Below are 115,343 nucleotides of genomic sequence, written 5' to 3'. Positions count from 1 at the left end.
TCATTAATTGCAGAAATAAGTAAAATTTGCAAGGATTCTTTATCTTCAAGTAAAGAATCATCAATGCTAACATCGATAATTTCACCCTTTCCATTGGCACTTATTTTAACAAGTCCTGCTCCACTTTTGGCACTAAATTCACGATTTGCAAGTTCTAGTTCTATATTTTTTGCTTTTTCTTGAACTTGATTTAAAAGTTCTCCCATTTTAGAAAAATCCATATTTTCAAACATTGATTATCCTTGATTTTTTAAAATTTCATTAACAACTACTTTATCACTAAAAGGATATTTTATCCCTTTAATTTCTTGAGTAGTTTCATCACCTTTGCCTAAAATAACGACTAAATCGTCATTTTCTTTTAGTTCTAAAGCTCTTTTTATAGCTTCTTTTCTATCTTCTATCATTAAAACTTTTTCTTTTTTAGTAAAGCCTGATAAAATTTCTTCCATGATGGTTTTTGGTTCTTCGCTGCGTGGATTGTCACTTGTAATGATAGCAATTTTTGCAAAATGTTCGACGATTTTTCCCATTAAAGGGCGTTTGGTTTTATCTCTATCTCCACCTGCTCCAAAAACAACGATGAGTTTTTTATTTTTAAGAGTGTCAAGCACTTTTTCAATGCCATCGGGCGTATGAGCAAAATCTACAATCACACCTTTTGCTACTTGTTCTACCCTGCCACAAACCCCGCCAAATCCACTGATAGCTTTTTCCAAGTCTTTTAAATTAGGCTTTACGAGTTCATTCACACAAGCACTAGCAACTAGAAGATTGTAAAGATTAAAAAGTCCTAGCAAGGGCGAGTCTATGTGAAAAGTTTGATTTTTATTTGTTACAATAGCACTAATGCCTTCTTCTAAAGAATAAGCTTTGATTTGATATAAAGCAGGATTTTCTATGCCATAAGTAAAAGCATTACGCACATTAAATTTAATAGCCAAAGCATCTTTGTTGATAAATTTTAAACTCTCATCGGTAAAAAAAAGTTCTTTTGCTTCTTTATAATTTTCAAAAGTACCGTGAAAATCTAAATGATCTTGAGTGATATTGGTAAAAATTTTAGCAGCAAAATTTAAGCCTTCGATGCGGTTTTGAACGAGCGCGTGTGAGCTTACTTCCATGATGAAAAAATCACATTTTTTTTGAGTGGCTATTTGTAGGTATTCTAAGGTTTTAAGAATAGGGGAGGTGGTTAAGGATTTTTCATCGATTTGTTCATCGTTGATAAAAGCTCCTCTTGTCCCACAAAGCCCACACTTATAACCTAAATCCAATAAGATAGAATAAATCGCTGCTGCGGTTGTGGTTTTGCCATTGGTTCCTGTGATTCCTATGATTTGAATCTTTTCATCGATTTTTAAAAGTTTTTTACACTCATTTACATCAATGATTTTTGCACCTTTTTCTAAGGCTTGAGCGTGAAATTTAGCATTTTGTGTGGTTTGCAAAAAAAAGCATTCTTTTTCACACTCTAAGGTGTTATCTGTAATGAATGAATTTTCAAGTTTTAATTTCACTTTTAAATCCCATGAGTTTTTCTTGGAGTTTGATAAATCTATTATTTGCCCAAAAATGAGGCATAACATTTTCTATGTAATTTAAAGTCATATCTTTATAGCCATTATCAAGTAATTTTTCCAAAAAATCTAAAAAATCATCACGATTATCAATAACTAATTTAGTGCTGTTAATGATATTTTCAAAACTTTTTTGAAAGCCAAGTTCTTCTTCGCTTTTTAAAAAATCTTGATAATTTAACGCATGCCCATCTTCAAATTCGTTTTCCTGTTTGTTTTCCTGTTTGTTTTCCTGTTTTTTAAATTCAATTGTACTTAAAATTTCTTCTAAGTCTTTATCAATGCTAGAGATTTTGTAATGTTCTATATAAAAATCAAAAAGTAAAGAAGCTTCTTTAGGAGATTTTAAAGCAAGATCACAAAGGCAGATAAAATTTAGCAAGCGTTTATTTTTGCGTTTTTCATAAGCCATAGAAAAATACATTTTTGCAGTTTTAAAATCTTTCTTGTAAAAATGTTCAATTCCAAGTTTTTTATAATTTTGCAAATTCGTCTGCTCCGCCGTTTAAATTGATTATAGTGATTTCCGGATGAATATCAATCTTAAGTTGCCTTTCAAGACCGTATTTTAGCGTTGTTCCACTCGATGCACAGCCTTTACAAGCTCCTATTAAATGGACATAAACGATCCCATTTTTAATTCCTAAAAATTCAAGCCCTCCGCCATCACGTTCAAGCATAGGCAAGCTCTTTTCTAAACTTGCTTTAACAGGATTTATAAGCTCTTCATCACTAAAAGGCATCATAATTTATCCTTAAAAATTTTTATATACTTTAGCGTGATTGTGTTTAAAAAAAGGTAAATTAAGGCTTGAAATTTAAATAAATTAAAAAGGTTCGTCATTATTTTGTATGCTAAATCCTAAATCATAAGCTGTAAAGTTTTTGTTACCAAAAATTCCATTTAAGTTTCTAAATGATTGTTGCAGAATTTCTTCGTTTTTTTCATATTTTAAGAAGCTTAAATATTCTTTTAAAAAATTATTTAATTCTTCGGTATTTAAATTTTTAATTAAAAGATTTAAATTTTTATCAATAAGCGTAAAAAGTTGTTTTTTTAATGCGAGTGTAGAATTTTTAATTTTTACATTGTTTAAAAAAGCTAAATTAACCTTGCAAATACCTAACAAGAATTCGCTATAGTTTAAATTTTTTCGAATATTTTTACTTTCAAATTCTCTAATATCACTATCTTCATAACCTTTTTTTTCTAAAATTTTATCCAATAAAATCTTATGTTTAAAACAAACACTATCACTAATTTGCTTAAAATCGTTACATATATCTGGATGCTGTTTTAAAAAGGCTATAAGTTCTAATTCTGCAATGTGAATTTTTTCTTTAGGAAAATTGTATTTATTTTGAGAAATTAAAGGGGTTTGTATGGTTTTTTTTGAATTTTGTGATAAGACAATAAATTTTTCATCCACTTTTAATAAATTTGAAACTAGACTAGTGTAAGAATTTGCCACTAAAGGTTCAAGATTAAAGGTGAATTTTTGTATAGTTTCTAAAGCTTTTTGTTTATCAAGAGCAGAAATTATGGAATGAGTGGATATTAAGCGTCTGATATAAAATTCACCAAGCTCTATTCCTTCATCGAGTATATTATGGAGTTTTGTGCTTTCATTTTTTGCTACGAGCTCAGCAGGATCTTTTCCGCCTTGCAAAATTGCCACTTTACCGTCTATTTTGTTTGTGCTTAATAAAAATGCAGATCGTGTCGCAGCTTTTAATCCTGCTTCATCATTGTCAAAACATAAAATCACTTTTGCATCATAACGGCGGATTAAGGGTAGATGATGTTCGGTTAATGCTGTTCCAAGAACTGCTACAGCATTGTTAAACCCTGCTTTGTGAAAAGCTATTGCATCCATGTAGCCTTCACATACTATTATTTCTTTTTTTTTGGCTATATTTTCTTTAGCGATGTTAAAAGCATAAAAAATTCTACTTTTATCAAAAAGTATATTTTGGGGTGAATTTACATACTTTGCCGGTACATTGGGATTTAAAGTGCGCCCTCCAAACCCTACCAATAAGTCTTTATGATCGTAGATTGGAAAGGTGATACGCCATATAAAACTTGCGTAAAATTCATTATTTTCATCTTTTTTTAAAGCTCCAACACTCATAGCATCTTCTAAAGGAATTTTTTGATTTTGCAATAATCTTATACTATCTTCACTTGCTCCTGCAAAACCTAATTCGAATTTGGCTATATCTTTGTCATTTAAAGCTCTCTGGTAAAGATAGGTTAAAACTTCTTTGTGGTGTTTGAGATTATCTTTAAAATACGCATTTAAGCTTGGTAGTATAGACTTTAGCTCTTTTTTATTTTCTTGTTTTTCTTTTGTATAACTCAAAGTAAAATTACTAAGGCTTGCAACTTTTTCAACTGCATCAGCAAAACTTAATTTTTCATAATCCATTACAAATTTAAAAGCATCTCCACCAGCCTTGCAGGCAAAACAATGATAAAAACCTTTGATAGGATTGATATGCATAGACGGGTTTTTATCTGCATGAAAAGGACAGATACATACAAAACTAGAGCCTTGTTTTTTTACTTCAATATAATTTTCTATAATATCAACAATATTAAGTCTTTGGGATAAATTTTCTATACTTTCTTTAGTTATCATTTTACAAACCTTGTTAAAATTATACAAAGATTTGGCTATAATTTGGCATAAAATTTTTAGAGCGAGACTATGGATTTTTTCTTTGTAGAATACAGAGACCCTTTAGTAGGGCTTATAATTTTAACCATTTTAGTATTTGTTGTAGCTGTTGCAAATTATATTTGGAAAATATTTGCTAACAAAGATGAAGAACAAAAGCTTGAAAAATTTATAAAAAAATTTGAAATGGATAACGCTCATAAAGAGTTGTTAAGAAATAGTAGCTTGAGTTTTGGAAATTTAAGTTTTTTGGCCGAAATTTTTACCAAAAGTGGGGAATTTGAAAAAGCAACTCAAATTTATTTGATTGCTCTTGAAAAATGTAAAGATAAACAAGAAAGAGAATTTATTTTCCTTTCTTTAGCAAAAGTTTATTTTAAAGCAGGATTTTTAGAGCGTGCAAAAGAAGTTTTATTACAAGCTTTAAAACTGCGTCCAAGAAATATACAAGCCTTAAAACTTTTAAAAATTGTTTATTTAAAACTTCGTTCTTATAAAGAAAATTTAGAACTTTTAGAATGTCTTTTTGAGCTTAATGAAGATGTGCAAAAAGAGCATGATTTTATCAAAGCTTTAGAACTTTGTACTTTTAATATCACTGATGAAGAAAAAAAGAAAAAACTTTTAGAATTTAAAATAGAAGATAATCCTATGTTAGGGCGTTTAGTTTTTGAAAAATATCATATGTTTTTAGGGCAAAATTTTTTTGATATTTGTGATTTGCTTTATAGAGAAAATGAAGCGTTTAATTTAGAAAATCAAGATTTTTTAGAATTCTTTTATGCTTTGGGTAAAATTTCAAAGCATGATGATACGCATCAGTTTGTTTTTAAAAATTCTAATTTTAAAATGTTAAAAATTTTAAAAGATAATTCTTTTAATGCGGGGTTAGAATTTTCATACCGTTGTTCTGAGTGTAAAAATGTTATGCCTTTGTTTTTTTATCACTGTCCTGTTTGTTATGAGTTTAATACTTGTAAAATTATTTATGAAGTGAAAAACAATGAAACACATTGAAATTTATACAGATGGCTCATGTCTTAATAATCCAGGTTTTGGCGGATGGGCTTATATTTTGCGTTATAAGGAGTATCAAAAGGAAGGTTTTGGAGCTGAGGCTAATACCACTAACAATAGAATGGAGCTAATGGCAATTATTGAATCTTTGAAGGCTTTAAAAGAGCCTTGTGAAATTTCGCTTTTTACAGATTCTAACCTAATGGTTCAAAGTATTAATGAATGGCTAGAAGGATGGATAAAAAAGGATTTTAAAGGTAAAAAAAATATAGATTTATGGAAGGAATATATTAAAGTGGCAAAATCTCATAAGATTAAGGCTTTTTGGGTAAAAGCACATAATGGACATTTGGAAAATGAAAGGTGTGATACATTGGCGCGTGAAGCTGCTTTGAAAATTGCAAGGGAAAATGATGAAAAACATTGAAAAGCTAGAGCAGAGTTTAACTTATGAATTTAAAGATAAAAATCTTCTTATACATGCTTTAACCCATAAAAGTTTTAAAAAATCTTACAACAACGAACGCTTGGAATTTTTAGGTGATGCCGTGCTTGATTTAGTTGTAGGTGAATACCTTTTTCATAAATTCGCCAAAGATGCCGAAGGAGATTTATCTAAGCTTAGAGCAGCTTTAGTGAATGAAAAGTCTTTTGCAAAAATTGCAAATAGTTTAAATTTGGGCGATTTTATTCTTATGAGTGTTGCTGAGGAAAACAATGGAGGAAAAGAAAAGCCTTCTATACTTTCAGATGCGTTAGAAGCCATTATAGGTGCTATACATTTAGAAGCTGGGTTCGAGTTTGCAAAAACTATTGCTTTAAGGCTTATAGAAAAAAATTTCCCTCAAATTGATGCAAAAATTCTTATAAAAGATTATAAAACAAAATTACAAGAGATTACACAGGGAAAAATCGGACAAACTCCGCAGTATGAAACAGTGCGTGCTTTTGGCCCTGATCATTTAAAGCAATTTGAAATTGCTTTAATGCTTGATGGTAAAGAACTTGCAAGAGCTATTGCAGGAAGCAAAAAAGAAGCACAGCAAATGGCAGCAAAAATTGCACTTGAGAAATTAGGAGCTTTATAGTGAATACCTTTGGTACGAGATTGAAATTTACAAGTTTTGGTGAGTCTCATGGTGTGGCTGTTGGATGTATTATTGATGGAATACCTGCTGGAGTTAAATTTGATGAAGAATTTTTGCAAAATGAGCTTGATAAACGCAAAGGCGGAAGTAAATTTGCAACACCAAGAAAAGAAAGCGATAAAGCTCAGGTTTTAAGCGGGGTTTTTGAAGGATATACAACGGGTCATCCCATAGCTATAGTGGTTTTTAATGAAAATGCCCATTCTAAGGATTATGATAATTTAAAAGATCTATTTCGTCCTGCTCATGCGGATTTTACTTATTTTTATAAATATGGCATAAGAGATCATAGGGGTGGGGGTAGATCAAGTGCTAGGGAAAGTGTTGCTAGAGTGGCTGGTGGTGCAGTTGCAGCGATGCTTTTGCGTGAATTTGGCATTTGTGTTCAAAGTGGTGTTTTTGGGGTAGGAACTTTTGTATCAAATTTGAAAGAAAAAGAATTTGATTTTGAATTTGCTAAGAAAAGTGAAATTTTTTGCCTTGATCCAAAACTAGAAAGTGACTTTAAAAATGAAATTTTAAATGCTAGAAATTCAAAAGATAGCGTAGGCGCTGCTGTTTTTACAAAAGTTAGTGGTATGCTTATAGGACTTGGAGAAGTTCTTTATGATAAGTTAGACTCTAAATTAGCTCATGCTTTAATGGGAATTAATGCTGTTAAAGCAGTTGAAATAGGCGAAGGTATTAATGCAAGCAAAATGCGCGGATCGTGTAATAATGATGCTTTAAAAGATGGCAAGTTTTTAAGCAATCATAGCGGAGGAATTTTAGGAGGAATTTCAAATGGAGAAAATCTTATTTTAAAAACTTATTTTAAACCTACTCCTTCTATTTTTTCCAAGCAAGAAAGTATAGATAAATTTGGCAATAATTTGGAATTTGAACTCAAAGGTAGGCATGATCCTTGTGTAGGTGTTAGAGGAAGTGTTGTAGCTAGTGCTATGGTGCGTTTAGTTTTGGCTGATTGTTTGCTTTTGAATGCGAGTGCGAATTTAAACAATTTAAAAAATGCCTATGGATTAAAATAAAAAAAGCCCATTTTCATGGGCTTGATTGCAATATTTTGAAAAGATTCAAATACTATATCGCTTGTTTTGCTAAATACTTTATACTTTAACTAATAAAAAATTGATTAATATCAGCCTTATTTTCAAAAGCTATGCTTGTATAAGCTTGATTTTTAAATTTAAGTTCATAGCTTTTTCCTGCTTCGTGTTTAGTATAGGTAAGGGCTATTTTTAAGGCAAGTTCTAAGTCTTTTTCTGAAATTTTTTCATCTACCAAAGAGTAAGCTCCGATTAAATCTCCAAGTTCTATTACTTCATATTTAGGAGTTTTTAAACCTTTTAAAAGAGTATTTTCAAGTTCATTTCTACCTATGATCATTTTAGCTCCATTGGGTAATCTTAAATGACGACCATATTTTAAAAGTTGTGCGTCATTAACCTGCATATCTTTGTCAAATTCTATGAAATCTCGAATTTTTTTAGCAAAACTATCAAGAGTTAGCAAACAACCTCCACCTGGGCTTTCAAAGTCTTCTAATCCAAATTTAGCTGCAAGTTCAAGTTGTCTTTTACGACTTCTTCCGCTAATACCTTCGAGTTTTTCTCTATCTACCCAACCTTCTCTTTCAGGTTTGGTTAGAGGTAGGTTTTTTGCGCACATAGGACGCAAGATTAAATCTTCTTCATCAAGAGCAAGTTTTTTAACCTTTGCCATTGCATCACTTCTTTGACTCATAGGGCGTTGTCCTAAAACTTCTCCTGTGATGATAAAACTTGCATTTTCTTCTTTTAACATAGCAAGAGCAGTTTTAAACATAAAAGCATGACAATCTATACAAGGATTAAAATGTTTGCCATAGCCATATTGTGGATTAAAAAGCACTTCTTGAAGATAGGAATTTCTTACATCTATCATTTCAAAATCCGCACTTACCATCGCTGCACGCTTTTTCATGATTTCGCTTTTATCGCTTGTACTTCCAAAACCTATGTTGATATTTAGAGCTTTAACTTCTATGCCTTGTGCAGTGATGAGTTTCATTGCAAGCATACTATCAAGCCCACCGCTAAAAAGAGCTAATGCTTTCATTGATTCCTTTCTAAGAATATAAAATTTTTTAAGATTTTGTCGATTATAAAAGATATAATTTTAACTAAAAAATCTTTAAAATAAGGATTGGAAAGTGTTAAAAATAATTTTGGTTTTAAGCATTTTGAGTTCTTTTGCTTTTGCAAATTCTTGTGTTAACTACGAGCAAGAACTTAAAAAGTGTAATTCTTTAAAAAATTCACATGAGAGAAAAATGTGTCGTTTAGGCTTATTTGCAAAATGTAAAAAAGGATAAATAATGAAAATCGATACTTCTGCTAGTTTAACCCATTCTTTAACTAATAATGTTGATAAAAAAGAGCTTAGCGTATTAAAAAAAGAAGATCAAGATAAAATTCCCGTGCAAGATCTTTCGAGTTTAAATAGCGATGGTGTTAAGGTTGTTTTTGAAAATAAGCAAGGTGAACTTATAGCTTTAAATTTAAGCGATGAAAATTATAGTAGTTTACAAAAAAATTTCGGTTCTTATACGAATTATGTTGCTAGAAATGATGGTAGTATAAGGCTTAATGGCGAAGCAAACCAATTTGTTTCAAATTGGTTTGAAAGTGTAAAAGATAATTTTGGTTCTTTAAATTCAAATTTAAATAATAAACAACAAAGTGTAAAATTAAATTTTAATACAAATACCCTTCAACAAAGTATGCAAAATTTAGGCTTTAAAACAAGCGATGAAAAAATATCTGATGATGCAAATATAGAAGAAAAATTAAATTTTTTTATTGATAAAGATGTAAATAAAGATGGTAAAGTTGATGATAGTGATGTTAAAGAACCTAGCATGAGAGAAATTTTAAGCGACATTAAAGAAGCATCAGGTAGTGGAGCTAGTGCTATGAAAACCATAGATCCGCAAAAAATCAATAAAAAAGATGATAAGGAAAATAATATCAAAGAAAAAGAAGACGAAGATTTGCTTCAAAAAGCCCAAGAAAAAGGTTTAAATGCTTTAAGTGCTGATGAGCAGGCAAAGCTTGAGGCTAGCAATCCTGAAGAATTTGAAAAACTGAAGCAAAAATCTTTGCAAGAATTAAGTCAGAATTTAAGTAAAGATTTTCAAAATAAAATTGAAAATCAAGAAGCACAAATTATAGATAAGAGAGTGTAGCAAATTATAATTTTACCCTCTTAGGGTTTTAAAATCATATATAATAGGTAGTGTAATTCTTAAATCTCCGTTATAGTGTGGAAAATTTAAAGAAGCTTTTCTTATGCTTTCTAAAGCACTTTTATCTAATAAATCATATCCTGAGCTTTCTATGATTTTTAAATCTGCTAAAGTTTTGTTTTCTTTCCATAAAAATTCTACTTTTACAGTTCCTTGCATACGCATTTTTTTGCTTGCCTTGGATAAAATTGTGCTTGTTGTATAGCTTTTTGGATTTCTTTTAATACAGGGTGATTATCTTTTCCTTGTGTTAATTGAGTGATCTTAGGTTTGACATTTATATCAGTTGTTTTTGCAAAAGTTTTAACTTCTTGAGTTGGTGCTATTGGGGTTTTATTTGGTATTGGGTGTGGAGGTGTTTTTTTTATCTTTTTTTTGCATTTTTTCAGGAGTTTTTTTAATAACTTTTGGCTGAGGTTTTGGTTTGATAGGTTCTATAATGGATTCTGTTGGTTTGGTCTCATTTGTTGGATTAGTTTGGGTAAATTGTTTTATTGCTAAAGAAAAAGAATCTTCATTTTTAATTTCCATTTTAAAAAAGTCATTTGAGTAAAAAATGACAAAAAGCAAAGGTATAAAGACTATAAAAGTTATATAAGAAGCTTGGTATTTATGATTTAAAAATAAAGTTTTCATTTGTTTTTCTCAGTAAGAATCTGAAAATTTTCATGTTCTTTGGCTTTTAAAAAATCTATAATTTTTACAAAGCTTTCAAATTTAGCATTTTTATCGCTTTTTAGTTCTACTATGGTTTTTTTATCAAGTGAAAAAATAGCATTTTGAACTTCATTTAAATCAGCTAATTTATCATTTAAATAAAAAGTATTTTTTTCGTCTATGGTTATAAGAAGTTTTTTTTCATTATTGTTTATATTGGTAGTATTTTCACTTGAAGGAAGTGAGATTTGAATTTTTCCATGCGCAATAAAGGTTGAAATACTAAGCACTATAGCAAGCAAAACAAGCATAATGTCTATAAATGGGACTATATTTAAACCTTCATTTTTTGGTAGTTTAAGCATTTTTATTTGCCTTATAAGCATTGCTTAAGAGGGAAACTTTTCTAAGTAAGGCATTATAAGCCATTAAAGCAGGAATAGCAACCAAAAGTCCTAAGGCTGTAGCTTTAAGAGCTAAAGAAAGTCCCACGACTATAGATTTGACATCTATATTGCCCACTAAGCCCATTTCGTAAAATGTAACCATGATGCCTATTACAGTGCCTAAAAGTCCTATATAAGGGGCATTGGAATAGATGATATATATGGTGGTTAAATTTTCACTAATCGCATCATCAAATTGCTCTTGATTCTCATAATTTTTAAAGTTAATTTTTCTAAAAAATAGCATTCTTTCTACAACACACCAAAAAGCTATAAATGCCATAATTCCTAGAATTAAAAAGATAATTAAATCGATGTAATCTTTTAAAAATTCCATATTTTTCTCCAAAAATATACTTATAAATTTTAAAAGATTATACTGTATAAAAAATAAATTTATAATTAATATCAATTATCATAATTTTTAAGAAATTCTTGTTTATAGTTTTTATTTTTATTAGGTTATAATTTATAAAAATTTAATAGGGTTTAACATGACTATAGATTTAAATCACAATTTTACCTCTTTTGTTCTTCTTGATAAAGTTGATTTTAATTTTTCGGAGTTAAAAAGCATTTTAGAAGATAAATTTAATATAAAAATAGCTGATGAAAATTTTACCAAAGAGGGCGTGATTTTTTCATATGAAAATATGTTAGTTACTCTAAATTTGATTAAAAATCCTATACCTAATCACGAAGCAGAATACTATGCAAATTTTAATTTTATGTGGAAAGATGCCTTAGAGCAAACTAAAAAACATAAAGCTCATCTTCTTATAGCGGTGCTAAGTCAAGATCAAAGCAAATTAGAACAAGCTAAAATGTTTACGAAAATTGCAGCTTTATGTTTGGATAATAAATATGCTTTAGGTTTTTATACAGGTGCAGTTGTTTTAGAGCCCAGTTTTTATATAGAAAATGCAAAAATGTTAGATGATAATCGCTTGCCGGTATATAATTGGATATATGTTAGTGTTTATCCTAGTGAAAATGGAGTTAATGCTTATACTTATGGGCTTAGAAATTTTGATAAATTAGAACTTGAAGTTTGTGATTTAAACATAGAAGAAAAAGAACTTTTCTTTTGTATTTATGATATTGTTTTGCATATTTTAACTTATGATATTAATCTAAAAGATAAAGATATTTTAAAATTTGAAGATGGAAAAGAAATAAAATTTATAAAAAGTCAAGGTATAAGTGTTGAGAATGAAAGCTTGAAAATTATTTTTTAAGTTTCACATTCACTTCACAGTTTTGAGTTAAACTTTCGCCAACCAAGACAAAAAAAGGAGAAATTATGAAAGCAAAACTAACTTTACTTGCTTTGTTGGGTACTACGGTGCTTTTAGCTAAAGATATGGTTGTTCCTGCTAGCGAACTTCCAAATAATGCCAAAGAATTTATTTCTAAAAATTTTAAAACCGCTCAAATTGGTTTGGTGAAAAAAGATATAGATTCTTATGATGTGATTTTAAATGATGGAACTGAAATTGATTTTATGATCAATGGAGAGTGGAAAGAAGTTGATGGAAAATATAAGGCTTTGCCACATACTATCTTACCTAATGTTATGAAAAAAGTGAGTGCAACTCAACCAAATGCTCAAATTCTTGAAGTAGATAAAGAAATTAATGGTTATAAATTTAAGTTTAATAACAATATGGAAGTTTATACAGATATGCAAGGAAATATCCTAGGTCAAAAATTAGATTAATTTTTGAAAATTTAACTCCCTTAGAAAATTTGATGCAAAAATTTGGAAGCATAGTCTTCCAAATTTTTATTTTTTGATTGCAAAACCCAAAATATATTTAGTTTTAAAATAATACTTTATTGATACAATTGATTGTTTTTTTATAAAATTAAATTTACAAAATGTTACATAAGATTTAAAATATTTTTTTTAAAAAATAATTATTTATAAATATTTTGCTAAAATAAAAGAGATGTAATCTTAAATTTAAGGAAGAATAATGAATACTCCTAAATGGACTAGTCACGATACAAGGTGGGTTTTATCTCTTTTTGGAACAGCTATTGGAGCCGGCGTACTTTTGTTGCCTATTAGTGCTGGGCTTGGTGGATTGATACCTTTGTTAGTTATACTTGTTTTAGCTTTTCCTATGACTTACTTAGCTCATAGAAATTTATGTCGCTTTGTGCTTTCAAGTTCTAATCCAAAAGATGATATTACTTTTGTTGCAGAAAGTTATTTTGGCAAGGGCGGTGGATTTTTAATTACACTTTTGTATTTTTTTGCTATTTTGCCTATTTTATTGGTTTATAGTGCTAATCTTACAACAACTTTGCTTGAGTTCTTAATCAATCAGTTCAATTTCAATGCAGATCTTACTCATGCTGCTCGTTGGTGGGTGAGTTTTTTGATTGTTGGAGTTTTGGTTTTGATTTCTATTCTTGGTGAAAATGTTGTAACAAAAGCAATGAGTTTTCTTGTTTTTCCTTTTATTATATTTTTATTTATTTTTTCATTGCTTTTAATTCCACAATGGAATTTATCGTTATTTGCAAATGTTGATTTTTCCGTAATTTCAACAAGTAATTTTTGGGTTACTTTATGGCTTGTTATTCCTGTGATGGTATTTAGTTTTAATCACTCTCCTATCATTTCTTCACTTGCTTGTTATTGTAAAAAAGAATATGGTGGTTATGCTGAACCTCGCGCTAGAAAAATTATTTCTTTGGCAATTATTCTTATGGTTTTTGTTGTAATGTTTTTTGTTTTTTCTTGTGCTTTAACCTTTACACCAGAAGATTTTGCATCAGCAAAAGATCAAAATATCAATATTCTTACTTTTATAGCAAATAAATTTCCTGAAGTTTCTTTACTAGCTTATGTTGGACCTATTGTTGCACTTGTGGCTATTAGCAAAAGTTTCTTAGGGCATTATCTTGGTTCTCAAGAAGGCTTAAATGGTATTTTATATAAAGCAAGTAATGGTAGAATTCAAGGTAAATTCGCTCAAACTTTAACAGCGATCATTACCTTTGCTATCGCGTGGCTTGTTGCGTATAAAAATCCAAGTGTTATAGGAATTATCGAGGCTATTGGTGGTCCTGTTTTGGCTATTTTGCTTTTCTTAATGCCGCTTTATTGTATTTATCGTTTTGATATTTTGGCAAGATTTCGTAATAAATTTTTAGATCTTTTTGTTTTGGTAATGGGGATAGTTGCAATTTCTGCTGCAATTCATGATCTTTTATAAATTAAGGATAAAAAATGAGTAATTTAAGCATTTTTAAAATAGGTGTTGGCCCTTCTTCTTCTCATACTTTAGGGCCTATGCTTGCTGGAAATTTATTTTGTAAAAAAGTTGCTAAAAAGCTTGATGAAATTGATAGAGTTGAGATTACTCTTTATGGTTCTTTGTCGTTAACAGGCAAAGGACACTTGAGTGATAAGGCTGTAATTTGGGGGTTAAATGGCTTAGAAGCTAAAAATTTAAGTGCGGCAATACAAGATGAAGTAAATAAAAATGCTATTGAAAATGCTCAAATTGATTTTTGTGGCGAGAAAAAACTTAGTTTTAATTATGAAAAAGATTTGATATTTTCTAAAGATTTTTTACCTTTACATGAGAATGGTATGAAAATTAAAGCTTATGATTGTAAAGGTGGGTTAGTTGATGAGGAAACTTATTATTCTGTAGGTGGAGGCTTTGTTTTAACAGCTGCGGAATTAGAAAAAAAAGGTAAAAATTCTAACCAAAATAAAAAGAAAAAACTAGATATAGAGCTTAATAACGCTAAAGAAGCTTTAGAGCTTTGCGATAAAAGAGATTGGGATTTAGCAGAGCTTTCCTATCGTTATGAATTGCAATTTCACACTAAAGAGGAAATTCGTGCTTATTGTCTTGAAATTTGGGAAGTGATGCAAGAAGTGTATTATAATGGTACGCATCCAAATGAAGATTATTTGCCCGGAAAACTTCATTTAAAACGTAGAGCTAAAGGGCTTAAAGAAAGAGTGGCGATGACAGCTGATCCTATGGGCATTATAGATTTTATTTCTTTATATGCTATTGCGATTGCTGAAGAAAATGCTAGCGGAGCAAAAGTTGTAACCGCGCCAACAAATGGAGCATGTGCCGTTATCCCTGCTGTTATGCTTTATCTTAAAAACCATACTATAGGTTTTAGTGATGAAAAAGCTATAGAGTTTTTATTAACAGCAATGCTTATAGGTTCTTTTTATAAGAAAAATGCAAGTATTAGCGGAGCAGAAGCAGGCTGTCAAGCAGAAATTGGTAGTGCTAGTTCTATGGCAGCTGCGGCTATGGCAACAGTTTTAGGGGTTAATGCTTTTAAAGCATGTAATGCTGCTGAAATGGCAATGGAACATCATCTAGGTTTAACTTGCGATCCAGTTGCAGGACTTGTGCAAATTCCTTGCATAGAAAGAAATGCCTTTGGAGCTATTAAGGCTATAAGTGCTGCTAGAATGGCAATGACACGCAAATCCACTCCTATGGTAAGCCTTGATGAGGTTATAGAAACCATGTATGAAACAGGAAAAGATATGAATTATAAATACAAAGAAACTTCTTTAGGTGGTCTTGCTACAAATTTAAAAACAGTATGCTAAAGTGTTTTTACACTTTGGTGTATTTTTTCATTCTTAGACTTAAAAATTCTTTCATTTCTTCTTTGGAAAAACTTTTAAGAATGCGAATTTGCTTAAAAAGCAAGCCAAGATTGATTGCTCCCATCACTAAAAGCAATAAGCAAATCATTAAAAAAACAAGATCTATGGCTCCAAATTCATTAATCATAGCCAAACTTGCAAAAAATACGCTCGCTAATAACAAAAAAAATAAAAGCAATATTTGTTTTAATTTTGCCTCATTAAAATTATCGCAATTTTGAGTGAAATTTCTAAAAAGTATGATCTTTTTACCCAAATTTGAAACTAAAATTTCATCATTTTCTTTAAATAAGCCTTCTTTTAAACTTTGATAAAAAAAGATTTCATTATTTAAATTTAAAGCATCTTTGTAGCTTGATAAGGTGTAGTCTTTGTAAAAAAAGGATTTTAATTCATTTTTCTTTTCTATTTTAAATAATCTTAAATCATTTCTCGCATAAAAAAATCCACTAAAGTTCATAAATGCCATAAGTATCACTCCCTAAAAAATTCCTATAAAGTGGCTTGAAATTTAAAGGTATTGTAACATTTTTTTCATCATTTAAACTTGAACTTTGGAAAATCAAAAACATATCTATTTCATCTTTAAAGGTTTTGAGAAAATTTTCTCCACCCTCATACATTAAAAATTTAGCTTCACTTGGAATTTGGGTATAAATTTGGCGGTTTGGAACCTTAAATAAAGGGATATTTTTATCAAAATTATCTATATTTTGACGGCTTAAGATACAAAGATTAGGCGCTTTTGCTTTGCAAAGCCTAGCATCTAGTATAGGGTGATCTTTTCTTATGGTTTCTCCACCGACTACAAGCAAATCAATCACCGCTCTAATTTTATGTGCATAAGTGCGACTTAGCTCATTGCTTACGATTTTGCCAAAAGGCGAGCCATTCATAGAAAGGGCTAATTTAAAAAGTTTAAATTGCCCTTTTTGCCATTTTAAAAAAGGTTTTAAAAGTTTTTTTCCTTCTTCTTTAAGTATGTCAAATTCAACCTCTATGCCTTGTTTTTTTAAAAATTCAGCCCCACCACTTGCGATTTTATTTCCATCTTTAACGCTGATGAAAATTTTTTTAAAACCTAGCTCGCTAAAGAGTTTTGCACAAGGAGGCGTTTTTCCTTGATGAGAGCAAGGCTCAAGTGTGACAAAAGCTATGCTATCTTTAAATACACCTTGATGGTTTTTGCAAATAAACTCATGCAAGGCGTTTGCTTCTTTAGGCAATGAAATTTCAGGTCTTAAGCTTTTAAAAGCATGAGCTATGGCATTAAGTTCCGCATGAGCTAATCCAGCTTTTTCATGAGCTTTTATGGCTAAAATTTTTTCATTTTTATCTAAGATTACACAGCCTACAGCCGGATTTGGATAGGTTAAAAACTGATATTTCCAAGCCTCATTTAAAGCTAAATTCATATAAAATTCTTTCATTTGCCTACCTTGTATTTTAAAATTTGACATATTTTTAAAATTTTATATTTTTGTTTTAAGATAACAAATTCTAAATTTTCCATTTGTATTTCTTATTTTTAATTATATTAGCCATAGTTTTTCTAAGTTTTTTTAGGATATAACAAAAATAGTAAGATTGAAGTATTATTTTTCATTTGTAGTATCCTTTATAATTTCAGGAATGATATAAGCTTGATAAACTAGAAAGTCTTGGTGGCCGGGAGAAAGGGATTCGAACCCCTGGAGGTGTGACCCTCAACGGTTTTCAAGACCGCCGCTTTCGACCACTCAGCCATCTCCCGATAAAGTAAAGTTTTGCCTTTTGGAGGCGACATCCGGATTCGAACCGGAGATCAAGGCTTTGCAGGCCCATGCCTTACCGCTTGGCTATGTCGCCCTGATAATGTTGAAAAAGTGGTGCCCGAGGCCGGACTTGAACCGGCACGGAAGAAAAATTCCGAGGGATTTTAAGTCCCTTGTGTCTACCAATTCCACCACCCGGGCGGGTGATTATGGAGCGGGAAACGAGATTCGAACTCGCGACCCCAACCTTGGCAAGGTTGTGCTCTACCCCTGAGCTATTCCCGCATAAATTTCTGAAAGAATTGAAGATAAAAGTATAGCAAAATAAACTTAAAAGGAGTTTATTTTGCTTTAAGTTATTTGCAAATAAATAAAGCTTTCGCGTTTAAAATTTGTTCTTTTTCGCTGATAATTGGAGATGAAAGTTCTATATTGTCAGATTTTGCATTTAGCATTCTAGGTGCGATATTGGTATTGGCATTTACTTGTAAATTTTTCAATACACAAGTTTTATTAAGATCTAAAGAGTAAGTTTTTTCATATTCGTATGATGTTTTTAAAAGCTCTTTGTAGAGATTTTCTTTGTTGTTGTTTAGTGTATCTTTTGAAAATTTTGTTTGTATGGCTGGTGTTGAAACGCTGATAAAATTATTTTTAGCTATGATAGAATTGATGTCATTTAAAAGATTGTTAAAATCTGCAAGTTGGTTTTCTTTAAATTCACATTCTAAATTCGCATCAAATCTTTGACCTTTTGGAGTTTGTATACCATCTTTATAGGAAAAATTAGGTTCTAAAGAAAAACTTCCTCCGCTACAAAAATTTTCTTTTTTTGAGCGTTCTAAAATTTGATTGAAAGTATTTGTGATTTCAGCTTTTTCACTATTGTCTAATGTAATTTTTGAACTTAAATTTTCATTTGCCCAAAAATTAATATTTGCATATAAAATATCGGGTTTTAGTGTATTGCTTACTTCTATATTTCTTGAAAAATATAAATCGTGATTAGAGTCTTTTTTGCCTAAAAATTCTACATTAAAAACTACTCCTGCAACAAAAAGTAATAAACATAAAAAACCTACACTTAAACCTTTAAAAAAAGCTAACATGGATATCCTTAATAATTTAATTTGAGCTAATTTTAGCAAAAAATTTTAAAATTTTTTGTTATACTCTCATTTATGCAAAAAAAAGAGCTTGAAAAACTACAAGAAAATTTACTTCTTTGGTATGAAAAAAATGGACGCAAAACTTTGCCTTGGCGTAATTTACAAAGTCAAAATTGTGATGAAAGTTTAAAGCATATTGATAGAGCTTATGGAGTTTATATCAGCGAAATTATGCTTCAGCAAACTCAAGTTAAATCAGTTTTAGAAAGGTTTTATTTCCCCTTTTTGCAAAAATTTCCTACTTTAGAAAGTTTGGCTAATGCTAATGAAGACGAGCTTTTAAAGGCTTGGCAAGGACTTGGTTATTACACTCGTGCTAGAAATTTAAAAAAGGCAGCTTTAGAATGCGTGGATAAGTTTGGGGCTAAATTACCTAAAGAAGTTGAGGATCTAAAAAAATTAAGTGGTATAGGAGCTTATACAGCAGGCGCTATAGCTTGTTTTGGCTACGATCAAAAGGTTTCTTTTGTTGATGGCAATATACGCCGTGTGCTTTCTCGTCTTTTTGCTTTGGAAAATCCTAGCATGAAAGAACTTGAAAAAAGAGCTAAAGAGCTTTTAAATTTAAATCATGCCTTTGATCACAACCAAGCTTTGCTTGATATAGGGGCTTTGGTTTGTGTGGGTAAAAATGCAAAGTGTGGGATTTGTCCTTTGTATGATTTTTGTCAAGGCAAATTTAATACAGAGTTTTATCCAAGAGCTAAAAAAATACTTTATGAGAGTTTAAATTTAAATCTTTTTTTGTTTGAATTTAATAAAAAATTTGCGATACAGAAAAGCCAAGATAAGCTTTATAAGGGTATGTATAATTTTCCTTTTTTTAAAGAAGGAGAATATAAACTTTCTAAAGATATGAGTTTTGTAGGGGAGTTTAAGCACGGCTATACTAAGTATAAACTTAATATCAAGGTTTATCATCAAATTTTAAACAATGAAAATAAAAATTATGAATTTCAAACCTTAAAAGAGTTAGAAAGTACCGCACTTTCGGCACTTTCTTTAAAAGCGTTAAAATTAATTAAGCTCTGATTTTTTAGGCAAACATAAAGTAGCTATAAGCATGATGATTGTAAAAATAGCTATATAGATAAAAAAGCCATTTTCTATACCTGCATTTTTAAATTGTAAAGCAACCCAAGGAGCAGATCCTCCAAAAACAGCATTTGAAATAGCATAACCCAAACCTGTCCCTAAAGCTCTTACATGTTCAGGAAAAAGTTTTGCTTTAAAAATCCCAGCAACTGAAGTATAAAAACTTAAAATAACAAACAATAATACCACCAACATAAATGTTAAAGAAGGATTATTTTGTGCGTTATTGGCTATAAGTGAAAAAATAGGATAAATTCCTACCAATGCCAAAATACAAAATACAATTAAAGATCGTTTGTGACCTATTTTATCTCCTATATATCCAAAAAGAGGTTGAATGATCATTAGTATAAATAAAGCACCTAAGAAAAGATTATTAACAAGCATTTTATCCATACCCGTATTTTCCATAAAAGTTTTAGTATAAGTTGTAATGGTGTAAAAAGCTAAAGAACCTCCAGAGGTAACCCCAAGTACCATTAAAAAAGGTTTCCAAGATTTGCATAATGCTTTTAAAGTACCACGATCTTCATGCTGGTGAAGTTTTGTAGCACTTTCATTCATCATTTTTCTTACAAAAAGCGAGCCTAGTGCTAAAATTCCGCCTATTACAAAAAGTATTCTCCAAGCATAATCTTTCATATCATCAATGCTAAAAAATAAAAACATTATACTAATGCTTGCAACGGCCAAAAGTTGACCACCTATTAGGGTTACATACTGAAAAGATGAGTAAAAACCGCATTTTCCTTCCGTAGCAAGTTCTGAAAGATAAGTAGCTGCTATGCCATACTCCCCGCCTACACTAAGACCTTGAATAAGTCTTGCTATTAAAAGCAAGATAATAGCAAGATCGCCCACTGTATCTTTGCTTGGTAAGGCTGCTATCATAAAAGAGCCTAAAGCCATTAAAACCACTGATATAACCATAGATTTTTACGACCTACTTTATCAGCTAAAGAGCCAAAAAGCCAAGAGCCTATAGGACGCATAAAAAATCCTGCTGCAAAAACCCCAAAGGCATTGATTTGCTGGATAACAGGATTATCTGAAGTTGAAAAAGTATGAGCAAAATAAGTTGCTGTAAAAGCATAGATATAAAAATCAAACCACTCTACTAAATTTCCGCTACTTGCAGCAATAATAGAGCGAATTTTTTTCGTGCGAGTAAGCTCTTGCATAAACCCTTCCTTAATTTTAGATTTTTATTTAAGTATAGTGTGATTTTTGTTTAATATATTTAAAAATAAAGAAGAGAAATAAAAAAGATAAAAATATCGATAAAAATGTTACATATTTTAATAAATTTCATAAATTTTGGTAAAATGTTTACTCTAGGAAATATAATGAAATTTAAAAAAATATATATAGAATTAAGCGATATTTGTGGTTTAAAATGTGATTTTTGTCCTTCTCAAAAAGGAATTCGCGGGGTAATGAGTGAAGAAAAATTTCAAAACTTAGCTTATGAAATTTCTAATAAAGCTGAGCTTTTTACCTTTCATCTTTTGGGCGATCCTTTGCTTTTACCTAATTTGGAAAATTATCTAAAAATCGCAAAAGATGAAGCTATGAAACTTGAAATCACTACAAGTGGCTTTTATCTAAATTCTAAAAATCAAGCTTTATTGTTAGGGTATGAGAATATCCATCAAATCAATATTTCTTTAATGTCTTTTTTAAGTCAAAGCAATATTTCTTTAGAACAGTATTTTAAGCCTATTTTAGAACTTTGCAAAAAGCATTTAGAGCAAAAAAGCCTTTCTTTTATCAATCTAAGACTTTGGAATTTAGATGCTAATTTTAAAGCACCTAAGTCAAATTTAAAAATTTATGAGTTTTTAGCCAAAGAATTTGAAGCTAAGATCGATGCAAACTTAAGTAAAAATCGCTTGCAAAGACATATTTTGCTTTATCAAAATAAACTTTTTAAATGGCCAAATTTAAAAGATGAACCCCTTTATAAAAAAGGAAAATGTCATGCTTTAAAAGAGCAAATTGGGATTTTAAGTGATGGAAGTTTGGTGCCTTGCTGTTTGGATACTAAAGCAGATATTAACTTGGGAAATGTTTTTGAAAATAACTTTGATAAGCTTTTTAAATCACCGCGTATAAAGATGATGAAAAAAGCTTTTGAAGAAGATAAACGCATAGAAAAACTTTGTCAAACTTGCGAATTTTTTAAAGCAAGATTGGGTGATTAAAAATTGTTATTTTCTAGCTTTGTTTTAAATTCTTGAATTCTATCTATTATCTTAGGACTAAGACGTAATAATATAGGTGTATCTTTGTTAAAATAAATACTTCCTGTTTTAACTGCTTTGGTATTTTTCAATAAAGCATTTGTATCTAAAAGATTGTTTTTAGCATTAATTCCAAGAATGAGTATGTCTGGATTTTGTTTCAGTATGTATTCTGCTGATATAACAGGTCTTGAAATTTGACTTTGCGGGCTTAAATTTTTAATCCCTATAAGTCTTAAAATATCAGCTATTAAAGAATTATCATTAAAGGCCATTAAAGGGTTGCTAGAATAAAGATAAATCGCACTTTTATTTAGGGGTTTATCGCTTAATTTTTTAAATTTTTGGTTAAATTCTTGTTTTAAAAGCTCTGCTTCTTTTTCTTTTTTGGTGATTTGGCCTAAGGTTGTGATATTTTTTGTTATATCTTCTAAACGCTCGGCTTTTAAATTGATACTTTTGATACCAAAATTTTTAAGTCCTTCTTCTAAATTTAAAGAATAAGAGCTTAAAATCACCAAACTTGGTTTTAATGCTACTATTTTTTCAAGCGAAGGATTTGAAAAAGTGCCTACGCTTGTAAGTTTTGAGGTTTGATCTTTAGGATAAATATTTGAGTGTTGTAAAGTAGCAATGCCTACGATTTGATCTTCAGCCTTAAGCATAAAAAGGGTTTCTATGCTTGCAGGATCAAGCACTACAAGGCGTTCTTTTGCATTTAGTGTGATTAAAAACAAACTCATAATAATTAAAATTTTTTTCATTTTTTCTCCTTTAAAGCTAAAATATAAGGTTTAGAATTTTTATAAACAATCTCGCAGTTTAAATCATAAATTTCTTTTAAAATTTCTTGAGTAAAAAGTTCTTTGCTTGTTCCAAAATACTTTATCTCCCCTTCTTTTAAAAAAAGGATTTTATCGCAAAACATAGAAGCTAAATTTAAATCATGCAAGATAGCAACAACGGCAATATTTTTTTCTTTAACTCGTTTTTCACAAAGGCTTAAAAGTTCTATAGCATAGTTTAAATCAAGGGCTGAAGTGGGTTCGTCTAAAAAAAGAATTTTTGGCTTTTTAAGCAAAGCTCTTGCTAAAAGCATTCTTTGAAATTCACCCCCGCTTAAAGAAAGTATGCTTCTTTCTAGAAAATTTTCAAGTCTTAAATCTTTAGCAAATTTTTTAATTTCTAAAATATCTTCTTTAGAATAAGAACTAAAAGCGTGTTTTAAATTCGCATATTTACTCATTAAAAGCACATCTATGACTTTTAAAGGGGTGTTTAATTCTGATTTTTGAGGCACAAAGCCGCAAATTTTGGCAAATTCCTTAAGAGAAAAATCCTTGATATTTGTGTTAAAAAGACTTATTTCTCCTTTATTTGGGTTTAAATTTTTAAGTATAAGTTTTAAAAGAGTGCTTTTACCTGAGCCATTTGGCCCTAAAATTCCTATAAAAGCCTGATTTTTAAGTTCTAAATGAATGTTTTTTAGTAAATCTTTTTGGTGATAAGCAAAGCTTAAATCATGTATTTTTAGCATTATAAAAATCTCCTAGCACTTAAAGCCAAGTATAAAAAAATAGGAGCTCCAAAAAATGCAGTTAAAATTCCAATCGGAATTTGCACAGGAGCTAAAAGAGTTCTTGCTAAAGTATCACAAATAAGTAAAAATAATCCTCCAAATGCTGTACATAAAGGGATAACTAAGGCATTATTATAATTTTTAAGCAAAAGTCTTATAGTATGAGGAATGATGAGTCCAACAAAGCCTATAAGTCCGCTAAAAGCAACCGCAAAAGATACAGCCAAGGATGAGACAATGAGTAAATTTATCTTTAATTTTTGAGCATTTACCCCTAGATTTCTAGCTTCATCATCTCCGCTTAAAAGTATGTTTAATTCGTTTTTATGAGCGTAAAAATAAAACAAACAAAAAATTAAAGGCAAGATTAAAATTCCTACACGAAACCAAGAAGCATTGCCTATATTTCCCATAAGCCAAGCGACTATTTTAAAAGAATCCTCGCCTATAAGATAAGTGAAAAAAGAAGTGAAAGCCCCTAAAAAAGATGAAGCTGCTATGCCGATAATGAGTAAAGTTGCTATAGAAGCTTTAGAAGAAATTTTAAAAACTCCTAGGGCAAAAAAGGCAGAGCAAACAAAACCTAAAATTCCATAATAATAATCATTCAATTTTAACAAATACGCCAAAACCGCTCCAAAGGTTGCCGCAGAAGCTATACCTATGATATAAGGATCAGCTATAGGATTTGAAAATACATTTTGAGTGATAGCCCCACTACTAGCTAAAAGCATACCGATTAAAATCGCCATTATAATCCGTGGTAAGCGTCCATCTATGATTATTTGTCTTAAAATTTCATCTTGGCTAAAGATATATGAAAAAAGCTCTTTTGGGTTTAAATTCTCATCTCCTAAGCAAAGTGCTGTAAAAGAAGCGATTATATAAGCTACCAAAAGCCCTATAATCACTAAAATTTTAGAATGCGTATTTAAATTCAACATAGTAGTTTCTGCCATTTCCAACTAGGTATTGATCATTTATACTGTCTTGATAGGTGTAGTATCTTTTATCGAAAAGATTGCGAATTCCTGCTAAAATTTGTAATTTTTTATAATTATATTTCATGCCAATATCTGTTAAAAAATAATCCCTTATCCAAGAATTTTTAGACATTTTTCCTGTATTTTCATCTATAGTGCCACCATCTTTTGCTCTAGAAAAATAGGTTAAATCAATAAAATTTGAGAAATTTTTATTCCAAGCGTATTCAAGCCCAGCTGTGGCTTTGATTTTTGAAACATAAGGAATTCTCATGCCGTCATTAACACCTTTAGAAATTTTAGCATCAAGATAAGTTAGACTTTCTCTAAAGATTAAATCATCATCTAAAAAATTTTGACTCAGGCTTAATTCTACTCCTAAACGGCGAGTTTGATCTATATTATAATATTTCCACCAAGATCCACTAGTAGAATGAGGGTTTCCAAGATAAGAAATTTCATCTTTGCTTAGAGTGTAAAATAAAGTTAGATTAAAGCCGTAAAAATCCCACCAAAAATCATCAATTCCTAGTTCAAAGGTATCAAAGATCTCGGCTTTTAGGTTCGATGAATAATAGGGTGGTATTCCATTACTAGTGTTGTTATTGCGATTGACAAACTGAGCAGGTGTAGGAGAAACAAAACCTCTTTCGTATTTAAGATAAAGATTGCCTGTGTCAGAGTATTTAAAGTTAGGGGTGATTTCAAAAGCAAAATTATTGGTGTTTTTATCGGTATCAAAAAGGGTTGTTGAGTCTGTGATCATAGGATTTGATGATGGCGGTCTTCCGTTCATACTCATTTCATTTCTATAAGATCTATTGGTATTATAAGTGCTAAATTCATATCTAGCTCCACCGGATAAAGTGAAAAATTCATTAAAATTATGAGAATTAAGAGCGAAAATAGAATGGCTTTGTTTAGTCATATCCATTAAAGTTGTCATCCTATGATAGTTTATAATAGGTGCAGCGCTATAATACACCAAACTCTTTCTTTTTGCATCATGGTTTGCAAATTCATAACCAAAAATAAAATAAGAATTATTTGCATAATTTAGTTTTGTTTTTAAACTTATCCCTGTAAGCGTGTCTTCAAAACCACTTCCATTTTGATATACAGGAAGACTCATACCTCTATAACTCATTGTAGAAACATCTTTTAGATAATTGATCTTTTGATTTTGCCAAAAAGCTTCTAGGTTAAATTCCCATATATCATCAAAATAGTAATGATAATCCAAAGAAATTTCAGGGCGATTGATTTGTGTGATATTGTCACTATTACCTTTTTGAGTTGGATTGCTTTGAGCTTGTGTTTTTGTTAGATAGCCACTGCTGGTATTTTTGCTTTTAAAATAATTATAACCCAAAGTTAAGTCGCTATTATCATTGATATCAATATAGGTTTTTGTGTTAATAAAATAACCTTTTTCATTATAACCTTTTTGATATCCATCAAGGTTAAAACTTTGTATATCAAAGCTAAAAGCTAAATTTTCATTTATTTGTTTGGCGCCATTGATACCTAAATTTCCACCTAGTCCACCATGATTATAGGTACTGCTTTTTAAATTTATAGCAAAAGCATCTGATTTTTGTTTTTTTGTAATGATATTAATCACACCCCCTCTAGTACCATTTCCATAAAGCACAGACCCACCCCCAGGTATGATTTCTATGCGTTCTACATTATCTAAATTGATACTATTTAGCGGGGTTACACCATGGGAATTATCAAGAACATTAATAGCACGCCCATCGATCATAACTTTTACAGCTATATTGGACTTATTTCCTTGTCCACGCATGTCTATATTGCGTCCAAGTCCAAAATTTACAAAACTAATGCCCGAAATTCTTTCTAAGGCTTGTTCTAAGGAAACATAACCTTTATTTTGCAGATCTTTGCCTTCAATGCTGATTACATTGCGTAAATTTGAGTCTGCATCTTGTTCAAAACCTGTTGCACTAACAACAACTTTTTGTAGATTGATAGCTTCATTTGATTCTTGTGCATTTAAATTAGTTATTAGTAATAATGCAAATAAAGATAACTTAAATAACTTATAAAACTTTTTATTTGGGTGCAAATTTTACTCCTTAAATAAAATAAATAATGATAATTTATATCATAATAATTTGAACGAAATTTATCCTTTATTAACTTAATTTAGTATAAATTTTTGTTAAAATAGATAATTTTTATATTTTAAGTTATTTTTAATTTGATAATTGATACCATTTTTTTTAATATTTTATTTTAAAATCAAGAAAGGATAAAAATGAATTTTGAAAGCATTATTTCTCATATGAATGATCATCATAAATCAAATTTAGTTGATCTTTGTAAAAAATTTGGTGGTATTGAGCAAGTACAAGATGTTTTTCTAAAAAGTGTTGATTTTAATGGCTTGGATCTTGTTTACAATGATAAAGAAAATTTACGAGTGGAATTTCCTAAAAAAGCCGATGAAAACACGATTAAAGATACTATAATATCCCTTTGCATGAGTGCAAAGAGTGAGCAAAATTTTAGTGGAGTAGAAAAAGAATTAAATGAATTTATGCTAAGTTTTAATTCTGTAGCTTTGGCAACTTTAAATGTAAATGGAGAAGTTGTTTGCTCGTATGCACCTTTTGTAAGCACACAATGGGGAAATTATATTTATATAAGTGAAGTAAGCGAACATTTTAACAACATCAAAGCAAATCCAAACAATATAGAAATAATGTTTTTAGAGGATGAGAGTAAAGCCGCTTCTGTTATACTTCGCAAAAGATTGCGCTATAGAGTAGATGCAAGTTTTTTAGAGAGAGATGAAAGATTTGATCAAATTTATGATGAGTTTGAGAAACAAACCGGAGGAGAAGGAGGCATTAAAACTATACGCAAGATGCTTGATTTTCATCTAGTAAAGCTTGAATTTAAAAAAGGACGCTTTGTAAAAGGTTTTGGTCAAGCTTATGATATAGAAAATGGAAATGTCGCACATGTAGGTGCTAGTGGAAATCGACATAAGCATTAATTTATATAAAGTCTTATAAATTTTGTTCTTGTAAAGCTTGGGCTTGATGATGAGTGATTAAAGGTTCTATGATTTCATCAAAAAGCCCATCTTGCATAATGGCATCTAAGCGATATAAAGTAAGATTTATTCTATGATCGCTGATACGATTTTGTGGAAAATTGTAAGTGCGAATGCGTTCGCTTCTATCTCCGCTTCCTACTTGTGATTTTCTTGCTTCACTTTCTTTTGCTAGTCTTTCACTCTCTTGCATTTCATAAAGCCTTGCTTTTAGGACTTTCATCGCACTTTCTTTATTTTTGTGTTGGCTTTTTCCATCTTGATTGACTACAACTATACCTGTAGGGATATGAGTGATACGAACAGCTGAATCAGTAGTATTTACACTTTGTCCACCATGTCCTGAAGATCGCATAACATCAACTTTAAGATCGTTTGGATTGATTTCGATTTCTATATCATCAACTTCTGGCATTACTGCCACGGTGATAGCAGAAGTATGCACGCGTCCTTGGGATTCTGTTTGAGGAACTCTTTGAACACGGTGCGTTCCACCTTCATATTTAAGTCTTGAATAAGCTCCTGTTCCTTTAACAAGCATGATGATTTCTTTAAATCCACCTACACTTCCTTCACTAGAACTTACAATCTCAAGTTTATAGCCACGATTTTCAGCATATCTTGCATAAGCTTTTACAAGATCTCCTACAAATAAAGATGCCTCATCGCCACCTGCGCCTGCACGAATTTCAAGAAAAATATTTCTTTCATCATTGGGATCCTTAGGAAGAAGTAAAATTTTAATCTCTTCTTCAAGCTTTGGTTTTAATTCTTCTAAAGTTTTTAGTTCTTCTTTCGCAAGTTCCCCAAGTTCTGGATCGTTTAGCAAAGCTTTATTTTCTTCTATATTGTCTAAAGTTTTTAAATACTCTTTAGCTTTTAAAACGATAGGTTCTAAATTTTTTTGTTCTTTAGAGAGTGTAGTCATTTTACTGATATCGTTGATTATATCAGAACTGCTAAGAAGAGAATTTAACTCTTCAAAGCGTTTTAAAAAAGGATCTAGTTTGCTAGCTAACATTAAAAACTATATAGAAAATTATGCGATTTTATTTACTAAAAGGGCTAAGCGGCTTACACGGCGAGAAGCAGTTTGTTTTTTAATGAAACCGCGACTTACCATAGCATGAATGCTTTTATTAGCTACTTTTAAAGCTTCATTAGCAGCATTTTTATCTCCATTTGCTGCAGCTTCTCTTACGGCTTTAGTTATATTTTTAAGTCTTGTTCTATAGAATCTATTTCTTTCTGTTTTTTTAATAGTTTGTCTTGCTCTTTTTTCAGCAGATTTATGGTTTGCCATTTATATTTTCCTTTTTTGAAATTAAAGACTAAATTATATAAGAATAAAATTTAAAATTTAATTAATTTAAGCAAAATTTCAAAATAAGTCTTTTAAATTTATATCCCAAAAAACTAAATTAAATTTAAGTAAAAATCCATAAATTACCGCACTTAAAAGTCCAGCAAACAATCCTGCTAACATATCATCAAGCATTACACCTAGTCCGCCTTTGACTTTTTTATCTATCTTACCAATAATAGAAGGTTTTGTAATGTCAAAGAGTCTGAATAAAACAAAAGCCAAAATAAAATTGACTATCGAGTTTTCAACACTTGCTGCAATAGCACAAGCAAGAAAAACTCCAGCAACCTCATCGATAACTATGTGTTTGTCATCGTGAATTCCTGTTTTTTTTTCATAATCATCTATAACACGAATACTTGCAACAAAAATTAAAATGCTTAGTAAAAACAAAGTATTAATCCCGAGATATTTAAGTATAAAAAAAGCAGGTATTAAAGCAGCGATAGTACCAAAAGTCCCACTTGCCTTTTTTACAGAACCTGAATAAAAAAAAGTTAAAAATAATTTTTGCATTTTATTACACCATATAAGACATTTGATGAATTTCTAAAAGTTTTTGATAAAATTCTTCATCATTTTTGTATTCTAAAATTCCATCAGTTGGAAAAAGCTCATTATAAATTTTTTGCATATTTTTTAATCTATTTGGAAAAAGAGAAGTTAAAATAACACTAGATACTTCCTTGCGCATGAAAATTGCTGGAGGAATGATACCCGCTCTTAGTAAATCTTTTAAAGACTGAGAATTATAGTGCAAATGGTGATGACAACCATGAGGGCAAGATCTTGTGCTAACAATCATGCGACATTGATCGCAAAATACAAATTCAGGCAAAACGATCACTTCTATGCCATAGTCCTTGGAAAAATCATCAAGTATGGTTTTTGGTTGGTTATCGTCATAAAACATTCCAAGTCCTGTATGATTTTGTCCTACTACTAGTTTGGTACAACCTAGACTTTTTGCGATAATACTTTCTAAGCCAGGATTTAAATGAGCGTGAAAAATATTAATATTTTTTAATGGAAAAATGAAAATTCTATCCGGTGGAAGATAGTTTTGAATAAATTTTTTCAAATATGCTTCTTTAAGTTCGAATTCAAACCCATTTACATCAAAAGATTCTACAAGAAAAATTACAACTAAATCTGCTTTATCAATAGTCCAACGAAACATTCTTTCATGGGCACGATGCAAAGGATCAAAACTTGAAACTATAGCAGTAATTTTTTGTGCATTAAGATTGTTTTTGATTTGTTGAAAATTTTCTTTTATTTTTTCAATTTGAGAATTATAAATTTCTATTTTTCCACTTATGCAAGTTGTTCCCATGTCTTCTAAAGAGCAAGTGTTAGGACTGAAAATATCAGAAAAATTTTTATTATTTTTAAATTGGCTTTTAAAATCTATATGTCCTACTACTTTTTCATCTAGTATGAGATCGATTCTATCGCCAGATTTTATATCATTTAGTGCTTCTTCAGCATTTTTTGGTGCAAAGCTTAAGGGATAGGGAAAACTTTCTCCTTTAAATTTTCCTGATTTAATGATTTCATTGACTTCTTTTTCATTCATTAAATGAGTGCAAGTACCTAGCAAACCTTCTTTAATAAGTGACAAGATGCCAAATTCATTTTGATCTATGGTAATGTTTTTATTTTTTCTTGCTGATTTCATATTTCTTCCTTTTTTCCCATAAAGATTTACGTGAAATGCCTAATTTTTTTGAAAGATCAGTATCAGGAAATATATTTTGGTAATTTATAATAACATATTTTACATACTCATCTATAGTTAAAATTTCATTGCTATTGATATTTTTTTCATTATCATTTAAATTAATGCAGTTTATTTTTAAATCATCTGTATTTGAATTGGTATGCAAAATAACATTTTTGTTTTGTATAAAATCTAGGAGTTTTTCCTTTTCTGTTGCTTTTAATGCTTGAAAATTACTCAAAAATAAGAGATTGTTTTCTGTGGGAAGTTTCATAACTTTTTCAACTGAATTTGTAGATGTTAAATCAATAAAAGAAAGAGTAATGTCACATTCATTTGCATAATTAAAAACAAAAGCATCAGCACTGCTTTGCTTGTTGGATTTTAATATCAATGGAAGTTTTAATTTTTTATAATTATACTCTGGAATTTTGATTGTTTCTAATCTTGATTTGATATAGCTTTGATAAGCTTTATTAAGGATTGAAAGTTTTCTAAAATCCTGATAATGCTTTATTTTTCTAATCAGCTCTTCTATCATAAAGGGTTTTTGAATATAATCACTAGCACCTAATTTCAAAGGATTTGAAACTGTATCTGTACTTATATAAGAAATAAGCAAAATAATAATACTATGTTTAAACTGACCTACGGCTTTTAGAAAATTATTAGTATTTGTAGAAAGCAGTATAATGTCATAGTATTTTTCACCATTGTATTCATCAAACGAGTTAATAATTTCACAGCTATATCCAGCATCACTTAGTTTAATGCTAATGCTTTGCGCTAGATAAATTTCATTTTCAATAATTAAAACTTTCATAATCTTGTCCAATCAAAATATTTTAAATTTACATTACTAAGCACCGCCATACCTTCTTTTCTTCCAATAAAACCCAATTTTTCCGTTGTTGTGGCTTTAACATTGATTCTAAATTCATCTAAATCTAAAGTATGAGCTATATTGCTTTGCATAGCTTGTTTAAAGTCTTTAAGTTTAGGGCTTTGTGCCATGACGCAAATGTCTATATTAATGAGTTCAAAACCTATTTCTCTGACTTTATCATAAGCTTGTTTTAAAAGCTCCATGGAGTTGGCATTTTTAAATTTCATATCAGTATCAGGATAAAGCTCTCCTATATCTCCAAGTCCTGCAGCACCTAAAATCGCATCGGTTAAAGAGTGAGCTAAAACATCTCCATCGCTGTGTGCTTTAAGCCCCATAGTAGGATGAATTTGCACTCCTGCTAAAAGCAAAGGGCGATTCTCTCCAAATTCATGCACATCAAAACCATTGCCAGTAAAAATTTCAAAGCTAGGTGTAGGCAAATCAAGTTTTTTAAGATCTTCTTTAAAGGTTAGTTTTCTTGCATTTTCTTCACCTTCAACAAACCAAATTTTTCCACCCATTGCAGCTATAGCTGTGCTATCATCTGTAAATTCTAGGTTTTGATCCAAGGCTTTTTTAAGCAATTTGGTTTTAGAAATTTGCGGGGTTTGAATGAGTTTGATTTTTTCTCTTTGCAAGGCTTCATTGTCAAAAAGTGTTGTATCTGCAACTTTTAAAGCAGGGGTAATACAATCTGCTTTATCTAAATTTTCAATCAAACGATCAAACAAATTTTTACTCACCAATACCCTTGCTACATCACTTACCATAACAAATTCGCTATCTATGAGCTCTAAGGCTTTTTTTAAGGATTCTGCTCTGGTATCACCACCTTCTATGAATTCATAGTTTTTAGTAAATTTTTTCATATAAGTGATATTACTAGAGGTAACAACTATTTTTTTAAAAGGATAAAAAGAGCTTAAATTTTTTGTTGCATAAAGCCAAAGAGGGTCATTTCCAAGTCGTAAAAATTGTTTTTTTACCTTTGTATTAAAACGAGTAGAATTTCCAGCTGCTAACATAATGAGGCTCATTTCACTCATTTTTTCATTCCTCTTTTTAATATTGTTGGTTTTTATAATGTTACCATATTATACACTTATAAAAAGCTAAATTTTATCATTTTATTAGTAAAATTGATTTTTTTAAAAGACAAGGAAAAAATATGAAAGAACAAATTTTAGAGAAATTAAAAACTGTAAAATATCCTGGTTTTGAAAAGGATATAGTGAGTTTTAACTTTGTAAAAGATATTAAAATTCAAGATGATGGTGTATTCATTGATATAGAAATCGTTTCAGCAAATCCTGAAGTAGCTAATGAAATTCGTAAAAATATTATTGAAGCTTTATCGAGTTTGGCTTTAAAAAATATTGAACTTAATATCATTACTCCAAAAATTCCTGAAGAAAAAAGTAATTCAAGAAGTGGAAAAAATATCGCTCCACAAGTAAAAAATTTCATCATGGTTTCAAGTGGAAAAGGTGGTGTGGGTAAATCTACAACTACAGTAAATTTAGCAATTTCCATGGCTAAAATGGGAAAAAGAGTAGGTATTTTAGACGCGGATATTTATGGGCCAAATATTCCAAGAATGCTAGGTGAAACCAAAACTCAGCCTGAAGTAGTAGGGCAGAGATTAAAGCCTATTTTAACTCATGGTGTTTATATGATGAGTATGGGGGTTTTGATCGAAGAGGGTCAAGGCCTTATGTGGCGTGGAGCTATGATTATGAAAGCAATCGAGCAACTTTTAGCTGATGTGATTTGGCCTGAACTTGATGTATTGTTTTTAGATATGCCTCCAGGAACAGGCGATGCACAAATTACTTCTGCGCAAAGTATTCCTATTACTGCAGGAGTTTGTGTAAGCACGCCTCAAACCGTATCTTTAGACGATAGCAAAAGAGCTTTAGATATGTTTAATAAACTTCATATTCCTATAGCGGGTGTGATTGAAAATATGAGTGGATTTTTATGTCCTGATAATGGTAAAGAGTATGATATTTTTGGTAAAGGAACAGCTGAAGATATGGCAAAAGCCTATAAAAGTGAAGTTTTAGCACAAATTCCTATAGAAATGATAGTAAGAGAAGGTGGAGATGAAGGCAAGCCTGTGAGTTTTTATCACCCTGAAAGTGTGAGTTCAAGGCGTTATTTAATGGCGGCTGAAAAAATTTGGAGTTTTATAGAAAAGATTAACAATGAAGGTGGTGCGGATAATTCTGCTATACAACCTGTGATGAATGGAAAAAGTGCGTGTTCGCATTAAAAATTAAGTGGATAAGGAAAAGAAAATGATTAATACTAAAGAAGATTTTTTACTTTTAATCAAACAAATCGAGCAAAAAAGTGGCTATAAAAAACCTAAAGCTTTTGGTATAGCAAGGCTTGATAGAGGACAGTTAAATAAAAATAAAATCTTACAAGCAAGTTTTGCTTTGATTAACTATGAGCAAAATTTTGGCTCAGCGGCAATCATGCTTGAAGCTTTTATGCAAAGGGGCGTGGAGATTGATTTTAATGCAAGTGAGTTTGTGCAAACTTTGAAATTAGAAGATATTGATTTTGCACTTTCTTGTTTTAAACCTTTTTTAGAAGAAGATGGGCATCAAAATATTGATTTATTAAAGATTATCAAAGATAAATTTAAAGACGATGAATTTTCTTTTGTTTGTCTTTTTGAAGATAAAGAACCTTTAAGTGTAGAAAGTATTTATCTAAAACTTTATTTGCTTTCTACTAAAAAAGTACCTTTAAGAAGTATCAATTTAAATGGAGCTTTTGGACTTTTAAGCAATGTAGCTTGGAGTGATGATAAGCCTATCGAGCTTGAGTATTTAAGAGCAAATGAAATGCGTTTAAAAATGAGCAATCAATATCCAAAAATCGATTTTGTTGATAAATTCCCAAGATTTTTAGCACATATTATCCCTGAGGATAATACAAGAATTTTAGAAAGTTCTAAAGTAAGAATGGGTGCGTCTTTAGCAGCAGGAACAACCATCATGCCAGGGGCAAGTTATGTGAATTTTAATGCAGGTACAACAGGAGCTTGTATGGTTGAAGGGCGTATTAGTTCAAGTGCTATAGTAGGAGAAGGTTCTGATGTAGGTGGCGGAGCTTCGATTTTAGGTGTTTTAAGTGGAACAAGTGGCAATGCTATAAGCGTAGGCAAGGCTTGTCTTTTAGGGGCTAATTCAGTGACAGGAATTCCTTTAGGGGATAATTGTATAGTTGATGCAGGTATTGCAGTGCTAGAGGGAACGAAATTTTTACTCAAAGATGCCGAAGAACTTGCTAAACTTAATCCTTATTTTAATTTTGATAAAGAAATTTACAAAGGCTTAGAGCTTAAAGGTTTAAATGGACTACATTTCCGTCAAGATTCTATAAGTGGTGCTATGATAGTAGCTTTAAATAAAAAAGCAGTCAAACTTAATGAAGCCTTGCATTGATATAAATTTTATTTTACATAAAGCTTTAAGCTTTATGTCTTTCTTTCAACTTTGAAATCACATCTGAGAAACTAAGATTTGCATCTGCAAGTAAAACACTTAAATGATACATTAAATCCGCTGCTTCACAAATAAGCTCTTCTTTATCTTTTACTATCGCTGCTAAAGCTGTTTCTACGCCTTCTTCACCAACTTTTTGTGCGATGCGTTTTGTACCACTTTTGAAAAGTTTTGCTGTATAAGAAGTATTTTCATCGGCATTTTTGCGTGCATTAATAAGTTTTTCAAGTCTGTCTAGAAAAACAAAATCTGCATTTTTAGAAATTTTTTCAAAACAAGAAATATCGCCCGTATGACAAGTAGGCCCTACAGGATTTGCTAAAATTAAAAGCGTGTCATTATCACAATCTAAGCTTAAATCTATGATATTTAAGAAATTTCCACTTTCTTCACCCTTCATCCAAAGACGCTGTTTTGTGCGTGAAAAAAAGACTACTTTGCCACTTTCTAAGCTTTTTTCTAAGGCTTCATTATTCATAAAGCCTAGCATTAAAACTTCGCAAGTTTTTGCATCTTGGATGATGACAGGTAAAAGATTATCCACTTTTTGCCAAGCGATTTTTTCATTAAGTTCTTTGAAATTTTGCATATTATATCCTTATACTTAAGCCTTGATTTTTAAGATAAATTTTTAATTCTTTAATGTCTATAAGTTTTTGATGAAAAACAGAAGCAGCTAAAGCCCCATCTATACCTAGTTTAAAAGCTTCTAAAAAATGTTCCATTTTTCCCGCTCCCCCACTTGCGATCAAAGGTACTTTACAAATTTTATATACAGCTTCTAATTGTTCTAAATCATAGCCATTTTTAACACCATCTTGATTCATCATATTTAAAACAATTTCGCCTGCACCTAGATCTTGCACTTTTTTAACCCATTCTAAAGTGCTTTTTCCACTATGTTTACTTGTTTTTTCATCCCCTGTGTATTGAAATACTTTTAAATTTCCATTTTCATCTTTAAAACTATCAATCCCTACTACTACGCATTGCACGCCAAAGCTTTTAGCAAGGCGTGTGATTAGGCTTGGATCATTTAAAGCAGGAGAATTGATAGAAATTTTATCTGCCCCATTAGCCAAAAGTTCAGCTGCATCTTCTTCGCTTTTAATACCCCCTGCAACACAAAAAGGAATATTGATATTTTTTGCTACTTCACTTACCCATTCTCTTGATATGCGTTCTTTTCTAGCACTTGCAGCAATATCATAAAAAACAAGCTCATCAATACCATTTTGAGAATAATACCTAGCAAGCTCTATGATATCTCCCATATCTTTATGGTTTTTAAATTGTGTTCCTTTTACTACTCTGCCATCTTTGACATCTAAACATGCAATTATGCGTTTTGTAAGCATTTATTTCTCCAAAATACATTTTTCTTTAAGATATTTTTCCATTTCTTCATCGCTTTTAATTTCATCAAAATTAGCTTGAATTTTTGCTTCTTTGCCCACTTTAATTTGTTTGTTTATATCATCAATAAATTCTTTAAAATTTGGATTTTTATTGATCAGCATATTTAGTGTTTGAATATCAAGTTCTTTTTCTTTTGCACTAATTAAAATTTGAGAATTTGAAATATCTTTTTCAAGTTTTATCACTCCTATGCCAAAACTTTGATTTAAGCGTCTTAACTCGCTTAAAACTTCGCTATCAATTTCTTGTAAAACAACCAAGTAGCCTTCATTTGCCCAGCTAGAATTACTTACAGCTTGAAAATAGCATTCTTTTAAATTTGAAAAATTTAAAGCAATTTTAAGTTCAAAAGAAAAAAGTTTATAGCTGTTTTGTTTGATATTTTCTAAAAGTGTTATGGTTTCTTTTTCATAATCATCATAAGGAAAATAAACCCCTACAATATCAGGATAATTCCACTTATCTTCCCCACCTTTACCCTTTTTGCTTTGTTCATGGTAAATTGTTTTGCAATTTAAATTAAAATCTAAATTTTCATATAAAAATTTTACAAGCAAGGGGTGTAAATCTCTTTCATGAAATTTATTTTTTTCTTGTTTTTCGTTAGTAATTTCATTTTTATTATCAAGCTTTAAAAGTTCATTTTCTCTTTCTTTTAGCCAAAAAGTTGTAGGTTTTATTGAGGTTTTAAGAAAGTTAATTTTATCTGTAAGCAACCTATTCCAAATTGTTTGAGTGGGTGTTTGTCCTATACTAGAAAGCTTTTTATCTAAGCCTTTTTCAAGAGCTTTTTGCCAAATTTCACTCACATTTAAAGGCTTTTTAGTTTGTTTTAAAACTTCTATAATTAATTCTTTATAGGTCAATTTTCCAGACATCTTATCCCTTCTTCTACACTAAAAACTCCGTCTAATAAAGCTTTTCCTACGATAACCCCACTACAAATTCCTTTTAAGTTTTCAAGGTCTTTTAAGCTTGCTACTCCACCACTTGCCTGAATGCAAATATGAGGAAAAATTTCATGGATAAGTTTATAAAGTCTTGCATTTACTCCTTGCATGGTGCCATCTTTTGAAATATCTGTGCAAAGTATGTGTTTTAAGCCTTTATTGCTATAAAAATCTAAAACTTCCATAAGCTTTTTATCGCTTGCTTCTTGCCAAGCATTTACAGCCACAACATAATCTTCTTTTAAAATCGTATCTAAGGCTAAAACTATAGCTTCACTACCAAATTCTTTTAAAATTTCAAGACATAAAGTCGCATCTTTAATTGCCATAGATCCTATAACTACTCTTTTTACTCCACAATCAAGCAAAGCTCTAACTTCTGCTTTAGAGCGTATACCTCCACCTACTTGCAAATTGACACTGACTTCTTTGGCTAATTTTTCTATCAAAGCAAATTGTCTTTTGCTAGGATCTTTTGCACCTGTAAGATCTACAAGATGAAGTTCTTTCGCTCCTGCTTTTTCGTATTCTTTAAATTTCTTTAAGGGATTGTATTTATATACTTTTTTTTGTTCGTAATCCCCTTTTACAAGACGCACCACTTCGCCATCTATAAGATCGAGTGCGGGTATGATTTGAGTCATCCTATATCCTTAATAAAATTTGAAATTAAAATTTCCCCAGCCTCGCTACTTCTTTCAGGGTGAAATTGCACTCCGTAAAAATTATCTTTCATTACGCTTGCGCTAAATTTTTGCGAATACTCACAATCTGCTATAGTGTATTTCCCAAGTCCTACACAATAACTATGCACAAAATAAAAATAAGCCCCTTCTAAGCCTTTAAACAAAGCATGAGAGCTATAAACTTCATTCCATCCCATATGTGGAAAAGTAAAGCCTTCTTTAGCTTTAAATTTTTGAGTTGTAAAATCTATGAGTTTTAAGGTTTCTTGATTTAATTCTTCAGAAAAATTTCCTAAAATTTGCATACCTAAACAAATACCAAGCAAAGGTTTTTTGGTATTTTGAATAAAATCAATAAGATTAAATTGTTCTAAATTTTTCATTGCTTCTTTTGCGGTACCCACTCCAGGTAAAAAAAGCTTATCCGCACTTTCAAGTTCTTTTAAATCCCTACTGATAGTTGCATTAAAACCTAATCTATCTAGACAAAATTTCAAAGATGCTAAATTCGCACAGGCTGTATCGATGATGATGATTTTCATATCACTCCTTTAGAGCTGGCTAAATTTTCACTTTCTATTTTTACTGCCATTTTCAAAGCTTTTGCAAAGGCTTTAAAAAGCCCTTCGGCTTTATGATGATCGTTTTTGCCTTTAACTTTTAAATGCAAACTCACGCCCATAGCATAGCTTAAAGAATAAAAAAAGTGCTCGATCATTTCTGTGCTTAAAGCCCCTAAATGAGATTTTTTAAATTTGGCTTTATAGACTAAATGGGGACGATTGCAAAAATCCATCGCACAACTTGCCAAACACTCATCCATAGGTAAAGCAAAACCATATCTTGCAATGCCGATTTTATCCCCTAAAGCTTTTTTGATACAAGCTCCAAGTGCTAAGGCTACATCTTCAACGCTATGATGCTCATCGATTTCCAAATCTCCTTTACAAGAAATTTCAAGCCCTATACCTCCATGTACAGCGATTTGCTCTAACATGTGATCAAAAAAATCAATACCTGTTTTAATGCTAACCTTACCCCCATTTAAGCATACCTTTACTTTTATATCTGTTTCTTTAGTAGTTCTTTGATAACTCGCGCTTCTAAAAGAATTTAAAATTTCATTTTCTATTTCTTTCCAAGAAAGTTCGCCGTATTTTAAACCACGCACGCCTAAATTTGAAGCCAAGATCATATCACTCTCACGATCTCCTATAACAAAACTTTGCTCCTTATCATAAAGTTCGTGTTTGATATACTCTTCTAACATAGCGGTTTTAGGTTTTCTGCAAGCACAATTTTCATTTTCAAAATGCGGACAAATAAAAATATCTTGAAATTCTATACCGCAACTTTTTAAAATATCAAGCATTTTTTCATGAGCGATTTCAAAATTTTCCTTTGGAAAACTTGGTGTTCCAAGACCGTCTTGATTGCTTACCATAACAAATTTAAATCCAAATTTTTTTAGTTTTAAAAGAGTGGGAATAGCATCTTTTTCAAAACGCAATTTTTCAAGAGTATCGATTTGAAAATCGCTTTTTGGCTCCTCTATTAAAGTGCCATCTCTATCTATAAAAAGGATTTTTTGACTCATTTTAAGCTTTCTAAACGAAAAGTTACTGCATTTTTGTGCGCGTCTAAATGCTCATTTTGTGCTAAAATTTCAACACTTTTACCTAAAGCTAAAAAACCTTCTTTACTTAACTCTTGAACGGTCATTCTTTTACTAAAATCTGCCAAACCTAAACTAGAATGCGTTTTAGTAAGTCCATAAGTAGGTAAAACATGATTTGTCCCACTTGCATAATCACCCATAGACTCTGGGGAATAAGCTCCTAAAAATACTGATCCTGCGTGTTTTACACCTTTTAAAAGTTCTCGTGGATTTTGAGTTTGTATGATCAAATGTTCAGGGGCGTAAAGATTTGAAATTTCTAAAGCTTGATTTAAATCTTTAGCTATGATAATGCGTGAATTAGCAATGCTTTTGCTTGCAAGTTCTTTGCGAGGCAAAAGTTCTAATTGACTTTGGACTTCATCACTTGCTTTTTTAGCAAAATCTTGACTTAAACACACTAAAATCACTTGAGAATCTGCACCATGTTCAGCTTGTGAAAGCAAATCACTAGCTACAAATTTTTCATTAGCTAAATCATCAGCTATGACTAAAACTTCACTAGGTCCTGCTTGCATATCAATAGCTGCTCCGTTTATATCACTACTTACTTGGCGTTTTGCTTCGGTTACAAAGGCATTTCCTGGGCCAAAAATTTTATCCACCTTTAAAACACTTTGGGTACCGTAAGCCAAAGCTGCTATAGCTCCTGCACCGCCCATTTGATAAATTTCATCCACGCCACAAAGCTTAGCACAAAAAAGCACAGCATCATTGATTTTTGCAGGACTTGCTAAAACGATTTTTTCACAACCTGCAATTTTTGCAGGAATAGCTAGCATTAAAACCGTTGAAAACAAAGGTGCCAAACCCCCTGGTATGTAAAGTCCTACTTTTTCTATAGGGCGTGTTAAAACTTCACATTTAACGCCTTTTGTAGTTTCAAGAGCGATTTCATGTGGGATTTGGGCTTCGTGAAATTTTTTGATATTTTCATAAGCCACTAAAATAGCTTCTTGTAAATCTTTATCTAAACGCTTGCTTGCTTGAGTGATTTCTTCTTGAGTGATTTTAATCTTTGAAATTTCAGCCTTATCAAATTTCAAAGCTTGTTCTATCAAAGCTTCATCGCCTTTTTCTTGCACTTCTTTAATGATAGAACTTACTATTTTTGAAATTTCATCTTTCGCACTTATAGCAGGGCGTTTTAACGCTTCTTCTTTTTGTTTTTCATCCAAATTATCATATACTAAAATTTGCATTTTTTACTCACTTTAACATTTTTTCTATAGGCAGAACTAAAATCGAACTCGCACCTTCTTCTTTTAAAGCCTCCATGGTTTCCCAAAAAAGATTTTCTTTACTTACCATATGTAAAGCTACATTTTTTTCATCGTGTGCTAAAGGTAAGATAGTCGGTCTTTCAACTCCTGGAAGTAGGGCTTGAATTTTATCAAGCTTTTCTTTTGGAGCATGAAGCATAATGTATTTAGATTCTCTTGCTTGCATTACTCCTGCTACACGCAACATAATTTTATCCACTAAGGCTTGTTTTTCTTTACTTAAAGCATTTTCTTTTTGAATCAAACAAGCATGAGATTCATAAATGACTTTAACTTCTTTAAGATTGTTTGCTTGTAAAGTTGCCCCGCTTGAAACAAGATCGCAAATCGCATCGGCTAAATTTGCCCTAGGGGCTACTTCAACAGAACCTGTAAGCGTACAATTTTTATAATTAATCCCATTTTCTTTCATAAAACGCTTTAAAAGTTGTGGATAAGAAGTAGCTATCCTTAAGCCTTCAAAATCTTTCAAATTTTGAAATTTATTTTCTTGAGGTAAGGCAAGAGAAAGACGGCAATATCCAAAATCTAGCTTTTTTAAAAGCTTATAGCTTGGATTTTCTCCTAAAGACTGGCGTTCAAGTTCATTTTCTTCTAAAACATTTTCCCCTATAATGCCTAAATCTACAACCCCATCAAAAATAAGCCCAGGGATATCATCATCTCTAACGCGTAAAATATCTATGGGTAAATTTGTAGAAAAAGCGATCAAGCTTTGTTCATGGATATGCATTTTAACACCACATTCTGAAAGAAGCTCTATGGATTCTTTTGAAAGTCTACCTGATTTTTGTATCGCAATGCGTAAACGAGTGTTTTCTTGCATAACATATCCTTGAAATTAAAAATTAAAAACTTATATTAGCATAAGTAGTTGAATTTTTAGCAAGGGTTTTAGAAAATAAATAAATTTAATTTTATTTAAAATAATTATTTAAAACTTTTTATTTTTAAGGTATTTAATTGAAGTATTAATCCTAGCAAAAGCTAGGATTTGATTAAGCTACAAATTCGATGAAAGCCATTTCAGCAGCATCACCACGGCGAATTCTTGTTTTGATGATTCTTGTATATCCACCATTGCGATCTTTGAATTTTGGAGCAATTTCAGTCACTAATTTATTAGTAGCGTTTTTATCTTGTAATGAAGCAAAAACTGCTCTATGAGCGTTAAAATCTCCAAGTCTTGCTCTAGTAATCAATCTTTCTACATAACCTCTTAATTCTTTAGCTTTTGGTAGAGTAGTTTCGATTTTTCCGCTATTTACTAAAGCTATAGTTAAATTTTTTAATAAGGCAGCACGATGAGATGAAGTTCTGCCAAGTTTTCTATATCCATGTTTATGTCTCATTCTTTATCCTTCGTTTTGTGCTTTTAATTCTGCGATTTTATTTTTAAGTATTTCTTTATTATCGCTAAGCTTAGAAGTTCCCACAGGAAAACCTATGCTTTCCATGATGTTTTTAATTTCATCAAGAGATTTTTTACCTAAATTTTTAAGCCCTGCAAGTTCACTTACACTCATCAAAGCAAGCTCGCCTATGTAAACTACTCCTGCTTTTTCAAGACAATTATAACTTCTAGCACTTAAATTTAAATCTGTAATGTTTTGCAATAATTTAGTATTTTCTAGTTCATTGCTTGTTGCTTGATTTTTAATTACGCTTCTAACATTGGTGATTTTATCAAATACTGATAATTGTTTATACATAGCTTCTAGAGCATTTTGAAAAGCTTCATTTGGAGTGATTTGTCCATCAGTTGTTACAGTTAAAACCACTTTTTCATAATCAGGATTATCTTCAAACAAAACTTTTTCAATATCATAGGTTGCTTCTCTTACAGGTGTAAAGAAAGCATCTAAAGCTATAAATTTAGGATCATTTATAAGCTCTTTAATTTCTTCGCTTGGTACATAGCCAATACCTTTTTCAACGATCAATGTGAATTTGAGTTCAGCATCTTCGTTGATAGTTGCTAGATAGGCGTCTTTGTTTACTACCTCTACTTGATCATTATTTAGATCTTTGCCGTAAATTTCTTTTGAGCCTTTAAAGCTAAATTCTACTATTTCTTTATTTGATTCGCCTTTAATTTTAAAGCGTAGTTTTTTTAGATTAATGATAAAAAGTGCTACATCTTCAAGCATACCACGCATGCTATCAAATTCATGAGCTACGCCATCAATATGGATCGCAGTTGGAGCATATCCTATGGTGCTAGTGTAAAGCAAACGGCGTAAAGGATGGGCTAGGGTGATTCCATAGCCGATCTCAAAAGGCCAAGCACTGATTTTAGCCACAGTATCACTAATGTTTTCTATTGTAAATTCTGTTGGCGTATAAGCAGATGTTGTAATATTTCTCATATTTAGCCCCTATTACTTAGAGTAAAGCTCAACGATAAATCTTTCCTCAACCGGAATGACAACTTCTTCTCTTTCAGGTTTTCTTGTGAAAATTCCAAATCTCTTATCTTTTTCAACATCAACCCAAGCAACGATTCCAGTTTGTGCTGTAAGTTCGATAGCTCTTGTTATTTGAGGATTGTTTTTGCTTTTTTCGATGATTTCGATTTTAGCACCTGCTTCTACTCTAAAGCTAGGAATATCCACTCTTTTACCATTTACTAAAATATGTCCATGTGTTACAAGTTGTCTTGCAAAACGACGTGTTGTAGCAAAACCCATTCTATATACCACATTGTCTAATCTTTGTTCTAAAAGCTGGATAAGTAATACCCCTGTATTTCCTTCTCTTCTTGCTGCTTCAGCAAATAAACGACGGAATTGCTTTTCGCTTACTCCATACATAAATTTAGCTTTTTGTTTTTCTCTTAATTGAAGTCCATACTCACTAATTTTACCTTTTCTTGCTCCGTGTTGTCCTGGCGCATAAGGGCGTTTGTCTAGTGCACTTTTGCCAGCTAGTCTTCTTTCTCCTTTTAATGCTAAGCTAACACCAAAGCGTCTTTCTAATTTTTCTACTGGTCCTCTATATCTTGCCATAATATTCTCCTAAATTTTTCTTATATCTTAGACACGACGACGCTTAGGCGGTCTGCAACCATTGTGAGCTAATGGAGTGATATCTTTTAAGAAAGTTACTTTGATTCCTTCCATAGCACCTACACTCTTAACAGCAGTTTCTCTACCGCTTCCTGGTCCTTGTACTTTAATGCCTACTTCTTTAATTCCGTGTTCTTTTGCTTTATTTAAAGCGTCTTCTACTGCTTGTTGTGCTGCATAAGGAGTTGATTTTTTAGAACCTTTAAATCCTAAACCACCTGCACTACTCCAAGCGATAGCATTTCCCATTTCATCAGTCACTGTAACCATAGTATTGTTAAAAGTCGCACTGATATAAACAATACCTTTTGCTATATTTTTTTTAACTACTTTTTTCTTTACGATTTTTCTTTTTGCCATGATTTATCCTTATGATTTTGCACCAACAGTTTTTCTCTTACCTTTTCTAGTTCTTGCGTTTGTTTTTGTTTTTTGTCCGCGAACTGGTAAGCCTTTTCTGTGTCTTAAGCCTCTAAAGCTTCCTAAATCCATAAGTGCTTTAATATCCATAGCAACTTGTTTTCTCAAATCCCCTTCAACCATATAGTTTTCTTGAATTTCTTTACGGATAGCTGCTGCTTCATCTTCACTTAACTCATGAACTCTTTTATCATAAGAAATTCCTACTTTATCTAGAATTTTTCTTGAAGTGAAAAGTCCTATACCATAAATATAGGTTAGTCCATACTCAATTCTTTTTTTCTTTGGTAAATCCACACCTGCAATACGAGCCATGTTTATCCTTGTCTTTGTTTATGTTTTGGATTTTCGCAAATAATGCGAACCACGCCTTTACGGCGAACTACTTTGCACTTGTCGCACATCTTTTTAACCGATGGTCTCACTTTCATGAGCGTCTCCTTGAATGAATTCCACTTGATTTACGACTACATCAGGTTTTATGAATAACCAACTATTTTCAAAATAAGTGGTGGATTTTAAAAATACTTCTTCATATAGTTCGATGTAATTTGTCGCAAAAACTCTAATTTTATCTAAAATTAGCTTTTAAATAACTTAGATTATTTATATCTAAAAGTTATACGCCCTTTATCAAGGCTATAAGGTGTAAGTTCTACTTTTACTTTATCACCTGGCATTATTCTTATATAATGCATACGCATTTTTCCTGCAATATGACATAAAATTACATGTTTGTTGTCAAGTTCAACCTTGAAATTTGCATTAGGCAATGCTTCAAGTACGGTGCCATCAATTTCAATTACATCATCTTTTGCCAAAATTTTCTCCTTTCATGAAATAAAAAGGCTATAATTTTAGCAAAAATTATTAAAATTTTTACTTAATTTTTAGTAATTTTTAAGTAATTAATCTAAAAATTTAGGTTTGATAAAAGGCACATGAGTCCCTATAACTTTGAGTTTTCTTTCTTTAAATTCTTTAAGTAGTTTTTCCCTTGTTTGTATAGCCTCATTTTGATCTATATCAAATTTTATAGCGATTTTAGGTTTTGGGATTTGTATATCATAAAGATGAAGTAAATCTCCCCAAAAGACTATTTTATCATCAATTATGATAGCATTTTGACCTGGGGTATGCCCGTAAGCAGGTATGGCTTTAATACCTGAATTTTGAAAGATCAAATCTTTGGAATGATCGATAAATTCTATATTTTTAAGTTTAAGCAAGGTGTTTTTAATTTCTTGTCTATCGCTTTTGATCCAAAAATCATATTCTTTTTTATCGATTAAAATTTGAGCTTTTGGAAAAAGATTTTCTTCGCTCATTAAAGCACCTATATGATCAGGATGTGCGTGTGTTAAGATAATATGAGTGATATCTTTAAAATCGGTTTTATGGATATGTAATTTTTCTTTTAATGTGTCAATAGTATCTAAAAACCCTGTGTCTATTAAAGCATTAAAATTTGGATTTTTTATCAGAACAATATTATGCTCATTTCTTTTGATTTTTGTGCGAGTTTTTTCTATAAAATTCTTATCTTCATCGCTTTGTGGCACTAAAAAAGAAAATAATAAATTTAAAAATTCATCATCAGACTGTTTAAGTGAGATTATATGGGTTTGATTTGAATTTTTGCTTGTGGTTTTTTCTTCTAAAAAATAAAGATTGGTTTTTAAAAGAGTGGTTATAAAATTAAACATATTTATCCTTAAATTTTTAGATAATATTTTGGAAATGATTATAGTATAATAAAAACAATGTTTTTAAAATTTAAGGTAATTAATCAATGAGAAAATCAAAATTTGAAACAAAGGAAATTAAGATCTTAGGACTTTCTTCATTAGGAGGAACTTTAGAATTTTATGATTTTATTATTTTTGTCTTTTTTGCTGAATATATAGCTAATGTATTTTTTCCTAAAGATATGAGTGAATTTTGGGCTTTATTAAATACTTATGGAGCATTTGCAGCTGGATATTTAGCACGTCCTTTAGGTGGTATAGTTATGGCACATTTTGGAGATAAATTTGGGCGTAAAAATATGTTTATGCTAAGTATTTTACTAATGGTTCTTCCTACCTTTGTCTTAGCTTTTATTCCAGGTTATGAAACTCTTGGGTTTTTAGCTCCTGTTTTATTGATACTTATAAGAATTTTTCAAGGCATAGCTATAGGTGGAGAATTGCCTGGAGCTTGGGTTTTTGTAAGAGAGTATTGTCAAGAAAAACAAAAAGCTTTCTTTTTAAGCTGTTTAAATTCAGCTATGGCTTTAGGAATTTTGTTAGGAAGTATAGTATTTTTAATCATTAATGCTTTTTTTAGCATAGAAGAAATTGCTGCTTATGCATGGCGTATTGCTTTTTTTGTAGGTGGAATTTTTGGGATTATTTCTATTTATTTGCGTAGATTTTTGCAAGAAACTCCTGTTTTTAAACAAATGAAAAAAGAATCATCGCTTAGTTCTTTTCCACTTAAAGATTTATTTAAAGAAAAGGATATTGTAAAAAATTTATTTTCATCAATGATAATGACTTGGGTTTTAACAGGTTGTGTTATTGTGCTTGTTTTATTAATGCCTAAATTTATGCCTAGTATTTTAAATTTAAGTGGGGTTGAAGGAAGTTATTTACAGATATTAGGAATTTTGGGAATAGCTTTAGGCGGGGTTTTTATGGGTTATCTTGTAGATAAATTTGGTTTATTCAAAATTTGCATTTTCTTTTCTTTAGCTTTTGTATTTTTTTCTTTTTTATATTTTTATGCTTTATATGAGCTTAAAAATTTGGTTTTGGTGTGTATTTTGTATTCGATTGTTTGTTTTTTAGGTGGGATTAATGTGTTCGCACCTATTTTAATGAGTGAAGTTTTTAGAGCTAAAATAAGATTTTCAGGAATTTCTTTTTCTTATAATATTGCTTATGCAATTTCAGGCGGTATTACTCCGCAACTCGTTTTTTGGCTTAATACACTTGCGAGTAAAAATGAAAATCCATTTTTATATGGTATGAGTATATATATGATTTTTTTAGCGTTATTGGCTATTTGTGCTGTTTTTATAGTAAAAGATAAAATAAAATTTTGATAATCACTCTTAAAATGTTATAATTAAAATTATATTTTGGAGTTTATAAATGCCTTTTATTATGGAATTACTTAAGCAAAATAAATTAAAGTTGATTTCTTTTTTGCTTTTTTCTTTTATTACAAGCGCTGTTGGAGTTTTAACTCTTGTTTTTATCAATGATTATTTGCTTAAAAATGCACAAAACATTCCTATTTTTTATTTTATTGTTTTGCTTTTGATTTTTTTTATAAGTTCTACCATAGTTGAACTTGGACTTAGTATTTTTGGACAAAATTTTATTTTTAAAATGCAAAGGCGCGTAGTAAAGCAGATCTTAGACACCCCTTTGTTAAGAGTCGCTAAAGTAGGTAAGGCTAGAATTTTAGCTTCTTTGGGAAGTGATGTGAGAAATATATCTTTTGGGCTTTTAAGATTGCCTGATTTTTTACAATCAAGTATATTGATTTTATGCACTAGTGTTTATTTATGTTATCTTTCACTACAAATTTTTGCTTTGTGTGTGGTATGGATTATGGTTATTTTTATTACTAATAATTTTTTGATGATGAAAGTATATCAGTATTTTCGAAAGGCAAGGGAAAATGACGATGCTTTGCAAAATAATTACCAAAATATATTAGATGGACATAAAGAACTTTTGATCAATCGTGACAGAGCCAAGCTTTACTATGAAGATGAATTTGAAAATAATGCAAGATTGAAAAAGAAAAATAGTACTTTAGGCAATCTTTTTAACAATCTCTCAAACAACTGGACAAATGTAACTCTTTTGGCTTTAGTGGGCGTAGAGTTTTACTTAGCTTTAAAATTTGAATGGGCAAGTGTTGCAGATGCTACAACTATAGCTCTTTCTATTTTGTTTTTACGAACCCCTTTAGTATCTATGATAGGATCTTTTCCTACTTTGCTTTTGGCAAAAATCGCTTTGGATAAGATCGCAAAATTGGAATTAGATGATTATATAGAAGGTTTTAAAAAAACACATTATATCAGTGAATGGAAAAAAATTTCTTTTAGAAATACTCAATTTGCTTATGAAGAAAATTTTCATTTAAATCCTGTAAATATAGAACTTAAAAAAGGTGAATTGGTATTTTTAATAGGTAAAAATGGAAGTGGTAAATCCACTTTTTGTATGCTTTTGACAGGACTTTTTAAGCCAAGCAAAGGCGGAATTTATGTTGATGATACGCTTATAGATGATAAAAATTTAGATGAGTATAGATCTCTTATTTCTGCTGTTTTTAGCGATTTTCATCTTTTTACTAAAACCTTAAATAAAGAAAATTTTGCAAGCGAAGAAAAAATTGCTTTTTGGTTGGAGTTTTTAGAACTTAAAGATAAAACAAGTGTCAAAGATAATGAACTGACCTTAACCAAACTTTCTACAGGGCAAAAAAAGCGTTTAGCTATGCTTATAGCCTTGCTTGAAGAAAGGGATATTTTAGTGCTTGATGAATGGGCGGCTGATCAAGATCCTGTTTTTAGAAGATTTTTTTATAAAAAACTTTTACCTTTGCTAAAAGAGCAAGGTAAAACAATCTTTGCTATCACACATGATGATGCATATTTTGATAGTGCTGATAGAATTTTCTTGGCTCAAAATGGTGAAATCAGCGAATTAAAGGGTGAGAATATAAAGGAATTAGCTAAAAATTTAGTAGAAAAATTTGATTAAAGCCCAAAATGGGCTTATATTATTTATCATAGAGCTTTTTTTCTATATTGATATAAAATTCAGCAATTTTTCCATAAGCAACTTCCCAAGCTTTAAGAGTAGCTTCGTCAGGATTTAAAAGATTTTTAATAGCTTTTAAAAGGCAAGCTCCAACTATAGGATAATGCTCTTCTTTAACCCCTAAATTAACATGAGTTATGGCAACTTTATCAACAAAGTTTCTCATATTTTCTAAATTTTCTATATTTTTAGCTGCCATTAAAATCGCCATCGCTAAAGCTTTTGGTTGTTCTCCTGAAATTTGTTTTTCCATATTAAACATAGGTTTTACCTCAGGATAATCATTAAACATTATTTTATAAAACTCATTGGTTAAATCCTCTCCATTTTTTTGCAAAATAGGCACACAATCTTTGATGATTTGAATTTGTTCTTTTGTCATAGTTTCTCCTTTTTGTTGTAAAAGAGATATTTTATATCTTAAAAAGGAGAAAAAAATTGACTTGTGTTAAAATTATGCTCAAAAATATAAATTTAAAATTATCTTTAAATTATTAAATTATATAATTGATAATAAATTAAAAAGAGGGACTATGGCAAATTTTAAAGCTTTTTATAATGAGGCTAAGTATATTTTTAAGGATAGAATTTTTAATGATTATGCTAGATGCTATGCTTATGGCATTGATGCGTCGTGTTATTTTTATATTCCAAAAATAGTGATTATTGCTAAAAATGAAGATGAAATTAAGCAAATTATTCAATTAGCAAATACTTATAAAACTCCTATAACATTTAGAGCAGCAGGTACAAGTTTAAGTGGACAAAGCTCTTGTGATGGAGTACTTGTAGTGATTAAATTTGCCTTTAAAAAAATAAAAATTAACAAAGACGCTAGCGAAATTACTTTAGGATGTGGTGTAGTAGGCATTCATGCTAATGAAAGTCTTGCTTTTTTGAAGAAAAAAATAGGACCTGATCCAGCTACTATAAATTCAGCTTTAATTGGAGGGATTGTAAATAACAATTCAAGCGGAATGTGCTGCGGAACTAAGGATAATAGCTATAAAACCTTAAGAAGTATTAGGGTGATTTTGGCAAATGGTAGTATGCTTGATACCAGTGATGCTTTAAGCGTGGCTCGATTTAAAGATGAAAATAAAAAATTAATTAATGAACTTAGAGAGATCAAAGAAGAGATTAATGCCAATAAAGAATTAAAAGATTTAATAATCAAAAAATTTAAAATCAAAAACACCACAGGTTATAGCCTTAATGCCTTTGTTGATTATGATGATGAAATAGATATTTTAGCACACTTGCTTATTGGCTCTGAAGGGACTTTGGGATTTGTAAGCGAAGTTAAGCTTGCTGTTTTGGATGATTTGGAATTTAAGGCCTGTGCTTTATTGTTTTTTGATAATATCAATAATGCTGCAAACACTATAAAAGAATTTGCTAAAGTTGATTTTGTAAGTTCTGCTGAAATAATGGACTATGCAAGTTTAAAAGCTGCATCAACTTATGATGAGTTAAGAGATATTTTAGCTGATATTAAAGAGGGTAATACTTGTGTATTGATCCAAAGTGAGCATAGTAATGAGCTTAAGCTTGATGAAAATATAAATAAAATAAAAGAAATTTCCAAACTGGCTTATAAGTCATATTTTAGCAAGAATAAGGCCGAATATGATTTATGGTGGAAGATTAGAAAAGCACTCTTGCCTATAGCAGCTAGTCTTAGAAAGGCAGGTTCAACGGTAATTACTGAAGATGTGTGTTTTAATATCGAGGATTTAGCCGATGGAATTAAAAGCATTCAAGAATTGTTTTATAAATATGGCTTTGGTGATAATGGAATCATTTTTGGCCATGCATTAGCAGGCAATATCCATTTTATTATCACACCGGATTTAAACAATAAGCTTGAATTTGATAATTTTTCAAATCTAGTTAAAGAAATGTCTAATATAGTAGCTTCTTATGGTGGAAGTATAAAAGCTGAACACGGCACAGGGCGTATGGTGGCACCTTTTGTGGAGGTAGAGTGGGGTAAGCAAGCTTATTTGATCAATAAAAAAATCAAAAGTATCTTTGATAAGGATAGTTTATTTAATCCCGATGTAATCATTAGCGATGATAAAGATATTTATAAGAAAAATATCAAACAAGTCAGTTGGATTGATGAGAAATTAAATACCTGTATGGAATGTGGATTTTGCGAAAGATTTTGTCCATCAAATGAATATACAATTACTCCAAGACAAAGAATTGCGATCTTACGAGAGATTAAACGCCTTGAAAGCTTAAATGATGATGAGTCAAAAGCAAAATTAAAGGATATTAAAAAATATTACAATCATTTAGTAGACAGCTCTTGTGCTGCTTGTGGAGTGTGCTCTTTTTCATGTCCTTTGGGGATTAATTTTGCTGATTTTTCATTAAAATATAGAAAAAATAATATAGGATTTATATCTAAAATTTTAGGAAATCTAGCATATAAAAATCATGAAAAAACTCTAAAAATTGCTAAATTTTCATTAAGTATCGCAAATAAATTTGATAATTTAAGTCTTGATAATAAGCTTGAAAAAGCAAGCAATTTTCTTAGCATTATACCAAGAACTAGGGCGTATTTGCCTAAGGTGAATGATTATGAGCTAAAAAGTCATAAAAGAGCTTGCAATGTGGTTTATTTTACAAGCTGTCTTAATAAAAGCTTTAAACCAAATGAAAAAATGCATGATAAAAGAAGTTTGCAAGAAGTATTTGAGAGCTTGTGTAAAAAAGCAAATATAGGCATTATTTATGCACCCAATGATTTATGTTGTGGTAAGGCTTATGAGAATTTTCAAGATATTCAAGATAAAAATATACAAAAAATCAATGACTTTTTAAGCAATATAGACTCACCCATAGTGTTAGATCATAGTGCTTGTAGTGCTAAGTTAATTAGTGATCATTCAAAGTATGAAATTTATGATTTAAGCGAGTATTTATTAAAATTTATTGTTCCTAAGTTACGCATTGATAAAATCAATGAGAATGTAGGATTATATATCATGTGTGCTGCTAGAAAGCTTGGTTTAAATGAAAATATAATTAAGCTTGCAAAGCTATGTACGAATGGAAAAGTATTAATAGATAATGATACCTATTGTTGTGGGTTTGCTGGATACAAGGGCTTTTTCAAGCCTCAATTAAATATTAGTGCTACAAAGGGCTTTAAAAAATTTTATGCCAAAACAAATATTAAGCGCGGGTTTAGTACATCAAGCACTTGCGAGATAGGATTAAGCGATGCTACGGGTATATCTTGGCAGCATATAGCGTATTTATTGGATGAATGCAGTGAAGCAATTTAATTGATAAATAAAACTCCATAATTTAAAGCAAATTATCCCCCCATAGGGCTTGTGGCTTCTTATTTTTTATTTTATAATTCTTTAAAATTTTAAATTTGAGGAGTTACAAGTGCTTAGATGGTTTGTTTTACTATTTTTATTGTTTTTCAATCTTGAGGCTAAAATTCCAAAAGATACTTTAATCGTAGCTGTGGAAAATGAAATTTCAAGGATAAATCCTGCTTATAGTGAGGATCATGATGCAGTGATTAATCTTGTATTTTCAGGGCTTACGCGTTTTGATGAAAATATGAGTTTAAAACCTGATTTGGCTAAGTCTTGGGATGTTAGTAAAGACGGGCTTGTTTATGATATTTTTTTAAGAGATGATGTTTTATGGCATGATGGAGTCAAATTTAGTGCTGATGATGTGAAATTTAGTATAGAAGCCTTTAAAGATCCTAAAAACAATTCTTCTGTTTATGTCAATTTTGAAGACATTAAAAGTGTGGAAATTTTAAATCCTTCTCATGTGAAAATCACACTTTTTAAACCTTATCCTGCATTTTTAGATGCTTTAAGCATAGGTATGCTTCCTAAACATTTGCTTGAAAATGAGAATTTAAACACAAGCTCTTTTAATCAAAATCCTATAGGTACAGGTCCTTATAAATTTGTAAAATGGAAAAAAGGTGAATATGTTGAATTTAAAGCCAATGAACATTTTTATCTTGATAAGGTAAAAACTCCAAGACTTATTATAAAATACGTTTTTGATCCTTCTATAGCTAGTGCCCAGCTTAAAAATGGCAAGATAGACGCAGCTTTAATCGATGTTTCTTTGCTAAATATTTTTAAAAATGATGAAAATTTTGGAATTTTACGTGAAAAATCGGCTGATTATCGGGCTTTAATGTTTAATTTTGATAATGAATTTTTAAAAGATTTAAAAGTAAGACAAGCCTTAAATTACGCAGTTGATAAAGAAAGTATAATAAAAAATCTTTTACATGATTATGCTTTTGTAGCCAATCACCCTTTAGAGCGTTCTTGGGCAAATTCTAAGAATTTTAAAATTTACAAATATGATCCTAAAAAAGCCGAGGACTTGCTTGTAAGTGCAGGTTTTAAGAAAAATAAAGATGGAAATTTTGAAAAAGATGGGAAAATTTTAGAATTTGAAATTTGGGCGATGAGTAATGATCCTTTAAGGGTAAGTTTGGCTGGAATTTTGCAAAGCGAATTTAGAAAAATAGGAGTTGTAAGCAAGGTGGTGGCTAAACCTGCTGGAAGTTTTGATTATTCTAAAGTAGATAGTTTTTTAATAGGCTGGGGAAGTCCTTTAGATCCTGATTTTCACACTTTTAGGGTATTTGAAAGTTCGCAAGATAGTGCTTTAAATGATGAGGGTTGGAATTTTGGACATTATCATGATAAAAAAGTGGATATAGCCTTGCAAAAAGCAAGAAATACTTCAAATTTAGAAGAGAGAAAAAAATATTATAAAGATTTTATAGATGCTTTGTATGAAAATCCCCCTTTTATTTTTTTAGCTTATCTTGATTTTGCTTTAGTTTATAATAAAGATTTAAAAGGTATCAAAGCAAGGACTTTAGGTCATCACGGAGTGGGTTTTACTTGGAATGTTTATGAGTGGAGTAAATAGTGCTAAAACGCTTAGTTTTTAGTATTTTCATAGCATTTTTTAGCACTTTTTTATGTTTTGTTTTACTTTATTTTAGTAAAGGCAGTATAGCTTATGCTAATGGAGTTAATTCACAAAGTAAAGAATTTGTTCAAAGAATAGAACAAAATTTAGGGCTTGATAAGCCTTTGCTAGAGCAGTATAAAATTTGGCTTTTTAAGGCTTTAAAAGGAGATTTAGGAGTTTCTTTTTTAAGTGGAGAAAGTGTTTTAAAGCTTATAAAAGAAAGAATTTTTAATACTTTTATTTTGGGTTTTAATGCCTTAATGCTTTTATTTTTACTCAGTGTTTTTTTAGCACTTTTAGGATATTATTATAAAGAAAGTTTTATAGATAAAATCATCACTTTTTTAGCTTTTAATTTTTTTGCTTTACCTCCTTTTGTTTTGGCTTTATTGTTTGTTTTGATTTTTGGAATTTTTTGGAAAATTTTGCCTGTTATGGGAAGCAGTGATATAGGTTTTGAAGATGATTTTTTAAATCGTTTAGAGCATTTGATTTTGCCTGTTTTGGTGCTCGTTTTATCACATTTGGCGTTATTTTTAAGGATTGCTAGAAATTTTATCAATGAAAGTTTTTCTCAAATTTTTATTCAAAATTTATACGCTAGAGCTTTAAGGGAGAAAGATATTTATTTTTTAGTTTTGAAATATTCTTTAAGTCCTATTGTGGCTTATTTTGGGGGAAGTGCTTTAAGTTTTATGATGGGAACTTATGTGGTAGAAAGTGTCTTTGCTTACGAGGGGCTTGGGTCTTTACTTTTTAAAAGTATTATTTTTAAAGATTATCCTGTTGTACTTGCACTTATATTTTTTAGTGTTTTGCTTGCAGCATTTTTTACATTTTTAAGTGATATTGTAGCTAGGATTTTAAATCCTAGATTAAGAAGGCTTGATTTTGTTTAAATTTCTTATCATTCTTGCGCCTTTAATTTTTTTGTTTTTATGCGCCTTGTTTGCACCTTTTTTGGCTCCTTTTGATATTTTAAGCACTCATTTAGAAAATTTGCATCAAGCTCCTAATTTTACTTATATTTTAGGGACTGATTTTTTAGGCAGAGATTTGTTTTCTCGTTTGCTTTTTGCTTTGAGAAATTCTTTGATTATAGGTGTTGGTGGATCTTTATTGTCTATTATCTTTGCTTTGTGCTATTTGTTTTTAGCGCGATGTTTTTTTTACGTTTTTTGGATGCGTATTTTAGAGTTTTTTTTAGCCTTGCCTGCTTTTTTACTTATGATGTTTTTTCAAAGTATGATAACTTCTGATGTGTTTTTGATGATTTTTTTAATCGCTTTAATTCATTGGTGTTTCATAGCAAGAATTATAGAAAGTGAATTAAAAAGACTTGAAAATTTAGATTTTTACAAAGCAAATATAGTGCTTGGAAGAACTAAATTTAGAGCTTTTTTTAAAGATTTAATACCTGCTTTAAAAACACTGATTTTTACACTTTTTATATTTAATATCGTTCATGCTATAGCCACAGAAGCTACTTTGAGTTTTTTTGGACTGGGTTTAGGATTTGAAATTCCAACTTTAGGCACTCTTTTGAGTGAGTCTTCAAAAGCAGTTTTTATAGGCGCTTGGTGGATGATACTTTTTCCACTTTTAAGCTTGCTTTTGTTGTTTTTACCTCTTTTATGGTTGGGTAATTTTTTACAAAAAATTTGGGGTATAAGATCTTGAAGGTAAGAAATTTAAATATTAGTTCGAAAAATAATTTATTGCTTAAGGATATTAATTTAGATATAAAAACAGGTAAAACTTTAATGATACTAGGACAAAGTGGAGTGGGCAAAAGTTTGTTAGGAAAAGCTTTGGTAAGACTTTTAGATTCTAATTTCACAATAAGTTTTGATGAATTAAGTTTTCATAATTCTTGTATTTTTAATTTTAATAAAGAAGAACTTAGAAATTTTCGTTCTAAGGTGGCACTTGTTTTGCAAGATGCAGAGCTTAGTCTTTATCCTTATTTGGATATTGGAAATTTATGTCATCTTGTTTTAAAAACTCATACAAAATTAAAACAAAAAGAAAGAAAAGATTATGCTTTTTCTTATTTTCAAAAATTAGGATTTGAAAATCTTGATCGTTTGTGGCATTCTTATGCTAATGAATTAAGTTTGGGTATGGCAAGAAGGGTGAGCCTAGCTTTGGCATTATTAAATCAACCCCAAATTTTAATTTGTGATGAAATCACAGCTTCTTTGGATAAAGAAAACGCTTCTAAGATTATATCGATTTTAAAAGAATTAAAAAATACTACAGCCTTAGTTTGCATCACTCATGATTTAAATTTGGTAAATTCTTTAGCAGATGAAATTCTTATACTAGAAAAAAATAGTTCAAATTTATATAGCTTAAATGAGTTTTTAAGGTATTATAATGCTTAAAGTTTGTAATTTAAGTAAGTTTTATGAGCTTAAAAAGCATTGGTATTTAAAAAAAGAAAGACATATTATTTTTGATAATATCAATTTTTCTTTAAATGAAAATGACAATTTAATAATTTTAGGTAAAAGTGGTGCAGGTAAAAGCACATTAGCTAGAATTCTTTGTTTTTTAGAAGATCCAAGTGAGGGTGAGGTATGGTATGAAAATCTTAACTTACACAAGCTTGATAAAAACAAACAAAGACTTTTAAGAAAGCAAATTCAGTATTGCTTTCAAGATCAAAAAATGGCTTTAAACCCTTATAAAAAAATCAAAAATCTTATACAAGATGGTTTGGAAAATTTTAATTTACAAAAGAATGATGACTTGATTTTAGAATTTTTTGATTTTTTTAGTCTAAAAAAGCAAATTTTAAAACAAAAACCCTATGAGTTAAGTGGAGGAGAAGCCACGCGTGTAGGTCTTATCCGTGCTTTGGTTTTAAATCCTAAATTGTTGATTTTAGATGAAATTACTTCAGCACTTGATATTAAAACTTCTAAAGAAATTTTAACTTTTTTATATGACTATCAGCAAAAAAATAATATTTCTTATATATTTATAACCCATCAAAGTGATCTTTTTTATAAATTTAATCATAAAAAATTAAAACTTTAAAAAATATTTTTTAATATAAGTTTCAATATAGAAAGTTTAGAGTAAAATAAAGAAAAGTGTAAATTTAATTTTTGTTGTGGAGTGATTAAAGTGCTTTAAAAAAGGAGAATAAATGTCTCATATAGATGCTTCGCATCCTTATTTTGGTATTTTTTTAATGCTAGTACTTGCTAGTGTTATTTTTTTCGGACTGGTTTTTTTAGCTTCAAAAATCGGTAATAATTTTGCCGCAAAAAATCGCAAAAAATTAGGACTTGGAATTTATGAATGTGGTCCTATTCCTGTTAAACAAGCTAACAAGATTAACTCTCAATTTTTCATCATCGCCTTAATCTTCATACTTTTGGATATAGAAGTTGTGTTTTTATTTCCTTGGGCTTTGATTTTTAAAGATTTAGGTTGGTTTGGGCTTTTAGAAGTTTTTATTTTTATCGTACTTTTAGGAGTTGGATTTTTATATGCTTATAAAAAAGGAGCGTTTGCATGGCAGAGCATCAAATAAATTATGCAAGTGGTTTACCCGTAGTTTTAACTAGTGTTGATAAACTAGTTCAATGGGGTAGGAGTAATTCTTTATGGGCTTTATCTTATGGACTTGCCTGTTGTGCGATTGAGATGATGGCGGCTGGGGGTTCAAGATATGATTTTGATAGATTTGGAACGATTTTTAGAGCTTCGCCACGCCATAGTGAAGTAATGATTATTGCAGGAACTTTATGTAAAAAGCATGCTGAATTTACAAGAAGACTTTATGATCAAATGCCTGATCCTAAATGGGTGATTTCTATGGGAAGTTGTGCCAATACAGGCGGTATGTTTAATACTTATTCTACTGTTCAAGGAGTGGATAGAATTATACCTGTAGATATTTATGTGCCAGGCTGTGCTCCACGTCCAGAAAGTTTTCAGTTTGCTTTGATGATTTTGCAAAAAAAGATCCGCAAAGAAAAAGCAAGTCGTAAAATCGCACCTAAAAGGTTGGTATAATGAGAAAGTATAGCGATAAAAAAAATGCTCAAACTCAAAATTACTACAAAGATAGATTTTATCACGCGCCACACACTGTAAAATCTGATGTTAATGAAAGTGTTTTTAAAGAGGATTTTGAAGTTTTAAAAACTCAAGTAGAAATTTTAAATTCCTTTGTAGAACTTGATTTTTGGGTAATAGAAATTAAAAAAGAAGACAATGTTAAAACTTTGCAAATGCTTAAAACTTTAGGGTATTTAAGTTTTACAGAAGCAAGCGCTATTGATTTTATAGCAAGTAAAAATGGTTTTGAAGTGTTTTATCAGCTTTTAAATTTAGAAAAAAAATTAAGAGTGAGAATAAAAACTTTTGTAGGCGTAAAAGAGCGTTTGCAAAGCGTGGCTCATGTTTTTAAAGGGGCAAATTGGAGTGAGAGAGAAATTTATGATATGTTTGGAATTTTCATCATAAATCATCCCAATTTAAAACGCATTTTAATGCCTGATGATTGGTTTGGACATCCGCTTTTGAAAACTTATCCTTTAAAGGGCGATGAGTTTGCAAGATGGTATGAGATTGATAAAATTTTTGGCAAAAAATATCGTGAAGTAGTGGGCGAAGAGCAAAGAGATTCTGGTTTTGCTGATGATAAAGATACGCTAAATTTTGCAAGACTTTATCATGAAGTGCCAAAAGGTAGTCAAAAGAAGGAAATTTCCTTTAAACAAGAATATCAAGAAGATGAAGGCGTGGCTTTTGTAAAAAAAGTAAAACGTGATGAAGCAAAAATTTTAGAGAAAAGGCGTTAAAATGCAAATTCCTAGCAAGTTAAAACCTTATTATGAAAATATAGCTTTTGAGCAAGAAGACTCAAAGATGATTATCAATTTAGGCCCTCAACATCCTTCAGCACATGGAAATTTACGCCTTATTTTAGAACTTGATGGAGAGCAAGTTGTAAAAGCGCGTCCTTGTATAGGTTATATGCATCGTGGTATGGAAAAAATGGCTGAAAATATGATTTATCAAGAGTTTATTCCTACTACTGATAGAATGGATTATATCGCTGCTTCAGCGAATAATTATGCTTATTGTGCAGCGGTTGAAAAGCTTTGTGGTTTAGAGATTCCACGCCGTGCCGCAGTGATACGCATGATACTTTTAGAATTAAACCGTATCACATCACATTTGCTTTGGCTTGCCACTCATGCGCTTGATATTGGTGCGATGAGTGTGTTTTTATACTGTTTTAGAGAACGTGAGTATGTTTTGGATTTGATAGAAAAGTATTGTGGTGCAAGGCTTACGCATTCTTCTATGAGAATAGGTGGGGTTATGCTTGATTTACCTGAGAATTATTTAGAAGAAATGCTTGCATTTTGCGATAAATTTCCAAATGATTTAAAAGATTATGAAGATCTTTTAGATGATAATAGAATTTGGCGTTTAAGAACTGAAAATGTAGGTGTAGTTACTAAAGAACAAGCTTTAAACTGGGGTTGTACGGGTGTGATGCTAAGAGGAAGTGGCATAAAATACGATATACGCAAAGAAGAGCCTTATTTGCTTTATAATGAAGTCAAATTTGGCGTGCCTTATGCTACGCAAGGGGATTCTTATGCAAGATATAAAGTTTATATGCAAGAATTTCGTGAAAGTTTGAAAATCCTTAGACAATGTGCCATGCTTTATAAAGATACTCCACCTGAAATTTTAGCTACGCATCCTGAGTATGTAAGTGCTTCAAAGGAACAAATTTTAACGCAGAATTATTCTTTAATGCAGCATTTTGTTTTAATCACTCAAGGTTTAAAACCCCCTAAAGGCGAAGTTTATGTGCCTACTGAAAGTCCAAAAGGTGAGCTTGGCTTTTTTATCCATAGTGATGGTACAGGAAGACCTTATCGTTTAAAGGCTAGAACGCCTAGTTATTGGCATTGTGCGTTTTTTGAAGAAATGCTTGTAGGTACTTATTTAGCTGATGTTGTAGCCATTATGGGTAATGTAAATATAGTTTTAGGTGAGATAGATCGATGAGAAGGGTAGATTTAAGAAAAAGCAAAGAGCTTTTTGAAGATTTAGCACAAATCATAAAAGAAGCAAAACAAGGTGAGGTTTTAGTGGTGCTTTTTGAAATCGGCGATTTTTCTCCTGTTGAAAAAAGTTTTTCTTTTGTAAAAGAACAAGGCTGTGAGCTTTTAAATTCTTTGAAATTTAATCAAGTGGATTGGACTATTGTTATAAAAAAGGAGAGAGTATGATTTATGATAATGCTCTTTGTTTTTTAGATATGCCAAGCCTTAAAAACAAAAATTTATGTGAAAAAATAGGTGTAAATAGTATTAATATTTCTTGTTTGGAAGATAAAAACTTAAAAGCTAAATTTTACAAATGCGAAATTGCAAGTTTGAGTTTTGTTTTGGCCTTGCTTTGTAAATTAAGCGATGAAGGGCAATTTTGCGATTTAGATGAGGGATATTTAAGTGCTGAATCTTGTTTTGGAGAGGAAGAAGCAGGCGAAGTGCTTGCTTTTTTAAAAGAGACTAAGTATTTAATTATAGATAAAAATATCCATTCTTATAAAGATAGTGAAAATATCAAATATTTTTTGAATTTCCTAAGTGTAAAATATGGATTAAAGATTTTAGATAGCGATGAAGAAGAATGCGATTTTAAAAAGGCAAAATTAAACACCCTAAAAGAACTCGATAATTATGACGGGTTAGTGCTTTTTAGAGCAAATTTGCAAGATAAAAATTTACATTGTTCAAAGCAATTTTTACAAATTGCAAAATGCAAAGATCAAAGTGAAGTTGAAATTTTGGCTAAAGATTTTAGTCTTAAAACCAAGCTTTGTTTAGATGAAAATTTACAAGGCACTATAGCTTTTTTAAATTATGAAAACAATGGTTTTGATTTTACTCCAATTCGCATAAAGGAAGCAAAATGACAGTTAAGATTAATGGTATAGATTGCGCCTTTGAAGAAGGCGAATATATTTTAAATATAGCAAGAAGAAATGATATTTTTATCCCAGCGATTTGCTATCTTTCGGGCTGTAGTCCTACTTTGGCTTGTCGTATGTGTATGGTTGAAGCTGATGGTAAAAAGGTATATTCTTGCAATACTAAAGCAAAAGAGGGCATGGTTGTAGAAAGTGATTTACAAAATCTTTGGGATGAAAGAAATGAGATCATGCAAGCTTATTGTATCAATCATCCTTTAGAATGTGGAGTTTGTGATAAATCAGGCGAGTGTGAATTGCAAAATTTCACTCATAAAAGTCGTGTAAATGTTCAAAAATATTGGATTAAAGACACGCATAAACCGCATAAACATTGGGGAATGATTAATTACGATCCCGCACTTTGCATAGTATGTGAGCGTTGTATTACAGTTTGTAAGGATAAAATCGGAGAAAGTGCTTTAAAGACTGTTCCTCGTGGCGGAGATAGTGTGGATAATAGCTTTAAAGAGAGCATGGGAAAAGATGCTTATGCGATTTGGACTAAATTTCAAAAAAGTTTGATAGGCCCTACAAATGGCGACACGCTTGATTGTTCATTTTGTGGAGAATGTACAAGCGTATGCCCAACAGGAGCTTTAATAGGTTCGAAATTTCAATACACTTCAAATATTTGGGAACTTAAAAGAATCCCTGCTTCAAATCCACATTCAAGCGATTGTGAGTTGATGTATTATGATATTAAGCAAAGCGGCATTAGCAATCAAAAAGAAAAAATTTATCGTGTGAGTAATGATTTTGCCTTTGCGAGTTTAAATAAGGCTGCAAGATTTGCTTTTGATACGCAAAATGAGGCGGATAAAGATGAAAAAGCCTTTAAAGAACTTGTGGAGCTTTTTGAGAAAAATGAAATTAAAAACATTAAATTTAATAGTTTTATTACCAATGAAGAAGCTTTGATTTTACAAAATTTAAAAAAGAAATTTAATCTTTCTTTAATCAATGAAGAAGCTTTGAAATTTAAAGAATTTTTACAAGAATTTATCGCTAATTCTGGTGAGTTTTATAGCGCTAATACTCAAGATATAACAAAAAGTGATTTTTTGGTTGTGGCTGGAATGCTTTTAAGATATGATGCTCCAACGCTTAGTTATAAAATCAATAATGCTTTAGTGATGAATAAAGGCTCAGGGCTTTATTTTCATCCTATGGAAGATATGGGTATAGCAAAATATTCTAAAAATTTTATCTCGCACATTCATAAAAGTGGCGATGAAGAGCAAATTTTATATTTTTTACTTCAAAAATTTAGCCAAGATGAAGGTATCAAAACTCATTTAGCAGAGTTTTTTGTTAGTGAAAATAAAGAAATAGAAGAAAGTATCAACGAAGAAGTTGTAGAACAAGTCATAGAAAAAGATGAAGAAGGCAATGAAATTCAAAAAGAAGTAAAAAAAGTCGTACCTAAGAAAGTGAAAAACAACATAGAAGTACAACGCTCTGTTTTTGCTAAAAATTTAGGCATAGATGAAGATAAATTAGAAGATTTATTGCTTAAAAAAGCAAATTTTACTCTTGTTATAGGGAGTGATTTTTATTTTCATAAAAATGCGAAAAAACTTGCTAAATTACTTGCTTTGATCCAAAATACCACTCCTTTTAAAGTCTTTTTAAATCCTACGCATACTAATACCTTAGGTGTGGCTATGATTTGCGATTTGGATAACAATACACAAGAAGGCAAGACTTTAGGCTACAATGAAAAAGGTGATTTTAGTTTTTCTTATGAAGAGCATGCAAATTTAGCTAGTGCGAGTTTAAATCAGCAAGAAGGAACTTTTTTAAATTATGATAAAAGAGTGGTACCAACTAACGCTGCTTTAGAATTTAAGGGATATTTTTTAAATGATTTGGCTAATGCTTTAGGTTTTGATGAGGAATATACTATAAATTATACTAAGAGACTCCCTATAAATAAAGGTTTTTCTCCGATTGATTTTGATCATTTAGACAATTTTTATACCAATGCAGGCGATTGTAAAAGGGGATATGAGCTTAATTTAGAATGTTTCAAACAAGTTGCTAAAAAAGAATTCATCTCTCCAAATTTTGAAAATTTAAGCCTAAAAGAAGATGAAATTTTGCTTTATAGTGCTAATCCTAGCTATCAATTTGGTAGATTTTCAAATCGTGCTAGTGCGATTAATGAGGTGATTTTTTTAGGTGTAAGTGAAAATTTAGCTAAAGAGAAAAATTTAAAAGATAAAGATCTTGTAAAACTTAAAATAAAAGATAAAGAATTAAGCCTTAGTGTGCGTGTGGATAAGGATATAAAAAATGGAGCTTTCTTGCCGTATTTTGATGAAAAACTTGACACGCTAAGCTTTTTTGATGAAAGATTTGTTGTGGCGAATTTAGAAAAATTAGGAGCAAACCATGAGTGATTTTGCTTTTTTTGCTTTAGAGACTTTGATTAAATGTATTATTATCATTGCAATATTTGCGAGTTTAGCAGGTCTTGCAACTTATGCTGAAAGAAAGGTTTTAGCTTATTTTCAAAGACGCATAGGGCCTGATATGGTAGGGCCTTTTGGGCTTATTCAACTTGTAGCTGATATGATAAAGCTTTTTACTAAAGAAGATATAATCCCTTCAAATTCGCAAAAATTTATTTTTGCTATAGCACCTTTGATTTCTGCTATTTGTGCTTTTATTTCTTTAGCAGCTATTCCTATGCTACCTGAATTTACTTTATTTGGAAGGGTTATTCAGCCTATAGTGGCAGATATCAATGTAGCTTTGCTTTTTGTCATCGGTACTTCAGGACTTTGCTTTTATGCGGTGTTTTTGGGTGGACTTGCAAGTAATAATAAATGGTCGATTTTAGGGGCTGCAAGAGGGCTTGTAGCGATTATTTCCTATGAAAGCGTAGGAGCTTTAGCTTTGATTGCTATTGTAATGCTTGTAGGTTCTTTTTCTTTGGTGGATATTAACAATTATCAAAGCGATGGATTTTTTTCTTGGCTTATTTTTAAACAGCCTCTAGCTTTTGTGCTTTTTATAATTGCTTTATTTATAGAGACTAATAGAACTCCGCTTTGTTTGACGGAAAATGATGCTGAAATTGTAGCGGGTTATGGAACGGAGTATTCGGGTTTAAGATGGGGTATGTTTTTTATAGGTGAATATGCTTCTATGATAGCTGGAGCTATTTTGGTAACTCTTTTGTTTTTAGGGGGTTTTAATAGCTTTTGGATTATTCCTGGTTGGATTATGATGATAGTAAAATCAAGTTTTATTTTCTTTTGGTATTTTTGGGCAAGAGCTGCTTTTCCGCAATTGCGTCCAGATCAAGTGATGAAAATGTGCTATTTGATCTTAATCCCTTTAGCGGTTTTAAACCTTTTAATCACTGCTTTGGCAGTTCTTTTATAGGAGTTTGATATGAAAAATTATTACTTAGTGGATGAGAAAAGAAAAACTCCTGTTAGCACTTGGGAGAAAATTTCACAAGCTTTGCGTAGAAGTGTTAAACTAGAGCTTTTTCTAGGGCTTTTTGTGATGATGAGAGAATTGCTTAAGAGAAATAATAGCGCTACGATTAAATATCCTTTTGAAAAGGTAAAACTTGACAATCGTTACCGTGCTGTTCATCGTCTGATGCGTTTTATAGAAAGTGAAAACGAAAGATGTATAGGTTGTGGGCTTTGCGAAAAAATTTGCATTAGTAATTGTATCAGAATGGAAACTTCTTTAGATGAAAATGGGCGTAAAAAAGTAGGAAATTATAGTATTAATTTAGGGCGTTGTATTTATTGTGGTTTTTGTGCTGAGGTTTGCCCTGAACTTGCTATAGTACATGGAACAGAGTATGAAAATGCAGCTGAGCAAAGGTCTTATTTTGGCTATAAGCAAGATTTTTTAACTCCTATTGATAAGCTTAAAAATCAAGTTGAATTTGAAGGAGCAGGAAGCCTTAGAAAAGATGCTGATTTATTGGTGGTAAAAACACCAAATTATTACGATGTGATGATTGAAAGAGCCTTAGAAAATCAAAATACACAAGAGCAAGGAGAAAATAAATGATAGAAAATTTGGCTTTTGTATTTTTTAGTGTAGTGGTTTTAGGCTTTTTTGGCATTGCGGTTTTAAGTAAAAATATGCTTTATTCTCTTTCTGCTTTAGCGGGTGGAATGGTGTTTTTATCGGGATTTTATTTTTTGCTTGATGCAGAGTTTTTAGGCGTGATACAAATTATTGTTTATAGTGGAGCTGTACTTGGACTTTATAGTTTTGCGATGATGTTTTTTGATGCTTCTAAAGAATTTAAAGAACAACTTAAAGCTAAAAAAAGTTTTTTTACTTTGGTGGTTTTAAGTGCGATTTTACTTTTGACTATGCTTATAGGTTTTAAATACCAAAATATCAGCACGGATTTGCCTTTAAATGATCCTGCTTTGTTTGATTTTAATAAACAACTGGCTTTAGCGATTTTTTCAAAATATCTTTTAGCTTTTGAGTTTATAGCTATTTTGCTTTTGATCGCTTTAGTTTGTGCTATCACTCTTACTCATAAAGAGCTTACAAAGGAAAAACAATGATAGAAAAGTATTTTTTCGTTGCTATTTTAATGTTTGTCATAGGGCTTGTAGGGATTTTAAAAAGACAAAATCTCATTATGCTTTTTATTTCGAGTGAAATTTTATTAAATAGTGCTAATTTAGCTTTAGTAGCAGCTTCTAAAATGCACAATGATTTAAATGGACAGGTTTTTGCGCTTTTTATCATGGGTGTAGCGGCTTGTGAAGTAGCTGTTGGTATAGCTTTGTGTGTGCTTTGGTATAGAAGAAAAGGCACTTTAGAATTAAAAAGCTTAAAAGAAGTGGAGGCTTAGTATGCAAAATTTGGCTTTGATTTCTCTTTTTAGTCCCTTTGTAGCTTTTTTGTTTGCAAGTTGTTTTGCTTTGAGTGAGAAAAAACAATTCGTAGGGATATTTTGTTCACTTCTAGTAGCTTTGAGTACTTTTTGTTCTTTGTATTTGCTTTTTTGCAATGAAGCTTTTAATGTGAGTTTGTTTGAATGGTTTGCTGGAGTAAATTTTGGTTTTGATATAGATGCTATTTCGCTTACTATGATGAGTATTGTAGGTATTGTAGCCACTTGTGTGCATTTTTATAGTATTTTTTATATGGCTCATGATGAAGGTTTTAATAAATTTTTTGCTTATTTGGGGCTTTTTGTCTTTTCTATGCTTTTTTTAGTCATGAGTGATAATTTTTTAGGACTTTTCGTAGGTTGGGAAGGCGTTGGGCTTTGCTCTTGGTTGCTCATAGGTTTTTGGTATAAAAATGATACTTATTCTTTTGCGGCTAATGAAGCTTTTATTATGAATCGTATTGCGGATTTGGGTATGCTTTTAGGAATTTTTTGGCTTTATTTGCAAGCAGGAACTTTAAAATATGATGAAGTTTTTTCCATGGCACAAAGCCTAGATCACAATGCTTTGATCTTAATCGCAACTTGTTTATTTATAGGGGCTATGGGAAAATCTGCACAATTTCCTTTTCACACTTGGCTTGCTGATGCTATGGCAGGGCCAACTCCTGTTTCTGCATTAATCCATGCAGCAACCATGGTAACAGCGGGGGTTTATTTGGTAATTCGTGCGAGTACGCTTTATGATTTAGTTCCTGAAGTTTCTTATATTATTGCCTTACTCGGAGCTTTTGTAGCGATTTTTGCAGCCTCTATGGCTTTGGTGGTTAGGGATTTAAAACGCATTATTGCTTACTCTACCTTATCGCAACTTGGATATATGTTTGTGGCTGCAGGACTTGGGGCTTATGGTATAGCTTTATTTCACTTAGCTACGCATGCTTTTTTTAAATCTTTACTTTTCTTAGGCGCTGGAAATGTAATGCATGCTATGAATGATAAATTAGACATTAAAAAAATGGGTGGACTTTTTAAACCTTTAAAAATTACAGCTATTTTAATGTGTATAGGATCTTTAGCTTTAGCAGGAATTTATCCTTTTGCAGGATTTTTCTCTAAAGATTTGATTTTGGGATATTCTTTCATTTCTTTTCACCATGGTATTTTTTTAGTGCTCTTAATCGCAGCTTTTTTAACAGCATTTTATAGCTTTAGACTTTTAATGTTGGTATTTTTTACCCCTGCAAGACATGATGAACATCCACATGAAGCAAGTAAAATCGCACTTTTGGCTATGAGTCCTTTGATGGTTTTAGCTATTATTGCAGGATTTTTCGAACATAGTTTTTTTGAATATTTAAGCACAAAATTAGTTTTTATTGATGCGCAAAATCAAATTGTAATGATTTGTGCGAGTGTAGCAGCTATTTTGGGTGCAATTTTGGCTATTTTTGCTTATAAAAATTCTTGGTTTAAAGAAAGTATTGAAGAAAATAAAATTCACAAACTTTTAAGTAATGATTATTTTATTCCTAGATTTTATCATCAATTTATCGTTTCAAAATATGAAAGCTTATGTACGATTTTAAAACATTGTGATCTTTATATTTTTGACAGAATAGTTGAAAAAATTGCTTTGTATTCTCAAAATATTTCACAAAAAATGATTATGCCAAACAGCTTAAACTTAATGCTTAGGTTTTTGGTGGCAGCTTTTGTGATTTTGTTGATTTTAGTATGGATGGTGTAAAATGCTAAATTATTTGATATTTTTTCCTTTGATTGCTGCTTTTGTGGTTTTGCTATTAAATCGCGGAGGCGTTAAGGTTTTTAGCGTTGTTGTAAGTTTTATGATTTTGGCTTTAAATTTGGATATTTTTGCGGATTTTTTACAAGGGGTAAGCTTTGATTATAATCTCTCTTTTAAAATTTTGAAATTTTTTAGCTTTCATGTAGGAGTAGACAGTATTGCACTTGTATTGATGCTTTTAAGTTCTTTGATGATATTTTTAAGCTTTTTATTTTTGAAACTAGAACAGAAAGCGCTTATATCTTGTATATTCTTTTTAGAATTTGCTATTATGGGACTTTTTAGCGCAAAAGATGGTTTGTTGTTTTATGTTTTTTGGGAATTTTCTCTTTTGCCTTTGCTTTATATTATGGGAGTTTATGGTAAAGATTTTAGAGCAGGGGTGAAATTTTTTATCTATGCTTTTGCGGGTTCAATTTTAATGCTTGTAGCATTGATTTATCAAGCTTATTTAAATTATCAGCTTTTAAATATCTTCACTTTTGACTTGGAAATTTGGAAAAATAATGCCTCAGCAGTAAATTTTACAGAGCAACTTTTACTTTTTGGAGCATTTTTTATCGCTTTTGCTATCAAAGCTCCTTTATTTCCACTTCATACTTGGGCACCTAAGGTTTATGCAAATTCGCCTATACTTGTTTCTGTAATGCTTGTAGTTTTTAAAATGGCTCCTTTTGGATTTTTACTTTTTTGTTTACCACTTTTTCCAGATGCGAGTGTGTATTTTATGCCTTTAATTGTAGCTTTATGTATAGTAAGTATCGTTTATAATGCTTTAATTGCTTATAGAGCAGAAAATATTAAAGAATTGATTGCTTATAGTTCTATTTCACATCTTGGTGTGATGATTTTGGGAATTTTTTCTTTAAATGCTTTGGGTATTAGTGGTGCGGTTTTTTATATGTTTGCACATGGTATTGTAACGGGAGCTTTATTTTTAATGGTTGAACTTTTATACCAAAGATATCATACTTATGATATTTCTTTTTACCATTCTTTAGCCAAAAAAGCACCTTTATTTTCAATTTTCTTTATGCTCATTTTACTTGCGAGTGTTTCTTTGCCTTTAACTGTTTCTTTTGTGGGAGAGTTTTTAATTCTTTTAGGTATAGCAAAGATTAATTTATTTTACGCTTTGTTGGCAGGTTTGGTGATTATTTTAGGAGCGATTTATATGTTCGCAGTATTTAGAAAAATATTTTTCATGCAAAAACAAAGCTTTATAGAGAATTTTTCTTTACGATTTAGAGAAATAGTAGCGCTTGTGTGTATTGTAGTAATGATTTTTGGACTAGGGCTTATGCCAAATATACTTTTAAAGCCGATACAAAAAGATGTGGATAATCTTATAAAAACAATGAATATTAGAGCTGTTGAGCAAAATACTTTAGATTTTTTATCTAAAATAGGAGAGGCAAATGTTAAATAATTTTTTAAATTTAGAACTTTTAAATATAAGCTTATCTTATCCATTTTTATTTTTAATTACAACTGCAATAGTTCTTTTGCTTTGCTCTGGTTTTTGGAAATTTCATCGATCGTTTTATATCGGCATAAGTTCTTTGTCTTTGATTGTAAGTGCTTTTTTGATTTTAAATAATGCAAATGCTCAAGGTTTAGAAGCAAAAGCTTTTTTGGCCACTTTAAATAATGATATTGTTTCATTTTATGCTTCTTTGGTAATTTTGTGTTTTTCATTTTTATATCTTTTAATGCAAAAAGAAGAAAATCAAGGTGAATTTTATGCTTTATTTTTATTTATGATTGCATCTTTGCTTTTGATGGTTTCAAGCTCAAATTTAGTACTTATTTTTATAGGACTTGAAAGTTCTTCTTTAGCGCTTTATACTTTAATAGCAACGCGCGGAAGTGATAATGCTATTTCAAGTGCGATAAAATACTTTAGTGTAGCGGCTGTAGGAGCTGGGTTTTTTGTTATGGCTGTAGCTTTTATTTATTTAAAAACAGGAACTTTAGATTTATCTGCTAATTTAGCATTAAAAAATGAGTTTCAAAAAGATCCCATGCTTTTGGGTGCTGGAGTGATGATTTTTGTTCTTTGTGCAATCAAGCTTTCTTTGGCACCTTTTCATTTTTGGCTTAAAGATGTGTATTATGCAGCACATACAAATTTGGTTGCTTTTATTTCAGTTGTGCCAAAAGTTGCCATGTTGGTTGTGGTTATTCGTTTGTTTGATTTTTTAAATAATACAGGTTTTGAATATATCATAATAGTTCTAGCGATTTTTTCTATGCTTATAGGTGCTTTTGCGGCTCTAAGTCAAAACAATATCAAAAAAATGTTTGCTTATAGTTCTGTAGTGCATTCTTCTTTGGTTTTGGTAGCTTGCATTCCTTTATTAAAAGAACAAAATTTTGATGGAATTTTGCTTGCTATTTTTGGATATTGGACTTTATTTGCTTTTGCAAATTATGCTGTATTTATGATTTTAAGCAATTATGAGAATAATTCTTATGAGAGTTTAAATGGGCTTTTGGTTAAAAAACCTTTAATTGCTTTTTGTTTAAGCATTAGTGTGCTTTCTTTAGCAGGTATCCCGCCTTTTGGAGTGTTTTGGGGTAAATTTATGATTTTAAATACAGCAATTTTAAATGGATATTGGTATTTGGCGCTTTTTGTGGCTTTATCTTCTGTTATTATGCTTTATGCGTATTTAAAGATTTTAATTCATGTTTTATTTATGAAAAATGATAGGGTTCATAATATTAAGTTTAGTTTTATACAAAATTTTATTTTAGCTTTTTGTGTTTGTGTAAGCACTTTTGCTATATTGTTAATGTTATAAGAGTTTTGCTATAATTATTTTATGAGAATATTATTTTTAATTTTATTAAGTTTTTTAAATGCTTTTGCTTTTGAGCTTGTTTTAAACACGGGTCGCGAAAATAATCAAGCTTTTGCAGTTTTACATGCGAGTAATGATTTAGAATTTACATGTCAAAAATTTATTACCGAAGCAAAAGTTCATTTTGAATGTGATATTGCAGGTATGGTTGATAATAAATTAAAAGATCAGAGTTTTTCTGCTTTTGATTTAAAATTTATACAAGAAGCTCAAAAAATTAAAATGATCATTTTGCCAAAAATACAAGCAAGAATGTTTGACACTTCTCAAAATATTTATATAGATAAAGAACTCAGTTCATCAAGTTCGCATAAAAGTAAGGCTTTTACTTTTATTTTTGCACCAGAACTAGCACCTATTAAAGACTATGATGGACTTGATTTTAATATCAATTTTCCACATGAGAGTTTGCCTTATGTTGGAGCTTTGGATTTAAATTCTGATCCTGTTGTTATTCCTCAAAGTGCAGATATCAATACTTATTTACGCATCAAAAAAGAATACGATAAGGCTAATTACAATCAAGTGGTGATTGATGCACAAAATGCTATCAATAGATATCGTGGCAGTATTTTTACTAGTGAATTTATACTTTATAAATTAAGAGCTCAAAATAAACTTTACACTCAAGATCCAAGTATACGCGATCAGCAAATTTTAGAAAAGATGATTGATGATGCTAAAAATTGGATGCGTACTTTTACAAGTGATAAAAATTTTTCAGAAGTTTTACATATAATGTTAAAAACTTATATCGCTTTAGCTCAGCGTGCTGATGTAGAGTATACAATGTCGATTTTGGATAATGAACAACCTAATAATTATTTTACTCAGTTATCAAAACTTGATTATGCAGATTATATTTATAATTTAAATGAAAAAGAAAAAGCTGTAAATATCTATGAAAATACTTATTTTAATACAAAAAATTTAGATTTAGCTGCAAGAGCAGCTATGAGTTTGGCAAAGAATTTGCTTTCAAATGAGCAAGTAAATAAAGCTATAGAATATATTAATACCATTTTAAAAGCCAATCCTGAATATTTTGGAAAAGATATTCCAAGATCTTTAGAACTTGCTAAATTATTTAATCAAAAAGGACAATTTGATATAAGTGCAAGTATTTATGAAGATACCTTTGCTAAAATGTCCAAACTTGATCCAAGTTATGAAGAAACTTTAAAAGATTTAGCCTTAGTTTTATCACATATTAACAGATCTAGTGATGCTAAAAAATACCTTGATTTGTATATGGATGATTATTTAGATGGTAAGTATTTAGATGAAATTAAAAAAGCAAGTGATGAGGTATTCTTTGCTTTAGGTGATAATAATGCAAGCTTTTTGCATCAGCGTTATACAGATTTAATGAAGCAATATGCAAATAAAGATGAGAATATTGCAAATAAAGCTTTAGATGAAGATGTTGCACTTTATTATAAAGAGGGAAATTTTAGTGCTATTTTAGCTTATAAAGATCTTATAGAAAGTAAAAAAATTCCAAATGCTACTCAATTTTTAGAGAAAGCAGCCATTAATGATTTAAAAAATGCCATAAAAGCTGATAATTGTATCAATGCTGCAAATATTTTTATGCGTTTTAGTGCTTATGATATAGGTCAGAAAATTGAGAATAAAAAACAAATGTTAGCTTGTCTTATCAGAACTTCTAATGTTGAACAAGCACTTGATTATATAGATAAAAATTATAATGAAGATTCTATATTTTATGGTCTTCAAAAAGCATCTATTCTTTTTGATAATAAACAATATCCTCAGGTGATCAAAATTTCTAAAGATATAGCTAATTCTAGAATTTTAAAAAGCGATGATGAGAATTTTAAGGCTTATTATTTGCAATTTTTGTCTTTATTGCGCTTAAATGACTACAATCAAGCCATTAAAATTTTGCAAATTTTAGAAAGTTTTCCAATGAATTTTAGTATGGTAGAAGCCTACGATGCTTTACTTTCTTATGCTAATGATCATAATATGCAAACAACGATTTTAACTTACGCACCTAAGGCCATTGACTATCAAAATTTTAAAGGTATAAATCTTTTTAGTCCTAATTTGGAATTTATGTATCTTGATACTTTGGCTAAAATCAATAAAAATGAAGAAAGTTTAGCTGTTTTAACAGATTTGCTTAAATTAAAACTTTCAGATAAGGATAAGGCAAGAGCTTTATATATCCAAGCTTTAACTTATGAAAGAATGCAAAATATACAAGCTGAAAAAGAAATTTTAAAACAATGTCTTGAAATCAAAAGTGTTTCAAATTGGCAGAATTTATGTAAGAGTAAAAATCAAATTTTAAATCAATAAGTAAATTTAGAGATAACTAGCTTTTTAGCTAGTTATCTAAGATTAAAACCTTTTCTTCTTAACATCTTCTAAGATATTATTAGCTATATCACTTACTGTACTAGAAATAATAGCTGATTCATTAGCAATTTCAACATTATCTTTAGTAGTTTGATCAATTTGAGGCTATCATTGATTTGAGTGATACCTGCAGTTTGTTCTTTAATACTTTCTGCCATATCATTGATAGATTGAACAAGTAAATTAGTATTAGCTTCAATTTCTGATAAAGACTTTTGAGTTCTTTCAGCTAACTTTCTAACTTCATCAGCTACCACTGCAAAGCCTCTACCATGTTCTCCAGCACGAGCTGCTTCAATAGCTGCATTTAAAGCTAAAAGATTGATTTGATCTGCAATATCACCTATAATACCTGTAACATTTTTAATCTCTTCAGATTGAGTGATAACATCACTAGTTTTAACTGAAACATTTTGCATGGAAGAAGTGATCTCTTCTAAAGCTGCTGCAGTTTCTTCTAAAGATTGAGCTTGAGAATTTGAAGAAGTGGTTAAGCTTTGAACAGCAGTTTGTAATTTTCCACTTTCATTAGCTAAAGCATTAGCAAAGTCTGAGCTTTGTTTTAGCATTTTAACTATTTCATCACCTAAAGCATTAGTAGTTAATTCTACACTACCGCTAGCATTTTCTAATTTATTTCTAAAGTCTAAGCTTTTGTATTCTTCAAAAATTTTATGAATAGCATTCATATCAGAACCTACTCTAGCTTGTAAAACATCAAGAAGTTTATTTAGAACATTTTTAAGTTCAATAAGTTGTGGGTTTCTTGGATTAGCAGTAATTCTTGCTGTTAAATTACCACCTTCTACAACTGATACGGTTTGAACTGATTCTTTAACGGCTTGATTGTCTTGTTCTAAGCCTCTTTTAGTAGCAAGAATGTTTTCGTTGATAGCATTTGAGATTTGTCCAAATTCATCATTGCTTTTTACTTCTATAGTAGAAACATTTTTTGTTTTATAGTTGATAAAATCAAAGAATGAAGTTAAACCTGTTTGGATAGCTGCAAGTGGGGAGAGGTATTTTGATACGATGAAATAAAGGAGGATGACGCTAAATACTACTACAATAATGACAACAATGGCTTGAATAAATGCAGCTTTATAAATAGGTTTATTTATAATATCAGCGCTTTCGGTAATACAAGCTGTATAAGCAAAGACTTTAGTACAAGCTCCAAGTCTTTCTTCATTATTTAACTTATAAGAGAAGAAGTTGTTATCACCATTGAGTTTATATGCATTTAGAACAGGAGAATGATCAATGGATGGATTTAATAATTCTTTATTGGTTGCTGCAAATATTTTATTTTTTTGATCAAATAAAAAAGTATTTCCAGGGGTTTTTGCAACTAAATTTTGCAAATCTTCTGATGGTATATCGACACCCAGTACCCCTATGATTTTACCATCTTTATAAATAGCTTTAGAATACGTTATTACATATTGTTTTAAAACTGTATCTAAATATGCTGGTGTAACAAAAATATCATTTGTTTTTAAAGCTTCTTGATACCAATCTTTTGTCTTTATATCTAAATCATCACGTAATTCAGGCATTTTTGCATCATTAGATTTTTGACTAAGTAAAACTTTTCCATTGTTTAAACCTAAATAAACATTTAGTGCATTTATACTATGACGATAATATTTCAATATTGGACCAACATTGTTAATAATATTTTCTTCAGTGATTAAAGATTGATAAGGTAAGTTCGCGATATCTTTTTCTAAAGCTCTAGTAAAAGATTGATTTGTGGAACGGAAATCTTCAACGGTAGATTGTGTGACTTTAAGTAGGTCAGTTTGATTTTTAAGAGTGCTTTCATATAGTGAGGTTTTTGTAAAATAAAAACTTACAATACCTAGAACAATTAAGGCAAAAATTGCAATTAAATTTGCAATGAGGGAAAGTTTGATTTTAATACTATTCATTATTTTCCTTTTAATCTTTGTTATTTTTAGCATAAAACTAATAATTTGGCTATTATTTTATCACAAAAAAATAAAATAAATTTTTATTTTTATCTTAAATAAAGGAGAAAATATGGCTTATGCTATAAAAAAAGTAGAAAAAGAAACAAAAATTAGTGCTCATACTTTAAGATTTTGGGCTAAAAAAGGTTTGTTTCCTTTTGTTCAAAAAGATGAAAATAGTGTGAAATATTTTTCAAAAAGCGATATAGAATGGGTAAAATGGATAGAATGGCTTAGAATTTCAGGTATGCCAATAGAACAAATCAAACATTATATAAAACTTTGCTCTTTGGGTATAAAAACTGCTAAAGAAAGACAAGAGATGTTAAAGCAAACAAAGAAAAAATTACAAAACCAGATTAAAACATTAAAAGAAAGTGAAAAAGTTTTAAGCAAAAAGATAAAAATTTATGAAGAAATGCTTGCAAATGAAGTCGATGGGTTTAATCCAGAAAGCAAGGACTATCAACCTTGTGATAAATTGTATAAGTTTAAGGGTTGATTTTATATTAAGGGCAAATTTGGGTAATAATATTTTCATTTTTTTTAATAACATTTTTAAGCTCTAAACTTTTGATATTTTCAAAAAGATCTAAATGCAGCTTTAAAAGCTCATTATTAATCCCATAATACGCCCAAGTTCCTTGACGCCTTACATACAAAAAACCTGCATCTTTTAAAATTTTTAAATGTCTTGAAAGTCTTGATTGACCCATGTTTAAGAGCTCTTGTAGATCACAAACACAAAGTTCTTTGTATCTTAAAAGATGATGTAAAATCAAAATCCTACTTTCATCATTGATCGCCGAAATAATGGTTAAAAATTTTTGCATTTTATTTCCTTAAATTAAATTAATAAAAATTCCAAAAGATATAGCCACGCCTAAAATAATCATAACAAATAAAAATAAAAATTTCATTTTAAACATTTGTTTGAGTAAAACAAGCTCAGGTAAAGAACATCCAGCACCAGCGATTAAAAAACTCATAATCACTCCTTGAGAAATTCCCATTTGTAAAAGTGCTAAGCCTATAGGAATAATAGTTTCTACTCTTAAATAAAGGAAAATTCCTAAAAAAGCCGCTAATGCAATGCTTAAAATTTCATTGCCATTTAGGTATTTTTGTAAAATTTCTTGAGGAATAAAACCATGAATAAAAGCACCGATAAAAACTGCCACAACGATATAAGGTAATAATTTTTTATAATTTTTCAAACTTTCTTTGAATAATTCTTTATAGTTTATCGTTATATTTTTAGACTTATCTTGAGTATTTGCACAGCATGATTTTTGTTTAAAAATAAAATTGCTAGGATTGTGAGCGCTTTGGGTAAAAATACTTGATTTTGTATTTTTAGGAATATGTTTTAAAAAACTATCTTCCTTAAATTTAGAAAAAACAAAAGAAATAATAAATATCAAAAATATCAAAAAAACCACATAAATCAAACTTAACTTTAAACCAAAAGTTACAAAAAGCATGGAAAAAATAATAGGATTAATAAGAGGCGAAGTAAAAAGATAAGCTAAAGCTATGCTAAGTTTTACTTTCGCTTCTAAAAAAGCTCTTAAAAGCGGTATGGTAGAACAGGAACAAAATGGCGTTAAAGCACCTAAAAATATAGCTTTAAAATAACTTGAAATTTTGTCACCAGCAAGTTGTTTTTTAAAAATTCCTTCGTATTTTTGATTGATAATAGAAACTAAAAAAGAAATAGCTATAAAAAGTACAGAAAGCTCAGTAAATAGATATAAAAACTCTTTGAAAGTATTTAAAAAAGACTGCATTTTTTATCCTTTTAAAAATATTTCCAAAAAATATAACATGTATAAATTAATAAATTAATATATATTGATATATTAATTTATTACTTAAACGATATTTTTATAGCTATTTCCCCAATTCTCAAGACTTTTTAAGATGGATTCTAAACTATTGCCTAAAGATGTAAGTGAGTACTCAACCTTTGGAGGAACTTCTGCATAAACTTTGCGTTTGATCAGTTTTGCTTCTTCTAATTCTCGTAAATTTTGTGTAAGGACATTTTGAGAGATGTTTTGATTTTTTGTAAATGAAATGCTTTTTCTTAACTCTCCAAATCTTTTAGTCCCTTGCAACAAATCTCGAATAATTAAAATTTTCCATTTATTTCCTATCAAATTAAGCGTGGTTTCAATAGGACAAAGAGAATGATATTTTTTCATTATAAATCCTTATTTTTTAAAATTATAACATATTTTTTAAAAAAATTTATCTCATTAAAATACTAAAATAACATAATACTCCTAAAATAGATACTATATTATAAAATAATATCTACTTGATTTTTAGTAGTAAATATATTTATAATTTCTAGATTGCATTTTTTATGTAAAAATACTTAAAAAGGAGATATTATGAAAATAGCAATTTTATGTGCAAGCGGTAAAGTAGGCAAAGAAATCAGCAAAGAAGCTTTAAAAAGAAATTTAGAGCCAGTATGTTTTGTACGCAATAGCTCTAAAATGAATGAATTTTTACCTCAAGCTAAAATAGTACAAAGAGATCTTTTTGAACTTGATTCTAAAGATCTGATAGATTTTGATATTATTATTGACGCTTTTGGAGAATGGGAAAATTTAAGCTTACATAAAAAGCATATAGAATGCTTGAGTGTAATTTTACAAGGAAGTAAGGCTAAATTATTTGTTGTAGGGGGTGCTGGAAGTTTGTATATGGATGAGAATCATACTACAAGACTTATGGATATGCCTGATTTTCCTAAAGAGTATTTGGATATAGCTAAGCAAGTGCGGAAGTATTGGAATTTTTACGCAATGAAAAAGGTTTTAAATGGGTATATGTGAGCCCATCTGCTATTTTTTCACCAGATCTTCCAAAAAGCAATCATTATAAAATCATAGGCGAAAAATTTGAAGTGAATGCCAACAATGAAAGTAAAATCAGCTATAGTGATTATGCTAGTGCTATGATAGACATAGTGCTTAATTCTTGCTATGAAAACACACGCATTGGGGTAATAAGCCTATAAATAAAGATGCCTTATGCTTTTAAGGCATCTTTTATTTCTTTTAAATACTTATTTTGAAGTTTTAAATTTTCTTCTAAAGAATTTAAAATCTCTTCGCTAGTTCTTAGGATTTTTTCTTCTTTTACATTTGGATTTTTAGCACTTAAATCATAATTTCTTTCTTCAAGTTCTTTTTTGCTAAGCAGCCAAGAATTAGCAGTGATTTTTCTTTTCTTTGTAGCATTTTAGAAATTCCTTAAAATATGCGTATTCTAAAGGCTTGTTTTTAGTAAGCTTGTAAGGTGGTATAAGCTCGTAGTAATACACCTTATCATCATTTGCTTTTAAAATACTATTTGTTATACTTAATAAAATTATTTAAGGATAAAAATGGCAAAGAAAAAAGAAATAAAACTAGAAGATGCGTTATGGAAAAGTGCTGATAAATTACGCAAAAATATCGACGCAGCAGAGTATAAACACATAGTTTTAGGACTTATATTTTTACGCTACATTAGCGATAGCTTTATGCAAAAATACGAAGAGTTATTAAAAGAACAAGATGATGGAGCCGACCCAGAAGATGCAGATGAATACCTAGCTGACAATATCTTCTTCGTTCCAGAAAAATCTCGCTACAACTACATAAGAGATAACGCCAAAAATCCCAAAATAGGCAAAATGCTAGATGAAGCAATGGACGAGATAGAAAAACACAACGATACTCTAAAAGGAGTTTTGCCAAAAGTCTATGCCAAAGATAACTTAGATAGTAAATGCCTAGGCGAACTTATAGATCTTATAGGAAATATCGCCTTTGACACTGGTAAAAGCACCGATGTTTTAGGTCATGTATTTGAGTATTTTTTAGGTGAATTTGCCCTAGCTGAAGGCAAACAAGGCGGACAATTCTACACTCCAAAATGCGTCGTAGAGCTCCTAGTAACTATGCTTGAGCCATATAAAGGCAGAGTGTTTGATCCTTGCTGTGGAAGTGGCGGTATGTTTGTTCAAAGCGAAGAGTTTGTAAAATCTCACCAAGGCAGACTAGATGACATCTCAATCTATGGTCAAGAGTCAAATCAGACTACCTACAAACTCGCCAAAATGAACCTAGCCATAAGAAAAATCGAAAGCTCACAAGTGATATGGAACAACGAAGGCTCATTTTTAAACGACGCTCATAAAGACTTAAAAGCCGATTTTATTATAGCCAATCCACCATTTAACGACTCGGACTGGAGCGGCGAACTGTTAGAAAACGATGGCAGATGGAAATACGGCGTCCCACCAGCAAGCAACGCCAACTACGCTTGGATACAGCACTTTTTATATCATCTATCACCAAACGGCGGTGTAGCGGGATTTGTCCTAGCTAAAGGCGCACTTACAAGCAACACCACAAATGAAGCAGCCATTAGAAAAGCACTTATTGAAGATGATTTGATAGATTGTATAGTAAATCTACCCGCAAAGCTGTTTTTAAATACAGGTATTCCTGCATCACTTTGGTTTATAAGACGCCAAAAGCTACCAAAGACAGTCAAAAAAACGCTTTTTATAGATGCAAGAGATTTAGGAACTAGGATAAATAGACGCAACAAAACCCTAAACAAAGACGATATAAACCAAATCGCAAATATTTATAAAGCATGGAAAAACGGCACTGATTATGAAGACATAAAAGGCTTTTGTAAAAGTGTTAGCATAGATGAGATAAGAGAGCTTTCTTATGTGCTTACCCCAGGGCGTTATGTGGGGCTTGCTGATAGTGATGATGAGTTTGATTTTGATACTAGATTTAACGAGCTTTTAGCAAAGTTAAAATCCCAAATCAAAACTGAGCAAGAGCTGAGCGAAACTATCTTAAAAAATTTAGAGAAGATAAAATAATGTTTTGTGTTGTGCTTTCGTCATTATCTTTTAAACCAAGCTTAAACAAAGGAAATTCCGAATTTAAATTCTCGAATTTATTTCGTGTATTTTTTGGATTTTTTACGCAAATAAATTCCGAGGGATTAAGATATGAATAATTGGAAAAAATGTAAGCTTGGGGATATTGCAGAGATAACAATGGGGCAATCTCCAAAATCAGAATTTTATAATTTTGATAATATAGGTATGCCATTTTTACAAGGCAATAGGACTTTTGGTAGGAAATATCCTTATTTTGATACATATTGCACTGAATATAAAAAAATAGCTAAAAAGGGTGAGATTTTATTTAGTGTGAGAGCTCCTGTCGGAGATATTAATTTCGCAAACAATGATATTTGTATCGGTAGGGGCTTATGCTCCATGAATGCAAAAAATGGTGAAAATGAATTTTTATATTACTTATTACACAACTTAAGAAGTGTTATTATAAATAATGAGTCTGGTAGTGTTTTTGGCTCGGTAAATAAAAATGATTTACAAACAATAGAAATTTTATTACCGCTATTAGAAGAGCAAAGGCAAATTGCTACTATCTTAAGTAGTATTGATGACAAGATAGAACTACTACACGAGCAAAACAAAACCCTAGAAGAACTCGCCCAAACTCTTTTTTTAAATTGGTTTAAAGATAGAGAATTTAATAGCACTATTAGTGATTTTATATCTATGCAAAATGGTTTTGCTTTTAAGAGTAAAGATTTTATAGATTATGGTAACAATGGAGTAATAAAGATAAAAAATATTTCAAATGGAATTGTAGATATTGTAAATACTGATAAGATAAGCCAAAATACTATAAATGAAGTTAATAACAAATTTAATATAAATTCTGGAGATATTTTATTTGCAATGACTGGTGCTGAGATAGGTAAAATGGGTATCGTTCCAAGTACAAATAAAAAATTATGGTTAAATCAGCGAGTAGGAATGGTAAAAGAAAGGTTTTTAGGAGCTAGGTTTTTAGCATATATACATTTAACTTCTGAATTTGGTTATGACTATGTTATCAATTCAGCTACTGGCAGTGCTCAAGAAAATATAAGTGCGACAGATATTGAAAATTGTCCATTTGTTAAGCTTACGAGTGAAGAGATTGTGAGTTATTCTAAACAATTAAATGATTTTTTTGAAAAAATTATATTTAATCTAGGAGAAATTCAAACCCTAGAAAATATGCGTGATATACTTATCCCAAAACTCCTAAACGGAGAAATAAAAATAACTAACTAAAGGAGAATGTGTGAATAAATATAAGTTTGTAAAATTTCAGGTTAAAAACTTTCGTTCTTTATTGGATATTACTTTAAATATAGACAATAATAATATAAATACAATTTGCGGTGAAAATAATATTGGAAAGACTAATTTTTTGAGAGCCTTAAATTTATTTTTTAATCATAATAATGGTGTGGAGTATAATCAAAATGAAGATAGACCATATCATATTCAAAAGGGATCAACTGGTGGTAGAAAAACAGAATTAATAGGCTATTTTACAAAAAATAATGTCACACATATTTTAAAAGTTGAATTTCATAAAGATAAGATTGTGTATATATTAAATGGAAAGATGGTTGAATGGAAAGTTGCTAGAGATATTATAGAAAGTTTTAAACTTTTATTTATAGAAGCAAGTAATGTGAATATGCCTAGCGTAATTTCTGCTATTTTAGAAAACGATGCTTTGTTAGCCTTAGATAATAAACGAAAAAAGCAAAGTGAGCCTTTAAGAACATTGAAATTATTCATAGAACAATCAAAGAAAGCTATAGAAGATATAGAAAAGGATATTAATATATATTTAAAACAAATGTTAGATTTTGATAACACCTTAAAAGACAAGGAAATAAAAATTAGATTTGCCGAATTTGAAAAATTAAGAGATGTTGTAAAAACTATGACATCTGTTACTTTAGACGATGGAAATGACCACTTAATGGATCATAAAGGGAGTGGTGCTCAAAGAATAGTACTTTTATCTTTAATGCAATATATTACAGATAAAATTACAACAGATATAATATGGGCAATTGATGAACCAGAAGCATTTTTGCAGCCAAAATTACAAAAAAAGATTATGGAAATATTTAAAAATATTGTAAGAGAGAAAAAGCAGCCTATAATTATGACAACACATTCTCAATACTTTGTAGATTTTAATAATTTAGTCAATACTCATTTGTTTAAATTGACAAAAGAAGAAAAGATTTATGCTAGAAAAAAAGGTAGAGTATTTCAAGAAATTAACACAAAACCGATTTATATAGGCACTGCGTTTGAAAAGTTATCTGTTATTAAAAAACATTTAGGTATAGAAACCAATGATAATTGGGATATTATGCCTTATAATATTTTAGTTGAAGGAGAAGAAGATAAGAAATATTTGCAAATGCTAATAGAAATTTTAAATTTATCTATGCCAAATATAATACATTCTGGTGGTGCAACTAAAATAGCAGGTTTTTTAGAATATTTTAATAATCAGTGCAGTTATACTTCTTTTAAACCATATTTTATATGTATTTTTGATAACGATGAAGAAGGTAGAAAACAATACAATAAAATATCAAAAGATAATTTATATCCAAACATAAAGCTAGATGCAAAAAAATTAAAAAGATATGGAGAATCGATACAAGAAAATAATAGAGATATTTGGGAGATTGAAGATTTCATGCCTATAAAAATAATAGTAGATGCAGTTAATATTATACTTAAGTATAAACAATACAATACGATAACAAACTCTCAGATAAGTGATAGAAAAAAACTAGCATTTAAAAATATGTCAATTTTGGATTATTTAGAAAAATGTATTGCTGATAGAAATGAAGAGAAAGAAAGATTTATATTAAACACTGAATCAAGAAAAAAAGAAATTTGCCAAAACGCATTTAGGGCTCGTGAAAAATATACAAAAAATGATTTAGAAGATTATCATGTTGATTTTATGAATGAACTTATTGATAGCTTTAACAAAGTAGATTTGATAAAAAAGGATAACTAAAAATGAGCAAGGCGAAGACTAGTGAGTTTGATTTAGAGCAGTTTGTTATATCATCACTACTTGAGCATGGGTGGTGCTATGAAAAGCCTGTAAGAGCCACTGATGAAGTTTTGCTAGAAACTAGCCTTGTAAATGCACTTTGTAGGCTAAATCCACAGCTTGATTTATCAAAAGCTAATGAAATTTATAAGGAGCTAAAAAGCAAAAATCATCTTAGCCTTTTAGATAGCAATGAAAACTTTCATTATAAGCTTGTAAATGGGGTAAATATAAACACTACAAAAGACGGCGAAAGCAGAGCTGATATCATAAATCTAATTGATTTTAATAATGCAAGCAACAATGAATTTATAGCAACAAACCAGCTAAGCATCACAGAAGCTAAAGAAAACAAAATCCCCGATGTAGTGCTATATATAAATGGAATTCCGCTTGTTTTAATGGAGCTAAAAAGCCCAAGCGATGAAAACGCCACGATAAACTCAGCTTATAATCAAATAAACACTTATAAACAAACAATCCCAAGTATTTTTACATATAATGCTTTTTGTGTGATAAGCGATGGGTATTTTGCTAGGGCGGGGAGTATTTCGGCTGATTTTTCAAGGTTTATGGCGTGGAAAAGTAGCGATGGGATAAACTACGCTCCAAACAAGTCTTTAGAAATTAAAACCTTAATAGATGGTATGCTAAATCCAAAAACCTTGCTAGATATCATTTGCAATTTCATAGTTTTTGAAAAAGAGCAAATAAGAGATTTAAATGGTATTTTAAGTATAAAAACTACCAAAAAAATCGCTTGCTATCATCAATACTACGCAGTAAATAAAGCCATTAGTAGAACAATCACAGCAAGTAGCAAAGACGGAGATAAAAAAGGTGGCGTGGTGTGGCATACGCAAGGTAGTGGGAAGTCTTTGTCTATGGTGTTTTATAGTGCTAAAGCGATAAAGGCTTTAAATAATCCTACGATTTTGCTTATCACGGATAGAAATGATCTAGATGATCAGCTTTTTGGTACTTTTGCAAGTTGTGCGAACCTTTTAAGACAAGAGCCAAAACAAGCAAACGATAAAGAGCATTTAAAAGAGCTTTTAAGGGTAGCTAGTGGTGGAGTGGTATTTACTACTATTCAAAAATTTAGTCCAGAAAATGATAATGTATTTGAGTGCTTATCGCTTAGAGATAATATCATCGTAATTGCAGATGAAGCACACAGAACCCAATACGGCTTTGATGCAAAAGTAGTAGAAGAAAAGTCAAAAAGTGGCGATGTGCTAGGGCAAAAGATAGTTTATGGTTTCGCAAAATATCTGCGTGATGCTTTGCCAAATGCTACTTATATAGGATTTACAGGAACGCCAATTGAAAGCCATGATATAAACACCCCTGCAGTTTTTGGAAACTACATAGATATATATGATATATCAAGAGCTGTTGAAGATGGTGCTACTGTGAGTATATATTATGAAAGCAGACTTGCCAAAATAGAGCTAAGCGAAGAAGGAAAAAGGCTTGTAAATGAATTAGATGAAAAGCTTGAAAACCAAGATAGCCAAAAAGCAAAAGCTACTAAGCTAGAAGCTTTAGTAGGTAGCACAAGCAGACTAAAACAAATCGCTAAAGATATAGTAAAACACTTTGAAACAAGGTCTAGTAAGCTCGGCGGAAAAGGTATGATAGTAAGTATAAGCCGAAGCGTAGCTATAAAACTATATGATGAAATCATAAAAATAAGACCAAGTTGGCATAGCGATGAGCTAAGTAGCGGGGCTATAAAAGTAGTGATGACTTCAAGCTCTAGCGATGGGGTAGAGTTTAGTAAACATCATACAAGTAAGATTCAAAAGCAGTTTTTGGCAAATCGTATGAGAAATATAGACGATGAATTAAAACTAGTTATAGTGGTGGATATGTGGCTAACTGGCTTTGATGTGCCATCGCTTCATACTCTTTATATAGATAAGCCTATGAAAGGGCATAATCTAATGCAAGCTATAGCTAGAGTAAATAGGGTTTATAAGGATAAACCTAGTGGGCTTGTGGTGGATTATCTTGGGATTGCAAGTGATTTGAAAAAAGCTTTATCATTTTATAGTGAAAGTGGTGGCAAGGGCGATATAATCACTACTCAAGAAGACGCTGTAAAAGTGATGATAGAAAAGCTTGAAATCGTAGAACAAATGCTGCCAAATGACTATGAAAAATACTTTGAACTTGATACGGGGGCTAAACTTGAATATATACTTGATGTAGAAGAGCATATATTATCAAATGAAGATGGTAAGAACAGATTTATAAAAGAATTTGCAGCACTTGATAAAGCCTACACGATAGCTATGCCACACGAAAAAGCTTTGAGCATAAAGAATAAAATCGCTTTTATGTATGCGATAAAGGCTAGGTTTTTAAAGTTTGCTAAAGAAAATGAGAATGAAAATTTGCTTAATCAAGCTTTGATAAAGCAAGTAGTAGATAAAGCTATTGTATCATCTAAAGTGGTGGATATTTTTGATGCTAGTGGTATAAAAAAGCCTGATATATCTATACTTTCTGATGAGTTTTTACTAGAAGTAAAGAATATGAAGCGTAAAAATTTAGCCTTTGAAATGCTAAAAAAGATACTAAATGATGAGATAAAAGCAAGAGAAAAGCTAAGCCTAACAAAGGCTAAAAAATTAGCACAAATGCTTAGTGATGCTATCAAAAAATATAACAATAAGCTAATCTCATCAAGCGAGGCGCTAGATGAGCTAATAAATATGAGTAAAAGCATAGTAAGTATGGAAGATGAGGCTAAGAAGTTAGGTTTAAAAGACTATGAATACGCCTTTTACTCAGCACTTGCTTGTAATGATGAGTATGAAAAGATTTTAGGCAATGAAAAACTATTAGCACTCGTTAGTGAAATACTGCAAATTATCAAAAACAATGTAAGTATAGACTGGATGATAAAAGAAAATGTAAGAGCAAGATTAAGAGTAGCTGTAAAAAGAGTGTTAAATAAGTATGGTTATCCACCTGATATGCAACAACTTGCAATTGATGGAGTTTTAGCTCAAGCTGAAATTTTGGCTAAGGAATTAGCTAACGAGTAGAATTTAAGCGATACTGAAATTAAATTTGTTTGTATTATTTTCTTTTATCTTTATTATAGATAGCTTGATTTGTCGTTGCAACTATGTCTTTGTTATAAAATTTGCTTAATTTTATACAATTTCACTAGTATCCAGTATTTATACTAATTTTTAAAAAATTATTTTCACTCTTGACTTATAGCTACTCTAATGTTTTATAATTATAAAAAATCAAAAAAGGAGCAAAAATGCAATACAAAATTTTAGAAAACAATCGCATCGCAAGTAAAGGCTATGCAATGCTTAGCAAGGATGCGAAATTTACACCTTTTGAATTTAGCCGCCATGCTATTGGCGATAATGATATTTTGATTAAAATCCTATATGCAGGCATTTGTCATAGCGATATTCACACCGCAAGAAGCGAGTGGGGAGAAGCTACTTATCCTTGCGTGCCTGGGCATGAGATAGCAGGAGAAGTTATCGCTGTGGGTAAAAATGTGAGTAAATTTAAAGTAGGAGATTACGCAGGGGTTGGTTGTATGGTAAATTCATGCGGTGAGTGCGATGCTTGCAAACGCTCACAAGAGCAGTTTTGCGAAAATGGCAAAACCATCTTTACTTACAATAGTTGTGATGTATTTCATGGCAATGAAAACACTTATGGGGGCTACTCAAACAACATAGTTGTAAGTGAAAAATTTGCCGTTTGTGTGCCAAAAGATGCACCGATGGAAAAAGTCGCGCCTTTGCTTTGTGCAGGAATTACCACTTATTCTCCGCTTAAATTTTCAAATATCAAAGAAGGCTCAAGCGTAGCAGTAGCGGGATTTGGCGGACTTGGTATGATGGCGGTTAAATATGCTGTGAAAATGGGTGCAAAGGTTAGCGTTTTTGCTAGAAATGAAAACAAAAAAGCCGATGCTTTGGCTATGGGTGTAAGCTCATTTTACACAAGCTGCGATAAAAACGCTGTAAAAGAACGTTTTGATTTAATCATCTCAACCATTCCAACGCCTTATAATCCTGCTATTTATTTGGATTTGCTTAAATTTGGCGGTGAAATGGCGATAGTGGGTTTGCCACCTCACGAAGTTGCTCCAAGTATCAGCGTGATAACCTTTGTACATAAGGCAGGTAAAAAGGTTTATGGCTCGTTAATTGGTGGTATTGCTGAAACTCAAGAAATGCTTGATTTTTCTTTAAAACACGGAATTTATCCAGAAACCGAGCTTATTACCCCACAAGAAATCGATAAAGCTTATGAAAATCTAACCTCAGGAAAGGCTAAATTTCGCTATGTCATTGATATGACAAAAGAATAATTTAATACTTATCAAAAACCACATCGCTAATGTCAAATCCCCTTTGCTTAGCGATGTTTAAAAGCTCTTTTATATTTTTTTCATCTATTATATTTCTTGCTAAAATCCAAAGATATTTTTTATCAGGACTACCCACAATGGCAACTTTATACTCGCTATCAACAAAAATGATTTCATAATTTACTTTATTAAAAAGGTTCATAAAGATGTTAAATCTCACTGCTAATTGCCTATTTGAAACGATTTTTGCCTTACCCTTTATACTTGAAATTTCATTTTTTTTACTGCAAAAATTCTCAATTTCTACATAAGGAATGCCATTTTTGTATTTAAGCTCGTATTTTGCCTTTGAATTTAGGCAAGATTTTTGAAAAAAGGCCGGTTTTCTAGCTATTTCAAGCCATTCTCCCATATAATTTTGCAAAGAAAGTTCACCAATTAATTCAAGCATTTTTTCCCTTTTTTGTCTTTCTTGCCCCATTTGCTCATAGCTTGTAAAATGGGAATTAAACTTTGTCCACGTTTGGATAAGCTATATTCTACCTTGGGTGGAATTTGAGCGTATTCTTTTCTGATAATTAAACCATCGTTTTCTAGTTCTCTTAAGGTATTGGTTAAAGTTTTAAAAGATATGGAGCTTAAAAAGCGTTTGAGTTCATTATAACGCACGATTTCATAGCGAAATAAGCAGTATAAAATACTCATTTTATATTTTCCATTAATTAATGCTAGAGTATAGTTAAATCCACATTCTTCGAAATTGCACGGAGAATTCTCTTTAGTCATTTAACATTCCTTTAGTATAGTATATTACTTTATTTTCTGTATTGAAAATGATATTATGCTAAGTTATAATTGTATCATAAAATTTAAAAAAGGATAAAAATGAAAAATATACTCTTGCTTAATGGTGCTAAAGAATTTGGAAATTCAAAAGGACAACTTAATTTGACATTGCATAATCATGCTTTAGAAATTTTAAAAACACTAGGATACGAGGTAGATCAAACTCACATAGATCAAGGATATGATCCTAAAGAAGAGATGCAAAAATTTATAAAAGCTGATGCTGTGATCTATCAAATGCCAGCTTGGTGGATGGGGGAGCCTTGGATAGTTAAAAAATATATCGATGAAGTGTTTGGTTTGGGTGCTGGAGTGCTTTTTAAAAATGATGGAAGAACTCATGAAAATCCTAGTAAAAACTACGGAAAAGGTGGTTTAGATCATGGTAAAAAATACATGTTTTCTCTCACTTGGAATGCACCTCTTGAAGCCTTTAATGATAAAAATGAATTTTTTGAAGGAAAGGGTGTAGATATGGTGTATTGGCATTTGCATAAGGCTCATGAATTTATAGGTATGAAAGCTTTACCAACTTTTATGTGTAATGATGTGGTAAAAAATCCTCAAGTGGAAAAATATCTAAACGAGTATGAACTACACTTGAAAAAAATTTTTTAAAAAATTTGACTTAAAAATTTCAAGGTGCAACATTGACTCGAACAAAGTATTTGTATATCTTGCTTGTTATTGCTATGTTTTTATGGGGCTCATCTTGGCCAACATCTAAGATTTTAGCAAATTATACGGATACTTCTATTATTACCTTTTGGCGTTTTTTCTTTGTTGTATTGGGTTCATTTTTTGTTTTAAACTTCTTAAAAATTCCTCTTAAAATCGAAAAAACTGCCTTAAAATGGGTATTGATAGCAGGAGTTTTAAATGGGCTTTATGCCTTTGTATTTTTTATCGCTATAAAGCACGGCTTGGCAGGCAAAGGAGGAGTTTTAGTAACCACTATGATTCCTATTTTTTCTTATTTGATATTTATGATAGCGATATTTTTTCAAAAAAACAAAAAATCAACTCACAAGATCACAAAGAGTGAAATTCTAGGCTTATTTTTAGGTTTATTATCTGGATTTTGTTTGCTAAATTTAGGGAGTTTAGAAGATTTATTTGGTAAATTTAATATTTTATTTTTAACTTGTTCTTTTATTTGGGCTTTGATGGCAGTGTTTAATCATAAAGCCAAAGGAGCTCACCCTTTGGCGATTAACTTTTATATTAATCTCATTTCTATTTTAATGTTTTCTTGGATATTGTTTGATGTAAAAAGTTATGAAATTTTTCATTTTGAATTTAAATTTTGGATCAGTATGTTTGTCGTGGCTTTTTTATCAACTATTATAGGAACTAGTATTTATTATTATGGGATTCACATTTTAGGAAGCGTTAAGGCAAATTCTTTTGTTTTAATCACTCCTGCTAGTGCTTTAATTTGTAGTTATTTTATACTAGATGAGGTGCCAAATGCACTTACCTTGTTAGGTTGTGCCTTGGCTATAGGTGCTATATATTTTATCAATATTTATGGCAAAAAAGCTTAGATTAAATTTTCAAAATCAAGATTGATTTTTTGATCCATAGCTTTAAATTTCATTTCTCTTTGTTTATAAAGTTCTAAGGCTTCTTGCATGCTAATGCTTTGAAATTTAAAGCTAGAACCTAACTTAGCTTGTGCGAGTAAGCTTAGATCATTTTCTATAACCGTGGCTATTTTTGTATAGCCTCCTGTGCTTTGTCTTCCTGCCATTAAAATGATAGGAATACCACTTTTTGGCACTTGTATACTTCCAAAAACCGCAGGATCTGAGATGATATCTGCTGAGTTTTTATGCTCTATACTTTCACTAGATTCTGCATAAATTGCCATTCTATCGCTTTTTAAACCTACTTTATAAGTAGTATTTAAAAAGGTTTCTATGCCTTTTTGGGTAAAAGCATCTTCATTTGTTCCTAAAATAACGCGTATAATAGGCTCTTTAGGGCTTTTAAAAAGAGGATTTTCACATTCTCTAGCTTCTAAATTAAAAGGTATAAAAGTATTATGAGTATTTAAAATATCATCTTTTTGCAAAGCTCTTCCTTCAAAAACTCCAGCTCCCATTTTAGCATCACTGGATTTAGAGTTTAAAAAACTTTTTACTTCAAAGCCACCCGCTACGCATAAATACCCACGAAAACCTATTTTTGCTAAATCAAGTTCTAAAATATCGCCTTTATTTGCTTGATATACTTTGCAAGTTTTGATTTTTTGATTATCAAGCTTTGCCTCAAATTCAGCTCCACTTAAAACAAAATAATTCTCATCTAAAAATTCGTATTTTCCACCCTTTAAACAAAGCTCAATTCCTGCTTCATCTTGTTTGTTTCCAAGCAAGATATTTGCCATTCTTAAAGCATCTTCATCCATAGCTCCACTTCTTGCTATGCCAAATTTAGCAAATTTTTTTCTACCAAAGTCTTGCAAACTTGAATTTATAGATGCTTCAATGATTTTTATACTCATAAATTTCCTTTTGATAGACTTTTTTAGCAACTTGCTCTTGGATATCGAAAAATTCATCTTTTGAAATGGCTTTAAATTTTAAAAACATACCCGCTTTTAAAAGAGTGGGATTTTTTTCATCTTCTTTATCAAAAAATTCCAAAGGTGTTCTAGCAATGATTTGCCAACCCCCTGGACTTGATATGGGATAAACTCCTGTTTGTTTATCGGCTATACCTACACTTCCAGCTTCTATTTTTGCTCTAGGGCTTGAAAGGCGTGGGGTAAAAAGTCTTTCATCTAAACCTCCAAGATAAGGAAAACCTGCCATAAAACCTAGCATAAAAACAAGATAATAAGGTTTAGTGTGAAGAGATATAAGCTCTTCTTTTGAAATTTGATTGTGTTTGCACACAAATTCTAAATCCAGCCCAAATTCTTCATCATAACAAAGTGGAACTTCTATACAAAGACTTGAGTTTTGTTCTGCAAGTTTAATATCCTTTTTAATTTTTTCCAAAAAATCAAGCAAGGAATTTAAAGAAAGCACGCAAGGATTAAAATATATAAGCAAGCTTGCATAAGCACTTGCCAACTCATCAATCCCATAAATTTCACCTTCTTTTAGGGCTTTTTGTATCCTTTGTTCTGTGCTTAAAACATAGGCATTGATTTGAGGTGAAATTTCTTGCTCAAAACGCAAAAGCAAAGCTTTACTTCCACTAAAATGCACACTAAACATTGCTAAAACTTATATAAAATTTTCCAAAGCACAAATTTGAATTTGCTCTTTTTTTAAATTTTCTTTGATTTTTTTAACAAATTCTAAAGCTTTTGCATTATCCCCATGAACACAAATACTATCGGCTTTTAAATCAATTTCCTTGCCATTTATGCTTGTAACTTTGCTTTCTTTTATCATTTTTATCACGCGTTTGATAGCTAAATTTTCATCGTGTATTAACGCCCCTTCTAATTTTCTTGAAACTAAAGTGCCATCATCATTATAGGCACGATCTGCAAAAACTTCATTAGCATATCTTAAACCCTTTTTCTTAGCTGCTTCATTCATAGCAGAATTACTAAGCCCTAGAAAAATAATATTTTCATCAAAACTCGCCACTGCCTCACAAAGTGCTAAGGCTAAATTTTCATCAATAGCTGCCATATTATAAAGCGCCCCATGGGCTTTAAAATGCTGTATTTTCATACCTTTTGCCTTAGCAAAGCCAAATAAAGCTCCTAGTTGATACAAGGCATAGTTTTTAGCCTCTTCAAAGCTTATTTGCATATTGCGTCTTCCAAAACCCAAAAGATCAGGATAAGATGGATGTGCTCCTATGCAAACACCATTTTGCTTGGCTAAATTTAAGGTTTCATCCATCACACAAGGATCACCCGCATGAAAGCCACAAGCGACATTTACTGAACTTACAAATTTTAAAATTTCTTCATCCATTCCCATTTTATAGGCGCCAAAACTTTCCCCTAAATCACTATTTAAATCCACTTTGAACATTATTTGACCTTGTATATTTAATTATTGATTTTATTATATCTAAAGAAGAATTTTAAATAAGCTAAAAGTTTTGAAAAATAAATAAAAAAGTTACAATAAGTAAAAAATGATATTTTAAGCAGGTTAAAACCTGCTTAATTTTTAGTCTTTTCTTGTTTTTGCATCAATTACAAATAAAGGTTTATTAAGAAGTTTAAAATCAGCAATGAAATTTAAAGTCTTATCACTTGTTACCCATTTGATAAATTTACTAGCTTCTGTATAATTTACATTTTTACAATGCTTAGGATTTGTCGCTATAACAGAATAAAAATTTTTAAGACTATCATCGCCTTCATTTACAATAACTAAGTTTGGTTTGCCTTTTTCATTGGCTTCATATTTGATATAAGTACCACGATCGGTTAAAATCACACCTTTTTTTTCTTCAGCGATTTTAATGCTTGCTAACATACCTTGTCCGCTTTGTTGATACCAGCTTTGCTTTTCAGGAACACCACCAAGATTTTTCCAAAGGCTTTTTTCTTTATTGTCAGTGCCTGATTTATCGCCTCTTGAGATGAAAGTAAGCTTTTCATTTTTGATAAGTTCTAAGCTTTCTTTTAAATTTTTACCTTTAAATTTAGAAGCTAAAGATTTATCTGCGATGATGATAAAATCATTATACATCACAGGAGTTCTATCTACGCCAAAGTCTTTTTTCATAAATTCTTTTTCAGCCTTTGGAGAATGCACAAAAAGCACATCAGCATTGCAATCTTCACCCATTTTTAAAGCCGCACCTGTTCCTACGGCAACCCATTTTAAGGTATTGCCACTTTCTTTTTCATAAAGAGGTTTTAGAGCATCTAAAAGTCCTGTATTGTCAGTGCTTGTTGTAGTTGCCATTTTAAGTTCTGCTGCACTTGCACTTAAAGCTAAAGCAAGGGCTAAAGAAATGATTTTTTTCATTTTTTTTCCTTATAAATTTACATAAAAAAATATTTTAGCATAATTATGCTAAAATTACTTATTTTAAAAAGGATATTTTTGGATTATATTTTTGATGGTTTTAAACAGGCTTTATTTTTACTTTTCAATGCTGATGAAAGCGTAATTTCAGCTATAAAAACTACACTTTTAAGCTCAAGTATTTCTATAGTTTTAGCTTTGCTTATAGGTTTTCCTTTGGGATTTATCTTAGGCTTTTTTGATTTTAAAATCAAACGCTTTATAAAACTTATCATAGATACTAGCCTCTCTTTTCCAACAGTTGCAGTAGGACTTATACTTTATGCGCTGATTTCAAGTCGAGGACCTTTGGGAGAATTTGGACTACTTTTTACTATAAAGGCTTTAATTTTAGGGCAGTTTATCTTAGCGCTTCCTATAGTGATCGCACTTTTTTCAAATTTGATAGAAAATATGAATAAAAAACATTTTTTACTTATAAAATCTTTTCACCTAAGTCCTTTAAAACTTGTTTTAACGATGATTTATGAATTACGCTTTGCTTTGATTAGCGTCGTTGCACTAGCTTATGGACGCATTGTAGCAGAAGTAGGAGTAGCGATGATAGTAGGTGGAAATATCAAATACGATACTAGAACCATAACCACAGCTATTTCTCTTGAAACAAACAAAGGCGAATTTGCTAGCGGTATAGCTTTGGCTTTGGTTTTAATTCTCATTGCCTTTTGTTTAAATTTCATCACGCACAAACTCAAAAGAACATAAAATGATAGAAATTTCTAATCTTTTTTTCAACTATCAAAACAAAGAAGTTTTAAAAATCAAAAATTTAAAACTTGATACAAGTAAAATTAGCATCTTAATGGGAGCGAATGGAAGTGGAAAATCTACATTTTTAAGAATATTAAAATTTTTAGAAGGAGATTTTTCAAAAAATATTTCTTATTTTGGAAATTTTAAACCTAATAATAAACAAAAGCGTGAAATTTATTTGCTTTTTCCAGAGCCTATTTTGTTAAATCGTAGTGTAAGGGCAAATTTTTTATTTACCTTAAAAACTTATGGGATTAAAGAAGATATTGAAGAACGCATAAAAGAAAGTTTGATGTTTTTAAATTTAGATGAAAGTCTTTTAAGTAAACATCCTAATGAACTTTCATCAGGACAAAGTCAAAAAATAGCTTTTGCTATAGCTTTAAGCGTAAGAGCGAAGTATTATTTACTTGATGAACCAAGTGCTTTTTTGGATAAAAATACTACACTTTTATTTAAAAAAGCTATTCTTAAAATGCATGAAAATTTCAATACAGGTTTTTTAATCGCAAGTCATGATAAACATTTTTTAGATTCTTTGGCGCAAAAAAAGCTTTATTTACACAGTGGAGAAATTTTAGAATTTGAAAATACTAATGTTTTTGAACTAGAAAATCAAGGTGTGAAATTTTGTAATTTTATAGATTTTAGTAATTGTAAAAAATATAAAGATTTTAAAAAACCTCCAAGTAAAATTGCGATTGATCCTTATAAAATTTCTTTTTTTAATTCTAAAAATATCCCAAAAAATAATTATGATTTTATTTTAGAAAAATGTTATATTATAGCACTTAGAAGTAGGAAAAGTGATGTTTTTATAAGGGTAAGTTGTATGGATAAAATTTTAGAATTTGCCTTAGAAAAACAAGAATTTTTAAAATTCGATTTAAAATTATACGAAGAACTCAGTCTTTATTTTTATGAAGATGCAATATGTTTCTTAAATTAACATACATTATAAAATTTAAATAAAATATTACAAATATTCCCATTTTTTATAAAATTTATATTAATTATTTTTTAAATTTGTATTTAATACAAATAAACTCTTATATAATGTTTAAAAATAACCATATAAGGAGTTTTTATGCTTAATCAAAATAATCAAGAGCTTTTTAAGCCAAGTAAAGAATTTTCTCGTAATGCTCGTATAAAAAATTTATGTGAATACTATGATTTATGCGATGAAGCCAAGGAAGATTTTGAAGGTTTTTGGAAAAGACAAGCACTTGAGAAGATCGAGTGGTTTTCGCCTTTTTCAAGAGTGTTAAATGAGGATAAAGCTCCATTTTATAAATGGTTTGAAGGTGGAACTTTAAATGTAAGTTATCAATGTCTTGATCGTCATATGAAAACAAGACGCAATAAAGCTGCTTTGATTTTTGAAGGTGAAATGGGAGATTATGAAGTTTATACTTATAGAAGATTATTGCATGAAACTTGCAAGGCGGCCAATTTGCTTAAAAAATTCGGAGTAAAAAAAGGCGATAGGGTTGTAATTTATATGCCTATGATTCCAGAAACAGCTATAGTAATGTTAGCTTGCGCAAGGATTGGGGCTATTCATAGTGTAGTATTTGGAGGGTTTTCTCCTGAAGCCTTAAGAGATAGAATTATAGATGCAGGAGCTAAACTTGTAGTAACGGCTGATGGTGCTTTTCGTCGTGGCAAACCTTATATGTTAAAACCTGCAGTAGATAAGGCTTTAAGTGAAGGGTGTGAAAGTGTAGAAAAAGTACTTATAGTTATACGCAATAATGAGCCTATAGAATATATTAAAGGAAGGGACTATGTTTATAACGAACTTGTGAAAAATGAGTCTTATAAGTGTGAACCCGAAATTATGGATAGTGAGGATTTGTTGTTTTTGCTTTACACTTCAGGATCAACAGGCAAGCCAAAAGGAGTTATGCATGCAAGTGCAGGATATATACTTTGGGCACAAATGACTATGGAATGGGTTTTTGATATTAAAGATTATGATAATTATTGGTGTAGTGCTGATGTGGGTTGGATTACAGGACATACTTATGTAGTTTATGGGCCTTTAGCATGTGGAGCAACGACTATAATGCATGAAGGAACTCCTACTTATCCAAATTCTGGGCGTTGGTGGAGAATGATAGAAGAGTATCAAATAAGCAAATTCTACACTTCGCCAACTGCCATAAGAATGCTTCATGCTGATGCACCTAATGAGCCAAGAAAATATGATTTAAGTACGCTTGAAGTGCTTGGAACGGTTGGAGAGCCTATCAATCCTAGTGCTTGGAAGTGGTTTTATGATGAAATAGGGGGAACTAAAAGTCCTATAGTCGATACTTGGTGGCAAACAGAAACAGGTGGGCATATGATCACGCCTTTACCAGGCGCCACTCCTTTAAAACCAGGTTGTGCCACCTTGCCTTTGCCAGGGATTTTTGCAGAAGTTATTGATGAAGAAGGCAATAAAAAAGATGAAGGTGAAGATGGGTTGCTTTGTATAACTAAACCTTGGCCTTCGATGATTCGTGGAATTTGGGGCAATGATGAACGCTATATAGAAAGTTATTTTTCTCAAGCTAAAAAAGATGGAAAAGCTGTATATTTTAGTGGCGATGGTGCTTTTTATGATAAAAATGGTTATATTACCATCACAGGAAGAACAGATGATGTGGTTAATGTTGCAGGACATCGTATAGGAACGGCTGAAATTGAAAGCGCTATTGCTAAACATCCAAGTGTAGCAGAATCAGCTGTAGTGAGTATTTTGGATACGATTAAGGGCGAGTCATTGTTTGCTTTTGTGGTTTTAAGTCCTGCATCCAGTTGTGATCTTGGCGGAGCTATAGAAACTTTAAAAGAACTTAATGACATTTTAAGAGTAGAAATAGGACCTATAGCTAAAATAGAAAAAATTCTTTATACTCCAGATTTGCCAAAAACTAGAAGTGGTAAAATAATGAGAAGAATTTTAAGAACTATAGCAAGAGGTGAAGAAATCAAACAGGATATTTCAACACTTGAAGATTCTAAAGTAGTAGAAACCATTGTTAAATTAGCTAAGGCAGAGTTTGAATAACAAGGTAAAAAGAACTTTGCCTAGTTGCATGAAAATTCATAAAAATAAGCTATAATGATAAAAAAATAAAAGGAAATTTTTATGCTTCAAACTTGTATTTTCCCTGCGGCAGGTTATGGGACGAGATTTTTACCTGCAACAAAAACTTTACCTAAAGAGATGTTACCTATCTTAACCAAGCCTTTGATCCATTATGGAGTTGATGAAGCTTTAGAAGCAGGAATGGAAAATATGGGATTTGTCACAGGGCGTGGAAAAAGAGCTTTGGAGGATTATTTTGATATTTCTTATGAACTTGAACATCAAATTTCAGGTACAAAAAAAGAATACTTACTTGATGAAATTCGCTCTTTGATCAATCGTTGTACCTTTACTTTTACAAGACAAAATCAAATGAAAGGCTTAGGTGATGCGGTTTTAAAAGGTAGACCTTTGGTTGGCGATGAAGCTTTTGGCGTAATTTTGGCTGATGATTTGTGTGTTAATGAAGAAGGCTTAAATGTTATGGCTCAAATGGTAAAAATTTATGAAAAATATCGCTGCACCATCATAGCTGTGATGGAAGTACCAAAAGAGCAAGTTTCAAACTATGGAGTAATTTCTGGAAATTTTGTAGAAGAAAATCTTATCATGGTTAATTCTATGATAGAAAAACCAAGTCCTGATGAAGCTCCAAGTAATCTTGCTATCATAGGAAGATATATTTTAACTCCTGATATTTTTGGAATTTTAGAAAATACTAAAGCGGGAAAAAATGGTGAAGTCCAACTTACTGACGCGCTTTTAACTCAAGCAACCAATGGTATGGTTTTAGCTTATAAATTTCAAGGAAAACGCTTTGATTGTGGAAGTGTAGAAGGCTTTGTAGAAGCGACAAATTATTTTTACGAGAAAAGTAAATGTTAAACAATACACTTTTTTTTAAGCAAAGTGAAATTCACACTATAAGTTCTTATGCAAATCGTATTAATGATGAGGTAAAAAGTGGAGATATAGGGTATTATCATCTTATTGATACAAGTTTGAATTTAATCGATGAGAGTTTGGCTTTTATCAAAGACAAAGAACACATAAAAAATATCGTTTTAGTGGGAATGGGTGGTTCAAGTTGTGGTGTAAAAGCCTTGCGTGATATGCTTTTTAATGAAAAAAGCAACCAAAGAGAACTTTTTATACTCGATAACACAAGTTCACATTCTTTTAATAAGACTTTAGAAAAAATCAAGCTTGAGGAAAGTTTGTTTTTAATCATCAGCAAAACAGGTAGTACTATAGAAGTTGTATCGCTTTTTAAACTTCTTATTGAACATTTTAAACTTGATATGCAAGAATTAAAAAAATACTTTGTTTTTATTACCGATAAGGATTCAAAACTTCATCAAGAAGGTGAAAATTTAGGTATTAAATGCTTTTTTATCCCTGCAAATGTAGGAGGTCGTTTTAGCATACTTTCAGCCGTAGGTATAGTTCCGCTTTGTTTTTGTGGCTATAATGCCAAAGCTCTTTTAGAAGGAGCTAAAGCTTGTTTTGAAGATTTTTTTACTCATAAAAAAGATGAAATTTTACAAAAAGCCTATCATTATTGCACACACAAAAATGCCAATATCAATGTACTTTTTTCATATAGTGATGCTTTTAAAGGCTTTAATGAATGGTATATCCAGCTTATTGCTGAAAGTTTAGGTAAAAAGCAAGGCTATAAACGTATAGGTTTAACTCCTATTGCACTCATTGGAGCAAGAGATCAGCATAGTTTTTTACAACTCATTATGGATGGACCTAAAAATAAAACTGTAACTTTTTTAAAAATCAAAGACGCTCAAAAAGCACCTATTATCCCTGATATTCATTTTAAATTTTTAGATTCTTTAAGTAATAAAGTCAATCTTCACGAACTTTTAAACGCTCAATGTAATGCAACTATGCACGCTTTAATCGCTGAAAATTTGAGTGTTGATGTGATAGAACTTGAAAAACTTGATGCTTGGCATGCGGGATATTTGATGTATTATTATGAACTTTTTACTTCAACTTGCGGTGTTATGCTAGGGATTAACACCTATGATCAACCTGGTGTGGAAGTTGGAAAGTTGATCTTAAAAAATATATTAAATTCTTAATCAAAATTCATTAAAAAAGAGTATAATAATTTTAAGTTAAAATTATAATAAAAATTTTTAATTAATAATAATTATTATTTAAGAATTTTATGTTATAATTTTAAAAATTAAAAAAAGGAGTCAATCATGTCAGTTACAAAACAATTATTACAAATGCAAGCAGATGCTCATCATCTATGGGTTAAATTTCATAATTATCACTGGAATGTAAAAGGTTTGCAATTTTTTTCTATACACGAGTACACAGAAAAAGCTTATGAAGAAATGGCAGAACTTTTTGATAGTTGTGCTGAAAGAGTTTTACAACTTGGCGAAAAAGCTATCACTTGCCAAAAAGTTTTAATGGAAAATGCAAAAAGTCCAAAAGTTGCAAAAGATTGCTTTACTCCGCTTGAAGTCATAGAACTGATCAAACAAGATTATGAATATCTTTTAGCAGAATTTAAAAAACTCAATGAAGCAGCAGAAAAAGAAAGTGATACCACAACAGCTGCTTTTGCGCAAGAAAATATTGCAAAATATGAAAAAAGTCTTTGGATGATAGGTGCTACTTTACAGGGTGCTTGCAAAATGTAATTTAAGGGGCTTTATGCCCCAATTATACAAACTAGGTTATAATATCCTTTTTTAAAGGATAAAATTGAAAGTACTTAATTTTTTTTATGAAAACCACCCTAAATTTGAAGTAAGTTATGAAAGAAAAAATCAAATTTCAAAACCAAATATTATTATAAAAGGCCCACGATTTTGTGGTAAAAAAACACTTATTTTTAATTTTTTATCTCAATTTAAAGTAAGTGAAATTTTGTTTTTAGATTTATATGATACACGCTTTGAAAAACAAAGTTTAGAAAGACTTGCTGATTTTCTGAATGAAAATTTACAAATTAAAATTCTTTGCCTTTATAATTTGGATTTTATCCCTAATTTAGAAAAAATTAAAATTCCCATCATCTTAAGTACAAATATAAAAGATTTAAATATAAATGGGTTTGAAGAACTTGAACTTGATTATTTTGATTTTGAAGAATTTATTAGTGTAAGTAAGAAAAATTTACCTATAAATAATTTAGTAGGTCTTTTTTTGCAAAGTGGACGCAGTAAATTTGGAGAAAAAAACATACTTCTAAGACAAAGCTTTACTCTTTTAGAATTAGAAATTTTAAAGTATTTAGCTTTAAATTTGGGTCAGCAAATCAGTATTTCTAAGATATTTATAGAACTTAAAAAAATATTAAAAACTTCAAAAGATAGTGTTTATCAAGCTATAAAAAAATTAGAAAATACTTATGTGATCTATACTTTAAAACATGATGAAAAAAAACTTCAAAAGATTTATTTTAAAGATTTTGGCCTAAGAAATAATCTTTGTATTTCAAAGGATTTTTCGCATTTATTTGAAAATTTAGTTTTAAGCGAGTTGTTTAAATTTAAAGAAGATTTTTTTTATAACAAATACTTTAACTTTTATAGCCAAATATCTAAAATTGCTTATATTTCAAGTCCAACTTTAGATATTGATTTGATTAAATTACGTGCTAAGAAAATTTTACCAAAGGCTTTAGAACTTGGAATTTTTCATGTGATTTTTATCACTCTTTCAAGCGAGGATAGTTTTTTTGAGCAAGGGGTTAAATTTGAAGTCATATCTTTTGATAAATTTTCACTTGGATTTTAGGTGTTGTTTGAGTTTGTATCGTATTTTTCAAGGTTGTATCGTTTGATGATTTTTGTAATAAGATTGATATAATATCCCTTGCGTTCAGAATAAGAATCTAAAGTTTTAATAGCCTCTAGTCCTGTTATCTCTTTGCCTTCGCTTGCAAATTTAGCTCTTGCATCGCGAAACTTTTCATAAGCAAAATGACGATTTAAATTTAAAACATAAGAGTAAACACTATCTTGCAGACTATCAAAAATCTTAATTTTATGTTTTTTATCTGGATGTCTTAAATCAGGAATTAAACCTTTCTCACCCCAAGTCCATTCTCCAAAAAGATTATTTGCTTCTCTTGCGAAGCGACTTGTACCTGTAGCACTTTCAACTAAAGCTTGGGCTATACCCATGGATTTTGGAATTTTTTGAATACGTTTTTTATATTCTGCAAAATCATAAAGATTTTCAATGCGATATTTGTTTTTTATCGTGATAAGTTTTTCAAGATTTGTTTGATTTGAAGTCCTAAAGCCTGTTTTGTAAGCATCTTTAAAAAAGGCTTCGATAAAAGCTCTTTCTTGTTCAATTTTTTTAAAGCTTTGATCAAACATTTCATTCATTTTTATAAAAAAAATTTGTCTTTTTTGATCTATATCAAGTTTGTAATATTCCTCTCCAAAGCCATTTTTTAGATCATCAGCAAAAAGTGGGATTAGAAAAAGACTAAGAAAAATTATAATTGGCTTCAAAACAATACTTTACCTTTCCTTCAAAAAACAATTCTTCATTTTTATATGTAAACCCAACCTCTTCACCACTTTTAGGAGTTATTTTAACTTTATTTTGTACTTTTTTATTTAAAAATGCCAGATAAAAACAAGCCCCCATTCCTGTGCCACAAGCTAAGGTTTCATCTTCAACTCCGCGTTCATAGGTACGAACTTTTAAATGATTTTCATCTAAAATTTTTACAAAATTAACATTGGCATTATATTTTTGTCTCATTTTTTGACAAAGTATTGTATCAAATTCATCTAAATTTTGACAAAAATGCACTAGATGTGGAACTCCAGTGTCGCAAAGTTGCCAAGTTTTTCCTAATTCTTCAAAAGTATTTTGCACGCTTTTTATTTTGCCTAAAGATACTTCAACTTTATCTTGATTTACCTTTGCTTTTATTATTCCTGCACCGGTTAAAAAACTCATGTTAGGATTTATTTTGTTAATATGATGTGCAAAATGTGCCGCAGCCCTTGAGCCATTGCCACACATAGCAGCCCTTGAGCCATCGTTATTATAAAATTCCCATTCAAAGTCGTATTTTTCATGAGGCAATATCACGATAAAGCCATCCCCACCTATGCCCTCATAACGATTGCAAAGTTCTTTAGCTAAAGCACTTCTATCTTCTTTTCTATCAGCATTTGTTATGACAAAATCATTCCCACTTGCACAATATTTATAAAATTTCACATTTTTCCTTTAGAAATTTCTTGTATTACTTTAACACATTCTTGCCTAAAATCGACATAAGAATTAGTATTTTTAATGATAAAATCTGCTTTTTTAAGTTTTTCTTCAATATCTATTTGAGAATCAAGTCTCACTTTTGCAGCTTCTAAGCTGAGCTTATCTCTTTGCATGATTCTTTTAAGGCTTAATTCTTTAGGTGTGTAAATTACAATGACTTTGCCTAAATTTTCATAAGCACCGCTTTCAAAAAAAAGAGGAATTTCTACAAAAAAAGCTTTATTTTCTTTATCTAGAATTTGCATTTGTTCTAAAATTTTAGCTCGAATTTTAGGATGAGTGAAATTTTCTAAGGTTTTTTTAGCTTCTTTGTTGTTAAAAACAATTTCTCCAAGGATTTTTCTATCGATTTTCTTTTCTTTTGTGAGTAAATTTTTTAAGTTAAAGGGAGAAAAAATCTTTTCAAGTTCTAAAGCATTTTCATCTAAAATTTTATGAGCAATTTTATCTGCGCTAATGCTTTTAAAGCCTAAAGAATTCGCTATTTCTATAAAAGTGCTTTTACCACAAGCAATTGAAGCGGTTACAAAAAAAGCATTTTTCATCTTATGCCTTATTAAAACTTTTTTCGTTAAAATACCTTTTTAGTTCTTAAAGGAAAATAAATGAAAATTTCATATGAAGATGCAGGCGTAAGTATAGATAATGGAAATGCCTTTGTAGAGGCTATAAAACCTTTGGTTAAAGAAACTTTTAATGATAATGTTGTAGGCGGAATTGGTTCTTTTGCTGGTGCTTTTAGAATGCCAAGTGGTTTTAAAAAGCCTGTGATTTTAGGTGCAACAGATGGTGTTGGTACCAAGCTTCGCTTGGCAATTGATGCTAAAAAATATGATACTATAGGGCAAGATTTAGTAGCAATGTGTGTGAATGATTTGATTTGTAATTTTGCTACGCCTTTGTTTTTCCTAGATTATTATGCTACAGCCAAGCTCGAAGTAGAAGTAGCAAAGGCTGTTGTATCAGGCATTGCCAAGGGATGTAAGATGGCAAATTGTGCATTAATCGGCGGAGAAACTGCTGAAATGCCTGGAATGTATGCAAAAGATGATTTTGATCTTGCGGGTTTTGCAGTGGGTATGGCTGAAGAAGATGAGATCGATAGAAGTAAATTTGTTAAAAATGGTGATATTTTATTGGCACTTCCTAGTTCAGGACTTCATTCAAATGGTTATTCTTTAGCTAGAAAAGTACTTTTTGAAAGTTTAAAATTAAAATTTGATGACAAGATAGAGGGTAAAAATTTAATTGATATTTTGTTAGAACCTACAAGGATTTATGTGCGTGATTTTCTTACACTAAAGCCTTATATCAGTGCTCTAGCTCATATTACAGGGGGTGGTTTAGTAGAAAATTTACCACGCGTTTTGCCTCGTGGTATGGGTGCAACTATACGCAAACATCATCTTAAAACTCCTGAAATTTTTTATACTATAGGACAGGCTGTAGAAGAAAGCGAAATGTATAGAAGCTTTAACATGGGAGTGGGTTTAGTAATGGTTGTAGATCCTTCTAATGTAAGTAAGGTTTTAGAAAATTCAGATGCCTTTATTATCGGCGAAATTTGCATTAATGAAGGTATTGTTTTAGAGTGAAAACAAATTATTATGATTATTTATGTGCTAAAATGTATGTAATTTTGCCCATAAAAGCCCATAAAGACAAACTAAAATTTTATCTTTCTTATGTAAATAAGAAAGATAAAATTTTTAGAGTTAATGTGTGGAAGTGGGCGGTTTTGATAAAAATTGCCAAAGATGATAAAACGAAATATTTTTGTTCGAATGTATTAAATAAAGGGTAAAATGCACAATTTAAATGAAGCTTTGTTTCAAAAAAAGATAAAAGAAATTCGCTTAAAAGCAATAGCGAGTATTATTTGTGGGTTTTTAGGTATCATTCCTTATCTTGGAGTTTTATTTGTTCTTGCGAGTTGGATTTTATTTTTTATTGTGCTTTATGATTTAAAAATCTATGGTGGTGCTAAAAATTTGTTTAAGAATTTCCTTATTAGTGTAGGGATTGGATTTTTTGGTATTCTTGTTAATACAAGTATTTTATTTGCAATGCTAAAGCCTAGAACTGGCATTTTTGGTGGGCTTTATTTTAATCAAGATAATATTTTATGGCTATTGCTATATTTTTAGTATTACATTTTGCTATTTTGGCTTTAATTTTTCCTTTTTTGAAAGCTTTTTACTATGAAATTGCTAGAACAACAAAGCAAAAGTATTTCACTTATGCTTTTAATACCTTTTATTTAGGGCTTCTTACTTTGATTATCGGCATAGGCTTGGTGTTTTTGCTAGCAAGTTTGGTTTTTTGGATTTTAGCGTGGGTCAAATTTAAAGAATTTGATGAGCAAGAACTTTCAAATTTAGAAGAAAGATTGGCAAAAGCACAAAAAAAGGTTTTTGATTTTGATTTAAAATGGATTAAAATCACAATGGCTTCATTTATAATTTTAAACTTGCTCGTTTTAACATTTTCGTTTATATTAGAAGTTATTAGCTTTGAAGATTTTAGGTTTTACTACACAAAAAAAACTTTATTTTACACAGCCATAATCCTAGCTTTGCTTAGTGTGTTTTTGTTTTGTAAAAAGATAAAAAATTACAAACTTTTTATTTATTTTTTCATATGGCAAGGTTTAAGTGTTTTTGGTAGTCATCTTCTTTTTATTCCTGATTTTATGGTAGATCAACAAATTGTATATGGAAGTTTAAACATAATATTAAGTCTATGCTATATTATTTTTGCTTTTTTATTTTTTAAAATTTTGATTCAAATTACAAAGGAAAAACTTTTTTATCTTATTTTTGCATTTTATGTTTGCATAGAAATTTTGATAATATTAATTTTCTTTATTTTTATGATGGTTGATAACTATTATATATTTACAAAAAGTCCTATAAAGATGCTCATAGATAATTATAAATTACTTTTTCAAGTTGTTTATTTCGTTTCATTTTTAATTGTTTGGCTTATGCTTAAAGGACAAAAAAATGTAAAAATATGTTAGAATGATGAAAAAATACTATTTTACGTAGATGTTTATTAGGATATATTCGTATGTCTTAAAGCTCTTTATGGGGTGTTAAGTAATTATAATATTTAAAAATTAAAAAATATATAGTTTATCCACATCTTCTAAAAATTTGATCATCTCTTTTTTCATTTTTTAGAGCTAGAAAACATATGAGTGAAATTGCTTTAAAGTTAGTTAGAGCAGTTGATACTAAATATTTTGATAAGAAATTTAAATAGATTGATTTTACTTAAATTAAAGACTTTTTGCCTCGTGATACAAAATTAAGTGATGAATTTTTAGTTAAATTGATATTAAATATGAAAAAATTATAAATATTAATACTTTTTCAAATTAATAGTAAATATAGAGGGTTTGATTTTTTCACAAAAGATTTGGATAGAACTTGCAAAAAACTTTCTTCAATATTTATACTTTTAAATTTTGATGCAAATCCTATTCAATATAGCATTGGCAAAATAAACTAAAAAGCTTAAAATAGCTATACTCAAAAGAATTCCAAACCATGCAAAATTTCCTGTTCCAAGATTTGAAACCGCGTTAGTAAGGATATTAACTCCACCAAGTGCTTTAATGCCTTTAGCACATACTCCAGCGGCGATGATTATGCTTACGACTGAGATAAAAATTTCAGCCATAGCCTTTTAAAATCACCATCATATCTTCGCCTAATTTTCTAGCATTTCTGTGTCTTGCAAATTCAACAAGAAAAACTAAAGAAATTCTTACAAAATTTGCTATCACAACATCGAGCTTGATAGTAAAAAAATACGCTATAAATAAAAATATAACAGGTAACCAAGGAAAGAGTGTGTAAAAAGTAGGGCATTTAGGATCAATGATTTGCGGAATTTCAACTTCATCATTTAAAACACCTTTTTCTTTATCTCTTTTATCAATCCAAGCAAAATAAAAAGGAATCAAGATGGCAATAATTACAACATAGGTAATCACACTATAAATTTGGTAATTTAAAAAAAGCCCTACGACATTATCACTTTGTCCTACCATATCTGCCATATTGATTGAATTTCCATCTTTTGGATCATAATCAAGTGCAATTAAAGAAAGCGCACATACAGTTGTAATAGGACGGATTTTAAGTGAGATTAAAACAGGATACATACATGCTAACAAAAGCAAAAGCAATTCAGCATAGCTAGAAATGACGATTTTTAAAGCCATTCCAACAACAAAAGTTCCACTTAAAATTAAGTATTTATTTTTTGATTTTTCCTGAGGGTTTATTTGCTAAAAAAGCAAGTTTTGCCGAAGCATTGATATGTTTCATGTAAGCAGTAAAGCCTGCCACACTCATGATAATAAGCCCTGCTCCAGAAAGCTGACTTTTAAAAGTTGCTGTGATAAAAGATAACTATCAAGTAAAACATTTAAAAGCTTGTATGTTCTCTACTTGGAGCTTTTGGTATAGGTGTTCCTGTGATATAAAAAGCAAAAATAAGCAAGATAATACCTGAAAGAAAAAATACAAAAATGGGATTGTATTTTTTGAGTATATCATAAAAATTAGCATAGGGTCTCTTGAATTTACAATAAATTGGATTTTATCTAAATTTTTAAATAAAAAATATTTTTTATTTAAAAATTACTTGTTTTTTGTATTATAAAATTAACATATATAGTTTGGTTACTGAAAAGTTTATGTTTGTTTAAAAAAATGATTTTTGTATTATAATTATACACAAATCATAAATATTAAAAAGGATCTAGTGTGGCAAGAATTTTGGCATTTGATATAGGAATAAGCTCTATTGGCTGGGCATTTAGTGAAAATGATGAGTTAAAAGATTGTGGAGTTAGGATTTTTACAAAGGCTGAAAATCCCAAAACAGGAGAATCCTTAGCCTTGCCAAGACGCCTTGCAAGAAGTGCTAGAAAACGCCTTGCTAGACGCAAAGCAAGGCTAAATCACTTAAAACATTTAATCGCAAATGAATTTAAGTTAAATTACGAAGATTATCAAAGCTTTGATGAAAGTTTAGCCAAGGCTTATAAAGGATCTTTAATTAGCCCTTATGAGTTAAGATTTAGAGCTTTAAACGAGCTTTTAAGTAAGCAAGATTTTGCAAGAGTGATTTTACATATTGCAAAAAGGCGTGGCTATGATGATATTAAAAATAGTGATGATAAAGAAAAAGGTGCGATTTTAAAAGCTATCAAGCAAAATGAAGAAAAACTAGCAAATTATCAAAGTGTGGGCGAGTATCTTTATAAAGAGTATTTTCAAAAATTCAAAGAAAATTCCAAAGAATTTACAAATGTTAGAAATAAAAAAGAAAGTTATGAACGCTGCATAGCGCAAAGTTTTTTAAAAGATGAATTAAAGCTTATTTTTAAAAAACAAAGAGAATTTGGCTTTTCTTTTTCAAAAAAATTTGAAGAAGAGGTGCTTAGTGTAGCATTTTATAAAAGGGCTTTAAAAGATTTTTCTCATTTGGTGGGAAATTGTAGTTTTTTTACCGATGAAAAAAGAGCGCCAAAAAATTCGCCCTTAGCTTTTATGTTTGTAGCACTTACAAGAATTATCAATCTTTTAAACAATCTTAAAAATACTGAAGGAATTTTATATACAAAAGATGATTTAAACGCCCTTTTAAATGAAGTTTTAAAAAACGGCACTCTAACTTATAAACAAACAAAAAAGCTTTTGGGCTTAAGCGATGATTATGAATTTAAAGGAGAAAAAGGAACTTATTTTATTGAGTTTAAAAAATACAAAGAATTTATAAAAGCCCTAGGTGAGCATAATTTAAGCCAAGATGATTTAAATGAAATAGCAAAAGATATTACCCTTATAAAAGATGAGATTAAACTTAAAAAGGCTTTAGCAAAATATGATTTAAATCAAAATCAAATTGATAGTTTAAGCAAATTGGAATTTAAAGACCATTTAAATATAAGTTTTAAAGCCTTAAAACTTATCACTCCTTTAATGCTTGAAGGTAAAAAATACGATGAAGCTTGCAATGAGCTTAATTTAAAAGTAGCAATCAATGAAGATAAAAAAGACTTTTTACCCGCATTTAATGAAACTTATTATAAAGATGAGGTAACTAATCCTGTGGTTTTAAGGGCGATTAAAGAATATAGAAAGGTCTTAAATGCCTTACTTAAAAAATACGGTAAAGTGCATAAAATAAACATTGAATTAGCAAGAGAAGTAGGTAAAAATCACAGCCAAAGAGCTAAAATAGAAAAAGAGCAAAACGAAAACTACAAGGCCAAAAAAGACGCCGAACTTGAATGTGAAAAACTAGGCTTAAAAATAAATAGCAAAAATATTTTAAAATTAAGATTATTTAAAGAACAAAAAGAATTTTGTGCTTATAGTGGAGAAAAGATTAAAATTAGTGATTTGCAAGATGAAAAAATGCTTGAAATTGATCACATTTACCCTTATTCTAGAAGTTTTGATGATTCTTATATGAATAAAGTTTTAGTTTTTACCAAGCAAAATCAAGAAAAACTTAATAAAACCCCCTTTGAAGCCTTTGGCAATGATAGTGCAAAATGGCAGAAAATTGAAGTTTTAGCAAAAAATTTACCTACTAAAAAGCAAAAAAGAATTTTAGATAAAAATTACAAAGACAAAGAGCAAAAAGACTTTAAAGATAGAAATCTAAACGATACTCGCTACATCGCAAGGCTTGTTTTAAACTACACTAAAGATTATTTAGATTTTTTACCTTTAAGCGATGATGAAAATACAAAGTTAAACGACACACAAAAAGGCTCAAAAGTGCATGTAGAAGCAAAAAGCGGTATGCTTACATCGGCTTTAAGACACACTTGGGGCTTTAGCACTAAGGATAGAAATAACCATCTTCATCACGCCATCGATGCAGTAATTATTGCTTATGCAAACAACTCTATCGTAAAGGCTTTTTCAGATTTTAAAAAAGAGCAAGAAAGCAACAGTGCAGAACTTTATGCAAAAAAAATTAGTGAATTAGATTATAAAAACAAAAGGAAGTTTTTTGAGCCTTTTAGTGGTTTTAGGCAAAAGGTTTTAGATAAAATTGATGAAATTTTTGTCTCAAAACCTGAGAGAAAAAAGCCAAGTGGAGCTTTACATGAAGAAACATTTAGAAAAGAAGAAGAATTCTATCAATCATACGGCGGAAAAGAAGGAGTTTTAAAAGCCCTAGAGCTTGGTAAAATCCGCAAAGTAAATGGTAAAATAGTTAAAAATGGCGATATGTTTAGAGTGGATATTTTTAAACACAAAAAGACAAATAAATTTTATGCTGTGCCAATTTATACTATGGATTTTGCTTTAAAAGTATTACCAAATAAAGCTGTAGCACGAAGTAAAAAAGGTGAGATAAAAGACTGGATTTTAATGGATGAAAATTATGAGTTTTGCTTTTCTTTATACAAAGATAGTTTGATTTTAATTCAAACTAAAGATATGCAAGAGCCAGAATTTGTTTATTATAATGCTTTTACAAGCTCTACTGTTAGTTTGATTGTTTCAAAACACGATAATAAATTTGAAACGCTAAGCAAAAATCAAAAAATATTGTTTAAAAATGCAAATGAAAAAGAAGTAATCGCAAAAAGCATAGGAATTCAAAATCTAAAAGTATTTGAAAAATACATAGTTTCAGCACTTGGGGAAGTTACAAAGGCTGAGTTTAGACAAAGAGAAGATTTTAAAAAATGAGTTACGATGAAGCTTTTAAAACACTGCTTATTAGCTCTAATGCCAAGCTAAATTTAGAGCTAAATCATCTTGTGATTAAGCAAGATGAAAATATAGCCAAATTGTTTTTAAAAGATATAAATATCATCGTTTTAGAAAGCTTACAAATAAGCATTAGTTCCGCACTTTTTAATGCCTTTGCAAAGTATAAAATTATCTTATTAACCTGCGATGAAACTCATAGTATAAATGGCGTTTTTACTCCTTTTTTAGGGCATTTTCAAAGTGCAAAAATCGCAAAAGAGCAAATGAATGTAAGTGCTCAAAAAAAGGCTATTTTATGGCAAAAAATCATTAAAAATAAAATCCTAAATCAAGCCTTTATCTTAAAAAAACACAATAAAATAGAGCAAAGCAATGAGCTTATAAATTTGGCTAAAAAAGTAAGCTTAAATGATAGTAAAAATATTGAAGCTGTTGCGGCGGCGCTTTATTTTAAAACTTTGTTTGGTACTTCTTTTTCAAGAGATGAGCTTTGCTTTGAAAATTCTGCTTTAAATTATGGCTATGCAATCATTAGGGCTTGTATTATTAGAGCAGTTTGCATAAGTGGGCTTTTGCCTTGGCTTGGCATAAAGCACGATAATATTTATAATTCTTTTGCGCTTTGTGATGATTTGATAGAAGTGTTTAGGGCTAGTGTTGATGATTGTGTTTTAAAGCTTAAGGGTGAAAGTGAGTTTTTAAGCAAAGATGACAAAAGAGCGTTGATTGGCAATTTACAAAGTAAAATCAATTTTGATGGGCAAAATTATCCTTTAAACAGAGCGATAAATCATTATGTGGCAAATTTTAAAAATGCTTTATTGTATGAAGATGAACTAAAGATAGTGAAATTTGATGATTGAAGATAAATTTATGCGTGTGCTTTTGATGTTTGATGTGCCAACTAAAAGTAAAAAAGAGCAAAAACTAGCAAGTAAATTTAGAAATAATCTTATAAAATTAGGTTATTTTATGCTGCAATTTAGTGTTTATATGCGTATTTGCAAGGGTTTAAGTTCTGCAAAAAGTTCTATTGAAAATGTAAAAAAGATTTTGCCACCTTATGGAAATGTAAGGGCTTTAATCATCACTGAAAAGCAATTTGATAAAATGGAGCTTTTGCTTGGTGGCATAGTTTTTAACGAAAAAGTTAATAACGAAACCAATTTAACGCTTTTTGATATAGATAGTCATGGAGAATTTAAATATAAAAATTCAAATAATGAAGAAATTCAAATAAACAAAAAACAAGAAAAATATCATCAGCAAAATTTATTTGAATTTTAAAAGCGGTTTTAGGGGATTGTAACCCCGCAGAGTCCCGCAAACTCTTTATTTTAGTCCCTTTTTAAATTTCTTATGAGATTATAGCATAATTTTTGCTATTTTTCATGAAAAAACCCCGAAATTTTCATTATCTGGTAAATATCTATTTTACCATAAAGAAATTTAAAAAGGGACTAAAACAAACTAAAATTCAAGATGATTTATGTTTAGATTTTACCATAAAGAAATTTAAAAAGGGACTAAAACTTATACTTTGATTATAAAAATTACATAAAGATTTTACCATAAAGAAATTTAAAAAGGGACTAAAACTGTAAAATATCATCATCCTCATTCTTGTAGATTTTACCATAAAGAAATTTAAAAAGGGACTAAAACAACCGCCAAGCTCTTTTAAAAACTGCCATAATTTTACCATAAAGAAATTTAAAAAGGGACTAAAATAAACCCTAGTGGATTGAAACTCCGCTAGGGCTAATTACTCCACTAAAAGGAGGTTGCAAATTTGAAACTTATTGAAATTTAGGGTTGATTAAAATCGAAATAAAATTATTTAAATAATTTTAAGGCATAAAGATAATATCCACTAAACTTTCATTTTCTAAAATTTCACATTCTTTTGGCACCACCATAAGGGCAGCTTTATTGTTAAGATTGTTTATAATCGCACTAGAGCCTTCTTTTTTGCCTTCAAGATTGGCTAAAATGCGTCCATTTTCAAACTTTATGTTACAAGCGACAAATTCCAAATAAGGTGTTTTTTTCTTGTAACTTCCTTGTAAAAAGGCTTTGCAAATATAGTCTTTAGGCTGAAGTAACCAAGAGTTTAAAATCTCTCTTGCGTAAAGATTAAACATTACCATAGCCGAGTAAGGAAAACCTGGTAAGGCGATGATGAATTTTTCATTAGCCTTAGCTATTTTGATATGTCTACCTGGTTTTATGTCGGCTTTATCGATGATGATTTCGTATTCTTTGATGGCTTTTTTTAAAAAGTCAAAATCTCCCATAGAAACCCCGCCCGTTGTAACCAAAATATCACAACTTTGCAAAGCACTTTCAAGGGTGGAAAAAGTGGCTTTCTCATCATCTTTTAAAAGAGGAAAAACCCTTGTATCGCAATTTAAATTTTTAGCTAAATTAGCTATGGCGATATGATTTGAAGAGCGGATTTGAGCAGGATTTTCCAAGGCTTCTCCTAGATCTTTGATCTCACTTCCGCTACTTAAAACCCCTACAATAGGCTTTATAAACACACCAATGTGAAAAAATCCAAGTTCAGCCAAAAGAGCTATCTCGCTATAATTTAACTTTGTGCCTTTTTTGAGCAAAATTTCATCTTTTTTATAGTTTTCTCCTACCGCACGCACGGCAAAAGCTTGGGGAACTTTTTTTTCTATAAAAAGAGTATCATTTTCTACGCGTACATTTTCAACAGGGACTAAAGTATCACTTCCCTCGCTCATGAGTGAGCCCGTAAAGGTTTTTACACAAGTACCATTTTGCACGCTAAATTGTGGCATAGTGCCTGCAGGTGTGAGGCCTAAAATTTTTAAAGGCTTATCTTGATCTTCAAATTTGATCGCATAACCATCCATAGCCGAAGTTGGAAATTCAGGCTGATTTTTAAGGGCTTTTATGTCTTGAGCTAAAATGCGTCCTAAACACTCTGTAAGAGCTATTTTTTCAATCTTTTCATAGGTTTTGATATGAGAGTGTAAAATTTTTAAACTTTCTTCATAAGACATTAACATTTTTTATCCTTTTAAAAGTCCTGCACCGCAAAGTTTGGTTGATCTTTCTTTGGCATAAATTCTTTCTTTGTTTATCACATCATACTTCCAAATAGGTGCACTTGCTTTAAAATCTTCAACAAATTCATTAAGAAGTTTAAGTCCTAATTTTCTTTGTTTGCTTAAAATTCCTGCAAAATAAGAGCTTTCATGAACCGCCACATCGCCTATAGAGTGAGCAAAAAGCAAGCTAATACCATCAAAATCTACTCTTTTTTGCCACTCATCAAACCATTTTTTTAAAAGCGGTTCATAAATATCAAAACTAAGTGCCTCAATGCCTCCTTCTTCACGCACAATACCACAAAAAGTCAGCAAAGCACCGCAGTTTTTATCCTTGGCAAATTCATACCATTGGCTATAAATTTTAGGAATATCTAAAGAACCTTGATAGAGTGTAAAATGTTCCATTTAACCCCCACAAACTGGCGGTAAAAGTGCTATTTTATCACCATCTTTTAACTTAGTGTTTTCATCAAAAATGATTTCATCGTTTAAAGATACGGCACAAAGTTCTAGCCATTCTTTTAAACTCTCATCTTTTTGCAAAATTTCTTTTAATTCTTTTAAATTTTTTACCTCAAGCTCTAAATTTTCTTTATTTATGGGGCCTAAAAATTCCACTTTTACCATTTTATTCCTTTACTTCTAAATTTCCCATCATTCCTAAATCTTCATGTTCTAAAATATGGCAATGATACATTCTAAGCCCTTTAAAATCTTGTTTCATTCTAAGTCTTAACTCTTCATTAGGACGCACATTTATAGTATCTCTTAAGGCTCTAAATTCGGCTTTTTGAACTTTGCCATTGAGTTTTGATGAGATGAGTTCAAATTGCGTGCCATGTATATGGAAAGGATGATCCATGTGAGATTTGTTTATCACTATCCAGTCTTCAACTACTCCAAGTTTGGAGCTTAAATCAATGCGTTTTAAATCATAGCTTTTGCCATTGATTAAAAACATAGACGCAAGAGCGATTTTTAATTCACCTTCACTTTTTCCCATCATACCATGCATTTGCATATGATCTTCACTCATGATTATTTCTTTAAATTCCTTAGGTTCTTCTGAAGGTTTGAAAATTTTTAAATTTTTTGGAAGTTCTACATTTTCTTTTTTTAGGTTAATATTGGCTAGAAATAGGGTATTAGGTTCTTCTTTTACCATCATTTTATCCCTATCATAATAAGCACTTTCTAGCTTAAAATTCCCATCTTTTGGAGCGTCGATTAAAACTTCTACACGAGAAGCAGGACTTAAGAAAAGTTCTTCTTTATAAATAGCTTTTTCTATAAGTCCACCATCAGTACCAACAAGTATAAACTTAGCTCCTTGTATGCGTAAATTTAAATATCTTGCTGCAGTAGCATTATAAATGCGTATGCGTTCGTTTGTGGCGAGTTTGATTTTAGGTTTAAATTGTCCATTGATGAGTACAAATTCTCCTTCTCTACCATTTAGCCAATCATTTAGGTTATTGTTTGGAATTTGAGCGTTTTCATCAAGACGCAAATCGCTAATCATCAAATCTTTTTCTTTTAAATGACTTAAAGCATCTTTTTTTGCTTTGATCACAAAAGCCCCCGCTAAACCCATAAAAACTTGTTTAGAAGCCGTATAATGAGGATGTGGATGATACCAGTAAGTTCCTGCGCTATCTTGAGGAATTTCAAAACGATATATTCTTTCTTCTCCTGCTAAGATAGGATCATGTGGGCTTCCATCTTGATCAGGTGGCACAGGAACGCCATGCCAATGTATAGTTGTAGCTTCTTTGAGTTTGTTTTTGACTAAAATTTCAAGTTTATCTCCTTCAAAAACTTCTATTTTTGGAGCAGGCACGAGGCCATTGTAAGTATAAAATAAGGTTTTTTTACCTTTGATAAGCTCTATATGATTTTCTTTGATTTCTAGGGTAGCACGAAAAATATTTTTTTCTTTACTTTCATTTTTGAGTAAAGGCAAGGCTTTTA

General features: G+C 30.4%; 113 protein-coding genes, 4 tRNA genes, 6 pseudogenes and 1 CRISPR repeat array (2 of these 124 cut by a window edge). Of the genes and pseudogenes, 60 read left to right on the top strand and 63 right to left on the bottom strand.

Annotated features, from left to right (window positions below):
- From FBF21_RS08525 to dnaG, 5 genes are all read right to left on the bottom strand, one after another.
- Window positions 1-233: the 5' portion of a YbaB/EbfC family nucleoid-associated protein gene (locus tag FBF21_RS08525; RefSeq protein WP_002870244.1), read on the bottom strand. The gene continues 79 nt to the left of window position 1, outside the view; 233 of the gene's 312 nt are visible here — the first part of the coding sequence; the start codon lies at window positions 231-233; the stop codon falls past the left edge of the window.
- Between the two features lie 3 nt (window positions 234-236).
- Window positions 237-1,520 carry a UDP-N-acetylmuramoyl-L-alanyl-D-glutamate--2,6-diaminopimelate ligase gene (locus tag FBF21_RS08520; RefSeq protein WP_002870245.1) on the bottom strand — a complete coding sequence of 428 codons (1,284 nt, stop codon included), beginning with the start codon at window positions 1,518-1,520 and terminating at the stop codon, window positions 237-239.
- Entirely contained in the window at window positions 1,504-2,067 is a 564-nt protein-coding gene (locus FBF21_RS08515) for a hypothetical protein (RefSeq protein ID WP_002914268.1), read from the bottom strand. The genes FBF21_RS08520 and FBF21_RS08515 overlap by 17 nt, the downstream gene beginning before the upstream one ends.
- Complete coding sequence (locus FBF21_RS08510; protein ID WP_002858971.1) at window positions 2,054-2,326, bottom strand: NifU family protein; 273 nt, start codon at window positions 2,324-2,326, stop codon at window positions 2,054-2,056. Before FBF21_RS08510 ends, FBF21_RS08515 begins: the two co-directional genes overlap by 14 nt.
- A gap of 81 nt (window positions 2,327-2,407) precedes the next feature.
- Complete coding sequence (gene dnaG / locus FBF21_RS08505) at window positions 2,408-4,225, bottom strand: DNA primase (RefSeq protein WP_002870199.1); 1,818 nt, start codon at window positions 4,223-4,225, stop codon at window positions 2,408-2,410.
- A gap of 69 nt (window positions 4,226-4,294) precedes the next feature.
- Here dnaG and FBF21_RS08500 point away from each other — a divergent pair, with 69 nt between their 5' ends.
- The 4 genes from FBF21_RS08500 to aroC are packed head-to-tail and all read left to right on the top strand — an operon-like array spanning window position 4,295 to window position 7,457.
- Window positions 4,295-5,281, top strand: coding sequence for a CDC27 family protein (locus tag FBF21_RS08500; RefSeq protein ID WP_002870200.1), 987 nt, complete (start codon window positions 4,295-4,297; stop codon window positions 5,279-5,281).
- Window positions 5,268-5,708 carry a ribonuclease HI gene (rnhA, locus tag FBF21_RS08495; RefSeq protein ID WP_002851277.1) on the top strand — a complete coding sequence of 147 codons (441 nt, stop codon included), beginning with the start codon at window positions 5,268-5,270 and terminating at the stop codon, window positions 5,706-5,708. Before FBF21_RS08500 ends, rnhA begins: the two co-directional genes overlap by 14 nt.
- A complete protein-coding gene (gene rnc / locus FBF21_RS08490; RefSeq protein WP_002851153.1) occupies window positions 5,695-6,369 on the top strand; it encodes a ribonuclease III in 675 nt (224 codons plus the stop codon). Before rnhA ends, rnc begins: the two co-directional genes overlap by 14 nt.
- On the top strand, window positions 6,369-7,457 hold the full coding sequence (gene aroC / locus FBF21_RS08485) for a chorismate synthase (RefSeq protein ID WP_002870201.1): 1,089 nt from the start codon (window positions 6,369-6,371) through the stop codon (window positions 7,455-7,457). Before rnc ends, aroC begins: the two co-directional genes overlap by 1 nt.
- Before the next feature lie 85 nt (window positions 7,458-7,542).
- Here aroC and FBF21_RS08480 read toward each other — a convergent pair whose 3' ends face one another.
- Window positions 7,543-8,526: an MnmA/TRMU family protein gene (locus tag FBF21_RS08480; protein WP_002870202.1), complete on the bottom strand. Its 984-nt coding sequence runs from the start codon at window positions 8,524-8,526 to the stop codon at window positions 7,543-7,545.
- Between the two features lie 94 nt (window positions 8,527-8,620).
- Between FBF21_RS08480 and FBF21_RS08475 the strand changes: the two genes are divergently transcribed.
- Together FBF21_RS08475 and FBF21_RS08470 are read left to right on the top strand one after the other, a co-directional pair.
- Window positions 8,621-8,782 carry a hypothetical protein gene (locus tag FBF21_RS08475; protein WP_002870203.1) on the top strand — a complete coding sequence of 54 codons (162 nt, stop codon included), beginning with the start codon at window positions 8,621-8,623 and terminating at the stop codon, window positions 8,780-8,782.
- 3 nt (window positions 8,783-8,785) lie between these two features.
- Window positions 8,786-9,655: a hypothetical protein gene (locus FBF21_RS08470; RefSeq protein WP_002870204.1), complete on the top strand. Its 870-nt coding sequence runs from the start codon at window positions 8,786-8,788 to the stop codon at window positions 9,653-9,655.
- Window positions 9,656-9,667: 12 nt separating this feature from the next.
- On the opposite strand, the pseudogene FBF21_RS08465 reads toward FBF21_RS08470, so the two are convergent.
- From FBF21_RS08465 to exbB, 3 genes and pseudogenes are all read right to left on the bottom strand, one after another.
- Window positions 9,668-10,351, bottom strand: a pseudogene (locus FBF21_RS08465) (energy transducer TonB).
- Complete coding sequence (gene exbD / locus FBF21_RS08460) at window positions 10,348-10,737, bottom strand: TonB system transport protein ExbD (protein WP_002870205.1); 390 nt, start codon at window positions 10,735-10,737, stop codon at window positions 10,348-10,350. The pseudogene FBF21_RS08465 and the gene exbD overlap by 4 nt, the downstream one beginning before the upstream one ends.
- Window positions 10,730-11,155, bottom strand: coding sequence for a TonB-system energizer ExbB (exbB, locus tag FBF21_RS08455; RefSeq protein ID WP_002870206.1), 426 nt, complete (start codon window positions 11,153-11,155; stop codon window positions 10,730-10,732). Before exbB ends, exbD begins: the two co-directional genes overlap by 8 nt.
- A 157-nt stretch (window positions 11,156-11,312) precedes the next feature.
- On the opposite strand from exbB, the gene FBF21_RS08450 reads away from it, so the two are divergent.
- From FBF21_RS08450 to FBF21_RS08435, 4 genes are all read left to right on the top strand, one after another.
- A complete protein-coding gene (locus FBF21_RS08450; RefSeq protein WP_002870207.1) occupies window positions 11,313-12,056 on the top strand; it encodes a DUF4261 domain-containing protein in 744 nt (247 codons plus the stop codon).
- Between the two features lie 65 nt (window positions 12,057-12,121).
- Window positions 12,122-12,538 carry a PepSY-like domain-containing protein gene (locus tag FBF21_RS08445; protein ID WP_002843383.1) on the top strand — a complete coding sequence of 139 codons (417 nt, stop codon included), beginning with the start codon at window positions 12,122-12,124 and terminating at the stop codon, window positions 12,536-12,538.
- Between the two features lie 259 nt (window positions 12,539-12,797).
- A complete protein-coding gene (locus FBF21_RS08440) occupies window positions 12,798-14,048 on the top strand; it encodes an amino acid transporter (protein ID WP_002851351.1) in 1,251 nt (416 codons plus the stop codon).
- 14 nt (window positions 14,049-14,062) lie between these two features.
- A complete protein-coding gene (locus tag FBF21_RS08435) occupies window positions 14,063-15,427 on the top strand; it encodes an L-serine ammonia-lyase (RefSeq protein WP_168985473.1) in 1,365 nt (454 codons plus the stop codon).
- A gap of 7 nt (window positions 15,428-15,434) precedes the next feature.
- Here FBF21_RS08435 and FBF21_RS08430 read toward each other — a convergent pair whose 3' ends face one another.
- The 7 genes from FBF21_RS08430 to FBF21_RS08400 form a co-directional block, all read right to left on the bottom strand.
- On the bottom strand, window positions 15,435-15,956 hold the full coding sequence (locus tag FBF21_RS08430) for a hypothetical protein (protein ID WP_002871876.1): 522 nt from the start codon (window positions 15,954-15,956) through the stop codon (window positions 15,435-15,437).
- Window positions 15,937-16,947 (bottom strand): bifunctional diaminohydroxyphosphoribosylaminopyrimidine deaminase/5-amino-6-(5-phosphoribosylamino)uracil reductase RibD, encoded by a 1,011-nt coding sequence (gene ribD, locus FBF21_RS08425; protein ID WP_002858962.1) that lies wholly within the window; start codon window positions 16,945-16,947, stop codon window positions 15,937-15,939. The genes FBF21_RS08430 and ribD overlap by 20 nt, the downstream gene beginning before the upstream one ends.
- 205 nt (window positions 16,948-17,152) lie before the next feature.
- Window positions 17,153-17,240, bottom strand: a tRNA-Ser gene (locus tag FBF21_RS08420).
- A 21-nt stretch (window positions 17,241-17,261) separates the two neighbouring features.
- Window positions 17,262-17,335, bottom strand: a tRNA-Cys gene (locus FBF21_RS08415).
- 18 nt (window positions 17,336-17,353) lie between these two features.
- Window positions 17,354-17,442, bottom strand: a tRNA-Leu gene (locus FBF21_RS08410).
- A 9-nt stretch (window positions 17,443-17,451) separates the two neighbouring features.
- Window positions 17,452-17,526: transfer RNA gene (locus tag FBF21_RS08405), tRNA-Gly, on the bottom strand.
- Between the two features lie 71 nt (window positions 17,527-17,597).
- Window positions 17,598-18,350 (bottom strand): hypothetical protein, encoded by a 753-nt coding sequence (locus FBF21_RS08400; RefSeq protein WP_002870081.1) that lies wholly within the window; start codon window positions 18,348-18,350, stop codon window positions 17,598-17,600.
- Between the two features lie 72 nt (window positions 18,351-18,422).
- Between FBF21_RS08400 and mutY the strand changes: the two genes are divergently transcribed.
- Complete coding sequence (mutY, locus tag FBF21_RS08395; protein WP_002858960.1) at window positions 18,423-19,442, top strand: A/G-specific adenine glycosylase; 1,020 nt, start codon at window positions 18,423-18,425, stop codon at window positions 19,440-19,442.
- On the opposite strand, the pseudogene FBF21_RS08390 reads toward mutY, so the two are convergent.
- Window positions 19,428-20,686: pseudogene (locus FBF21_RS08390) on the bottom strand (MFS transporter). The gene mutY and the pseudogene FBF21_RS08390 sit on opposite strands and share 15 nt — an antisense overlap.
- Before the next feature lie 165 nt (window positions 20,687-20,851).
- Here FBF21_RS08390 and FBF21_RS08385 point away from each other — a divergent pair.
- Window positions 20,852-21,709, top strand: coding sequence for a radical SAM/SPASM domain-containing protein (locus tag FBF21_RS08385; protein ID WP_002870080.1), 858 nt, complete (start codon window positions 20,852-20,854; stop codon window positions 21,707-21,709).
- Here the strand turns inward: FBF21_RS08385 and FBF21_RS08380 are convergent.
- From FBF21_RS08380 to FBF21_RS08365, 4 genes are read right to left on the bottom strand one after another with little or no spacing between them, the layout of a single operon-like run.
- Window positions 21,706-22,512 (bottom strand): ABC transporter substrate-binding protein, encoded by an 807-nt coding sequence (locus tag FBF21_RS08380; RefSeq protein WP_002870079.1) that lies wholly within the window; start codon window positions 22,510-22,512, stop codon window positions 21,706-21,708. The genes FBF21_RS08385 and FBF21_RS08380 overlap by 4 nt on opposite strands.
- Window positions 22,509-23,285 carry an ABC transporter ATP-binding protein gene (locus FBF21_RS08375; RefSeq protein WP_002870078.1) on the bottom strand — a complete coding sequence of 259 codons (777 nt, stop codon included), beginning with the start codon at window positions 23,283-23,285 and terminating at the stop codon, window positions 22,509-22,511. The genes FBF21_RS08380 and FBF21_RS08375 overlap by 4 nt, the downstream gene beginning before the upstream one ends.
- Window positions 23,285-24,271: an iron ABC transporter permease gene (locus tag FBF21_RS08370; protein WP_002851460.1), complete on the bottom strand. Its 987-nt coding sequence runs from the start codon at window positions 24,269-24,271 to the stop codon at window positions 23,285-23,287. The genes FBF21_RS08375 and FBF21_RS08370 overlap by 1 nt, the downstream gene beginning before the upstream one ends.
- Entirely contained in the window at window positions 24,246-26,402 is a 2,157-nt protein-coding gene (locus FBF21_RS08365) for a TonB-dependent receptor (RefSeq protein WP_002870077.1), read from the bottom strand. Before FBF21_RS08365 ends, FBF21_RS08370 begins: the two co-directional genes overlap by 26 nt.
- 192 nt (window positions 26,403-26,594) lie before the next feature.
- Here FBF21_RS08365 and FBF21_RS08360 point away from each other — a divergent pair, with 192 nt between their 5' ends.
- Window positions 26,595-27,338 carry a HugZ family heme oxygenase gene (locus tag FBF21_RS08360; RefSeq protein ID WP_002870076.1) on the top strand — a complete coding sequence of 248 codons (744 nt, stop codon included), beginning with the start codon at window positions 26,595-26,597 and terminating at the stop codon, window positions 27,336-27,338.
- 13 nt (window positions 27,339-27,351) lie between these two features.
- On the opposite strand, the gene prfA is transcribed toward FBF21_RS08360, so the two are convergent.
- From prfA to FBF21_RS08330, 6 genes are all read right to left on the bottom strand, one after another.
- Window positions 27,352-28,419 carry a peptide chain release factor 1 gene (gene prfA / locus FBF21_RS08355; protein ID WP_002868299.1) on the bottom strand — a complete coding sequence of 356 codons (1,068 nt, stop codon included), beginning with the start codon at window positions 28,417-28,419 and terminating at the stop codon, window positions 27,352-27,354.
- An 18-nt stretch (window positions 28,420-28,437) separates the two neighbouring features.
- Complete coding sequence (rpsT, locus tag FBF21_RS08350) at window positions 28,438-28,701, bottom strand: 30S ribosomal protein S20 (RefSeq protein ID WP_002856547.1); 264 nt, start codon at window positions 28,699-28,701, stop codon at window positions 28,438-28,440.
- Between the two features lie 78 nt (window positions 28,702-28,779).
- Window positions 28,780-29,280 (bottom strand): phosphatidylglycerophosphatase A, encoded by a 501-nt coding sequence (locus FBF21_RS08345; RefSeq protein ID WP_002851418.1) that lies wholly within the window; start codon window positions 29,278-29,280, stop codon window positions 28,780-28,782.
- Window positions 29,281-29,284: 4 nt separating this feature from the next.
- Window positions 29,285-30,445, bottom strand: a complete 1,161-nt coding sequence (locus FBF21_RS08340; protein WP_002868300.1) for a sulfate adenylyltransferase — start codon at window positions 30,443-30,445, stop codon at window positions 29,285-29,287.
- Window positions 30,423-31,310, bottom strand: a complete 888-nt coding sequence (locus FBF21_RS08335) for a response regulator (protein ID WP_002868301.1) — start codon at window positions 31,308-31,310, stop codon at window positions 30,423-30,425. The genes FBF21_RS08340 and FBF21_RS08335 overlap by 23 nt, the downstream gene beginning before the upstream one ends.
- Complete coding sequence (locus FBF21_RS08330; RefSeq protein WP_002868302.1) at window positions 31,307-32,422, bottom strand: bifunctional 2-C-methyl-D-erythritol 4-phosphate cytidylyltransferase/2-C-methyl-D-erythritol 2,4-cyclodiphosphate synthase; 1,116 nt, start codon at window positions 32,420-32,422, stop codon at window positions 31,307-31,309. The genes FBF21_RS08335 and FBF21_RS08330 overlap by 4 nt, the downstream gene beginning before the upstream one ends.
- Before the next feature lie 122 nt (window positions 32,423-32,544).
- Here FBF21_RS08330 and FBF21_RS08325 point away from each other — a divergent pair, with 122 nt between their 5' ends.
- Together FBF21_RS08325 and FBF21_RS08320 are read left to right on the top strand one after the other, a co-directional pair.
- Window positions 32,545-33,651, top strand: coding sequence for an Mrp/NBP35 family ATP-binding protein (locus tag FBF21_RS08325; protein WP_002867572.1), 1,107 nt, complete (start codon window positions 32,545-32,547; stop codon window positions 33,649-33,651).
- A gap of 25 nt (window positions 33,652-33,676) precedes the next feature.
- A complete protein-coding gene (locus tag FBF21_RS08320; protein WP_002851311.1) occupies window positions 33,677-34,837 on the top strand; it encodes a 2,3,4,5-tetrahydropyridine-2,6-carboxylate N-succinyltransferase in 1,161 nt (386 codons plus the stop codon).
- Window positions 34,838-34,862: 25 nt separating this feature from the next.
- Here FBF21_RS08320 and hisIE read toward each other — a convergent pair whose 3' ends face one another.
- From hisIE to FBF21_RS08240, 16 genes are all read right to left on the bottom strand, one after another.
- Window positions 34,863-35,486, bottom strand: coding sequence for a bifunctional phosphoribosyl-AMP cyclohydrolase/phosphoribosyl-ATP diphosphatase HisIE (hisIE, locus tag FBF21_RS08315; protein ID WP_002886571.1), 624 nt, complete (start codon window positions 35,484-35,486; stop codon window positions 34,863-34,865).
- A gap of 1 nt (window position 35,487) precedes the next feature.
- On the bottom strand, window positions 35,488-36,255 hold the full coding sequence (gene hisF, locus FBF21_RS08310; RefSeq protein ID WP_002860062.1) for an imidazole glycerol phosphate synthase subunit HisF: 768 nt from the start codon (window positions 36,253-36,255) through the stop codon (window positions 35,488-35,490).
- A complete protein-coding gene (locus FBF21_RS08305; RefSeq protein ID WP_002860061.1) occupies window positions 36,256-37,194 on the bottom strand; it encodes an HTH domain-containing protein in 939 nt (312 codons plus the stop codon). It abuts the gene before it with no gap.
- Window positions 37,179-37,910, bottom strand: a complete 732-nt coding sequence (hisA, locus tag FBF21_RS08300) for a 1-(5-phosphoribosyl)-5-[(5-phosphoribosylamino)methylideneamino]imidazole-4-carboxamide isomerase (protein WP_002860060.1) — start codon at window positions 37,908-37,910, stop codon at window positions 37,179-37,181. The genes FBF21_RS08305 and hisA overlap by 16 nt, the downstream gene beginning before the upstream one ends.
- Window positions 37,907-38,494 carry an imidazole glycerol phosphate synthase subunit HisH gene (hisH, locus tag FBF21_RS08295; RefSeq protein ID WP_002851270.1) on the bottom strand — a complete coding sequence of 196 codons (588 nt, stop codon included), beginning with the start codon at window positions 38,492-38,494 and terminating at the stop codon, window positions 37,907-37,909. Before hisH ends, hisA begins: the two co-directional genes overlap by 4 nt.
- Window positions 38,491-39,549, bottom strand: coding sequence for a bifunctional histidinol-phosphatase/imidazoleglycerol-phosphate dehydratase HisB (gene hisB, locus FBF21_RS08290; protein ID WP_057991089.1), 1,059 nt, complete (start codon window positions 39,547-39,549; stop codon window positions 38,491-38,493). Before hisB ends, hisH begins: the two co-directional genes overlap by 4 nt.
- Window positions 39,546-40,832: a histidinol dehydrogenase gene (gene hisD / locus FBF21_RS08285; protein WP_002867578.1), complete on the bottom strand. Its 1,287-nt coding sequence runs from the start codon at window positions 40,830-40,832 to the stop codon at window positions 39,546-39,548. Before hisD ends, hisB begins: the two co-directional genes overlap by 4 nt.
- Before the next feature lie 7 nt (window positions 40,833-40,839).
- Complete coding sequence (hisG, locus tag FBF21_RS08280) at window positions 40,840-41,739, bottom strand: ATP phosphoribosyltransferase (RefSeq protein WP_002886568.1); 900 nt, start codon at window positions 41,737-41,739, stop codon at window positions 40,840-40,842.
- A gap of 172 nt (window positions 41,740-41,911) precedes the next feature.
- Window positions 41,912-42,265, bottom strand: a complete 354-nt coding sequence (gene rplQ / locus FBF21_RS08275) for a 50S ribosomal protein L17 (protein WP_002851332.1) — start codon at window positions 42,263-42,265, stop codon at window positions 41,912-41,914.
- Between the two features lie 3 nt (window positions 42,266-42,268).
- The gene (locus tag FBF21_RS08270) at window positions 42,269-43,282 is read right to left on the bottom strand and encodes a DNA-directed RNA polymerase subunit alpha (protein WP_002855748.1); all 1,014 of its coding nucleotides are present in this window, start codon (window positions 43,280-43,282) and stop codon (window positions 42,269-42,271) included.
- A 12-nt stretch (window positions 43,283-43,294) separates the two neighbouring features.
- Window positions 43,295-43,921: a 30S ribosomal protein S4 gene (rpsD, locus tag FBF21_RS08265; protein ID WP_002858938.1), complete on the bottom strand. Its 627-nt coding sequence runs from the start codon at window positions 43,919-43,921 to the stop codon at window positions 43,295-43,297.
- A gap of 27 nt (window positions 43,922-43,948) precedes the next feature.
- A complete protein-coding gene (rpsK, locus tag FBF21_RS08260) occupies window positions 43,949-44,341 on the bottom strand; it encodes a 30S ribosomal protein S11 (RefSeq protein ID WP_002779544.1) in 393 nt (130 codons plus the stop codon).
- A gap of 9 nt (window positions 44,342-44,350) precedes the next feature.
- Window positions 44,351-44,716 (bottom strand): 30S ribosomal protein S13, encoded by a 366-nt coding sequence (gene rpsM, locus FBF21_RS08255; protein WP_002800121.1) that lies wholly within the window; start codon window positions 44,714-44,716, stop codon window positions 44,351-44,353.
- Window positions 44,717-44,718: 2 nt separating this feature from the next.
- Window positions 44,719-44,832, bottom strand: coding sequence for a 50S ribosomal protein L36 (gene rpmJ, locus FBF21_RS08250; RefSeq protein WP_002781429.1), 114 nt, complete (start codon window positions 44,830-44,832; stop codon window positions 44,719-44,721).
- 171 nt (window positions 44,833-45,003) lie between these two features.
- Window positions 45,004-45,222 (bottom strand): translation initiation factor IF-1, encoded by a 219-nt coding sequence (infA, locus tag FBF21_RS08245; protein WP_002781436.1) that lies wholly within the window; start codon window positions 45,220-45,222, stop codon window positions 45,004-45,006.
- A gap of 87 nt (window positions 45,223-45,309) precedes the next feature.
- Window positions 45,310-46,107: an MBL fold metallo-hydrolase gene (locus FBF21_RS08240; RefSeq protein WP_002851251.1), complete on the bottom strand. Its 798-nt coding sequence runs from the start codon at window positions 46,105-46,107 to the stop codon at window positions 45,310-45,312.
- Window positions 46,108-46,193: 86 nt separating this feature from the next.
- Between FBF21_RS08240 and FBF21_RS08235 the strand changes: the two genes are divergently transcribed.
- Both FBF21_RS08235 and FBF21_RS08230 read left to right on the top strand, forming a co-directional pair.
- Window positions 46,194-47,489, top strand: coding sequence for an MFS transporter (locus tag FBF21_RS08235; protein WP_042635951.1), 1,296 nt, complete (start codon window positions 46,194-46,196; stop codon window positions 47,487-47,489).
- A 49-nt stretch (window positions 47,490-47,538) separates the two neighbouring features.
- Window positions 47,539-49,170 (top strand): multidrug ABC transporter permease/ATP-binding protein, encoded by a 1,632-nt coding sequence (locus tag FBF21_RS08230; protein ID WP_002876083.1) that lies wholly within the window; start codon window positions 47,539-47,541, stop codon window positions 49,168-49,170.
- A 19-nt stretch (window positions 49,171-49,189) separates the two neighbouring features.
- Here the strand turns inward: FBF21_RS08230 and cgb are convergent, their stop codons facing one another.
- Window positions 49,190-49,612, bottom strand: a complete 423-nt coding sequence (cgb, locus tag FBF21_RS08225; protein WP_002858935.1) for a single-domain globin Cgb — start codon at window positions 49,610-49,612, stop codon at window positions 49,190-49,192.
- Between the two features lie 151 nt (window positions 49,613-49,763).
- Between cgb and FBF21_RS08220 the strand changes: the two genes are divergently transcribed.
- The 21 genes from FBF21_RS08220 to FBF21_RS08120 all read left to right on the top strand — a co-directional run bounded on the left by FBF21_RS08220 (window position 49,764) and on the right by FBF21_RS08120 (window position 73,145).
- Window positions 49,764-52,535, top strand: coding sequence for an FAD-binding and (Fe-S)-binding domain-containing protein (locus FBF21_RS08220; RefSeq protein WP_002876084.1), 2,772 nt, complete (start codon window positions 49,764-49,766; stop codon window positions 52,533-52,535).
- Window positions 52,536-52,644: 109 nt separating this feature from the next.
- The gene (locus tag FBF21_RS08215; RefSeq protein WP_002886463.1) at window positions 52,645-54,180 is read left to right on the top strand and encodes an ABC transporter substrate-binding protein; all 1,536 of its coding nucleotides are present in this window, start codon (window positions 52,645-52,647) and stop codon (window positions 54,178-54,180) included.
- Window positions 54,180-55,124 carry an ABC transporter permease gene (locus FBF21_RS08210; protein WP_002886466.1) on the top strand — a complete coding sequence of 315 codons (945 nt, stop codon included), beginning with the start codon at window positions 54,180-54,182 and terminating at the stop codon, window positions 55,122-55,124. Before FBF21_RS08215 ends, FBF21_RS08210 begins: the two co-directional genes overlap by 1 nt.
- The gene (locus FBF21_RS08205) at window positions 55,111-55,905 is read left to right on the top strand and encodes an ABC transporter permease (protein WP_002858931.1); all 795 of its coding nucleotides are present in this window, start codon (window positions 55,111-55,113) and stop codon (window positions 55,903-55,905) included. Before FBF21_RS08210 ends, FBF21_RS08205 begins: the two co-directional genes overlap by 14 nt.
- Window positions 55,902-56,612 (top strand): ABC transporter ATP-binding protein, encoded by a 711-nt coding sequence (locus FBF21_RS08200; RefSeq protein ID WP_002886469.1) that lies wholly within the window; start codon window positions 55,902-55,904, stop codon window positions 56,610-56,612. Before FBF21_RS08205 ends, FBF21_RS08200 begins: the two co-directional genes overlap by 4 nt.
- Window positions 56,605-57,270, top strand: a complete 666-nt coding sequence (locus FBF21_RS08195) for an ATP-binding cassette domain-containing protein (protein ID WP_002876088.1) — start codon at window positions 56,605-56,607, stop codon at window positions 57,268-57,270. Before FBF21_RS08200 ends, FBF21_RS08195 begins: the two co-directional genes overlap by 8 nt.
- 112 nt (window positions 57,271-57,382) lie before the next feature.
- Window positions 57,383-57,772 (top strand): NAD(P)H-quinone oxidoreductase subunit 3, encoded by a 390-nt coding sequence (locus tag FBF21_RS08190; RefSeq protein ID WP_002870000.1) that lies wholly within the window; start codon window positions 57,383-57,385, stop codon window positions 57,770-57,772.
- Complete coding sequence (locus FBF21_RS08185) at window positions 57,754-58,257, top strand: NADH-quinone oxidoreductase subunit B (protein WP_002824974.1); 504 nt, start codon at window positions 57,754-57,756, stop codon at window positions 58,255-58,257. Before FBF21_RS08190 ends, FBF21_RS08185 begins: the two co-directional genes overlap by 19 nt.
- Window positions 58,254-59,048 carry an NADH-quinone oxidoreductase subunit C gene (locus tag FBF21_RS08180; protein ID WP_079462215.1) on the top strand — a complete coding sequence of 265 codons (795 nt, stop codon included), beginning with the start codon at window positions 58,254-58,256 and terminating at the stop codon, window positions 59,046-59,048. Before FBF21_RS08185 ends, FBF21_RS08180 begins: the two co-directional genes overlap by 4 nt.
- A gap of 1 nt (window position 59,049) precedes the next feature.
- The gene (nuoD, locus tag FBF21_RS08175) at window positions 59,050-60,276 is read left to right on the top strand and encodes an NADH dehydrogenase (quinone) subunit D (protein ID WP_002885616.1); all 1,227 of its coding nucleotides are present in this window, start codon (window positions 59,050-59,052) and stop codon (window positions 60,274-60,276) included.
- Window positions 60,273-60,500 (top strand): NADH-ubiquinone oxidoreductase subunit E family protein, encoded by a 228-nt coding sequence (locus FBF21_RS08170; protein ID WP_002824979.1) that lies wholly within the window; start codon window positions 60,273-60,275, stop codon window positions 60,498-60,500. The genes nuoD and FBF21_RS08170 overlap by 4 nt, the downstream gene beginning before the upstream one ends.
- The gene (locus FBF21_RS08165) at window positions 60,497-61,189 is read left to right on the top strand and encodes a hypothetical protein (RefSeq protein WP_002870002.1); all 693 of its coding nucleotides are present in this window, start codon (window positions 60,497-60,499) and stop codon (window positions 61,187-61,189) included. The genes FBF21_RS08170 and FBF21_RS08165 overlap by 4 nt, the downstream gene beginning before the upstream one ends.
- Complete coding sequence (locus tag FBF21_RS08160) at window positions 61,186-63,648, top strand: NADH-quinone oxidoreductase subunit G (RefSeq protein ID WP_002870003.1); 2,463 nt, start codon at window positions 61,186-61,188, stop codon at window positions 63,646-63,648. The genes FBF21_RS08165 and FBF21_RS08160 overlap by 4 nt, the downstream gene beginning before the upstream one ends.
- Window positions 63,641-64,639, top strand: a complete 999-nt coding sequence (nuoH, locus tag FBF21_RS08155) for an NADH-quinone oxidoreductase subunit NuoH (RefSeq protein WP_002870004.1) — start codon at window positions 63,641-63,643, stop codon at window positions 64,637-64,639. The genes FBF21_RS08160 and nuoH overlap by 8 nt, the downstream gene beginning before the upstream one ends.
- A 9-nt stretch (window positions 64,640-64,648) precedes the next feature.
- Window positions 64,649-65,290 (top strand): NADH-quinone oxidoreductase subunit NuoI, encoded by a 642-nt coding sequence (gene nuoI, locus FBF21_RS08150; RefSeq protein WP_002870005.1) that lies wholly within the window; start codon window positions 64,649-64,651, stop codon window positions 65,288-65,290.
- Window positions 65,287-65,805 (top strand): NADH-quinone oxidoreductase subunit J, encoded by a 519-nt coding sequence (locus tag FBF21_RS08145; protein WP_002870007.1) that lies wholly within the window; start codon window positions 65,287-65,289, stop codon window positions 65,803-65,805. The genes nuoI and FBF21_RS08145 overlap by 4 nt, the downstream gene beginning before the upstream one ends.
- On the top strand, window positions 65,802-66,098 hold the full coding sequence (nuoK, locus tag FBF21_RS08140; protein ID WP_002858921.1) for an NADH-quinone oxidoreductase subunit NuoK: 297 nt from the start codon (window positions 65,802-65,804) through the stop codon (window positions 66,096-66,098). The genes FBF21_RS08145 and nuoK overlap by 4 nt, the downstream gene beginning before the upstream one ends.
- A 1-nt stretch (window position 66,099) precedes the next feature.
- Complete coding sequence (gene nuoL, locus FBF21_RS08135) at window positions 66,100-67,890, top strand: NADH-quinone oxidoreductase subunit L (protein WP_002876092.1); 1,791 nt, start codon at window positions 66,100-66,102, stop codon at window positions 67,888-67,890.
- Between the two features lies 1 nt (window position 67,891).
- Window positions 67,892-69,379, top strand: coding sequence for an NADH-quinone oxidoreductase subunit M (locus tag FBF21_RS08130; protein ID WP_002856009.1), 1,488 nt, complete (start codon window positions 67,892-67,894; stop codon window positions 69,377-69,379).
- Window positions 69,369-70,757 (top strand): NADH-quinone oxidoreductase subunit N, encoded by a 1,389-nt coding sequence (locus tag FBF21_RS08125; protein ID WP_002865111.1) that lies wholly within the window; start codon window positions 69,369-69,371, stop codon window positions 70,755-70,757. The genes FBF21_RS08130 and FBF21_RS08125 overlap by 11 nt, the downstream gene beginning before the upstream one ends.
- Before the next feature lie 21 nt (window positions 70,758-70,778).
- Window positions 70,779-73,145, top strand: a complete 2,367-nt coding sequence (locus tag FBF21_RS08120; RefSeq protein WP_052803155.1) for a hypothetical protein — start codon at window positions 70,779-70,781, stop codon at window positions 73,143-73,145.
- Window positions 73,146-73,187: 42 nt separating this feature from the next.
- Here FBF21_RS08120 and FBF21_RS08115 read toward each other — a convergent pair.
- A pseudogene (locus FBF21_RS08115) lies at window positions 73,188-75,172 on the bottom strand (methyl-accepting chemotaxis protein).
- A 79-nt stretch (window positions 75,173-75,251) separates the two neighbouring features.
- Here FBF21_RS08115 and FBF21_RS08110 point away from each other — a divergent pair.
- Entirely contained in the window at window positions 75,252-75,683 is a 432-nt protein-coding gene (locus tag FBF21_RS08110) for a MerR family transcriptional regulator (protein ID WP_052803216.1), read from the top strand.
- Between the two features lie 7 nt (window positions 75,684-75,690).
- On the opposite strand, the gene FBF21_RS08105 is transcribed toward FBF21_RS08110, so the two are convergent.
- The 3 genes from FBF21_RS08105 to FBF21_RS08095 all read right to left on the bottom strand — a co-directional run bounded on the left by FBF21_RS08105 (window position 75,691) and on the right by FBF21_RS08095 (window position 77,388).
- On the bottom strand, window positions 75,691-76,014 hold the full coding sequence (locus FBF21_RS08105; RefSeq protein ID WP_002904685.1) for a metalloregulator ArsR/SmtB family transcription factor: 324 nt from the start codon (window positions 76,012-76,014) through the stop codon (window positions 75,691-75,693).
- Between the two features lie 9 nt (window positions 76,015-76,023).
- Window positions 76,024-76,971, bottom strand: coding sequence for an organoarsenical efflux permease ArsP (gene arsP / locus FBF21_RS08100; protein ID WP_002904687.1), 948 nt, complete (start codon window positions 76,969-76,971; stop codon window positions 76,024-76,026).
- Window positions 76,972-77,055: 84 nt separating this feature from the next.
- A complete protein-coding gene (locus FBF21_RS08095) occupies window positions 77,056-77,388 on the bottom strand; it encodes a helix-turn-helix domain-containing protein (protein ID WP_002851392.1) in 333 nt (110 codons plus the stop codon).
- Window positions 77,389-77,580: 192 nt separating this feature from the next.
- On the opposite strand from FBF21_RS08095, the pseudogene FBF21_RS08090 reads away from it, so the two are divergent.
- Window positions 77,581-78,215 (top strand): annotated as a pseudogene (locus FBF21_RS08090) (NAD(P)-dependent oxidoreductase).
- 11 nt (window positions 78,216-78,226) lie between these two features.
- Here FBF21_RS08090 and FBF21_RS09315 read toward each other — a convergent pair.
- Window positions 78,227-78,530, bottom strand: a pseudogene (locus tag FBF21_RS09315) (SAM-dependent DNA methyltransferase); the annotation flags it as partial.
- Between the two features lie 54 nt (window positions 78,531-78,584).
- Between FBF21_RS09315 and FBF21_RS08080 the strand changes: the two are divergent.
- The 5 genes from FBF21_RS08080 (at window position 78,585) to FBF21_RS08060 (ending at window position 87,541) form a co-directional block, all read left to right on the top strand.
- A complete protein-coding gene (locus tag FBF21_RS08080) occupies window positions 78,585-80,087 on the top strand; it encodes a class I SAM-dependent DNA methyltransferase (protein WP_002876351.1) in 1,503 nt (500 codons plus the stop codon).
- 132 nt (window positions 80,088-80,219) lie between these two features.
- On the top strand, window positions 80,220-81,362 hold the full coding sequence (locus tag FBF21_RS08075) for a restriction endonuclease subunit S (protein WP_002851154.1): 1,143 nt from the start codon (window positions 80,220-80,222) through the stop codon (window positions 81,360-81,362).
- 10 nt (window positions 81,363-81,372) lie between these two features.
- Window positions 81,373-83,139: an ATP-binding protein gene (locus tag FBF21_RS08070; protein ID WP_168985472.1), complete on the top strand. Its 1,767-nt coding sequence runs from the start codon at window positions 81,373-81,375 to the stop codon at window positions 83,137-83,139.
- Window positions 83,140-83,141: 2 nt separating this feature from the next.
- Window positions 83,142-86,237: a type I restriction endonuclease subunit R gene (locus FBF21_RS08065; RefSeq protein WP_002858356.1), complete on the top strand. Its 3,096-nt coding sequence runs from the start codon at window positions 83,142-83,144 to the stop codon at window positions 86,235-86,237.
- A 227-nt stretch (window positions 86,238-86,464) separates the two neighbouring features.
- Complete coding sequence (locus FBF21_RS08060) at window positions 86,465-87,541, top strand: alcohol dehydrogenase catalytic domain-containing protein (protein WP_002851455.1); 1,077 nt, start codon at window positions 86,465-86,467, stop codon at window positions 87,539-87,541.
- A 1-nt stretch (window position 87,542) separates the two neighbouring features.
- Here FBF21_RS08060 and FBF21_RS08055 read toward each other — a convergent pair whose 3' ends face one another.
- Window positions 87,543-87,992 (bottom strand): lipocalin family protein, encoded by a 450-nt coding sequence (locus tag FBF21_RS08055; RefSeq protein WP_002851461.1) that lies wholly within the window; start codon window positions 87,990-87,992, stop codon window positions 87,543-87,545.
- Entirely contained in the window at window positions 87,980-88,327 is a 348-nt protein-coding gene (locus FBF21_RS08050; RefSeq protein ID WP_002855295.1) for a helix-turn-helix domain-containing protein, read from the bottom strand. Before FBF21_RS08050 ends, FBF21_RS08055 begins: the two co-directional genes overlap by 13 nt.
- A gap of 99 nt (window positions 88,328-88,426) precedes the next feature.
- Between FBF21_RS08050 and FBF21_RS08045 the strand changes: the two genes are divergently transcribed.
- Together FBF21_RS08045 and FBF21_RS08040 are read left to right on the top strand one after the other, a co-directional pair.
- On the top strand, window positions 88,427-89,005 hold the full coding sequence (locus FBF21_RS08045; RefSeq protein ID WP_002860674.1) for an NAD(P)H-dependent oxidoreductase: 579 nt from the start codon (window positions 88,427-88,429) through the stop codon (window positions 89,003-89,005).
- A 32-nt stretch (window positions 89,006-89,037) separates the two neighbouring features.
- Window positions 89,038-89,934, top strand: a complete 897-nt coding sequence (locus tag FBF21_RS08040; RefSeq protein WP_002869215.1) for a DMT family transporter — start codon at window positions 89,038-89,040, stop codon at window positions 89,932-89,934.
- On the opposite strand, the gene FBF21_RS08035 is transcribed toward FBF21_RS08040, so the two are convergent.
- From FBF21_RS08035 to tupA, 4 genes are all read right to left on the bottom strand, one after another.
- Window positions 89,931-90,896 carry a biotin-dependent carboxyltransferase family protein gene (locus FBF21_RS08035; protein WP_002858255.1) on the bottom strand — a complete coding sequence of 322 codons (966 nt, stop codon included), beginning with the start codon at window positions 90,894-90,896 and terminating at the stop codon, window positions 89,931-89,933. The two genes, FBF21_RS08040 and FBF21_RS08035, sit on opposite strands and share 4 nt — an antisense overlap.
- Entirely contained in the window at window positions 90,877-91,617 is a 741-nt protein-coding gene (gene pxpB, locus FBF21_RS08030; RefSeq protein ID WP_168985471.1) for a 5-oxoprolinase subunit PxpB, read from the bottom strand. Before pxpB ends, FBF21_RS08035 begins: the two co-directional genes overlap by 20 nt.
- Window positions 91,618-91,626: 9 nt before the next feature.
- The gene (locus FBF21_RS08025) at window positions 91,627-92,394 is read right to left on the bottom strand and encodes a LamB/YcsF family protein (protein ID WP_002851457.1); all 768 of its coding nucleotides are present in this window, start codon (window positions 92,392-92,394) and stop codon (window positions 91,627-91,629) included.
- A gap of 141 nt (window positions 92,395-92,535) precedes the next feature.
- Window positions 92,536-93,345, bottom strand: coding sequence for a tungstate ABC transporter substrate-binding protein TupA (gene tupA / locus FBF21_RS08020; protein ID WP_002867875.1), 810 nt, complete (start codon window positions 93,343-93,345; stop codon window positions 92,536-92,538).
- A gap of 78 nt (window positions 93,346-93,423) precedes the next feature.
- On the opposite strand from tupA, the gene tupB reads away from it, so the two are divergent.
- From tupB to FBF21_RS07985, 7 genes are all read left to right on the top strand, one after another.
- The gene (gene tupB / locus FBF21_RS08015) at window positions 93,424-94,110 is read left to right on the top strand and encodes a tungstate ABC transporter permease TupB (RefSeq protein WP_002867876.1); all 687 of its coding nucleotides are present in this window, start codon (window positions 93,424-93,426) and stop codon (window positions 94,108-94,110) included.
- Window position 94,111: 1 nt separating this feature from the next.
- Complete coding sequence (tupC, locus tag FBF21_RS08010; RefSeq protein ID WP_002867877.1) at window positions 94,112-95,107, top strand: tungstate ABC transporter ATP-binding protein TupC; 996 nt, start codon at window positions 94,112-94,114, stop codon at window positions 95,105-95,107.
- 138 nt (window positions 95,108-95,245) lie between these two features.
- Window positions 95,246-97,219, top strand: coding sequence for an acetate--CoA ligase (gene acs, locus FBF21_RS08005; protein WP_002869555.1), 1,974 nt, complete (start codon window positions 95,246-95,248; stop codon window positions 97,217-97,219).
- 81 nt (window positions 97,220-97,300) lie between these two features.
- Window positions 97,301-98,125, top strand: coding sequence for a UTP--glucose-1-phosphate uridylyltransferase GalU (gene galU / locus FBF21_RS08000; protein WP_002860681.1), 825 nt, complete (start codon window positions 97,301-97,303; stop codon window positions 98,123-98,125).
- Window positions 98,119-99,339, top strand: a complete 1,221-nt coding sequence (locus FBF21_RS07995; RefSeq protein WP_002860682.1) for a glucose-6-phosphate isomerase — start codon at window positions 98,119-98,121, stop codon at window positions 99,337-99,339. Before galU ends, FBF21_RS07995 begins: the two co-directional genes overlap by 7 nt.
- Window positions 99,340-99,465: 126 nt before the next feature.
- Window positions 99,466-99,915, top strand: a complete 450-nt coding sequence (locus FBF21_RS07990; RefSeq protein ID WP_002851546.1) for a Dps family protein — start codon at window positions 99,466-99,468, stop codon at window positions 99,913-99,915.
- A 64-nt stretch (window positions 99,916-99,979) separates the two neighbouring features.
- Window positions 99,980-101,017: an ATP-binding protein gene (locus FBF21_RS07985; RefSeq protein ID WP_002886537.1), complete on the top strand. Its 1,038-nt coding sequence runs from the start codon at window positions 99,980-99,982 to the stop codon at window positions 101,015-101,017.
- Here FBF21_RS07985 and FBF21_RS07980 read toward each other — a convergent pair.
- From FBF21_RS07980 to coaE, 3 genes are read right to left on the bottom strand one after another with little or no spacing between them, the layout of a single operon-like run.
- Window positions 101,014-101,745 carry a glucosaminidase domain-containing protein gene (locus tag FBF21_RS07980; RefSeq protein WP_002855377.1) on the bottom strand — a complete coding sequence of 244 codons (732 nt, stop codon included), beginning with the start codon at window positions 101,743-101,745 and terminating at the stop codon, window positions 101,014-101,016. The genes FBF21_RS07985 and FBF21_RS07980 overlap by 4 nt on opposite strands.
- Window positions 101,720-102,469, bottom strand: coding sequence for a diaminopimelate epimerase (gene dapF, locus FBF21_RS07975; protein ID WP_002867218.1), 750 nt, complete (start codon window positions 102,467-102,469; stop codon window positions 101,720-101,722). The genes FBF21_RS07980 and dapF overlap by 26 nt, the downstream gene beginning before the upstream one ends.
- A complete protein-coding gene (coaE, locus tag FBF21_RS07970) occupies window positions 102,466-103,071 on the bottom strand; it encodes a dephospho-CoA kinase (protein ID WP_002860686.1) in 606 nt (201 codons plus the stop codon). Before coaE ends, dapF begins: the two co-directional genes overlap by 4 nt.
- Before the next feature lie 60 nt (window positions 103,072-103,131).
- Here coaE and purM point away from each other — a divergent pair, with 60 nt between their 5' ends.
- From purM to FBF21_RS07955, 3 genes are all read left to right on the top strand, one after another.
- The gene (gene purM / locus FBF21_RS07965) at window positions 103,132-104,121 is read left to right on the top strand and encodes a phosphoribosylformylglycinamidine cyclo-ligase (RefSeq protein ID WP_002855427.1); all 990 of its coding nucleotides are present in this window, start codon (window positions 103,132-103,134) and stop codon (window positions 104,119-104,121) included.
- Between the two features lie 210 nt (window positions 104,122-104,331).
- Window positions 104,332-104,673 carry a hypothetical protein gene (locus FBF21_RS07960; RefSeq protein ID WP_002886538.1) on the top strand — a complete coding sequence of 114 codons (342 nt, stop codon included), beginning with the start codon at window positions 104,332-104,334 and terminating at the stop codon, window positions 104,671-104,673.
- Window positions 104,652-105,548 (top strand): hypothetical protein, encoded by an 897-nt coding sequence (locus FBF21_RS07955; RefSeq protein ID WP_002886539.1) that lies wholly within the window; start codon window positions 104,652-104,654, stop codon window positions 105,546-105,548. The genes FBF21_RS07960 and FBF21_RS07955 overlap by 22 nt, the downstream gene beginning before the upstream one ends.
- Before the next feature lie 479 nt (window positions 105,549-106,027).
- Here the strand turns inward: FBF21_RS07955 and dcuC are convergent.
- A pseudogene (gene dcuC, locus FBF21_RS07950) lies at window positions 106,028-107,134 on the bottom strand (C4-dicarboxylate transporter DcuC); the annotation flags it as partial.
- A gap of 173 nt (window positions 107,135-107,307) precedes the next feature.
- Between dcuC and cas9 the strand changes: the two are divergent.
- Genes cas9 through cas2 form a run of 3 tightly spaced genes read left to right on the top strand, consistent with a single transcriptional unit; the run spans window position 107,308 to window position 111,573 of the window.
- Window positions 107,308-110,262: a type II CRISPR RNA-guided endonuclease Cas9 gene (gene cas9 / locus FBF21_RS07945; protein WP_052796772.1), complete on the top strand. Its 2,955-nt coding sequence runs from the start codon at window positions 107,308-107,310 to the stop codon at window positions 110,260-110,262.
- Window positions 110,259-111,149 (top strand): type II CRISPR-associated endonuclease Cas1, encoded by an 891-nt coding sequence (cas1, locus tag FBF21_RS07940; RefSeq protein ID WP_002797819.1) that lies wholly within the window; start codon window positions 110,259-110,261, stop codon window positions 111,147-111,149. The genes cas9 and cas1 overlap by 4 nt, the downstream gene beginning before the upstream one ends.
- Entirely contained in the window at window positions 111,142-111,573 is a 432-nt protein-coding gene (gene cas2, locus FBF21_RS07935) for a CRISPR-associated endonuclease Cas2 (RefSeq protein ID WP_002797817.1), read from the top strand. The genes cas1 and cas2 overlap by 8 nt, the downstream gene beginning before the upstream one ends.
- A 144-nt stretch (window positions 111,574-111,717) precedes the next feature.
- A CRISPR array of direct repeats spans window positions 111,718-112,017; the repeat unit is 36 nt; unit sequence ATTTTACCATAAAGAAATTTAAAAAGGGACTAAAAC.
- 119 nt (window positions 112,018-112,136) lie between these two features.
- On the opposite strand, the gene FBF21_RS07930 is transcribed toward cas2, so the two are convergent.
- The 4 genes in view from FBF21_RS07930 to cueO are tightly spaced (at most 3 nt apart) and all read right to left on the bottom strand, a layout consistent with a single transcriptional unit that may run on beyond the window.
- The gene (locus FBF21_RS07930; protein ID WP_052796773.1) at window positions 112,137-113,327 is read right to left on the bottom strand and encodes a molybdopterin molybdotransferase MoeA; all 1,191 of its coding nucleotides are present in this window, start codon (window positions 113,325-113,327) and stop codon (window positions 112,137-112,139) included.
- Between the two features lie 3 nt (window positions 113,328-113,330).
- Window positions 113,331-113,777 (bottom strand): molybdenum cofactor biosynthesis protein MoaE, encoded by a 447-nt coding sequence (locus tag FBF21_RS07925; RefSeq protein WP_002855371.1) that lies wholly within the window; start codon window positions 113,775-113,777, stop codon window positions 113,331-113,333.
- A complete protein-coding gene (locus FBF21_RS07920) occupies window positions 113,778-113,999 on the bottom strand; it encodes a MoaD/ThiS family protein (protein WP_002779488.1) in 222 nt (73 codons plus the stop codon). It lies immediately after the preceding gene.
- A 1-nt stretch (window position 114,000) separates the two neighbouring features.
- A protein-coding gene (cueO, locus tag FBF21_RS07915) for a multicopper oxidase CueO (protein ID WP_002900976.1) crosses the window boundary here: on the bottom strand, window positions 114,001-115,343 show its 3' portion. The gene runs 199 nt beyond the window's last position; the window shows 1,343 of its 1,542 coding nt (coding positions 200-1,542); the start codon falls outside the window, past its right edge; the stop codon is at window positions 114,001-114,003.

This window comes from Campylobacter sp. CFSAN093238 (assembly GCF_012898015.1).
GTDB lineage: Bacteria > Campylobacterota > Campylobacteria > Campylobacterales > Campylobacteraceae > Campylobacter_D > Campylobacter_D jejuni.
Note: the sequence above shows the minus strand (reverse complement) of the source record. Positions and strands in the feature narration are given on the sequence as shown.

Bases quoted from the DNA above. Each gene is read 5' to 3' on its own strand.
- FBF21_RS08105 (WP_002904685.1), bottom strand. From the start codon at position 76,014: ATGCAAAAATTTTTAACCATTATTTCGGCGATCAATGATGAAAGTAGG.
- FBF21_RS08025 (WP_002851457.1), bottom strand. From the start codon at position 92,394: ATGTTCAAAGTGGATTTAAATAGTGATTTAGGGGAAAGTTTTGGCGCC.
- nuoK (WP_002858921.1), top strand. From the start codon at position 65,802: ATGATAGAAAAGTATTTTTTCGTTGCTATTTTAATGTTTGTCATAGGG.
- exbB (WP_002870206.1), bottom strand. From the start codon at position 11,155: ATGGAATTTTTAAAAGATTACATCGATTTAATTATCTTTTTAATTCTA.
- FBF21_RS08335 (WP_002868301.1), bottom strand. From the start codon at position 31,310: ATGAAAGTTTTAATTATTGAAAATGAAATTTATCTAGCGCAAAGCATT.
- FBF21_RS08230 (WP_002876083.1), top strand. From the start codon at position 47,539: ATGCCTTTTATTATGGAATTACTTAAGCAAAATAAATTAAAGTTGATT.
- FBF21_RS08450 (WP_002870207.1), top strand. From the start codon at position 11,313: ATGACTATAGATTTAAATCACAATTTTACCTCTTTTGTTCTTCTTGAT.
- hisA (WP_002860060.1), bottom strand. From the start codon at position 37,910: ATGACTCAAATCATACCCGCACTCGATCTTATAGATGGCGAAGTGGTG.
- rpmJ (WP_002781429.1), bottom strand. From the start codon at position 44,832: ATGAAAGTGAGACCATCGGTTAAAAAGATGTGCGACAAGTGCAAAGTA.
- rplQ (WP_002851332.1), bottom strand. From the start codon at position 42,265: ATGAGACATAAACATGGATATAGAAAACTTGGCAGAACTTCATCTCAT.
- dnaG (WP_002870199.1), bottom strand. From the start codon at position 4,225: ATGATAACTAAAGAAAGTATAGAAAATTTATCCCAAAGACTTAATATT.
- FBF21_RS08510 (WP_002858971.1), bottom strand. From the start codon at position 2,326: ATGATGCCTTTTAGTGATGAAGAGCTTATAAATCCTGTTAAAGCAAGT.
- pxpB (WP_168985471.1), bottom strand. From the start codon at position 91,617: ATGTTTAGTGTGCATTTTAGTGGAAGTAAAGCTTTGCTTTTGCGTTTT.
- FBF21_RS08185 (WP_002824974.1), top strand. From the start codon at position 57,754: ATGGCAGAGCATCAAATAAATTATGCAAGTGGTTTACCCGTAGTTTTA.
- FBF21_RS08055 (WP_002851461.1), bottom strand. From the start codon at position 87,992: ATGCTTGAATTAATTGGTGAACTTTCTTTGCAAAATTATATGGGAGAA.
- ribD (WP_002858962.1), bottom strand. From the start codon at position 16,947: ATGTCAAATTTTAAAATACAAGGTAGGCAAATGAAAGAATTTTATATG.
- tupC (WP_002867877.1), top strand. From the start codon at position 94,112: ATGATAGAAATTTCTAATCTTTTTTTCAACTATCAAAACAAAGAAGTT.
- FBF21_RS08220 (WP_002876084.1), top strand. From the start codon at position 49,764: ATGGCAAATTTTAAAGCTTTTTATAATGAGGCTAAGTATATTTTTAAG.
- FBF21_RS08125 (WP_002865111.1), top strand. From the start codon at position 69,369: ATGTTAAATAATTTTTTAAATTTAGAACTTTTAAATATAAGCTTATCT.
- FBF21_RS08120 (WP_052803155.1), top strand. From the start codon at position 70,779: ATGAGAATATTATTTTTAATTTTATTAAGTTTTTTAAATGCTTTTGCT.
- FBF21_RS07955 (WP_002886539.1), top strand. From the start codon at position 104,652: ATGGCTATTGCTATATTTTTAGTATTACATTTTGCTATTTTGGCTTTA.
- hisG (WP_002886568.1), bottom strand. From the start codon at position 41,739: ATGCAAGAAAACACTCGTTTACGCATTGCGATACAAAAATCAGGTAGA.
- rnc (WP_002851153.1), top strand. From the start codon at position 5,695: ATGAAAAACATTGAAAAGCTAGAGCAGAGTTTAACTTATGAATTTAAA.
- FBF21_RS08345 (WP_002851418.1), bottom strand. From the start codon at position 29,280: ATGCAAAAATTATTTTTAACTTTTTTTTATTCAGGTTCTGTAAAAAAG.
- hisF (WP_002860062.1), bottom strand. From the start codon at position 36,255: ATGCTTACAAAACGCATAATTGCATGTTTAGATGTCAAAGATGGCAGA.
- FBF21_RS08445 (WP_002843383.1), top strand. From the start codon at position 12,122: ATGAAAGCAAAACTAACTTTACTTGCTTTGTTGGGTACTACGGTGCTT.
- hisB (WP_057991089.1), bottom strand. From the start codon at position 39,549: ATGAGTCAAAAAATCCTTTTTATAGATAGAGATGGCACTTTAATAGAG.
- FBF21_RS08075 (WP_002851154.1), top strand. From the start codon at position 80,220: ATGAATAATTGGAAAAAATGTAAGCTTGGGGATATTGCAGAGATAACA.
- rnhA (WP_002851277.1), top strand. From the start codon at position 5,268: ATGAAACACATTGAAATTTATACAGATGGCTCATGTCTTAATAATCCA.
- FBF21_RS07990 (WP_002851546.1), top strand. From the start codon at position 99,466: ATGTCAGTTACAAAACAATTATTACAAATGCAAGCAGATGCTCATCAT.
- coaE (WP_002860686.1), bottom strand. From the start codon at position 103,071: ATGAAAAATGCTTTTTTTGTAACCGCTTCAATTGCTTGTGGTAAAAGC.
- FBF21_RS08375 (WP_002870078.1), bottom strand. From the start codon at position 23,285: ATGCTAAAAATACATGATTTAAGCTTTGCTTATCACCAAAAAGATTTA.
- FBF21_RS08035 (WP_002858255.1), bottom strand. From the start codon at position 90,896: ATGAGTATAAAAATCATTGAAGCATCTATAAATTCAAGTTTGCAAGAC.
- cas2 (WP_002797817.1), top strand. From the start codon at position 111,142: ATGATTGAAGATAAATTTATGCGTGTGCTTTTGATGTTTGATGTGCCA.
- FBF21_RS08330 (WP_002868302.1), bottom strand. From the start codon at position 32,422: ATGAGTGAAATGAGCCTCATTATGTTAGCAGCTGGAAATTCTACTCGT.
- FBF21_RS08470 (WP_002870204.1), top strand. From the start codon at position 8,786: ATGAAAATCGATACTTCTGCTAGTTTAACCCATTCTTTAACTAATAAT.
- FBF21_RS08500 (WP_002870200.1), top strand. From the start codon at position 4,295: ATGGATTTTTTCTTTGTAGAATACAGAGACCCTTTAGTAGGGCTTATA.
- FBF21_RS08050 (WP_002855295.1), bottom strand. From the start codon at position 88,327: ATGACTAAAGAGAATTCTCCGTGCAATTTCGAAGAATGTGGATTTAAC.
- FBF21_RS08385 (WP_002870080.1), top strand. From the start codon at position 20,852: ATGAAATTTAAAAAAATATATATAGAATTAAGCGATATTTGTGGTTTA.
- nuoL (WP_002876092.1), top strand. From the start codon at position 66,100: ATGCAAAATTTGGCTTTGATTTCTCTTTTTAGTCCCTTTGTAGCTTTT.
- FBF21_RS08240 (WP_002851251.1), bottom strand. From the start codon at position 46,107: ATGTTTAATTTTATAACCACTCTTTTAAAAACCAATCTTTATTTTTTA.
- FBF21_RS07920 (WP_002779488.1), bottom strand. From the start codon at position 113,999: ATGGTAAAAGTGGAATTTTTAGGCCCCATAAATAAAGAAAATTTAGAG.
- hisD (WP_002867578.1), bottom strand. From the start codon at position 40,832: ATGCAAATTTTAGTATATGATAATTTGGATGAAAAACAAAAAGAAGAA.
- FBF21_RS08305 (WP_002860061.1), bottom strand. From the start codon at position 37,194: ATGTCTGGAAAATTGACCTATAAAGAATTAATTATAGAAGTTTTAAAA.
- FBF21_RS08380 (WP_002870079.1), bottom strand. From the start codon at position 22,512: ATGAAAAAAATTTTAATTATTATGAGTTTGTTTTTAATCACACTAAAT.
- FBF21_RS08110 (WP_052803216.1), top strand. From the start codon at position 75,252: ATGGCTTATGCTATAAAAAAAGTAGAAAAAGAAACAAAAATTAGTGCT.
- nuoI (WP_002870005.1), top strand. From the start codon at position 64,649: ATGAAAAATTATTACTTAGTGGATGAGAAAAGAAAAACTCCTGTTAGC.
- rpsM (WP_002800121.1), bottom strand. From the start codon at position 44,716: ATGGCTCGTATTGCAGGTGTGGATTTACCAAAGAAAAAAAGAATTGAG.
- FBF21_RS08440 (WP_002851351.1), top strand. From the start codon at position 12,798: ATGAATACTCCTAAATGGACTAGTCACGATACAAGGTGGGTTTTATCT.
- cgb (WP_002858935.1), bottom strand. From the start codon at position 49,612: ATGACAAAAGAACAAATTCAAATCATCAAAGATTGTGTGCCTATTTTG.
- FBF21_RS08235 (WP_042635951.1), top strand. From the start codon at position 46,194: ATGAGAAAATCAAAATTTGAAACAAAGGAAATTAAGATCTTAGGACTT.
- FBF21_RS08130 (WP_002856009.1), top strand. From the start codon at position 67,892: ATGCTAAATTATTTGATATTTTTTCCTTTGATTGCTGCTTTTGTGGTT.
- rpsD (WP_002858938.1), bottom strand. From the start codon at position 43,921: ATGGCAAGATATAGAGGACCAGTAGAAAAATTAGAAAGACGCTTTGGT.
- FBF21_RS08360 (WP_002870076.1), top strand. From the start codon at position 26,595: ATGAATTTTGAAAGCATTATTTCTCATATGAATGATCATCATAAATCA.
- acs (WP_002869555.1), top strand. From the start codon at position 95,246: ATGCTTAATCAAAATAATCAAGAGCTTTTTAAGCCAAGTAAAGAATTT.
- rpsK (WP_002779544.1), bottom strand. From the start codon at position 44,341: ATGGCAAAAAGAAAAATCGTAAAGAAAAAAGTAGTTAAAAAAAATATA.
- FBF21_RS08325 (WP_002867572.1), top strand. From the start codon at position 32,545: ATGAAAGAACAAATTTTAGAGAAATTAAAAACTGTAAAATATCCTGGT.
- exbD (WP_002870205.1), bottom strand. From the start codon at position 10,737: ATGCTTAAACTACCAAAAAATGAAGGTTTAAATATAGTCCCATTTATA.
- FBF21_RS08340 (WP_002868300.1), bottom strand. From the start codon at position 30,445: ATGAAATCAGCAAGAAAAAATAAAAACATTACCATAGATCAAAATGAA.
- FBF21_RS08430 (WP_002871876.1), bottom strand. From the start codon at position 15,956: ATGGCATTTATGAACTTTAGTGGATTTTTTTATGCGAGAAATGATTTA.
- FBF21_RS07995 (WP_002860682.1), top strand. From the start codon at position 98,119: ATGTTAAACAATACACTTTTTTTTAAGCAAAGTGAAATTCACACTATA.
- FBF21_RS07960 (WP_002886538.1), top strand. From the start codon at position 104,332: ATGCACAATTTAAATGAAGCTTTGTTTCAAAAAAAGATAAAAGAAATT.
- FBF21_RS08170 (WP_002824979.1), top strand. From the start codon at position 60,273: ATGAGAAGGGTAGATTTAAGAAAAAGCAAAGAGCTTTTTGAAGATTTA.
- nuoD (WP_002885616.1), top strand. From the start codon at position 59,050: ATGCAAATTCCTAGCAAGTTAAAACCTTATTATGAAAATATAGCTTTT.
- FBF21_RS08320 (WP_002851311.1), top strand. From the start codon at position 33,677: ATGATTAATACTAAAGAAGATTTTTTACTTTTAATCAAACAAATCGAG.
- FBF21_RS07930 (WP_052796773.1), bottom strand. From the start codon at position 113,327: ATGTTAATGTCTTATGAAGAAAGTTTAAAAATTTTACACTCTCATATC.
- FBF21_RS08400 (WP_002870081.1), bottom strand. From the start codon at position 18,350: ATGTTAGCTTTTTTTAAAGGTTTAAGTGTAGGTTTTTTATGTTTATTA.
- cas1 (WP_002797819.1), top strand. From the start codon at position 110,259: ATGAGTTACGATGAAGCTTTTAAAACACTGCTTATTAGCTCTAATGCC.
- prfA (WP_002868299.1), bottom strand. From the start codon at position 28,419: ATGTTAGCTAGCAAACTAGATCCTTTTTTAAAACGCTTTGAAGAGTTA.
- FBF21_RS08370 (WP_002851460.1), bottom strand. From the start codon at position 24,271: ATGTTGAATTTAAATACGCATTCTAAAATTTTAGTGATTATAGGGCTT.
- FBF21_RS08270 (WP_002855748.1), bottom strand. From the start codon at position 43,282: ATGAGAAATATTACAACATCTGCTTATACGCCAACAGAATTTACAATA.
- FBF21_RS08045 (WP_002860674.1), top strand. From the start codon at position 88,427: ATGAAAAATATACTCTTGCTTAATGGTGCTAAAGAATTTGGAAATTCA.
- FBF21_RS08480 (WP_002870202.1), bottom strand. From the start codon at position 8,526: ATGAAAGCATTAGCTCTTTTTAGCGGTGGGCTTGATAGTATGCTTGCA.
- tupA (WP_002867875.1), bottom strand. From the start codon at position 93,345: ATGAAAAAAATCATTTCTTTAGCCCTTGCTTTAGCTTTAAGTGCAAGT.
- FBF21_RS08065 (WP_002858356.1), top strand. From the start codon at position 83,142: ATGAGCAAGGCGAAGACTAGTGAGTTTGATTTAGAGCAGTTTGTTATA.
- hisIE (WP_002886571.1), bottom strand. From the start codon at position 35,486: ATGCAAAATTTCAAAGAACTTAATGAAAAAATCGCTTGGCAAAAAGTG.
- FBF21_RS08435 (WP_168985473.1), top strand. From the start codon at position 14,063: ATGAGTAATTTAAGCATTTTTAAAATAGGTGTTGGCCCTTCTTCTTCT.
- FBF21_RS08095 (WP_002851392.1), bottom strand. From the start codon at position 77,388: ATGAAAAAATATCATTCTCTTTGTCCTATTGAAACCACGCTTAATTTG.
- galU (WP_002860681.1), top strand. From the start codon at position 97,301: ATGCTTCAAACTTGTATTTTCCCTGCGGCAGGTTATGGGACGAGATTT.
- FBF21_RS08145 (WP_002870007.1), top strand. From the start codon at position 65,287: ATGATAGAAAATTTGGCTTTTGTATTTTTTAGTGTAGTGGTTTTAGGC.
- FBF21_RS08080 (WP_002876351.1), top strand. From the start codon at position 78,585: ATGGCAAAGAAAAAAGAAATAAAACTAGAAGATGCGTTATGGAAAAGT.
- rpsT (WP_002856547.1), bottom strand. From the start codon at position 28,701: ATGGCAAACCATAAATCTGCTGAAAAAAGAGCAAGACAAACTATTAAA.
- FBF21_RS08160 (WP_002870003.1), top strand. From the start codon at position 61,186: ATGACAGTTAAGATTAATGGTATAGATTGCGCCTTTGAAGAAGGCGAA.
- hisH (WP_002851270.1), bottom strand. From the start codon at position 38,494: ATGAAAATCATCATCATCGATACAGCCTGTGCGAATTTAGCATCTTTG.
- arsP (WP_002904687.1), bottom strand. From the start codon at position 76,971: ATGCAGTCTTTTTTAAATACTTTCAAAGAGTTTTTATATCTATTTACT.
- FBF21_RS08060 (WP_002851455.1), top strand. From the start codon at position 86,465: ATGCAATACAAAATTTTAGAAAACAATCGCATCGCAAGTAAAGGCTAT.
- purM (WP_002855427.1), top strand. From the start codon at position 103,132: ATGAAAATTTCATATGAAGATGCAGGCGTAAGTATAGATAATGGAAAT.
- nuoH (WP_002870004.1), top strand. From the start codon at position 63,641: ATGAGTGATTTTGCTTTTTTTGCTTTAGAGACTTTGATTAAATGTATT.
- mutY (WP_002858960.1), top strand. From the start codon at position 18,423: ATGCAAAAAAAAGAGCTTGAAAAACTACAAGAAAATTTACTTCTTTGG.
- FBF21_RS08195 (WP_002876088.1), top strand. From the start codon at position 56,605: ATGCTTAAAGTTTGTAATTTAAGTAAGTTTTATGAGCTTAAAAAGCAT.
- FBF21_RS07925 (WP_002855371.1), bottom strand. From the start codon at position 113,777: ATGGAACATTTTACACTCTATCAAGGTTCTTTAGATATTCCTAAAATT.
- FBF21_RS08190 (WP_002870000.1), top strand. From the start codon at position 57,383: ATGTCTCATATAGATGCTTCGCATCCTTATTTTGGTATTTTTTTAATG.
- FBF21_RS08165 (WP_002870002.1), top strand. From the start codon at position 60,497: ATGATTTATGATAATGCTCTTTGTTTTTTAGATATGCCAAGCCTTAAA.